General features: G+C 73.1%; 99 protein-coding genes, 1 pseudogene and 1 riboswitch (2 of these 101 cut by a window edge). Of the genes and pseudogenes, 56 read left to right on the top strand and 44 right to left on the bottom strand.

Translation table 11 applies throughout. From position 1 onward, the window contains the following. The 3 genes in view from ACZ4MU_RS17165 to ACZ4MU_RS17155 are tightly spaced (at most 1 nt apart) and all read left to right on the top strand, a layout consistent with a single transcriptional unit that may run on beyond the window. Positions 1-668, top strand: partial view of a hypothetical protein gene (locus ACZ4MU_RS17165; RefSeq protein ID WP_467876764.1) — the 3' portion only. Its footprint begins 139 nt before the window's first position; 668 of the gene's 807 nt are visible here — the last part of the coding sequence; its start codon lies beyond the left edge, outside the window; its stop codon occupies positions 666-668. Continuing rightward, a complete protein-coding gene (locus ACZ4MU_RS17160; RefSeq protein ID WP_467876762.1) occupies positions 665-2,938 on the top strand; it encodes an NHLP family bacteriocin export ABC transporter peptidase/permease/ATPase subunit in 2,274 nt (757 codons plus the stop codon). Before ACZ4MU_RS17165 ends, ACZ4MU_RS17160 begins: the two co-directional genes overlap by 4 nt. Before the next feature lies 1 nt (position 2,939). Beyond that, positions 2,940-5,807: an NHLP bacteriocin export ABC transporter permease/ATPase subunit gene (locus ACZ4MU_RS17155; RefSeq protein ID WP_467876761.1), complete on the top strand. Its 2,868-nt coding sequence runs from the start codon at positions 2,940-2,942 to the stop codon at positions 5,805-5,807. Between the two features lie 18 nt (positions 5,808-5,825). On the opposite strand, the gene ACZ4MU_RS17150 is transcribed toward ACZ4MU_RS17155, so the two are convergent. The 7 genes from ACZ4MU_RS17150 to ACZ4MU_RS17120 all read right to left on the bottom strand — a co-directional run bounded on the left by ACZ4MU_RS17150 (position 5,826) and on the right by ACZ4MU_RS17120 (position 13,169). Continuing rightward, positions 5,826-6,302: a DUF3574 domain-containing protein gene (locus ACZ4MU_RS17150; RefSeq protein WP_467876758.1), complete on the bottom strand. Its 477-nt coding sequence runs from the start codon at positions 6,300-6,302 to the stop codon at positions 5,826-5,828. 97 nt (positions 6,303-6,399) lie between these two features. Next, positions 6,400-7,422: a DNA-binding protein gene (locus ACZ4MU_RS17145; RefSeq protein ID WP_467876755.1), complete on the bottom strand. Its 1,023-nt coding sequence runs from the start codon at positions 7,420-7,422 to the stop codon at positions 6,400-6,402. Then, on the bottom strand, positions 7,419-8,633 hold the full coding sequence (locus ACZ4MU_RS17140) for an MAB_1171c family putative transporter (RefSeq protein WP_467876753.1): 1,215 nt from the start codon (positions 8,631-8,633) through the stop codon (positions 7,419-7,421). The genes ACZ4MU_RS17145 and ACZ4MU_RS17140 overlap by 4 nt, the downstream gene beginning before the upstream one ends. A gap of 24 nt (positions 8,634-8,657) precedes the next feature. Next, positions 8,658-9,128, bottom strand: a complete 471-nt coding sequence (locus ACZ4MU_RS17135; protein ID WP_467876750.1) for a toxin — start codon at positions 9,126-9,128, stop codon at positions 8,658-8,660. Between the two features lie 350 nt (positions 9,129-9,478). Further along, positions 9,479-11,620, bottom strand: a complete 2,142-nt coding sequence (locus ACZ4MU_RS17130) for a xanthine dehydrogenase family protein molybdopterin-binding subunit (protein ID WP_467876747.1) — start codon at positions 11,618-11,620, stop codon at positions 9,479-9,481. Continuing rightward, complete coding sequence (locus tag ACZ4MU_RS17125; protein ID WP_467876744.1) at positions 11,617-12,609, bottom strand: FAD binding domain-containing protein; 993 nt, start codon at positions 12,607-12,609, stop codon at positions 11,617-11,619. Before ACZ4MU_RS17125 ends, ACZ4MU_RS17130 begins: the two co-directional genes overlap by 4 nt. Beyond that, on the bottom strand, positions 12,606-13,169 hold the full coding sequence (locus tag ACZ4MU_RS17120) for a (2Fe-2S)-binding protein (RefSeq protein WP_467876741.1): 564 nt from the start codon (positions 13,167-13,169) through the stop codon (positions 12,606-12,608). The genes ACZ4MU_RS17125 and ACZ4MU_RS17120 overlap by 4 nt, the downstream gene beginning before the upstream one ends. Before the next feature lie 277 nt (positions 13,170-13,446). Here ACZ4MU_RS17120 and ACZ4MU_RS17115 point away from each other — a divergent pair, with 277 nt between their 5' ends. Then, the gene (locus tag ACZ4MU_RS17115) at positions 13,447-14,037 is read left to right on the top strand and encodes a TetR/AcrR family transcriptional regulator (protein ID WP_467876739.1); all 591 of its coding nucleotides are present in this window, start codon (positions 13,447-13,449) and stop codon (positions 14,035-14,037) included. Here the strand turns inward: ACZ4MU_RS17115 and ACZ4MU_RS17110 are convergent. Beyond that, positions 14,034-14,453, bottom strand: a complete 420-nt coding sequence (locus tag ACZ4MU_RS17110) for a YjbQ family protein (RefSeq protein ID WP_467876737.1) — start codon at positions 14,451-14,453, stop codon at positions 14,034-14,036. The two genes, ACZ4MU_RS17115 and ACZ4MU_RS17110, sit on opposite strands and share 4 nt — an antisense overlap. Positions 14,454-14,551: 98 nt before the next feature. Between ACZ4MU_RS17110 and ACZ4MU_RS17105 the strand changes: the two genes are divergently transcribed. Continuing rightward, positions 14,552-15,634, top strand: a complete 1,083-nt coding sequence (locus ACZ4MU_RS17105) for an NAD(P)-binding domain-containing protein (RefSeq protein WP_467876734.1) — start codon at positions 14,552-14,554, stop codon at positions 15,632-15,634. A gap of 69 nt (positions 15,635-15,703) precedes the next feature. On the opposite strand, the gene mltG is transcribed toward ACZ4MU_RS17105, so the two are convergent. Together mltG and ACZ4MU_RS17095 are read right to left on the bottom strand one after the other, a co-directional pair. Further along, positions 15,704-16,534: an endolytic transglycosylase MltG gene (gene mltG / locus ACZ4MU_RS17100; protein ID WP_467876731.1), complete on the bottom strand. Its 831-nt coding sequence runs from the start codon at positions 16,532-16,534 to the stop codon at positions 15,704-15,706. A gap of 27 nt (positions 16,535-16,561) precedes the next feature. Next, positions 16,562-18,367 carry an ABC transporter ATP-binding protein gene (locus ACZ4MU_RS17095; protein WP_467876728.1) on the bottom strand — a complete coding sequence of 602 codons (1,806 nt, stop codon included), beginning with the start codon at positions 18,365-18,367 and terminating at the stop codon, positions 16,562-16,564. Between the two features lie 145 nt (positions 18,368-18,512). On the opposite strand from ACZ4MU_RS17095, the gene ACZ4MU_RS17090 reads away from it, so the two are divergent. After that, positions 18,513-18,956: a MarR family winged helix-turn-helix transcriptional regulator gene (locus ACZ4MU_RS17090; protein WP_467876725.1), complete on the top strand. Its 444-nt coding sequence runs from the start codon at positions 18,513-18,515 to the stop codon at positions 18,954-18,956. A gap of 202 nt (positions 18,957-19,158) precedes the next feature. Then, on the top strand, positions 19,159-20,592 hold the full coding sequence (locus ACZ4MU_RS17085) for a Gfo/Idh/MocA family protein (protein WP_467876724.1): 1,434 nt from the start codon (positions 19,159-19,161) through the stop codon (positions 20,590-20,592). 51 nt (positions 20,593-20,643) lie between these two features. Here ACZ4MU_RS17085 and ACZ4MU_RS17080 read toward each other — a convergent pair whose 3' ends face one another. Further along, complete coding sequence (locus tag ACZ4MU_RS17080; RefSeq protein WP_467876722.1) at positions 20,644-22,257, bottom strand: peptide-N4-asparagine amidase; 1,614 nt, start codon at positions 22,255-22,257, stop codon at positions 20,644-20,646. 158 nt (positions 22,258-22,415) lie between these two features. On the opposite strand from ACZ4MU_RS17080, the gene ACZ4MU_RS17075 reads away from it, so the two are divergent. Together ACZ4MU_RS17075 and ACZ4MU_RS17070 are read left to right on the top strand one after the other, a co-directional pair. Then, a complete protein-coding gene (locus ACZ4MU_RS17075) occupies positions 22,416-24,230 on the top strand; it encodes an ABC transporter transmembrane domain-containing protein (protein ID WP_467876719.1) in 1,815 nt (604 codons plus the stop codon). After that, positions 24,227-26,008, top strand: a complete 1,782-nt coding sequence (locus tag ACZ4MU_RS17070; protein WP_467876716.1) for an ABC transporter ATP-binding protein — start codon at positions 24,227-24,229, stop codon at positions 26,006-26,008. The genes ACZ4MU_RS17075 and ACZ4MU_RS17070 overlap by 4 nt, the downstream gene beginning before the upstream one ends. Before the next feature lie 100 nt (positions 26,009-26,108). On the opposite strand, the gene ACZ4MU_RS17065 is transcribed toward ACZ4MU_RS17070, so the two are convergent. Beyond that, the gene (locus tag ACZ4MU_RS17065; protein ID WP_467876713.1) at positions 26,109-26,900 is read right to left on the bottom strand and encodes a metal-dependent hydrolase; all 792 of its coding nucleotides are present in this window, start codon (positions 26,898-26,900) and stop codon (positions 26,109-26,111) included. Positions 26,901-27,023: 123 nt separating this feature from the next. Between ACZ4MU_RS17065 and ACZ4MU_RS17060 the strand changes: the two genes are divergently transcribed. The 3 genes from ACZ4MU_RS17060 to ACZ4MU_RS17050 are packed head-to-tail and all read left to right on the top strand — an operon-like array spanning position 27,024 to position 30,965. Next, complete coding sequence (locus tag ACZ4MU_RS17060) at positions 27,024-29,537, top strand: DEAD/DEAH box helicase (protein ID WP_467876711.1); 2,514 nt, start codon at positions 27,024-27,026, stop codon at positions 29,535-29,537. Between the two features lie 31 nt (positions 29,538-29,568). After that, positions 29,569-30,447 (top strand): acyl-CoA thioesterase, encoded by an 879-nt coding sequence (locus ACZ4MU_RS17055; RefSeq protein ID WP_467876709.1) that lies wholly within the window; start codon positions 29,569-29,571, stop codon positions 30,445-30,447. 29 nt (positions 30,448-30,476) lie between these two features. Beyond that, entirely contained in the window at positions 30,477-30,965 is a 489-nt protein-coding gene (locus tag ACZ4MU_RS17050; protein ID WP_467876706.1) for a glutathione peroxidase, read from the top strand. A gap of 94 nt (positions 30,966-31,059) precedes the next feature. On the opposite strand, the gene ACZ4MU_RS17045 is transcribed toward ACZ4MU_RS17050, so the two are convergent. Further along, the gene (locus tag ACZ4MU_RS17045) at positions 31,060-32,289 is read right to left on the bottom strand and encodes an acyl-CoA dehydrogenase family protein (RefSeq protein WP_467876703.1); all 1,230 of its coding nucleotides are present in this window, start codon (positions 32,287-32,289) and stop codon (positions 31,060-31,062) included. A gap of 207 nt (positions 32,290-32,496) precedes the next feature. Between ACZ4MU_RS17045 and ACZ4MU_RS17040 the strand changes: the two genes are divergently transcribed. Further along, positions 32,497-33,147, top strand: coding sequence for a TetR/AcrR family transcriptional regulator (locus tag ACZ4MU_RS17040; RefSeq protein ID WP_467876700.1), 651 nt, complete (start codon positions 32,497-32,499; stop codon positions 33,145-33,147). 278 nt (positions 33,148-33,425) lie between these two features. Here the strand turns inward: ACZ4MU_RS17040 and def are convergent, their stop codons facing one another. Next, positions 33,426-33,980, bottom strand: coding sequence for a peptide deformylase (gene def / locus ACZ4MU_RS17035; RefSeq protein ID WP_467876699.1), 555 nt, complete (start codon positions 33,978-33,980; stop codon positions 33,426-33,428). Between the two features lie 117 nt (positions 33,981-34,097). Between def and ACZ4MU_RS17030 the strand changes: the two genes are divergently transcribed. The 6 genes from ACZ4MU_RS17030 (at position 34,098) to ACZ4MU_RS17005 (ending at position 39,314) form a co-directional block, all read left to right on the top strand. Beyond that, positions 34,098-35,336 (top strand): DUF1727 domain-containing protein, encoded by a 1,239-nt coding sequence (locus tag ACZ4MU_RS17030; protein ID WP_467876696.1) that lies wholly within the window; start codon positions 34,098-34,100, stop codon positions 35,334-35,336. Between the two features lie 23 nt (positions 35,337-35,359). Continuing rightward, positions 35,360-36,088, top strand: coding sequence for a type 1 glutamine amidotransferase (locus tag ACZ4MU_RS17025; protein ID WP_467876693.1), 729 nt, complete (start codon positions 35,360-35,362; stop codon positions 36,086-36,088). Between the two features lie 160 nt (positions 36,089-36,248). Continuing rightward, positions 36,249-37,274: a 6-phosphofructokinase gene (locus tag ACZ4MU_RS17020; RefSeq protein ID WP_467876690.1), complete on the top strand. Its 1,026-nt coding sequence runs from the start codon at positions 36,249-36,251 to the stop codon at positions 37,272-37,274. Positions 37,275-37,379: 105 nt separating this feature from the next. Further along, the gene (locus ACZ4MU_RS17015; protein WP_467876687.1) at positions 37,380-38,330 is read left to right on the top strand and encodes a cytochrome c oxidase assembly protein; all 951 of its coding nucleotides are present in this window, start codon (positions 37,380-37,382) and stop codon (positions 38,328-38,330) included. Between the two features lie 83 nt (positions 38,331-38,413). Continuing rightward, complete coding sequence (locus ACZ4MU_RS17010; RefSeq protein WP_180357116.1) at positions 38,414-38,572, top strand: hypothetical protein; 159 nt, start codon at positions 38,414-38,416, stop codon at positions 38,570-38,572. Positions 38,573-38,612: 40 nt separating this feature from the next. Further along, positions 38,613-39,314: a lysophospholipid acyltransferase family protein gene (locus ACZ4MU_RS17005; protein WP_467876684.1), complete on the top strand. Its 702-nt coding sequence runs from the start codon at positions 38,613-38,615 to the stop codon at positions 39,312-39,314. A 261-nt stretch (positions 39,315-39,575) separates the two neighbouring features. Here ACZ4MU_RS17005 and ACZ4MU_RS17000 read toward each other — a convergent pair whose 3' ends face one another. The 8 genes from ACZ4MU_RS17000 to ACZ4MU_RS16965 all read right to left on the bottom strand — a co-directional run bounded on the left by ACZ4MU_RS17000 (position 39,576) and on the right by ACZ4MU_RS16965 (position 46,410). Further along, on the bottom strand, positions 39,576-41,153 hold the full coding sequence (locus ACZ4MU_RS17000; protein ID WP_467876682.1) for an alpha/beta hydrolase: 1,578 nt from the start codon (positions 41,151-41,153) through the stop codon (positions 39,576-39,578). A gap of 109 nt (positions 41,154-41,262) precedes the next feature. Beyond that, complete coding sequence (locus tag ACZ4MU_RS16995) at positions 41,263-42,045, bottom strand: urease accessory protein UreD (protein WP_467876679.1); 783 nt, start codon at positions 42,043-42,045, stop codon at positions 41,263-41,265. Next, a complete protein-coding gene (gene ureG / locus ACZ4MU_RS16990) occupies positions 42,033-42,710 on the bottom strand; it encodes an urease accessory protein UreG (protein ID WP_467876676.1) in 678 nt (225 codons plus the stop codon). Before ureG ends, ACZ4MU_RS16995 begins: the two co-directional genes overlap by 13 nt. A gap of 144 nt (positions 42,711-42,854) precedes the next feature. Beyond that, on the bottom strand, positions 42,855-43,529 hold the full coding sequence (locus tag ACZ4MU_RS16985; RefSeq protein WP_467876673.1) for an urease accessory protein UreF: 675 nt from the start codon (positions 43,527-43,529) through the stop codon (positions 42,855-42,857). Positions 43,530-43,566: 37 nt separating this feature from the next. Further along, positions 43,567-45,288, bottom strand: a complete 1,722-nt coding sequence (locus ACZ4MU_RS16980) for an urease subunit alpha (protein WP_467876670.1) — start codon at positions 45,286-45,288, stop codon at positions 43,567-43,569. Then, positions 45,281-45,592 carry an urease subunit beta gene (locus ACZ4MU_RS16975; RefSeq protein ID WP_467876667.1) on the bottom strand — a complete coding sequence of 104 codons (312 nt, stop codon included), beginning with the start codon at positions 45,590-45,592 and terminating at the stop codon, positions 45,281-45,283. The genes ACZ4MU_RS16980 and ACZ4MU_RS16975 overlap by 8 nt, the downstream gene beginning before the upstream one ends. 14 nt (positions 45,593-45,606) lie before the next feature. Then, a complete protein-coding gene (locus ACZ4MU_RS16970; RefSeq protein WP_358833497.1) occupies positions 45,607-45,909 on the bottom strand; it encodes an urease subunit gamma in 303 nt (100 codons plus the stop codon). A 219-nt stretch (positions 45,910-46,128) separates the two neighbouring features. Then, complete coding sequence (locus ACZ4MU_RS16965; protein WP_467876664.1) at positions 46,129-46,410, bottom strand: type II toxin-antitoxin system Phd/YefM family antitoxin; 282 nt, start codon at positions 46,408-46,410, stop codon at positions 46,129-46,131. Between the two features lie 104 nt (positions 46,411-46,514). Between ACZ4MU_RS16965 and ACZ4MU_RS16960 the strand changes: the two genes are divergently transcribed. The 3 genes from ACZ4MU_RS16960 to ACZ4MU_RS16950 all read left to right on the top strand — a co-directional run bounded on the left by ACZ4MU_RS16960 (position 46,515) and on the right by ACZ4MU_RS16950 (position 48,437). Further along, positions 46,515-47,147, top strand: coding sequence for an ATP-dependent Clp protease proteolytic subunit (locus ACZ4MU_RS16960; protein WP_467876661.1), 633 nt, complete (start codon positions 46,515-46,517; stop codon positions 47,145-47,147). Between the two features lie 4 nt (positions 47,148-47,151). Further along, positions 47,152-47,460, top strand: a complete 309-nt coding sequence (locus ACZ4MU_RS16955; RefSeq protein ID WP_467876658.1) for a hypothetical protein — start codon at positions 47,152-47,154, stop codon at positions 47,458-47,460. 340 nt (positions 47,461-47,800) lie between these two features. Beyond that, positions 47,801-47,959: riboswitch (cyclic di-AMP (ydaO/yuaA leader) on the top strand. A 4-nt stretch (positions 47,960-47,963) separates the two neighbouring features. Next, on the top strand, positions 47,964-48,437 hold the full coding sequence (locus ACZ4MU_RS16950) for a C40 family peptidase (protein WP_467876656.1): 474 nt from the start codon (positions 47,964-47,966) through the stop codon (positions 48,435-48,437). A gap of 99 nt (positions 48,438-48,536) precedes the next feature. On the opposite strand, the gene ACZ4MU_RS16945 is transcribed toward ACZ4MU_RS16950, so the two are convergent. Beyond that, the gene (locus ACZ4MU_RS16945) at positions 48,537-48,968 is read right to left on the bottom strand and encodes an ATP-binding protein (protein WP_467876654.1); all 432 of its coding nucleotides are present in this window, start codon (positions 48,966-48,968) and stop codon (positions 48,537-48,539) included. Positions 48,969-49,210: 242 nt separating this feature from the next. On the opposite strand from ACZ4MU_RS16945, the gene ACZ4MU_RS16940 reads away from it, so the two are divergent. After that, complete coding sequence (locus tag ACZ4MU_RS16940; protein WP_467876651.1) at positions 49,211-50,068, top strand: helix-turn-helix domain-containing protein; 858 nt, start codon at positions 49,211-49,213, stop codon at positions 50,066-50,068. Positions 50,069-50,078: 10 nt separating this feature from the next. Then, positions 50,079-50,324, top strand: a complete 246-nt coding sequence (locus ACZ4MU_RS16935) for a DUF397 domain-containing protein (protein WP_467877208.1) — start codon at positions 50,079-50,081, stop codon at positions 50,322-50,324. Positions 50,325-50,340: 16 nt separating this feature from the next. On the opposite strand, the gene ACZ4MU_RS16930 is transcribed toward ACZ4MU_RS16935, so the two are convergent. After that, positions 50,341-51,483 carry an 8-amino-7-oxononanoate synthase gene (locus ACZ4MU_RS16930; RefSeq protein ID WP_467876648.1) on the bottom strand — a complete coding sequence of 381 codons (1,143 nt, stop codon included), beginning with the start codon at positions 51,481-51,483 and terminating at the stop codon, positions 50,341-50,343. 144 nt (positions 51,484-51,627) lie between these two features. On the opposite strand from ACZ4MU_RS16930, the gene bioB reads away from it, so the two are divergent. The 8 genes from bioB to ACZ4MU_RS16890 all read left to right on the top strand — a co-directional run bounded on the left by bioB (position 51,628) and on the right by ACZ4MU_RS16890 (position 62,362). Then, the gene (gene bioB, locus ACZ4MU_RS16925) at positions 51,628-52,815 is read left to right on the top strand and encodes a biotin synthase BioB (RefSeq protein WP_467876646.1); all 1,188 of its coding nucleotides are present in this window, start codon (positions 51,628-51,630) and stop codon (positions 52,813-52,815) included. After that, on the top strand, positions 52,808-54,115 hold the full coding sequence (locus tag ACZ4MU_RS16920) for an adenosylmethionine--8-amino-7-oxononanoate transaminase (protein ID WP_467876643.1): 1,308 nt from the start codon (positions 52,808-52,810) through the stop codon (positions 54,113-54,115). The genes bioB and ACZ4MU_RS16920 overlap by 8 nt, the downstream gene beginning before the upstream one ends. Position 54,116: 1 nt before the next feature. Then, a complete protein-coding gene (gene bioD, locus ACZ4MU_RS16915) occupies positions 54,117-54,809 on the top strand; it encodes a dethiobiotin synthase (protein ID WP_467876641.1) in 693 nt (230 codons plus the stop codon). Between the two features lie 264 nt (positions 54,810-55,073). Beyond that, a complete protein-coding gene (locus ACZ4MU_RS16910) occupies positions 55,074-55,745 on the top strand; it encodes a class I SAM-dependent methyltransferase (protein ID WP_467876639.1) in 672 nt (223 codons plus the stop codon). Positions 55,746-55,822: 77 nt separating this feature from the next. After that, positions 55,823-56,845 (top strand): ABC transporter ATP-binding protein, encoded by a 1,023-nt coding sequence (locus ACZ4MU_RS16905; protein ID WP_467876638.1) that lies wholly within the window; start codon positions 55,823-55,825, stop codon positions 56,843-56,845. A gap of 6 nt (positions 56,846-56,851) precedes the next feature. After that, on the top strand, positions 56,852-59,416 hold the full coding sequence (locus ACZ4MU_RS16900; RefSeq protein WP_467876636.1) for an ABC transporter permease: 2,565 nt from the start codon (positions 56,852-56,854) through the stop codon (positions 59,414-59,416). A gap of 325 nt (positions 59,417-59,741) precedes the next feature. Continuing rightward, entirely contained in the window at positions 59,742-61,346 is a 1,605-nt protein-coding gene (locus tag ACZ4MU_RS16895) for a hemolysin family protein (RefSeq protein WP_467876632.1), read from the top strand. Beyond that, entirely contained in the window at positions 61,343-62,362 is a 1,020-nt protein-coding gene (locus tag ACZ4MU_RS16890; protein WP_467876630.1) for a hemolysin family protein, read from the top strand. The genes ACZ4MU_RS16895 and ACZ4MU_RS16890 overlap by 4 nt, the downstream gene beginning before the upstream one ends. Positions 62,363-62,546: 184 nt before the next feature. Here ACZ4MU_RS16890 and ACZ4MU_RS16885 read toward each other — a convergent pair whose 3' ends face one another. Then, complete coding sequence (locus ACZ4MU_RS16885; protein WP_467876627.1) at positions 62,547-62,837, bottom strand: holin; 291 nt, start codon at positions 62,835-62,837, stop codon at positions 62,547-62,549. A 361-nt stretch (positions 62,838-63,198) separates the two neighbouring features. Further along, positions 63,199-63,321 (bottom strand): hypothetical protein, encoded by a 123-nt coding sequence (locus ACZ4MU_RS16880; RefSeq protein ID WP_467876626.1) that lies wholly within the window; start codon positions 63,319-63,321, stop codon positions 63,199-63,201. Between the two features lie 65 nt (positions 63,322-63,386). Between ACZ4MU_RS16880 and ACZ4MU_RS16875 the strand changes: the two genes are divergently transcribed. Genes ACZ4MU_RS16875 through mug form a run of 3 tightly spaced genes read left to right on the top strand, consistent with a single transcriptional unit; the run spans position 63,387 to position 66,314 of the window. Next, positions 63,387-64,214: an SGNH/GDSL hydrolase family protein gene (locus ACZ4MU_RS16875; RefSeq protein WP_467876623.1), complete on the top strand. Its 828-nt coding sequence runs from the start codon at positions 63,387-63,389 to the stop codon at positions 64,212-64,214. A gap of 59 nt (positions 64,215-64,273) precedes the next feature. Further along, entirely contained in the window at positions 64,274-65,716 is a 1,443-nt protein-coding gene (gene purB, locus ACZ4MU_RS16870; RefSeq protein ID WP_467876621.1) for an adenylosuccinate lyase, read from the top strand. A gap of 40 nt (positions 65,717-65,756) precedes the next feature. Continuing rightward, entirely contained in the window at positions 65,757-66,314 is a 558-nt protein-coding gene (mug, locus tag ACZ4MU_RS16865) for a G/U mismatch-specific DNA glycosylase (RefSeq protein WP_467876618.1), read from the top strand. 117 nt (positions 66,315-66,431) lie between these two features. Here mug and ACZ4MU_RS16860 read toward each other — a convergent pair whose 3' ends face one another. From ACZ4MU_RS16860 to ACZ4MU_RS16845, 4 genes are all read right to left on the bottom strand, one after another. Further along, positions 66,432-66,833 carry a hypothetical protein gene (locus tag ACZ4MU_RS16860; RefSeq protein ID WP_467876615.1) on the bottom strand — a complete coding sequence of 134 codons (402 nt, stop codon included), beginning with the start codon at positions 66,831-66,833 and terminating at the stop codon, positions 66,432-66,434. 139 nt (positions 66,834-66,972) lie between these two features. Next, positions 66,973-67,410 carry a hypothetical protein gene (locus ACZ4MU_RS16855; RefSeq protein WP_467876612.1) on the bottom strand — a complete coding sequence of 146 codons (438 nt, stop codon included), beginning with the start codon at positions 67,408-67,410 and terminating at the stop codon, positions 66,973-66,975. 37 nt (positions 67,411-67,447) lie between these two features. Further along, a complete protein-coding gene (locus tag ACZ4MU_RS16850; RefSeq protein WP_467876610.1) occupies positions 67,448-68,194 on the bottom strand; it encodes an ABC transporter permease in 747 nt (248 codons plus the stop codon). A gap of 3 nt (positions 68,195-68,197) precedes the next feature. Next, complete coding sequence (locus ACZ4MU_RS16845; RefSeq protein WP_467876607.1) at positions 68,198-69,139, bottom strand: ABC transporter ATP-binding protein; 942 nt, start codon at positions 69,137-69,139, stop codon at positions 68,198-68,200. A 107-nt stretch (positions 69,140-69,246) separates the two neighbouring features. On the opposite strand from ACZ4MU_RS16845, the gene ACZ4MU_RS16840 reads away from it, so the two are divergent. The 3 genes from ACZ4MU_RS16840 (at position 69,247) to ACZ4MU_RS16830 (ending at position 72,518) form a co-directional block, all read left to right on the top strand. After that, a complete protein-coding gene (locus tag ACZ4MU_RS16840) occupies positions 69,247-70,419 on the top strand; it encodes a sensor histidine kinase (protein ID WP_467876606.1) in 1,173 nt (390 codons plus the stop codon). A 202-nt stretch (positions 70,420-70,621) separates the two neighbouring features. Next, complete coding sequence (locus tag ACZ4MU_RS16835) at positions 70,622-71,272, top strand: response regulator transcription factor (RefSeq protein ID WP_467876603.1); 651 nt, start codon at positions 70,622-70,624, stop codon at positions 71,270-71,272. A gap of 88 nt (positions 71,273-71,360) precedes the next feature. Then, complete coding sequence (locus ACZ4MU_RS16830) at positions 71,361-72,518, top strand: ROK family transcriptional regulator (RefSeq protein WP_467876600.1); 1,158 nt, start codon at positions 71,361-71,363, stop codon at positions 72,516-72,518. A gap of 255 nt (positions 72,519-72,773) precedes the next feature. Here ACZ4MU_RS16830 and ACZ4MU_RS16825 read toward each other — a convergent pair whose 3' ends face one another. Both ACZ4MU_RS16825 and ACZ4MU_RS16820 read right to left on the bottom strand, forming a co-directional pair. Beyond that, on the bottom strand, positions 72,774-73,535 hold the full coding sequence (locus ACZ4MU_RS16825; protein ID WP_467876597.1) for a GntR family transcriptional regulator: 762 nt from the start codon (positions 73,533-73,535) through the stop codon (positions 72,774-72,776). A gap of 255 nt (positions 73,536-73,790) precedes the next feature. Continuing rightward, positions 73,791-74,765 (bottom strand): RNA polymerase sigma-70 factor, encoded by a 975-nt coding sequence (locus ACZ4MU_RS16820; protein WP_467876595.1) that lies wholly within the window; start codon positions 74,763-74,765, stop codon positions 73,791-73,793. Positions 74,766-75,002: 237 nt separating this feature from the next. On the opposite strand from ACZ4MU_RS16820, the gene ACZ4MU_RS16815 reads away from it, so the two are divergent. Next, a complete protein-coding gene (locus ACZ4MU_RS16815) occupies positions 75,003-75,833 on the top strand; it encodes an alpha/beta fold hydrolase (protein ID WP_467876592.1) in 831 nt (276 codons plus the stop codon). Between the two features lie 483 nt (positions 75,834-76,316). Here the strand turns inward: ACZ4MU_RS16815 and ACZ4MU_RS16810 are convergent. Then, positions 76,317-76,721: pseudogene (locus tag ACZ4MU_RS16810) on the bottom strand (EamA family transporter); the annotation flags it as partial. Between the two features lie 47 nt (positions 76,722-76,768). Between ACZ4MU_RS16810 and pdxR the strand changes: the two are divergent. After that, positions 76,769-78,247, top strand: a complete 1,479-nt coding sequence (gene pdxR / locus ACZ4MU_RS16805) for a MocR-like pyridoxine biosynthesis transcription factor PdxR (protein ID WP_467876589.1) — start codon at positions 76,769-76,771, stop codon at positions 78,245-78,247. Between the two features lie 108 nt (positions 78,248-78,355). Here the strand turns inward: pdxR and ACZ4MU_RS16800 are convergent, their stop codons facing one another. Then, on the bottom strand, positions 78,356-78,769 hold the full coding sequence (locus ACZ4MU_RS16800; RefSeq protein ID WP_467876586.1) for a VOC family protein: 414 nt from the start codon (positions 78,767-78,769) through the stop codon (positions 78,356-78,358). Positions 78,770-79,084: 315 nt separating this feature from the next. Here ACZ4MU_RS16800 and ACZ4MU_RS16795 point away from each other — a divergent pair, with 315 nt between their 5' ends. Beyond that, positions 79,085-80,668 (top strand): alkaline phosphatase D family protein, encoded by a 1,584-nt coding sequence (locus ACZ4MU_RS16795; protein WP_467877205.1) that lies wholly within the window; start codon positions 79,085-79,087, stop codon positions 80,666-80,668. Positions 80,669-80,839: 171 nt separating this feature from the next. Further along, positions 80,840-82,288, top strand: a complete 1,449-nt coding sequence (locus ACZ4MU_RS16790; protein WP_467877203.1) for a GNAT family N-acetyltransferase — start codon at positions 80,840-80,842, stop codon at positions 82,286-82,288. Here the strand turns inward: ACZ4MU_RS16790 and ACZ4MU_RS16785 are convergent. Continuing rightward, complete coding sequence (locus ACZ4MU_RS16785) at positions 82,179-83,429, bottom strand: trans-sulfuration enzyme family protein (RefSeq protein WP_467876583.1); 1,251 nt, start codon at positions 83,427-83,429, stop codon at positions 82,179-82,181. The two genes, ACZ4MU_RS16790 and ACZ4MU_RS16785, sit on opposite strands and share 110 nt — an antisense overlap. 59 nt (positions 83,430-83,488) lie before the next feature. Between ACZ4MU_RS16785 and ACZ4MU_RS16780 the strand changes: the two genes are divergently transcribed. Together ACZ4MU_RS16780 and ACZ4MU_RS16775 are read left to right on the top strand one after the other, a co-directional pair. After that, positions 83,489-84,019, top strand: coding sequence for an Lrp/AsnC family transcriptional regulator (locus ACZ4MU_RS16780; protein ID WP_467876580.1), 531 nt, complete (start codon positions 83,489-83,491; stop codon positions 84,017-84,019). Positions 84,020-84,069: 50 nt separating this feature from the next. After that, positions 84,070-85,752 (top strand): DUF885 domain-containing protein, encoded by a 1,683-nt coding sequence (locus tag ACZ4MU_RS16775; RefSeq protein WP_467876578.1) that lies wholly within the window; start codon positions 84,070-84,072, stop codon positions 85,750-85,752. Positions 85,753-85,836: 84 nt separating this feature from the next. Here the strand turns inward: ACZ4MU_RS16775 and ACZ4MU_RS16770 are convergent, their stop codons facing one another. Then, a complete protein-coding gene (locus ACZ4MU_RS16770) occupies positions 85,837-86,325 on the bottom strand; it encodes a rhodanese-like domain-containing protein (protein ID WP_467876575.1) in 489 nt (162 codons plus the stop codon). A gap of 94 nt (positions 86,326-86,419) precedes the next feature. Between ACZ4MU_RS16770 and ACZ4MU_RS16765 the strand changes: the two genes are divergently transcribed. Beyond that, the gene (locus ACZ4MU_RS16765; protein WP_467876572.1) at positions 86,420-86,866 is read left to right on the top strand and encodes an Lrp/AsnC family transcriptional regulator; all 447 of its coding nucleotides are present in this window, start codon (positions 86,420-86,422) and stop codon (positions 86,864-86,866) included. Positions 86,867-86,891: 25 nt separating this feature from the next. Here the strand turns inward: ACZ4MU_RS16765 and ACZ4MU_RS16760 are convergent, their stop codons facing one another. The 3 genes from ACZ4MU_RS16760 to ACZ4MU_RS16750 all read right to left on the bottom strand — a co-directional run bounded on the left by ACZ4MU_RS16760 (position 86,892) and on the right by ACZ4MU_RS16750 (position 91,781). Continuing rightward, positions 86,892-89,906 carry an AAA family ATPase gene (locus tag ACZ4MU_RS16760; RefSeq protein WP_467876569.1) on the bottom strand — a complete coding sequence of 1,005 codons (3,015 nt, stop codon included), beginning with the start codon at positions 89,904-89,906 and terminating at the stop codon, positions 86,892-86,894. Then, on the bottom strand, positions 89,903-91,084 hold the full coding sequence (locus ACZ4MU_RS16755; protein WP_467876567.1) for an exonuclease SbcCD subunit D: 1,182 nt from the start codon (positions 91,082-91,084) through the stop codon (positions 89,903-89,905). The genes ACZ4MU_RS16760 and ACZ4MU_RS16755 overlap by 4 nt, the downstream gene beginning before the upstream one ends. Before the next feature lie 70 nt (positions 91,085-91,154). Beyond that, on the bottom strand, positions 91,155-91,781 hold the full coding sequence (locus tag ACZ4MU_RS16750) for a YigZ family protein (RefSeq protein ID WP_467876565.1): 627 nt from the start codon (positions 91,779-91,781) through the stop codon (positions 91,155-91,157). A 583-nt stretch (positions 91,782-92,364) separates the two neighbouring features. Between ACZ4MU_RS16750 and ACZ4MU_RS16745 the strand changes: the two genes are divergently transcribed. The 11 genes from ACZ4MU_RS16745 to ACZ4MU_RS16695 all read left to right on the top strand — a co-directional run bounded on the left by ACZ4MU_RS16745 (position 92,365) and on the right by ACZ4MU_RS16695 (position 102,976). Then, positions 92,365-93,015, top strand: a complete 651-nt coding sequence (locus ACZ4MU_RS16745; protein WP_467876563.1) for a hypothetical protein — start codon at positions 92,365-92,367, stop codon at positions 93,013-93,015. After that, positions 93,008-94,720, top strand: a complete 1,713-nt coding sequence (locus ACZ4MU_RS16740; RefSeq protein WP_467877200.1) for a GH3 family acyl-acid amido synthetase — start codon at positions 93,008-93,010, stop codon at positions 94,718-94,720. Before ACZ4MU_RS16745 ends, ACZ4MU_RS16740 begins: the two co-directional genes overlap by 8 nt. A 73-nt stretch (positions 94,721-94,793) precedes the next feature. Beyond that, a complete protein-coding gene (locus tag ACZ4MU_RS16735) occupies positions 94,794-95,651 on the top strand; it encodes a class I SAM-dependent methyltransferase (RefSeq protein ID WP_467876561.1) in 858 nt (285 codons plus the stop codon). Next, a complete protein-coding gene (locus ACZ4MU_RS16730; protein ID WP_467876559.1) occupies positions 95,651-97,075 on the top strand; it encodes an NAD(P)/FAD-dependent oxidoreductase in 1,425 nt (474 codons plus the stop codon). Before ACZ4MU_RS16735 ends, ACZ4MU_RS16730 begins: the two co-directional genes overlap by 1 nt. Positions 97,076-97,121: 46 nt before the next feature. Continuing rightward, on the top strand, positions 97,122-98,288 hold the full coding sequence (locus ACZ4MU_RS16725) for a hypothetical protein (protein WP_467876556.1): 1,167 nt from the start codon (positions 97,122-97,124) through the stop codon (positions 98,286-98,288). Further along, a complete protein-coding gene (locus tag ACZ4MU_RS16720) occupies positions 98,279-99,157 on the top strand; it encodes a DUF6182 family protein (protein ID WP_467876553.1) in 879 nt (292 codons plus the stop codon). The genes ACZ4MU_RS16725 and ACZ4MU_RS16720 overlap by 10 nt, the downstream gene beginning before the upstream one ends. Beyond that, positions 99,150-99,815 carry a LysR substrate-binding domain-containing protein gene (locus ACZ4MU_RS16715; protein WP_467876550.1) on the top strand — a complete coding sequence of 222 codons (666 nt, stop codon included), beginning with the start codon at positions 99,150-99,152 and terminating at the stop codon, positions 99,813-99,815. Before ACZ4MU_RS16720 ends, ACZ4MU_RS16715 begins: the two co-directional genes overlap by 8 nt. After that, positions 99,812-100,627, top strand: coding sequence for an alpha/beta fold hydrolase (locus tag ACZ4MU_RS16710; protein ID WP_467876547.1), 816 nt, complete (start codon positions 99,812-99,814; stop codon positions 100,625-100,627). The genes ACZ4MU_RS16715 and ACZ4MU_RS16710 overlap by 4 nt, the downstream gene beginning before the upstream one ends. Next, positions 100,627-101,523, top strand: a complete 897-nt coding sequence (locus ACZ4MU_RS16705) for a class I SAM-dependent methyltransferase (protein ID WP_467876545.1) — start codon at positions 100,627-100,629, stop codon at positions 101,521-101,523. Before ACZ4MU_RS16710 ends, ACZ4MU_RS16705 begins: the two co-directional genes overlap by 1 nt. Beyond that, complete coding sequence (locus ACZ4MU_RS16700) at positions 101,501-101,959, top strand: CoA-binding protein (protein WP_467877197.1); 459 nt, start codon at positions 101,501-101,503, stop codon at positions 101,957-101,959. The genes ACZ4MU_RS16705 and ACZ4MU_RS16700 overlap by 23 nt, the downstream gene beginning before the upstream one ends. Before the next feature lie 153 nt (positions 101,960-102,112). Beyond that, positions 102,113-102,976 (top strand): alpha/beta fold hydrolase, encoded by an 864-nt coding sequence (locus ACZ4MU_RS16695; protein WP_467876543.1) that lies wholly within the window; start codon positions 102,113-102,115, stop codon positions 102,974-102,976. 111 nt (positions 102,977-103,087) lie between these two features. Here the strand turns inward: ACZ4MU_RS16695 and fxsT are convergent, their stop codons facing one another. The 5 genes from fxsT to ACZ4MU_RS16670 all read right to left on the bottom strand — a co-directional run. Continuing rightward, the gene (gene fxsT / locus ACZ4MU_RS16690; RefSeq protein ID WP_467876540.1) at positions 103,088-107,050 is read right to left on the bottom strand and encodes an FxSxx-COOH system tetratricopeptide repeat protein; all 3,963 of its coding nucleotides are present in this window, start codon (positions 107,048-107,050) and stop codon (positions 103,088-103,090) included. Then, positions 107,034-108,398: a TIR-like protein FxsC gene (locus ACZ4MU_RS16685; protein WP_467876537.1), complete on the bottom strand. Its 1,365-nt coding sequence runs from the start codon at positions 108,396-108,398 to the stop codon at positions 107,034-107,036. Before ACZ4MU_RS16685 ends, fxsT begins: the two co-directional genes overlap by 17 nt. A gap of 94 nt (positions 108,399-108,492) precedes the next feature. Then, a complete protein-coding gene (locus ACZ4MU_RS16680; protein WP_467876534.1) occupies positions 108,493-110,958 on the bottom strand; it encodes an FxsB family cyclophane-forming radical SAM/SPASM peptide maturase in 2,466 nt (821 codons plus the stop codon). 15 nt (positions 110,959-110,973) lie between these two features. Further along, positions 110,974-111,162: a hypothetical protein gene (locus tag ACZ4MU_RS16675; RefSeq protein WP_467876531.1), complete on the bottom strand. Its 189-nt coding sequence runs from the start codon at positions 111,160-111,162 to the stop codon at positions 110,974-110,976. A 196-nt stretch (positions 111,163-111,358) separates the two neighbouring features. Beyond that, positions 111,359-111,668: the 3' portion of a helix-turn-helix domain-containing protein gene (locus ACZ4MU_RS16670; protein WP_467876529.1), read on the bottom strand. It continues 263 nt past the right edge of the window; the window shows 310 of its 573 coding nt (coding positions 264-573); its start codon lies beyond the right edge, outside the window; it ends in the stop codon at positions 111,359-111,361.

Here is a 111,668-nt window from a genome sequence, read left to right as displayed (position 1 = left end):
TGACCGGATCCCTCTCCTCCACCGTGAGCGCGCCCGGCATCCTCACCCACGCCCGGGGCAGCTACGTCCTGCAGAGCCCGGTGGCCGGACAGGTCACCGGTGTGCTCGCCGAGGAGGGCCAAGACCTCGCCGCCGGCGCGCCGCTGCTCAAGGTCCGCACCGAGCGCGGCGACCGGACCGTCCGCGCCGTCGAGGCGGGCCGGCTCACCACGCTCAGGACCGCCGTCGGCGCGGTCGTCACCACCGGAACGGACGTGGCGAGCGTCGAGCGGACCGGCGGCGCCGGTGATCCGCTGATGGCGATGCTCTACGTGCCGGGCGGCCAGGGCGCCTCGGTCCGGGTCGGCGCGACGGTGGACCTCACCGTCGAGTCCGTGCCCAGCCGCCGCTTCGGCGTGCTGCGGGGCAGGGTGGCGGCCGTCGGCCGCGGCGCCCAGACCCGTGAGCGGATCGCGGCCTTCCTCGGCGACGCCCAGCTCGGCGAGGAGTTCTCACGGCAGGGCAGACCGGTCGCCGTCCTCGTCGCGCTCGACCGCTCGGCCGCCACGAAATCCGGCTACCGCTGGTCCTCGGCCCAGGGCCCGCCGTACCCGGTCGGCTCCATGACCCTGGCCACCGGCTCCGTCCACCTGGCCGACCGGCGTCCCCTCGATTGGCTCCTTCCGTGACCGCACCACCCGCCTCCCCCGCACCCCCGCAGCTCCCGCCCCCCGGCCGTGGCCGCCACCGCCCCGAGAGTGCCCCGGCGGGCAGGCGCCGGGGCCGCCCGGCGTCTGGGGCGAGGCGGGTGAGGGCCGTGCGCACCCCCACCGTCCTGCAGATGGAGGCCCTGGAATGCGGCGCCGCCTCGCTGGCGATGGTGCTCGCCCACCACGGCCGCCATGTGCCGCTGGAGGAGCTGCGCATCGCCTGCGGCGTCTCGCGCGACGGCTCGCGGGCCAGCAACGTCCTCAAGGCCGCCCGCGGTTACGGGCTCACGGCCAAGGGCATGCAGATGGAGCCCGCCGCCCTGGCAGAGGTGCCGGCGCCGGCCATCCTGTTCTGGGAGTTCAACCACTACGTCGTCTACGACGGCATGGGCCGCCGCTTCGGCCGGCGCGGGGTGTACATCAACGACCCCGACAAGGGCCGCCGGTTCGTCCCCGCCGAGGACTTCGACACCAGCTTCACCGGCGTGGTCCTCGTCCTCGAACCCGGTGACGGCTTCCGGCGCGGCGGCCGCAGGCCCGGGGTGCTGGGCGCGCTGCCGGCGCGGCTGCGCGGGACCACCGGCACGATGCTGGTCGCCCTGCTCGCCAGTCTGCTGCTGGTGGCGGTCGGCGCGACGCTGCCCGCGCTGAGCCGTACGTACATCGACACCTTCCTGATCGGTGAGCAGACCTCGCTGCTCGGCACGCTGTTCGCCGCGATGGGCGCGGCGGTGGCGCTCACCGCCGCGCTGACCTGGCTCCAGCAGGCCAACCTGCTGCGCGGACGGATGATTTCCTCCACGCTCGGCGGCGCCCGCTTCTTCCGGCATCTGCTGCGGCTGCCGGTCACCTTCTTCGCCCAGCGCAGCCCCGCCGATCTCGTCCAGCGGCTCCAGTCCAACGACGCGGTCGCCGAGACCCTGGCCCGCGACCTCACCGCCGCGGCCGTCGACGGCGTCGTGGTGCTGCTCTACGCCTTCCTGCTGTGGACCTACGACCCGCAGCTCACCGTCATCGGTGTGGGCATCGCCCTGCTCAACGTGGTCGCGATGCGCGTGGTGGTCCGTCTGCGGGCCACCCGTACGCAGAAGCTGCGGGCCGACAGCGCCCGGCTGACCAACACCTCGTACACCGGACTGCAGTTGATCGAGACGATGAAGGCGACCGGCGGCGAGGACGGCTACTTCCGCCGCTGGGCGGGCCAGCACGCCACCACCCTGGAGGAGCAGCAGCGCCTCGGGGTGCCCAGCGCCTGGCTGGGGATCGTCGCCCCTCTGCTCGCCACGCTCAACAGCGCGCTCATCCTGTGGATCGGCGGGCTGCGGGCGGTCGAGGGGCAGCTGTCGGTCGGGCTGCTGGTGGCGTTCCAGGCGCTGGTGACGCGCTTCACCGCGCCCGTCACCCGGCTGAACTCGGTCGCCGGCCGCGTCCAGGACTTCGCGGCGGACGTCGCCCGGCTCAAGGACGTGGAGAACTTCCCGGTGGACGCGGTGTACACGCGCGTGGAGCGGCCGGACCGCATCCGCAGGCTCCGGGGCCATGTGACGCTCGACGACATCACCTTCGGCTACAGCCCGCTGGACACGCCCCTGCTCTCCGGCTTCTCGCTGTCGGTGGGGCCGGGGCAGCAGGTCGCGCTCGTCGGCGGCTCCGGCAGCGGCAAGTCCACGGTGTCCAGGCTCGTGTCGGGGCTCTACACCCCCTGGGAGGGCGCCATCCGCATCGACGGGCAGCGCCTGGAGGACATCCCCCGCAGCACGCTCGCCGCCTCGGTGTCCTTCGTCGACCAGGACGTCTTCCTCTTCGAGGGCACCGTGCGGGACAACGTGGCGCTGTGGGACCCCTCCATCCCGGACGAGGAGGTCGTCGCCGCCCTGCGGGACGCGGCCCTCCACGAGGTCGTCGCCCGCCGGCCCGGCGGCATCCACGGCCGCGTCGAGCAGGACGGCCGCAACTTCTCCGGCGGGCAGCGCCAGCGTCTGGAGATCGCCCGCGCCCTGGTGCGCCGCCCCAGCGTCCTGGTGCTCGACGAGGTCACCAGCGCCCTGGACGCCGAGACCGAGCAGGTCGTCATGGACAACCTGCGCCGCCGTGGCTGCGCCTGCGTGGTGATCGCCCACCGGCTGAGCACGGTCCGCGACAGCGACGAGATCGTGGTCCTGGACCACGGGGCGGTCGTGGAGCGCGGACGCCACGAGGAGCTGCTCGCGGCGGGCGGCCCGTACGCCGAACTGGTCAAGGAGCACTGAGGTGACCTCCCCCCACGCAAGCACCGGCCCCGCGCACCACCCCGGCCCCGCGCCCGACCCCGTCCTCGCGGCGCTCGGCGGTCTCGGCCAGGAGATCGACTGCGCCGGGCTGCGCGGCTTCTCCCTGGAGGGCCCGCAGGTGCTGTGGCTGGTCGTGGACGGCGCCCTCGACCTGTTCGCGGTGGACGCGGCGGCCCGGGGCCACTGGCACTTCCTCGGCCGCCTGGAACCCGGCACCCTGCTGCTGGGCCCGGTCGAGGGCCCCCAGCACACCCTCGTGGGCAGACCGCTGCGCGCGTGCGTGCTGCGCCGGATCCCGCTGCGGGAGCTGTACCGGACCGCCTACACCGGCGCGATGGCGTACGAGGGCGGGTACGGCAGCAGCTACGACACCGGGGACACCGCCCTCAGCCTCCTGGAGCACGCCTTCTCGCTCGGCGTCGGGCGCGGCCAGCGCGTGTTGTCCGAGGCCCCGCTGGACGGCCGGAGCACGCCGGAGGAGCCGGTGGCCGACGACGACGTGCTGTGGCTGCCGGTCTCCCCCGGCAGCGTCCAGTACGGAGCCGCCTTCAGCGCCGAGGCGGCCGGGGACCTGCTGGTCGACGGGGCGCTGTGGCAGGGCATGGTCAACCGGCAGCACCGGCTCCTGTCCGCCCTCGACCGTTGGATCGAGCGCGTGGAACGCGCGCACGAGGACCGCACCGCGGCCGGCGTCAAGGCGGGCGAGGCCGTCCGCGAGGAGGCCGACCGGGCCCTGCTCACCTCCATCGGCCGCCCCGGCAGGACGCCGTCGCGCACGGCCGGGGCGGGGGACGACGCCACGTACGCGGTGTGCGCCCTCGTCGCCCGCGCGGCCGGGATCACCCTCACCGAGCCGTCCCTCACCGGCGCGGTGAGCGAGCGGATCGACCCCGTCGAGCAGGTGGCGGTCGCCTCCCGGGTCCGCAGCAGGCCGGTCCGGCTCGACGGGAGCTGGTGGCGGGAGAACACGGGGCCCCTGGTGGGCCGCCGGGCGGCGAGCGGAGCGCCGGTCGCCCTGCTGTGGCGGCGCGGCGGGTACGAGGCGGTGAACCCGGCGACGGGCCGGCGCACCCGGGTCGGCGCCGCCAACGCCGGGGAGTTCGAGGGGCGGGCCGTCATGTTCTACCGGCCGCTGCCCGAGACACCGCTGGGCAAGTGGGGGCTGCTGCGGTTCGGGCTCCGCGGCACCCGCGCGGACCTGCGCAACCTGGTCCTCGCCGGGCTGGTCACGGTGGGCCTGGGCGCCCTGGTGCCGCTGGCCACCGGCCGGGTCCTCGGGGTGTACGTGCCGGGGGCCCAGACCTCCCTGATCGCCCAGGTCTCGGTGGCGGTCATCGTCAGCGGGGTGGTCGCGGCGGCCTTCTCCCTGATGCAGAACCTGACCCTGCTGCGGATGGAGGGGCGAATCGAGAGCACCCTCCAGCCGGCCGTGTGGGACCGGCTGCTGAGGCTGCCGACGCGCTTCTTCACCGAGCGCTCCACCGGTGAGCTGGCGAGCGCGGCGATGGGGGTGAGCGCCATCCGCCGGGTGCTGTCGGGGCTGACCCCGGTGGTGGTCCAGGCGGGCACGGTCGCGGTGGTGAACCTGGCGCTGCTGCTCTGCTTCAGCGTTCCGCTCGCCCTCACCGCGCTCGGCATGCTCGCCGTCATCGCGGCGGTCTTCCTCGCCCTCGGCGTCTGGGAGCTGCGCTGGCAGCGCCGGCTGGTCGCGCTGGGCAACAAGCTCAACAACCAGGCGTTCCAGACGCTGCGCGGACTGCCCAAGCTGCGGGTCGCGGCGGCGGAGAGCTTCGCGTACGGGGCGTGGGCGCGGGAGTTCGCCCGTGGCCGGGAGCTCCAGCAGCGCGCGGACCGGGTCAAGAACCTGACGACGGTCCTCAACGCCGTCTATCTGCCGCTGTGTTCGCTGGTGATGTTCGTCCTGCTGGCGGGCCCGGCGCGGGGGTCGTTGTCCGCGGGTGCCTTCCTGACGTTCAACACGGCCGTGACCATGGTGCTGACCTCGGTCACCCAGCTCACCGGGGCGTTCCTGTCGGCCGCCGCCGTACTGCCGATGTTCGAGCAGATCAAGCCGGTGCTCGACGAGGCACCCGAGGCCGGTGGCCGCGGCACCCGGCCCGGCGCGCTGTCCGGGGAGATCGAGGCCCGGGGCCTGTCCTTCCGCTACACCGACGACGGCCCGCTGGTCCTGGACGACGTGTCCCTGAAGGTGCGCCCCGGCGAGTTCGTGGCGATCGTCGGTCCCAGCGGCTGCGGCAAGTCGACCCTGCTGCGGCTGCTGATCGGCTTCGACCGGCCGGTGGCGGGCAGCGTCCTGTACGACGGGCAGGACCTCGCCGCGCTCGACCGGGCGGCCGTGCGCCGGCAGTGCGGTGTGGTGCTCCAGCACGCCCAGCCGCTCAGCGGGTCGATCCTGGAGTGCGTCTGCGGTGCGGAGGCTTTCACCCTGGAGGAGGTGTGGGAGGCCGTCGCCATGGCGGGGCTCGCCGAGGACATCAAGCGGATGCCGATGGGGCTGCACACGATGATCGCCCACGGCGGCGCGGTCTCCGGCGGACAGCGCCAGCGGCTGATGATCGCCCAGGCGCTGGTGCGGCGCCCCCGCGTCCTCTTCTTCGACGAGGCGACCAGCGCGCTCGACAACGAGACCCAGCGGGTGGTCATCGAGAGCACCCGCGCCCTGGACGCCACCCGTGTGGTGATCGCCCACCGGCTCTCCACGGTCCTGGACGCGGACCGCGTGATCGTGATGTCCGAGGGGCGCGTCGTCCAGGAGGGGCCGCCCGCCGAGCTCCTGGCGGACACGGGCGGACGGCTCCACGAGCTGGTGCGACGGCAACTGCGGTAGCACGGGGCCGAGGGCTCGTCAGAAGCTGACCTGTGCCCGGACGTCGGCGCGGCCGACGGACTCCAGCTCGTATGTCGCGCAGTACAGCCGGCGGATGTACTCGATGTCGCGGTCGTGGGAGCGGGCCTGGGCGACGGGATACAGCACCGTCAGCTCGTAGGACCGCTCGCGGTTGATGTCGCCGTCCTTGTCGCGCCACTGGCCGCGGCCCTCCTGGAGGGTGAGGCCGGAGGGGAAGCGGGGGGTGACCACGTCCGCGACGAACTTCATGAACTCCGCTTCGGTGATGGGCGGTTTGCCCTGGTGGCGGCCCGTGCCGAAGTAGAGGTGCGTGGCGATGTGGGGGCTGCCCCGGCCTTCGGTGCCCTGTGCGGTCGCGGTGGGGGACGGGGCCGTCCCGTAGGCGACCTCGGACACCGGTCCCCCGGTGGCGAAGAGGAGCGCGATCGCCACCAGGGCGGCGGCCGCGGGCGTGGAGATCCGAAGGTGCAGCATGCGGGTCCTGTCTGTCGACTGAAGGGTGGGGCCGTTCTCGGAACTGGGTGTTTCGCGGAGGGCGGTGCACGGGGCGGTGCTCGGAGCAGGGCCGTGCTCACACGGGGTGGTTCCGGGGGATCACCACGTCCGGGCCGCAGGGCCGGCCGGGCAGCGACTCCCGCAGGAAGGCCGCCGCGTCCCGCAGGTTCGGCGGGGCGTCCGGGCTCGCCAGCAGCCGGCCGGCCGTGGCCCCGAGCGTCTCGGTGGTGCGTACGGAGCCGATCCCGGCGGCCCGGGGCGCGAGCTCGGCGATCAGCGCCTCCGCCTCGCCCCAGGCCCCCGCCCCTACCAGCGCCGACAGGAGCTCCGCGGTGAACAGATGGCGGTAGGAGGGGCCGGGCGCGGTGACCGCCTCGTACAGCAGGGGGACGGCCCGGTCCCAGGCGCCCAGGCGGGCGAGCACCCAGCCCTCGTGGCCGAGGAGTTCGGGCCGGTCGATCCACCAGGCCCAGGGCGGATCGTTCGGGGAGGCGCCGTCGAGGAACCGGTCGCGGGCGCGGGAGACGAGGGCCACGGCCTCCCGGCCGCCGCCCAGCACGGCGGTCGCGTGCGCCCGGCGGACCAGGACGAGGCTCTCCACCAGGGCGGGCAGCGGCCGGGGCCCGGCGACCCGGGAGACCGTCTCCAGCGCGGCCCCGGGACGCCCGGTGTGGGTCTCCAGCATGCTGTGGTTGAGGAGCGTCAGCCGGGCCGTGCCCCGGTCGCCGCAGCGCTCGGCGAGGGCGAGGGCGCGCGCGTTCATCCGGCGGGCCCGGCGGTAGTGGCCCGCGTCGAAGAGGATCCAGCCGATCACCTCGCTCAACTCGGCGAGCGCGGCGAGCAGATCCCGGTCGCGGACGGCGGTCGCGGCGGGGTCGGCCGACAGGTGCGGGATGCGGCGCAGCAGCGCCCGCGCGGCGGGCACGGCGGCCGTGGCGCCGTGTGAGGCGTCGAGGGCGACCAGGTCCCCGATCGCGGCGAGGGCCACGGGAACCAGGGCGGCCGGGTCCTCGTGGATCTCTTCGGGGCGGGGATCTTCCGGCTCCCCCGCGCACACCCGCGCGCGGGCCGAGGAGGCCCGGGCCGTCGTCACGCTCATGAGGTGACCCGGGTCTCGGAGCGGCGGGGGCGGCCCTGGGCGAGGGCGGTGAAGGAGGACGCGACCTCGGTCAGCCATTCCACCTCGTCGCGAAAGTCCTCGTAGGGCGGCCGGGCGGGGATGTCGGAGGCGTCGGCCCGCTCGGCCCGCTCCTCGGGCGGACGGCTCAGCACGGCCCGCACCTGGAGCGCCTCGCCCAGCGGGGAGGTGGGGTCCTCCGGCAGGTCGAGCGAGCGCGCCTCGCGGGCGAACTCGGCCAGCGAGAGCGAGGTGCGCAGGGTCAGCTGGCCGTCGCGGATCTCGATGACGCGCCGGTAGAGGCCGTAGTGGAGGTCGCGGGGCGGGATGAGGTCGCGAGGCCAGCAGCGCGGCGGGGCGAGCGCGATGTCCGGGGATGCCTGGTACAGCGCCCACCACAGCGGCCGCAGCCGCAGATACGAGCGGTAGCTGCGCAGCCAGCCGCGCGCACGGGTGAGGTGGATGCCCCAGGACGGGATGGTCCAGCCGGTGATCTGGAGCAGGGCGCCGACGCTGCCGCACGACCACTGCACGGGGTCGAGGGCGGAGCCGTCGAAGTGCAGCCGGGTGCCGGCGATCTGGATGCCGCGGGTGACGCAGTAGACCAGGATGAGGCTCGCGCCGAGCGTCACCGTCCGCATGCCGACCTTCAGCCACTGCCGGTTGGCCATCGTGGTGAACCGCAGCGAGAGCCGGACGGTCTCGAACTGGCCGATGGCGCACAGCACCAGATAGAACGACATGTACAGCGCGTATTCGCCGTGCTGGATGCTGAGCAGGATCGTCGAGGTGGCCGTCGTGGACTTCGTCACGGGGCCGACGGCGATGGACGCGGCGACCAGCACACCGAGCGCGACGCCGAAGAAGAGCACCCGGCGCCGGGCCCTGAGCCGGGCCTCCTCGGGCGGACACGACCAGTGGACGAGGACGACCTGCTGCGCCGCGGTGAGCACGACGACCGCCACCTGCACGATGAGCGAGGTGACGTTGGGGCGTCCGAAGAGGGCCGAGATGTGCACCCGCAGGGCGTCCAGATCGACCAGGAAGCTGATCCCGGAACAGAGGAAGTAGGTGCACAGCGCCCACAGGGCCGTGTCGTGCCTTCTGCGCAGCAGATCCGGCAGCCGGTAGGCGAACGCCGCGAGGCCGCCGATGGCGCAGGTCCACGCCAGCAATCCGTAGACAGTGTTCATCCGTTGTCGGTCATCCGTTGTCAGTCATCCGTTGTCCGGCTTCCCCACACCGCTCTCGATCCGGGCGACGACCTCGGCGGCCTCGTCCGGGACGCCCCAGGCGGGTTCGAGCCATCGCTTGGTGGCCCGGGCCAGGATCAGCGAGGCCATCGTCTCGGCCTCCTGCTCCTCGTCGTCGCTGTAGCGCGAGCGCATCAGCATGCTCCGCACCACGCCCGGTTCCACGTCCGCGAACAGCGCTCCCGCGTCGGTCCGGTCGAAATTCACCGAACCCCGGTGCTGGAAGGCGATATGCGCCAGCTCATGGGCGATGATGTGTTCTTTGTGTGACTGCGATGCGGCCTTCTCGTAAGCGATGACATCGAAGTCGTCCATTTTCAGCCAAAGACCGAAGAGATGGCGCTCGGGGAACGGCATCGGAATGAGATGGATCGGCCGCCGGTTCTGCGCACTGAGATAGCGGTGCAGTTCCTCGATGCCGCAGCCGTGCTCCATGCCCCACTGTGCGAGCAGCGCCTCACAGGTGTGCCGGACCTCTTTGAGACGGCGCCTGCGCCGACGGCCCTCCGCTGACGGTAACGCTGAGTCAGGAAGCACGGAATTGACCCTCACTGATTCCATGAGCCCGTGATTCAGGGCCCCTGATCCCCGCGGACAATGCGGCCATGATGCCATACGCGCAACACGCATAAGATTTCGCTGAGTTCACTTCACACGGGTGGGGCGGAAATGTGTCGGTGCCCCTTTCGTCCGGGTCATGGTGAATGGGTGCGGGCGGTCCCGGAAGACGGAACCGCCCGCGCACGGCCTCGCCGTCCCGGGGCGCGACGCCCCGGGGCGCGACGTCAAGCGCCCCGGCTCCCGCCCGGCCCGGTGCCCGCCGCGAGGATCCGGTCCGGGCGGATGGGCAGATGGCGGTGGCGGACGCCCGTCGCGTGCCAGACGGCGTTGGCGACCGCCGCCGCGGCCCCCACGATCCCGATCTCCCCGATGCCCTTGATCCCCACCGGGTCGTCCGCGTCCGGGTCGTCCACCCAGTCCGCCTCGATCCGGGGGACGTCGGCGTGCGCCGCGAAGTGGTAGCCCGCGAGGTCGGGCCCGACCGGGGCGCCCGAGGCCCGGTCGCGGACCGCCTCCTCGTGCAGCGCCATGGAGACGCCCCAGATCATCCCGCCGGTCAGCTGTCCGCGTGCGGTGAGCGGGTTGACGATCCGGCCCGCCGCGAAGATCCCGAGCATCCGCCGCACCCGGACCTCGCCGGTGGCGGGGTCCACGGCGACCTCGGCGAACTGGGCCCCGTAGGAGTGCCGTTCCCGCTCGGGCAGCGCGGCGATCGCGGCGGAGGTGTCCGAGCGGACTGTGATGCCCTCGGGCGGGATGTCGGCGCCGGGCGCCAGCCGTTCGCGCAGCTCCGCCGCGGCGGCCATGATCGCCCAGGCCCAGGAGCGGGTGCCCGCCGAGCCGCCGGCCACCATCGCGGGCCCGAAGTCGCTGTCCCCGATCCGGACCCGGACACGGCCGGGCCCGGCCTCCAGCGCGTCCGCCGCGATCAGCGCCAGCGCGGTGCGGGCGCCCGTGCCGATGTCGGCCGCGCTGATCCGTACGGTGAAGGTGCCGTCCGCCTCCGCCGTCACGGCCGCGGTGGAGGGGCGGGCGCCCGCCGGGAAGGTGGCCGCCGCCGTGCCGGTGCCGAGGAGCCAGCGCCCTTCGCGGCGCACCCCCGGGCGCGGGTCGCGCCCCGCCCAGCCGAACCGGCGGGCGCCCTCCTCGAAGCAGGCGAGCAGAGCCCGGCCCGCGAACGGCAGACCGGAGACGGGCCCGGTGGCGGGTTCGTTGCGGGCCCGCAGTGCGACGGGGTCGATGCCGCACCGCTCGGCGAGCTCGTCGAGCGCGGACTCCACCGCGAAGGAGCCGGGAGCCTCGCCGGGCGCGCGCATCCAGGTCGGGGTGGGCACGTCGAGCCGGACGAGCCGGTTGGCGGTGCGGTGCGCGTCGGCGTCGTACATCACCCGGCCGAACGAGGCGCTCGCCTCGACGAACTCATGGACGGTCGAGGTCGCGTTCCGCGCCTCGTGCCCGAAGGCGCGCAACCGCCCGTCGGCGTCGGCACCGAGCCTGACGCGCTGGGCGGTCGGGCTGCGGTAGCCGATCAGCGAGAACATCTGACGGCGGGTCAGGACGACGCGGACCGGGCGCCGCAGCACGGTCGCCGCCATCGCGGCGGCCACCTGGTGGGGGCGCACGCCCTTGGATCCGAAGCCGCCGCCGATGTGCTCGGACAGCACCCGTACGGAGGCGGGGTCGAGCGAGAACAGCCTGGCGAGCTCGTCGGCCACCCACGTACTGCCCTGGTTGGAGTCGTACACCTCCAGCCGGCCGCCGTCCCAGCGGGCGGTGGCCGCGTGCGGCTCCATCGGGTGGTGGTGCTCCTCCGGTGTGGTGTAGCGCTCGTCCACGACGACCGCGGACGCGGCGAGTTCACGCTCCAGGTCGCCCTTGTCCGTCTCCATGGTCTCGCGCGGCTCGGGGGTGTACGCGCCGGGCCCGTCCGGGACGAAGTCGACGTCGTGCGGCTCCGTCTCGTACCGGACGACCAGTGCCTCGGCGGCCTCCCGGGCCTGCTCGGAGGTCTCGGCGACGACCAGCGCCACCGGCCACCCGGCACAGGGCACCCGGTCGCTCTGGAAGAGCCCGACGACCGGGTCGGGCCGTCCCAGCAGGCCCACGTAGTCGGCGTCGACGCGCGGCGCGTTGCCGTGGTGCAGCACGGTCAGGACGCCCGGCATGGCCAGGACCGGGCCGCTCTCCACACAGCGGACGCTGCCGCGGGCGACGGTGGACACCACCAGCCAGCCGTGGGCGAGGCCCGCGAAGGGGATCTCGCCCGCGTAGCGGGCCGCGCCGGTGACCTTGGCGCGTCCCTCCAGCCGGGTGTGCGGGGTGCCCACCGCGCCGGTGGCCCGGGCGGTCGTGGTGGTCGTGGTCATCGGGCGGCCTCCTCGGCGAGTTCGGTGAGCACGGCCACGGCGAGATCGCGCGTCAGCGTCACCTTGTATCCGTTGCGGGGCAGCGCCCGCGCCGCCGCGAGCTCCGCGTCGGCCGCCGAGGCGAAGGCGTCGGCGGCCGCCGGTCCGCCGGTCAGCAGCCGCTCGGCGGTACGGGCCCGCCACGGCCGGGACGCCACGGCCCCGAAGGCGAGGCGGACGTCCTGGACCGTGCCGTCGCGGACGTCGAGGGCGGCGGCGACCGAGCCGATCGCGAAGGCGTACGAGGCACGTTCGCGCACCTTGCGGTAGCGCGAGAGGGCCGCGAGGGGCGCCGGCGGCAGCGTCACCGCCGTGATCAGCGCACCCGGCGGCAGCGCGGTCTCACGGTGCGGGGTGTCACCGACCGGCAGGTGGAACGCCTCCAGCGGCAACACGCCCGGCCCGTCCGCCGTTTCGTAGGAGACGACCGCGTCGAAGGCGGCGAGCGCCACCGCCATGTCCGAGGGGTGGACGGCCACGCAGTGCGCGGAGGCTCCGAGGATCGCGTGGTTGCGGTGCTCGCCCTGGAGGGCGGAGCAGCCGCTGCCGGGGGCGCGCTTGTTGCAGGGGGCGGCGAGCTCGGTGAAGTAGGGGCAGCGGGTGCGCTGGAGGAGGTTGCCGCCGACGGTGGCCATGTTGCGCAACTGGCCCGAGGCGCCCGCGAGGACCGCCTGCGCCAGCGCCGGGTAGCGGCGGCGTACGTCGGGGTGGGCTGCGAGGTCGCTGTTGGTGACGGTCGCGCCGATGCGCAGCCCGCCGTCCCCGGTCGTCTCGATCCGGTCGAGGGGCAGTCCGGTCACGTCGACGAGGAGCGCGGGCCGCTCCACACCGGACTTCATCAGATCGACGAGGTTGGTGCCGCCGCCGAGGAAACGCGCCTCGGGATCGGCGCCGAGCAGCGCCACCGCGCCGGGAACGTCGGCCGCGCGCCGGTAGGCGAACTCCCTCATGCCACCGCCTCCTTCCCGGCCGTGCCGCCCCGCGCGGACCCGGCGGCCCGCGCCACCGCTTCGACGATCGGGACGTAGGCGCCGCAGCGGCACAGGTTGCCGCTCATGCGCTCGCGGATCTCCTCTGCGGTCAGCTCGGGGGCCCCGGCCCCGGGCCGCACGTCGGCGGTCACCGCGCTCGGCCAGCCCGCCGCGTGCTCCTCGATCACGGCGAGGGCCGAACAGATCTGCCCGGGCGTGCAGTAGCCGCACTGGTAGCCGTCGAGGTCGAGGAACGCCTGCTGGACGGGGTGGAGCCGGTCGCCGTCCGCCACGCCCTCGATGGTGGTGATCTCGCGCCCCTCGGCGGCCACCGCGAGCTGGAGGCAGGACAGGACGCGGCGTCCGTCGGCCAAAACAGTGCACGCCCCGCACTGCCCCTGGTCGCACCCCTTCTTGGTGCCGGTCAGATCGAGGCGCTCGCGCAGGGCGTCGAGCAGCGTGGTGCGGTGGTCGACGGTCAGCGGGTACTTCTCGCCGTTGATGGTCAAGGTGATGGCGCTGGACGTCGATGGGTTCATGAGCAGCCTTCTCTCGCGTGGGTGATTGCGAAGCGCCGTCCATCGGGAACCTGCGGGGCGCGGCGGCGAGAGGGCCGGTCGGGGCGTGCGCCGGCCGTCCACCCCCCGGCCGTGACTGCCGCTAAGGTGGCTTAAACGGACAAGTGTCCGTTGGCCTCCGAACCTAACGGACACTTGTCCGTTTAACAAGACCCGATTCCGCTGAGATCGTCCCCGGCGCACGCGGAAGGAGGGCGGGCGCGCGACAAGGGGGCGGCAACAGGAGAAGGAGACCCCGGTGGGCCGAGAGACGCCGTTGCGCTCGGACGCGCAGCGCAACCGCGAGCGCATCCTGGAGGTGGCGCTCGCCGAGCTGACCCGCTCGGCCGACGTCCCGCTGAGCGCGATCGCCAAGAAGGCGGGGGTCGGGCAGGGGACGTTCTACCGCCACTTCCCCCACCGCGAGGCCCTGGTCCTCGAGGTCTACCGGTACGAGGTCCAGCAGGTCGCCGACACCGCCGCCCAGCTGCTGGCGACCCGCGCGCCGGACCGGGCCCTGCGCGAGTGGATGGACCGTCTCGCCCAGTACGCGATGGCCAAGGCGGGCCTGGCCGACGCGATGCGCAAGGCCACGGCGCGCGGCACCCTGGCAGGGCTCGGCCACGGGCCGATGACGGCGGCCGTCACCCTGCTCCTCGGCGCGAACGAGGAGGCGGGCACCATCCGCCCCGGGGTGACCCCCGACGACTTCATGCTCGCCATCGCCGGCCTCTGGCAGATCGACCCGCACGGCGACTGGCAGGCGCGCTCCCGCCGCCTCCTCGACCTGGTGATGGACGGGCTGCGGGCGGGGGCGCCGGGGGCGCGCGCCCGGCCACCGCGCGTCTAGCCGAGGAAGCTGAGCCGCACCTTCCGCTCCGGGTTGTCCTTGTTCGTGTCGACCAGGCACACCGACTGCCAGGTCCCCAGCTCCAGCCGCCCGGCGACGACCGGCAGCGTGGCGTGCGGCGGCACGAGCGCGGGCAGCACATGGTCGCGGCCGTGGCCGGGGCTGCCGTGGCGGTGCTGCCAGCGGTCGTCCGCCGGAAGCAGGGTGTGCAGGGCGGCCAGCAGATCGTCGTCGCTGCCCGCGCCGGTCTCCAGGACGGCGATCCCGGCCGTGGCGTGCGGCACGAAGACGTTCAGGAGGCCGTCGCCGCCGCCGGCGGCCTCGCGGAGGAAGTGCTCGCACTCCCGGGTCAGATCGGTGACGGTCTCTGCCGTGCCGGTGGTGAGGCGCAGAACGCGCGTGGTGAAGACGGACATGGCCCCATCCTCGCGCCCCCGCGGCGAGAACGCCCCATCCGGCAGGACCCGGCGTGGCCCCCGGGAAGATCCACGCGCCCCCCTTGGTTGGTAGAGCCGTGAACGACTTCGAGGCACAGGACGTGGACGTGGTGGTCATCGGCGCCGGGCAGGCGGGCCTGTCCGGCGCCTACCATCTGCGCCGGGCCGGTCTCGAGCCCGGCCGCGACTTCGTGGTCCTCGACCACGCCCCGCGCCCCGGCGGCGCCTGGCAGTTCCGCTGGCCCTCGCTGACGTACGGCAAGGTGCACGGGATGCACGCGCTGCCCGGGATGGAGCTGACCGGGGCGGATCCGGAGCGGCCCTCCTCGGAGGTGATCGCGCGGTACTTCGCCGACTACGAGGCCGCCTTCGGGCTGCGGGTGCACCGGCCGGTGGACGTGAGCGCCGTACGGGAGGGCGAGAGCGGGCGGCTGCGCGTCGAGACGTCCGAGGGTGTGTACGCCACCCGCGCCCTGCTCAACGCCACCGGCACCTGGGACCGGCCGTTCTGGCCCCGCTACCCGGGCCAGGAGACGTTCCGGGGACGCCAGCTGCACACCGCGAACTATCCGGGACCGCGGGAGTTCGCCGACCAGCGGGTCGTCGTGGTGGGCGGCGGCGCCTCGGGCACCCAGCATCTGATGGAGATCGCGGACCACGCGGCCGCCACGACCTGGGTGACCCGGCGCCCGCCCGTCTTCCGGGAGGGCCCGTTCACCGAGGAGTGGGGGCGGGCCGCGGTCGCGATGGTCGAGGAGCGCGTACGGCAGGGGCTGGCGCCCAGGAGCGTGGTGTCGGTGACGGGGCTGCCTCTCAACGACGCGATCCGCGCGGCACGCGAGAGCGGGGTGCTGGAGCGGCTGCCGATGTTCGACCGGATCACCCCGGGCGGGGTGGCGTGGGACGACGGGCGCGTCGTGGACGCGGACGTCATCCTCTGGGCCACCGGGTTCCGGCCCGTGATCGACCATTTGGCGCCGCTGAAGCTGCGTACGCCCGGGGGCGGCATACAGATCGAGGGCACGCGTGCCGTCAAGGACGCGCGGGTGCATCTGGTGGGGTACGGGCCGTCCGCCTCGACGATCGGGGCGAACCGCGCCGGGCGCGCGGCCGTTCGGGAGATCAGGCGACTGCTGGACGCCCCGGTGGAAGTGGCGTGACGCGTCCGGGGGCGCCGCGGGGCCGTGGGCGCGCGTCCTCGCGCCGGGAAGAGCCCGGCCGGGTCCGGGCTAACCGGGCGTCCTGGCCCGCGCCTTGTTGAACTCCTCTACGTTCCGCCGCTGTTCCGCGTAGTCCGCCGTGAAGCGGGTGTCCCCCGGGGCCACCGTGACGAAGTAGAGCCAGTCCCCCGGCGGCGGCGCGATCGCCGCCCTGAGGGCCTGTTGGCCGGGGTTGCCGATCGGGGTCGGCGGCAGGCCCCCGCGCGCGTAGGTGTTGTACGGGCTGTCGGTGCGGGTGTCGGCGTGGGTCGTGGTCAGCGTCGAGCGGTCGAGCGCGTAGTTGAGTGTCGAGTCCATCTGGAGCGGCATCCCCTTGGCCAGCCGGTTGTGGACGACCCGGGAGACCTTTCCCATGTCGGCCACACTGTCGGCCTCGGCCTGCACGATGCTGGCGACGATCACCGTCTGATAGGCCGTCATCCCCTGGCGCCGGGCGCCCGCCGCGAGCCGGTCCGCGGCGAACCGCTGGTTGGCGGTGTCGACCATATAGGTGAGCAGCCCGCCCGGGGTCGTCTCACCGGTCACCGGATAGGTGGCCGGGAAGAGGTAGCCCTCGGGGTTGCCCCGGGCCTCGGCCGGGAGGGCGAGCCGTGTCCGGGACGCCGCCCGGCGGGTGGTGCCCGGCGCGACTCCGAGGCGCTTGTCAACCGCCGCGTACACCTGTCCCGCCCGCCGGCCCTCCGGGACGACCAGGGGCTGCATCTTTCCGCCGCCCTCCCGCAGCACCAGGACGAGCACCGCCGCCCCTGCCAGGAGCAGCAGCGCGAGGGCGCCGAGGAGGATCCAGCCGCGCCGGGTCAGCCCGGTCCGGCGTCCGGACCCGCGTGAGGAATCCGTCATACCGGCACGTTATCCCCGCGGGCCCCGTCAGGAGGCGACCGGCGCCAGACGTGCGTCGCGGCGCACCAGTGCGGCGTACTTGCCGCCCTGGTCGAGCAGTTGCTCATGGGTCCCGCGCTCCGCGATCCGCCCGCCGTCCAGTACGACGATCTGGTCGGCGTCCCGGACGGTGGAGAGGCGGTGGGCGATGGTGAGCGTGGTGCGGCCCGCCGAGAGTGCGTCGACGGCCTGCTGCACGGCGTGTTCGGTGCGGGTGTCCAGCGCGCTGGTGGCCTCGTCGAGGATGAGGACGGGCGGGTCGCGCAGGATCGTCCGGGCGATGGCGAGGCGCTGCTTCTCGCCGCCGGAGAAGCGGTAGCCGCGCTCGCCGACCACCGTGTCGTACCCGTCGGGCAGGGAGGCGATGTGGTCGTGGATCTGGGCGGTGCGGGCGGCGGCCTCCAGCTCCTCGTCGGTGGCGTCGGGCTTGGCGAAGCGGAGGTTGTCGGCGACGGAGGCGTGGAAGAGGTAGGTCTCCTGGGAGACCACGCCGACCGCGCGCGCGAGGGTGTCGAAGTCCAGGTCGCGCACGTCGACGCCGTCGAGCGTGACCCGGCCGCCCGTCACGTCGTACAGCCGCGGCACCAGATAGCTGAGTGTGGACTTCCCCGCGCCGGTGGGACCGACGACGGCGAGGCTGGTGCCGGCCGGGACGTCCACGTCGACCCCGCTGAGCGTCGGGCCGCTCTTCTCGTCGTAGGCGAAGTCGACCGACTCGAAGCGGATCTCGCCGCGGACCTTCTCCAGGCGGACCGGGTTCTCGGACTCGGTGATGTCGACCGGGAGGTCGAGGTATTCGAAGATGCGCTGGAAGAGGGCGAGCGAGGTCTGCATCTGCACTCCGGTGGAGAGCAGGCTCACGGCGGGCCGGAACAGGCCCTGCTGGAGCGAGACGAAGGCGACGAGGGTGCCGATGGAGATCGAGGGCCCGCCCGCCTGGAGGGCGAGGCCCGCGGCCCAGTAGATGACGGCCGGCATCGCGGCCATGACGATCCCGATGGTCGACATCCGCCACCGCCCGGCCATGCTGGAGCGCACTTCGAGGTCGACCAGGCGCTCGGACTCGGCCGCGAAGGACCGGGTGAGCGAGTCGGCGCGGCCCATGGTGCGGCCGAGCAGGATGCCGCTGACCGACAGCGACTCGGTGACCTCGGCGGCCATCGCGGCCATCTGCTTCTGGCGCTGGGTGGTGATCTTCTTGCGCTCGCGGCCGACCTTGCGGCTGATCCAGACGAAGACCGGCAGCAGGAGCAGGGAGACGACCGTCAGCCGCCAGTCGAGGGCCAGCATGGCGGCCACGGTGGCGATCACGGCCGTGAGGTTGGAGACGAGCGAGGTGGCGGTGGAGGTGACGGTCGCCTGCATCCCGCCGATGTCGTTGGCGATGCGGGACTGCACCTCGCCGGTCCGGGTGCGGGTGAAGAAGGCGAGCGGCATCCGCTGGAGCTGGGCGTAGACCCCGGTGCGCAGGTCGTGCATGACGCGCTGGCCGACGGTGGTGGAGATCAGCGTCTGCAGGACGCCGAAGACGCCGGTGACGACGGCGGTCGCGAGCATGCCGAGGGCGAGCAGGCTGAGCAGCCCGGTGCGGCCCTGCGGGATGGCGACGTCCAGGATCTCGCGCAGCAGGAACGGCGAGGCGACCGAGACGAGGGACGACGCGGCGACCAGCAGACCGACGATCGCCAGTCGGCCGCGGTAGGGGCGGAAGAGCCGCAGGATGCGCCGCGTCTGCGCGGGCGGCTCCTCGCGGCCGCGGGGCGGGAGCGTCCAGGACGTTTCCTCGGGGTGCATGGGCTCCTTCGCAGGGTGAGGCGGCAGGGCGGCGCCGTTCGCGGGCCGGTTGGGGCCCTCGGGGCGACACCACTGACAGGACTTGTGGAGCATAGCTCACTGTTACCTATACTCACAATGAACATGGTCCTGATATTGTTCCCGCATGAGCACCACCGACGCCGACGGCGTGCTGGCCGAGCAGTTGCTCCGGCTCACCCGCAGACTCCACCGCATCCACAAGCAGCACCTGGAGCCGGTCGGCATCACTCCCGCCCAGTCCCGGCTGCTGCGGACGGTCGCGCACTACGACAGCCCGCCCCGGATGGCCGATCTCGCCGCCCGTCTCGAAGTGGTCCCGCGCGCCGTGACCACCCTGGTCGACGCCCTGGAGGAGAGCGGGAACGTGCGCCGGGTCCCCGACCCCACCAACCGCCGCGTGGTGCGCATCGAGCTCACTGGCACGGGCCGGGCGACGCTGCGTTCGCTGCGCGGGGCCCGCCGGGGCGCGGCCGAGGAGATCCTGGCTCCCCTGACGGCCGACCAGCGCGAGGTGCTCGGCGGTCTGCTGTCCGCTCTGGTGGACGGAGCGCCCGAGCACCGCTGCTGAGGGCTGGGCCGCCGCCTACCGCGCCTCCCACGAACCGGGTGTTTCCGGACGTACCGTGACGTCGTGCACCGGCACCCCTCCCCGGGGCGGCCCCGGGCGTCGGCAGGCCCCCTTGCGCGGCAGCAGCCCAACAACCATGTTCCTTAACGAGGTTCGTGTAACGCCGCGCAGAAATCAGCTCCCTCTCTTCCCAGGAGACTCGATGAACGACGCAGCTCCGCAGAACCACGACATCAGCAGACGCTCCGTCCTGTGGACGGCCGGGGCCGCGGGCGCGGGGGTCGGCATGGGCGCCCTGGGCACGGGCAGCGCCGCCGCCGAGGAGGCCACGCGCACCGGACAGCCCGTGGAGGCCGCCGCCCCGGAGGCACCCGCGCCCAGGCGTCAGGGCCAGAGCATGATCGGGGTGCCCTTCCAGCGGCGCTCCACGGTCCGGGTGGGGCTGATCGGCCTCGGCAACCGCGGCGGCAGCATGATCGACCTCTATCTCGCCGTCCCCGGGGTGCGGGTGGTGGCACTCTGCGACCCGGTGAAGGCCAAGGCGCGCAGCGCCGCCGCCAAGGTGACCAGGGCCGGGCAGCCCGCGCCGGCGGTCTACGTCAACGGTGACCACGACTACGAAGAGCTCCTGCGGCGGGGCGACATCGACTTCGTGCACATCGCCACGCCCTGGGACTCCCACTTCGAGATCGCCAAGGCGGCCCTGCTGAACGGTGTGCACGCGGGCGTGGAGTGCCCGGCCGCGATGCGCCTGGACGAGCTGTGGGAGCTGGTCGACCTCTCCGAGCGCACCCGGCGCCACTGCATGCAGCTGGAGAACTGCTGCTACGGCAGGAACGAGATGCGGGTGCTGCGGATGGCGCACGCGGGCAGATTCGGCGAACTGCTGCACGGCGCGGGCGCCTACATCCACGATCTGCGCGGCCTGATGTTCGACCCCAAGTACTACGAGGGCCCCTGGCGGCGGCTGTGGCACACCCGGCTGCGCGGCGACCTCTACCCCACCCACGGCTTCGGCCCCGTGGCCAACTACATGGACGTCAACCGCGGGGACCGCGTGGTGTCCATCGTCAGCATGGGGACCCCCGCGCTGGGCCTGGCGGAGTACCGCGAGGCCCATATGCCCCCGGGCGACCCGAGCTTCAAGGAGTCGTACATCGAGAGCGACCGGACGATCAGTCTGGTGCAGACGGCGAGGGGCCGGGTGATCCGGCTGGAGCACGACGTGTCGACACCGCATCCCTACAGCCGGATCAACAGTCTCGGCGGCACCAAGGGCCTCTTCGAGGACTACCCGGAGCGGATCTATCTGGAGCCGGACCAGCACGACGACAACTGGGGCGACTTCTCCAAGTACGCGGACTGGGACCACTGGCTCTGGAAGGAGCACGCCAACCCGCCCGGCGGACACGGCGGCATGGACTACATGCTGGTGTTCCGGCTGACGCAGTGCATGCGCCTGGGCCTCGTACCGGACTTCGACGTGTATGACGCGGCCACCTGGTCGGCGCCGGTGCCGCTGAGCCACTTCTCGGTCAAGGCGGGCGGCGCGCCCCAGCGGATCCCCGACTTCACCCGGGGCGCGTGGCACCGGTCCCGCCCCGGTGTGGACTCCGAGAAGCCCGCGGAGGCCTGAGCGGGCCGCGGGGCCCGTGCCCGGCGGCGGACACGGGCCCCGCTCCCCTCGTCAGCAGCGCCGCAGATCCTCGGTGAGGGCGCCCTGGGCGGTCTTGAGGCTGCGGTCGTAGCAGCCGTCGGAGCCGGACAGGCGGTAGCGCTCGGCCGAGGTGCCCGTCGCGTGCCGCCGCTCGCGCGGGACGTTCAGGGTCCAGGAGGCGTCGCCCCGGTAGGTGTCGTCCAGGCGCGACCACGAGACGGTCCGCCCGGCGCGCGAGGTGGCGGTGTCCGCGAGGTCCCCGAGGGTGATCACGGTCCGCAGCCGGTCGTCCGCGCCGATCGTGGTGGTGCCGTCCATCGTGTACGTACGGTGCACGCGCGCGGTGACGGCCGGACCGCGTCCGTCCGTGGTGACCGCGCTGTCGTCGGTCCACTTCCCCTTCAGGGCGTCGGTGTTCTCGCCCTCGGTCCAGCGGTGGACGCTCTCGGCGGCGACGCCGCGGACGACCGTGGTGGTGACCCGGCCGTGCGAGGTGTCGAGGTAGCCCGCCGTGGTCAGCCGGTGGCCCGCCCGGGCGTCGAGGCGCGCCTCGGTGCCGGGTGTGTAGGTGGCGGAGGCGGTGGGGGCGCCCTCCTCGTGGCGGGTGAGGGCGCCGGTGACGACCTGGCTGCCGCGGTCCTGCCACACCAGTACGTTGACCGGCGTCGACCAGCCGGACTGCCCCTCGGGGACCCCGGCGACGGACACCTCCACCCGGTGCGCGCGGCCGTCGTTGAGCAGGGCCGCGTACGGCGTCAGGTCGTACTCCAGCGGCCGGACGTCGAAGGCGTGGGGCGCCGGGACGACGTACCAGAGGAAGGGGTTGGACCAGCCGCCGGTCCATACGTTCGGGAACGGCGAGGCGATTCCGGCGAGTTGGCCGTCGACCGTGATCCGCACCTCGCGGTTGGGTCCGGCTGCCGCCTTGCAGGAGTAGGGCGCGGGATCCGGCACCGCCAGGTACCAGAACTCCTCGCAGCCGCCGCCCGAGCCGGTCGCGTACACCTCGGCGACGATCCGCTCGGAGTTGCGCGGGGTGGTCAGCGCGGTGCCGTCCAGGGCCAGTACCCGGTCCGGAACGGCGGCGGGCCGCACCCTGCCCTCGGCGGCGTAGAACGTCAGCGTGACGTCGACGTCGATGACGCCGGTGTAGGTCTCGTCGACAACGTTGCCGATGAGCATCTCGACGGCCTGCGCGGAGCGGAAGGTGTCGCTGTACCGGGTGACGTCCTTCTCCACGTGCCAGGCGATGCCCTCCGGCGAGGGCTCGGGCGTGGACGTCCGCAGCACCTCGACGCCGCCGACGTGGAGGTAGCCGAGGCGGTCGTACTGCCTGCCCTTGACCTTGCCGTCGAGCCGCAGCACCACCTTGCTCCACTTCTCTCCGCATCCTTCGGGGGGCGCGTAACTCCCCTTGTAGGGCGTGAAGTCGCGGAACCGCGCCTGCGCCAGGGTGACACGGCAGCTGCGGGTGTGCGGGACGGCGACCGGCGGTGCGGCGGTGACCGGGTCGTGCCAGTCGGTGCCGAACTCGGCCGGGGGCTCGGGCGAGGAAGCCGCCGCGGCGGCCGGGCCCGCGCCGAGCAGCGCGCCCGCCGCGAGCACCATGCCGCCGATCATGGACATGATCCTGAGTCGTCTCATGCGTCAGGAGTGAAGCGCGAGCGGGCCCGCGGCGCCAGGGGCGGGCCGCCGTTCTTGGCGCGTTCCGGCCGCCCGGGCACGAAAACCGATTGCCCCGGGGCCCCGAAGAAGGCGAACCTTGCACGGTTTGAACCACTCTTTCCGATCCTTGGGACGTCATGCAGATTCGCGATCTTCCGTATACGGATCCAGGCGAACCTGACGTCCGCTCGGGTCCCCGCTTCCTGCTGTGGCTGGGCCTCGGCCAGCTCTCCGGGCAGCTCAAGTCGATGGCCTGGGGGCTGCTGCACCAGTGCGGCATCGCCGGGCTGCCGCTCGGCGTCGGCGTCGCCGTCCAGGCCGTGATCGACCGCTCGGGGGCGCGGCTCGCGCTCGCGGGCGGCATCATCGCCCTGCTCGGCGTGGCCATCGCGGTGGGCGACACCATGCTGCACCGCACCGCGGTGACCAACTGGATCACGGCCGCCGCGCGCGTGCAGCAACTGCTCGCGCGCAAGACCGCGGAGCTGGGCTCACTGCTCACCCGCAGGGTCGCGGCGGGCGAGGTCGTCGCGGTCTCCACCGCCGACGTGGAGAAGATCGGCTGGTTCGTGGAGGCCCTGTCGCGGTTCGCCGCGGCGGCCGCCGCCCTGGTGATCATCTGCGTCGGTCTGGTGCTGTACCAGCCGGCGCTCGGCGTGGTGGTCGCCGTCGGCGTTCCCGTACTGGCCCTGGCCGTCCTGCCGCTGCTGCCGGCCGCCACCCGGCGGGCCGACCTCCAGCGCGAGAAGGCCGGCCGGGCGACCGAACTGGCCTCGGACACCGTCGCCGGGCTGCGGGTGCTGCGCGGCATCGGCGGCGAGGAGCTCTTCCTCGCCCGCTACCGCGAGGCCTCGCAGGAGGTGCGCGGGGCCGCCGTGCGCAGCGCGCGGATGTGGTCGCTGATCTCGGCGGTCCAGGTGCTGCTGCCGGGCCTGCTGCTGATCGCGGTGGTCTGGTACGGGGCGGCGCTGGCCCGCGACGGCCGGATCGAGGTCGGTGAACTGGTCACCGTCTACAGCGCGGTGACGCTGATGCTGTACCCGCTGCGCCACTTCGAGGAGATCGCCATGGCGTACTCCTTCTCCCGGCCCTCGGCCAGGCGCGCGGCCCGCGTGCTCGCCCTGGGCCGGGCCACCGACCCGTCCGGGACGGACACGGGGGTGCCGTCCCGGACGGACGGGCCGCCGCGGAGGGCCGAGGCCCCCTCCGGCGACCTGTACGACCCGGTGAGCGGACTGCTCGCGCCCGAGGGCCGGTTCACGGCCGTGGTGTGCGGCGACCCGGACGCGGCCGGACGGCTGGCCGAGCGCCTGGGCGGGCACGCCGCCGAGGCGGACGGCCGGCCGTCCGCCCTGCTCGGTGGGGTCGCGCTCGACGGGTTCCCGCTGGACACGGCACGGGCCGCCGTCCTCGTCCAGGACAAGGACCCCGTGCTGCTCTCCGGCACGCTCCACGAGCTCCTGGACGTGCCCGCGTCCGGCAAGGTCGCGGCGGACGAGGCGCTGGCCGCCGCCCAGTGCGACGACGTCCTGGACGCGCTGGCGCAGGCGTCGGTGGACAGCGACGGCGACCCGATGCGCACCCGGATCACCGAGCGCGGCCGGTCGCTCTCCGGCGGCCAGCGCCAACGCCTGGCGCTGGCACGGTCGTTGGTGACCGACCCGGAGGTGCTCGTCCTGGACGAGCCGACCTCGGCGGTCGACTCGCACACCGAGTCACGGGTCGCGAGCGGCGTCAAACGGCTGCGCGCGGGCCGTACGACGGTCGTGTTCTCGTCCTCACCGCTGCTGCTCGACCTCGCGGACCGGGTGGTGCTCGTGCACGACGGCGAGGTCGCCTCGGTGGGCCTGCACCGCGAGCTGCTGCGCACCGACGCCCGCTACCGCGCGGTGGTCACCCGGGAGACCGACGAGGAGACGGACGCACAGGACACCTGGGAGGAGACGGCATGATCGGCGTGAGGCCACCCGAGTACGACCCGGCGGCCCCGGAGTCGGCCACCACCCTGCCGGTCGGCACCCCGGCGACCGTCCGGGCGTACGTACGCCATCTGCTGCGGCGCCATCGCGGGGCGTTCGCGCTCCTGGTGGGCGTCAACGCGGTGGCGGTGATCGCCTCGATGGTCGGCCCGTACCTGCTCGGCGGGGTCGTCGAGGACCTGTCCCACGACGTCCGCGACCTGCATCCGGGCCGCACGGCGGCGCTCTTCGCCGTCGCCCTCGTCGTGCAGACCGTCTTCGTCCACCTGGTGCGGCTGCGCGGCGGGATGCTCGGCGAGGAGATGCTGGCCGATCTGCGCGAGGACTTCCTGGTGCGGTCGGTGGGGCTGCCGCCGGGCGTCCTGGAGCGCGCGGGCACCGGCGACCTGCTCTCGCGGATCACCACGGACATCGACCGGCTGGCCAACGCGATGCGCGAGGCCGTGCCGCAGCTGGCCATCGGCGTGGTGTGGGCGCTGCTGCTCATCGGCGCGCTCGGCGTCACCGCGCCGCCACTGGCGCTCGCGGTGCTGATCGCGGTGCCGCTGCTGGTGGCGGGGTGCCGCTGGTACTTCAAGCGGGCGCCCTCGGCGTACCGCTCGGAGGCGGCCGGGTACGCGGCGGTCGCCGCCGTGCTCGCCGAGACCGTGGACGCGGGCCGGACCGTCGAGGCGCACCGCCTGGGCGAGCGCCGGATCGCGCTGTCCGAGCAGCGGATCAAGGAGTGGACGGCCTGGGAGCGGTACACCCTGTGGCTGCGGTCGGTGCTCTTCCCGGTCGTCAGCATCACCCACATGACGATCATGCTCGCGGTGCTGATGATCGGCGGCTCGTTCGTCCTCCACGACTGGCTCACGGTGGGCGAGCTGACCACGGGCGCGCTCCTCGCCCAGATGCTGGTCGAGCCGGTCGGCCTCATCCTGCGCTGGTACGACGAGCTCCAGGTGGCCCAGGTCTCCCTGGCCCGGCTCGTCGGTGTCCGGGACATCGAGCCGGACGCGGGCGACACCGCGCTGCGCCCCCGGGGCCGCGACGTCGAGGCGGAGGAGGTGCGCTTCGGCTACCGCGAGGGCGTGGACGTCCTGCACCGGGTGTCGCTGTCGGTGGCGCCGGGCACCCGGCTGGCGCTGGTGGGCCCGTCCGGCGCGGGCAAGTCCACCCTCGGACGCCTGCTCGCGGGCATCTACGCGCCGCGCGAGGGACGGATCACGCTCGGCGAGGCCGAGCTGTCGCGGATGCCGGCCGAGCGGGTGCGCGAGCACGTGGCGCTGGTCAACCAGGAGCACCACGTGTTCGTGGGCTCGCTGCGGGACAACCTGCGGCTGGCCAGGACCGGCGCCGGGGACGCCGAGCTGTGGGCGGCCCTGGGCGCGGTCGACGCGGACGGCTGGGCACGGGCGCTGGAGGACGGCCTGGCGACGGAGGTCGGCTCGGGCGGGCACGCCCTCACCCCCGCCCAGGCTCAGCAGATCGCGCTGGCCCGGCTCGTCCTGGCCGATCCGCACACCCTGGTCCTGGACGAGGCGACCTCGCTCCTCGACCCGCGCGCGGCACGCCATCTTGAGCGGTCGCTGGCCCGGGTGCTCGACGGCCGTACGGTCGTCGCGATCGCCCACCGGCTGCACACCGCGCACGACGCGGACGTGATCGCCGTGGTCGAGAACGGCCGCATCACCGAGCTGGGCAGCCATGACGCCCTGGTCGAGGCGGACGGGGCGTACGCGGCGCTGTGGCGCTCCTGGCACGGGTGAGGCCACGGCCGGGGCAGGCGGGCCGGGGCGCCGGGGGGCCTACAGGGCGGTGGTGGCGTACAGGGCGGTGACGGCGTACGGGGCGGTGGTGGCGGCGGGCTCAGATGACGTTGAGCGCTCCCGCCGCCCCTATCCCGCCCAGCACCATGAACGCGGGCATCAGCACCTTCAGCTCCACCCAGCTCCCGGCCCGGAACCGCAGCATCTTCGGCGGGCCGACGGGGTACCAGCGCTTGCGGCCCACCGGGATCGGCCACAGGATCGGGCAGCCGGAGACGGTCAGCGCGTCCCCGATGTCGTGGACCAGCGCGCCGAGCACGATCGGCAGACCCAGCCAGAGGTACTCCTCGCCGGGGCCGGTGAAGAGCCAGTCCGAGCCGTTGCCCGGCTTGTCCAGGACCCCGGCCATGATCCAGGCGCCGGCCGCGCCCAGCAGCCACACCAGGACGTCGCTGGACATCCGGGCGGCCCGCCACAGCAGGCCCTCCACCGCGAGCACCACATGGACGAAGAGGATGCCGAGCACCGCCCAGCGCCCGCCGAAGACGGCCGCGGCCGACGCGCCCGCCCCGATCAGGACGGCCCACAGCCAGGTGTGGGTGAGCGTGCGGTGGCCGCCGCCCCGGCGCGGGTCTCCGGGGCCCCTGGTCGCCTGGTAGACGGCGTGCGAGAGGTCGTCGACGATGCCGCACAGGGCTTTGGAGACCGGTCCGAAGGCGCGCGAGATGGTCGCGGACTTGTGGTCCAGGTCGGGCGCGAGCGCCGCCCCGGCGCTGATCAGCGCGCCGACGACGAGGACCGGCCAGGGCATGGCGTGTCCCGCGGCCGCGGCGGCGGCCCCCACCCCCAGCCAGGCTGCCGCTCCTGACAGTGAGTGCGCAGGTCCCATCATGACCGTGCCCCGCCCCATTTCCTGTTGTCCCGTGGCCCAGTTGACCCGTCAGCCTATCGTTCATGATCTTCTCGCCCCGCCTCCGGTTCCCTCTCACGGGCGGAAGCCAGGCAAGATGGGGGCGTGACCCTTATCGATCAGCTGCCGCCGAGTGCCGACCCCGACGCCCTCTTCGAGGCCTTCTCCACCTGGGCCGAGGAGCGGGGCATCTCCCTGTACCCGGCCCAGGAGGAGGCGCTGATCGAGGTGGTCTCGGGCGCGAACGTGATCCTTTCCACCCCGACCGGCTCCGGAAAGAGCCTGGTGGCGGCGGGTGCGCACTTCGCGGCGCTGGCCCGGGACGAGGTCACCTTCTACACCGCGCCGATCAAGGCTCTGGTCTCGGAGAAGTTCTTCGACCTGTGCAAGCTCTTCGGCACCGAGAACGTCGGCATGCTGACCGGCGACGCCTCGGTGAACGCCGACGCCCCGGTGATCTGCTGCACCGCCGAGGTCCTCGCCTCCATCGCCCTGCGCGACGGCAAGCACGCCGACATCGGCCAGGTCGTGATGGACGAGTTCCACTTCTACGCCGAGGCGGACCGCGGCTGGGCCTGGCAGATCCCGATCCTGGAACTGCCCCAGGCCCAGTTCGTCCTGATGTCGGCGACGCTCGGCGACGTCTCGATGTTCGAGAAGGACCTGACCCGGCGCACCGGCCGCCCGACCGCGGTGGTCCGCTCGGCGACCCGCCCGGTGCCGCTCAGTTACGAGTACGTCACCACGCCGATCACCGAGACGCTGACCGAGCTCCTGGAGACGAAGCAGTCGCCGGTCTACATCGTGCACTTCACCCAGGCCCAGGCGGTCGAGCGGGCGCAGTCGCTGATGAGCATCAACATGTGCTCGCGCGAGGAGAAGGACGCGATCGCGGAGCTGATCGGCAACTTCCGCTTCACCACCAAGTTCGGCCAGAACCTCTCCCGCTATGTGCGCCACGGCATCGGGGTGCACCACGCGGGCATGCTGCCCAAGTACCGCCGGCTGGTCGAGAAGCTGGCGCAGGCGGGCCTGCTGAAGGTGATCTGCGGAACGGACACCCTGGGCGTCGGCGTCAACGTGCCCATCCGCACGGTGCTGTTCACCGCGCTCACCAAGTACGACGGCAACCGCGTGCGCACCCTGCGCGCCCGGGAGTTCCACCAGATCGCGGGCCGGGCCGGGCGCGCCGGGTTCGACACCGCCGGGTTCGTGGTCGCTCAGGCGCCCGAGCACGTCATCGAGAACGAGAAGGCCCTCGCCAAGGCGGGCGACGACCCGAAGAAACGCCGCAAGGTGGTCCGCAAGAAGGCTCCCGAGGGCTTCGTCGCCTGGTCGGACGCCACCTTCGAGAAGCTGATCGCCGCCGAGCCCGAGCCGCTGACCTCGCGCTTCCGGGTCACCAACATCATGCTGCTGTCGGTGATCGCCCGGCCGGGCAACGCCTTCGAGGCGATGCGCCACCTGCTGGAGGACAACCACGAGCCGCGCAAGGCCCAGCTGCGGCACATCCGCCGCGCCATCGCGATCTACCGCTCGCTGCTCGACGGCGGTGTGGTGGAGCAGCTGGACACCCCGGACGCCGAGGGCCGCACCATCCGGCTCACCGTCGACCTCCAGCAGGACTTCGCGCTCAACCAGCCGCTGTCCACGTTCGCCCTCGCGGCCTTCGACCTGCTGGACCCGGAGTCGCCCTCGTACGCGCTGGACATGGTCTCGGTCGTCGAGTCGACGCTGGACGACCCGCGCCAGATCCTCGCCGCCATGCAGAACAAGGCGCGCGGCGAGGCCGTCGGGCAGATGAAGGCGGACGGGATCGAGTACGAGGAGCGCATGGAGCGGCTCCAGGACGTCTCGTACCCCAAGCCGCTGGAAGAGCTGCTGTGGCACGCGTACAACGTCTACAAGAAGTCGCACCCGTGGGTCGGCGACCACCCCGTCTCGCCCAAGTCCGTCGTCCGTGACATGTACGAACGGGCGCTGACCTTCACCGAGTTCACCTCCTGGTACGAGCTGGCGCGCACCGAGGGCATCGTCCTGCGCTATCTGGCGAGCGCGTACAAGGCGCTCGACCACACCATCCCCGACGACCTGAAGACCGAGGACCTGGAAGACCTGATCGCCTGGCTCGGCGAGATGGTGCGCCAGGTCGACTCCAGCCTGCTCGACGAGTGGGAGCAGCTGGCCAACCCGGAGATCGAGACGGCCGAGCAGGCGCAGGAGAAGGCCGACGAGGTCAAGCCGGTCACCGCCAACGCCCGCGCCTTCCGCGTCCTGGTGCGCAACGCCATGTTCCGCCGGGTGGAGCTGGCGGCGCTCGACAACGTGGACGCGCTCGGCGAGCTGGACGCCGAGTCCGGCTGGGACGCGGACGCCTGGGGCGAGGCGATGGACAAGTACTGGGACGAGTACGAGGACCTGGGCACCGGACCCGACGCGCGCGGCCCCAAGCTGCTGCTCATCGAGGAGGACCCGGCGCACGGCCTGTGGCGCGTCCGGCAGACCTTCGCCGACCCGAACGGCGACCATGGCTGGGGCATCAGCGCGGAGGTCGATCTGGCGGCCTCCGACGAAGAGGGCCGCGCGGTGGTGCGCGTCACCGACGTCGGCGAGCTCTGACCTGACCCGCTCCGGAAAGGACCGCGACGCCATGACCAACCCCGCCGACAGACTCGTCGATCTGCTCGACCTGGAGCAGATCGAGGTCGACATCTTCCGCGGCCGCAGCCCCGACGAGTCCCTGCAACGGGTCTTCGGCGGACAGGTGGCCGGGCAGGCACTGGTGGCGGCCGGGCGCACCACGGACGGCGAGCGCCCGGTGCACTCGCTGCACGCCTACTTCCTGCGCCCGGGCCGCCCCGGGGTGCCGATCGTCTACCAGGTCGAGCGGGTCCGGGACGGCCGCTCCTTCACCACCCGCCGGGTCACCGCCGTCCAGCAGGGCCGCACGATCTTCAATCTGACGGCCTCCTTCCACCAGCCGGAGCAGGGCAGCATCGAGCACCAGCTGCCGCCGCGCCTGGACTTCCCCGAGCCGGAGTCGCTGCCCACCGTCGCCGACGAGATCCGCGAGCACCTCGGCGCGCTGCCGGAGGCCCTGGAGCGCATGGCGCGCCGCCAGCCCTTCGACATCCGGTACGTGGACCGGCTGCGCTGGACGGCCCAGGAGATCAAGGACGCGGATCCGCGCAGCGCGGTGTGGATGCGCGCGGTCGGCCCGCTGGGCGACGACCCGCTGGTGCACACCTGCGCGCTCACCTACGCGTCCGACATGACGCTGCTCGACGCGGTCCGCATCCCGGTGGAGCCGCTGTGGGGCCCGCGGGGCTTCGACATGGCCTCGCTGGACCACGCCATGTGGTTCCACCGGCCGTTCCGGACCGACGAGTGGTTCCTGTACGACCAGGAGTCCCCCATCGCGACCGGCGGCCGGGGCCTGGCCCGTGGCCGCATCTACGACCGCGAGGGCCGGCTGCTGGTGTCCGTGGTCCAGGAGGGCCTGTTCCGCCCGCTGCCGGCCCGCGACTGACCTGTCCCCCTGTTACGAGGAGTTGGCTGATGAGCCTGTACGACATCCCGCTGCGCACGCTGTCCGGCGAGCCCACTTCGCTGGCCGACCACAAGGGCAGGGCGGTGCTGGTCGTGAACGTGGCGTCCAGGTGCGGTCTCACCCCGCAGTACGCCGGTCTGGAGCGCCTCCAGGCCCGGTACGGCGAGCGCGGCTTCACGGTCCTCGGTGTGCCGTGCAACCAGTTCGGCGCCCAGGAGCCCGGCAGCGCGGAGGAGATCCGGACGTTCTGCTCGGCGACGTACGGGGTGACCTTCCCGATGCTGGAGAAGACCGACGTCAACGGCGACGGCCGCCACCCGCTGTACGCCCGCCTCACCGAGGTCGCGGACGCGCAGGGCGAGGCCGGTGACGTGCAGTGGAACTTCGAGAAGTTCCTGATCTCCCCGGCGGGCGAGGTGGTCTCGCGGATCCGTCCGGCCATCGAGCCGGAGGCGCCGGAGGTCGTGGCGGCGATCGAGGCGCAGCTGCCGGTCTGAGAGCCTGCCCGGCAGCCGCGGGGCTGTCCGGAGAAACGATACGGCTCCGTTCCCGCCACACGGGAACGGAGCCGGCCGGTGTAGCGGCAGCAAGCTAGCGGATCGGCATGCCCGACAGGGTGCGGGCGATGACCAGGCGCTGGATCTCGCTGGTGCCTTCGAAGATCGTGTAGATGGCGGCGTCCCGGTGCATGCGCTCCACCGGGTACTCCCGGGTGTAGCCGTTGCCGCCGAGGATCTGGATCGCCTGCGCGGTTACCTTCTTGGCGGTCTCGCTGGCGAACAGCTTGGACATCGAGCCCTCGGCGGAGGTGAAGGGCCGGCCCGCCGTGGCCATCCAGGAGGCGCGCCACACCAGCAGGCGGGCCGCGTCGATCTGCGTCCGCATGTCGGCGAGCTGGAACGCGACGCCCTGGTTGTCGATGATCGGGCGGCCGAACTGCTCGCGGTCCTTGGCGTATTCCAGCGCGTAGTCGTACGCCGCGCGGGCGGTGCCGACCGCCATGGCGCCGACGGCCGGGCGGGAGGCCTCGAAGGTGGCCATGGCGGCGTTCTTCACGCGCTCGCCCCCGCCCGCCTTCGCCTTCTCGCGGGCCCGGGCCAGGCGCTCGTCCAGCTTCTCCTTGCCGCCGAGCAGGCAGTGGCCGGGGACGCGCACGTTCTCCAGGACGACCTCGGCGGTGTGCGAGGCGCGGATGCCGTGCTTCTTGAACTTCTGGCCCTGGGACAGCCCCGGGGTGCTGGGCGGCACGATGAACGAGGCGTGCCCCTTGGAGCCGAGCTCGGGGTCGACGACGGCCACGACCACGTGCACGTTGGCGATGCCGCCGTTGGTGGCCCAGGTCTTGGTGCCGTTGAGGACCCACTCGTCCTTGGCCTCGTCGTAGACGGCCTTCGTCCGCATCGAGGCGACGTCGGAGCCCGCGTCCGGCTCGGAGGAGCAGAAGGCGGCGACCTTCACGTCGTCCACGTCGCCGTACATCTGCGGGATCCAGGTACCGATCTGCTCCTCGGTGCCGTTGGCGAGGACGCCGACGGCGGCCAGACCCGTCCCGACGATCGACAGGGCGATGCCCGCGTCGCCCCAGAACAGCTCCTCCATGGCGACCGGGATGCCGAGACCGGTCGGGTCGAAGAACTGTTGGGCGTAGAAGTCCAGGGAGTAGATTCCGACCTTGGCGGCTTCCTGGATCACCGGCCAGGGGGTCTCCTCGCGCTCGTCCCACTCCGCGGCGGCGGGGCGGACGACGTCCTTCGCGAACCCGTGCAGCCAGTCCCTGACCTGCTTCTGGTCGTCGTTGAGCTCCATAGTGAACTCAGCCATGTCCCCTCCACCACTTCCCGTGCCACAGACAAGCGTTACTTGCGGTAACGGCAGTATGTTACTCGTCGGTAGCACATGTCAACCGGCGGACGGCCGCTCAGCGCGCGACCTGGCCGGGGTGTTACGTTGCGCAGACATTCCGGATGGCGGAACACGCCGGCGGAACCAGGAAAGACGCAGGACGAGTACGGGCGGGGAGACGAAGCCATGGAGAGCACACACCAGGCCGAGCAGCAGCGGACGTCGGCCGAGAGCCGCCGGCGGGAACTGCTGGAGGCGGCGGACCGGGTGGTGCTCCGGGACGGCCCCAAGGCGTCGATGAACGCGATCGCCGCGGAGGCGGGGATCACCAAGCCGATCCTCTACCGGCACTTCGGGGACAAGGGCGGGCTCTACCGGGCGCTCGCCCAGCGCCACACGGACGCGCTGCTCGCGGCGCTGCGGGCGGCGCTGGACGCGCCCGCGGGGCGCCGTGAGCGGGTCGAGGCGACGCTGGAGACGTATCTGGTGGCGATCGAGGCACGGCCGCAGGTGTACCGCTTCCTGATGCACCCCGCGGAGGACAGCGGCGGCGGTGAGCACGCCGGGTTCGACGTGGGCCGCCACTCCGCGCCGCTGCTGCGGCGGATGGGCGAGGAGCTGGGCGTGGTGATAGCCGAGCGGATCGACGTCGGGCCGGGGAGTGAGGCGCTGGCGCGGGTGTGGGGGCACGGGATCGTCGGGATGATGCACGCGGCGGGGGACTGGTGGCTGGGGGAACGGCCCTGTTCGCGGGCGGAGTTGGTGCGGGGGCTGGCGGATCTGCTGTGGGGCCGCCTGGCCGCGGCAGCGGACCGGGCCGGGGGCCCGGGTTTCTAGCCCCTCCCCGGCGGGGACCCCGCACCCCGCTCGGCGCTCCTTTGCGGGCCGGTGGGGGCTGGTCGCGCGGTTCCCCGCGCCCCTGAAGGCCCGGGGCTGCGCCCCGGATCCTCTCCTCGAACGCCGGAGGGGCTGGAGGTGCGATGGCCGCAGGCGCCAGGGGCCGCGGGGAACGGCGCGAGCAAACACCGGGCCCTGAAGGGACGCGGGGAACTGCGCGAGCAACCCACCACCCACCCGCAGACAACCCCCGGCCCAACAGGCGCCCGCCGGAGGGGTCAAGGGAACGGGTGGGGTGGGGGGAAACCGGCGCGGCGGGCGGCGCGCAGCAGCCGGCCCCTTCTCCACCCCGTCAAGCGATCCGCGTACACCAACCCCTCCAGGTGGTCCATCTCGTGCTGGAGGCACCGCGCGAAGAACCCCGTACCGGACACCCGCACCGGCTCCCCCGCCACCGTCCACCCCTCCACCACCGCCTCGTCGTACCGCTCCGTACCGGCCTCCAGGCCCGGCAGGGACAGACAGCCCTCGGGGCCGCGGACCACGACGCCGTCCACCGACACCAGCCGGGGGTTGACGAGGTGTCCGAGGTGGCGGACGTCCTCGTCGTCGGGGCAGTCGTGCACGAACACCCGCAGGCCCACCCCGATCTGATTGGCCGCGAGGCCGACCCCCCGCGCCGCGTACATCGTCGCGAAGAGGTCCTCGACCAGCCGGGCGAGGGAAGGCCCGAAGTCGGTGACGGGCTCGCAGGGGGCGTGCAGCAACGGGTCGCCGAGGAGAGACATCTCTCGTACGGTGCCGGAACTGCCGGGAATCGGACGGTGGCGCATGGCCGCAAGCGTACGTTCCAGGTGACGCGGAGCCGCGCTGGTGGTGGCGCGGTTCGGGCCGCTGTCCGGATCTCGATAGGCTGAGGTCCGACCCAGGCGCAAGGAGGATCAAGGACGATGGCAGGCAACGCGGAGCCGCTGTCACCGCGGGCCAAGCTCGCCGTGACGGCGGGCAAGGCCGCTGCGGCGGTGTCGCGCGCGGCGGGGCGGGGCAGTGGATCGGTGATCGGCGGCCGGGTGGCGCTCAAGCTGGACCCCGATCTGCTGGGGCGGCTGGCGAACCACCTGGACGTGGTCCTGGTCTCGGCGACGAACGGCAAGACGACGACGACCCGGCTCATCGCCGAGGCGCTGCGGGCCAGCGGCCCGGTGGTGTCCAACGCGCTGGGCGCCAACATGCCCGCGGGCATCACCTCGGCGCTGGCGGGCGGCTCGGACGCCCGCTTCGGTGTCATCGAGGTGGACGAGAAGTACCTCTCGGGAGTCGCTCGCGATGTGACGCCCAAGGCGATCGCACTGCTCAACCTGAGCCGCGACCAGCTCGACCGGGCCGCCGAGACCCGGATGCTGGCGGAGAAGTGGCGCGAGGGACTCCAGGGCACCAAGGCCGTGGTGATCGCCAACGCCGACGACCCGCTGGTGGTCTGGGCGGCCTCCTCCTCCCCCAACGTGGTGTGGGTGGCGGCCGGTCAGGAGTGGAAGGACGACGCCTGGTCGTGCCCGGCCTGCGGCGGTGTGATGCAGCGCCCCGGCGACGACTGGTTCTGCGGTGAGTGCGGCTTCCGCCGCCCCGCCCCGAGCTGGGTGCTCAGCGGCGACTACGTCCTGGACCCGCACGGCTCGGCCTGGCCGATCCACCTCCAGCTGCCCGGCCGCGCCAACAAGGCCAACGCCGCCACCTCCGCCGCGGTCGCCGCGGTCTTCGGGGTACCGCCGCAGGTCGCCCTGGAGCGGATGTACCAGGTGCAGGCGGTCGCCGGCCGCTATGACGTCGTCTCGTTCCAGGGCCGTGAGCTGCGGCTGCTGCTGGCGAAGAACCCGGCGGGCTGGCTCGAAACGTTTTCCCTGATCGACCCGCCGCCCACACCGGTGATCCTCTCCGTCAACGCCCGCGGCGCCGACGGCACGGACACCTCGTGGCTGTGGGACGTCGACTACACCCGACTGGCCGGTCACCCGATCTTCGTGATCGGCGACCGCAGGCTGGACCTGGCGGTCCGCCTGGAGGTCGCGAACCTGGACTTCCGGGTCTGCGAGAGCCTCGCGGAGTGCGTCCAGCTCGCGCCCCCCGGCCAGATCGAGCTGATCGCCAACTACACCGCCTTCCAGGACGTGCGCCGCACGGTCGGCAACTGAGACCCCCTAAGGAGCAAGCGAGCATGAGCGACAACAGCCTGCGCCTCGTGTGGGTCTACCCCGACCTGCTGAGCACCTATGGCGACCAGGGCAACGCCCTGGTCGTGGAGCGCCGGGCCCGTCAGCGCGGCCTCGACGTGGCCCGTCTGGACGTCCGCAGCGACCAGCCGGTGCCGTCGTCCGGCGACATCTACCTGATCGGCGGCGGCGAGGACCGGCCGCAGCGGCTCGCGTGCGAGCGGCTGCGACGCGACGGCGGCCTCCAGCGGGCCGCCGCCAACGGCGCGATCATCTTCTCGGTCTGTGCCGGGTACCAGATCCTGGGCCACGAGTTCATCAACGACCTCGGCGAGCGCGAGCCGGGCCTCGGCCTGCTCGACGTCGTCTCCACCCGGGGCGAGGGCGAGCGGTGCGTCGGCGACGTGCTCGGCGACATCGACGAGCGCCTGGGCCTTCCGCAGTTGACCGGTTTCGAGAACCACCAGGGCATCACGCACCTGGGCCCCACGGCCCGCCCGTTCGCCCGGGTCCGCCTCGGCAAGGGCAACGGCACCGGCGACGGAACCGAGGGCGCGTACAACGAGACGGTGTTCGGCACGTACATGCACGGTCCCGTGCTCGCGCGGAACCCGCAGATCGCGGACCTGCTCCTGAAGCTGGCCCTCGACGTGAACGCGCTGCCGCCGACCGACGACCGGTGGTACGAGGCGCTGCGCGCCGAGCGCATCGCCTCGGCGACCGCGCCCGCCTGACCCAGCCGCGCCTTCCGAGGGACGCCGTTCGTACGTTCCTCCGACGTCCATCAGTCGGACGTCTGATTCGGCCCCGCCACCTTGCGCCGGTAGGGTGGCGGGGATCCAACCGGACGACGTGGTCCGGTCGTCGGCCCACGTTGCAAAGGTTTTCCGGGCAATGCGAATTGGTGTGCTCACCTCCGGCGGCGACTGCCCCGGCCTGAACGCCGTCATCCGTTCCGTCGTGCACCGCGCGGTGGTGGACCACGGCGACGAGGTCATCGGTTTCCACGACGGCTGGAAGGGTCTCCTGGAGGCCGACTACCGCAAGCTCGACCTCGACGCGGTCGGCGGCATCCTCGCCCTCGGCGGCACGATCCTCGGTTCCTCCCGCGTCCAGCCCGCGCATCTGCGCGACGGTGTGGAGCGCGCCAGGGGCCACGTCGCCGAGCTCGGCCTCGACGCGATCATCCCGATCGGCGGCGAGGGCACGCTCAAGGCCGCCCATCTGCTGTCCGAGGCCGGTCTGCCCATCGTCGGCGTGCCGAAGACCATCGACAACGACATCGCCTCCACCGACGTCACCTTCGGCTTCGACACCGCCGTCGGCGTGGCCACCGAGGCCCTGGACCGGCTGAAGACGACCGCCGAGTCGCACCAGCGCGTGCTGATCGTCGAGGTCATGGGCCGCCACACCGGCTGGATCGCCCTGCACTCCGGCATGGCCGCCGGCGCCCACGCGATCGTGGTGCCCGAGCGCCCCTTCGACATCGACGAGCTGACCGAGCTGGTCGGCCGCCGCTTCTCGGCGGGCAAGAAGTTCGCGATCGTGGTGGTCGCCGAGGGCGCCAAGCCGCGCGAGGGCTCGATGCGCTTCGACGAGGGCGGCACCGACATCTACGGCCACGAGCGCTTCGCCGGGGTCGCCAGCCAGCTCTCCGTCGAGCTGGAGCGGCGCCTGGGGAAGGAGGCCCGCGCGGTGATCCTCGGCCACGTCCAGCGCGGCGGCACCCCGACCGCGTACGACCGCGTCCTGGCCACCCGGTTCGGCTGGCACGCGGTGGAGGCCGTGCACCGCGGCGAGTTCGGGATGCTCACCGCGCTGCACGGCACCGACATCACCATGGTCCCGCTCGCCGAGGCGACGGCGACGCTCAAGACCGTCCCCGCCGAGCGCTACGCCGAGGCGGAGTGCGTGCTCTGAGGCACCAGTGGTTCCCCGCTCCACGGGCCGCCCCCGGTCGCGATCGCGACCGGGGGCGGCTCTACTCTGGGTGCGGACAACCGGTACGAAATCAGGAGTCAGCGGATGGATCACAGCGGGCACGGCATGACGATGGATCTGCCGCCGTTCACGCTGGGGCGCGGCCTGGAGTGGTCCCTGGACCCGTTCTTCCTGATCGGCTGTGTCGCGGGGCTCGGCCTGTACGGCTACGGCGTGCTGCGGCTGCGCAGGCGCGGCGACAGCTGGCCGGTGAGCCGGCTGGTCTTCTGGACCCTCGGTGTGCTGAGCATCGCGCTGGTGATGTGCACCCGGCTCAACGACTACGGCATGGTCATGTTTAGCGTGCACATGGTCCAGCACATGGTCATCAGCATGCTCTCGCCGATCCTGCTGCTGCTGGGCGCGCCCGTGACGCTGACCCTGCGGGCGCTGCCGGTGGCCGGGCGCGGCCGCAAGGGCCCGCGCGAGCTGCTGCTGGCGCTGCTCCACAGCCGCTATCTGAAGGTGATCACGCATCCCGCGTTCACCATCCCGATGTTCATCGCGAGCCTGTACGCGCTCTACTTCACCCCGCTCTTCGACTTCCTGATGGGCTCGAAGACCGGCCACATCGCGATGATGGTCCACTTCCTCGCGGTCGGCCTGATCTTCTTCTGGCCGATCATGGGCGTGGACCCGGGCCCGCACCGCCCCGGCTACATCATGCGGATGCTGGAGCTCTTCGCGGGCATGCCCTTCCACGCCTTCTTCGGCATCGCCCTGATGATGGCGACCGAGCCGATGGTCGGCACGTACGAGAACCCGCCCTCCTCGCTCGGCATCGACGCGCTCGCCGACCAGGAGGCGGCCGGCGGCATCGCCTGGGCGTTCAGCGAGATCCCGTCGGTGGTCGTCCTGATCGCGCTCGTCTTCCAGTGGTACGCCACGGAGAAGCGCGAGGCGAAGCGGCAGGACCGGGCCGCCGACCGGGACGGCGACAAGGAGCTCGCCGCCTACAACGCCTATCTGGCGTCGCTGAACGCACGCGGTCGGTAACGGCCGGTGCGTCCCTCTGGCGCGGCGGGGTCCCTGGGGGCGACCATGGACTCCACGGCAGCGGCCGGGAGGAAGGGGACCCCATGCCCGGTACGACGAAGGCGATGGTGGTGCTCACCGTCGTGGCGCTGGTGATGATCACTGCGTACACGGTGGCGCTCGGCAGCAGTGGCTGGCTCTGGTTCGGCTGGGTGGTCCTGGGCCTGGCGACGGTGGGCATGGCGGCTTCGCGCAGCGCCTGAGCGACGGCCCGGCGGGCGGGCCGAGTGAGGAGCTGGTGCGTTGCTGTACTACGTGCTCAAGTACGCGGTTCTGGGGCCGCTGCTCAAGCTGCTGTTCCGGCCGAGGATCGAGGGGCTCGAGCACGTCCCGGACGAGGGCCCGGCGATCGTCGCGGGCAACCATCTGTCCTTCTCCGACCACTTCCTGATGCCGGTGATGCTCAAACGGCGCATCACCTTCCTCGCCAAGCAGGAGTACTTCACCGGGCCCGGCGTCAAGGGCCGGCTCACGGCCGCCTTCTTCCGCGCCGTCGGGCAGATCCCGGTGGACCGCTCCGGCAAGGAGGCCGGACGGGCGGCGATCCGCGAGGGCCTCGGGGTGCTGAGCCGGGACGAGCTGCTGGGCATCTACCCGGAGGGCACCCGCTCGCACGACGGACGCCTGTACAAGGGGAAGGTCGGGGTCGCGGTGATGGCCATCAGGGCGGGCGTGCCGGTGATCCCCTGCGCGATGGTCGGCACCTTCGAGATCCAGCCGCCCGGCCAGGTGATGCCCAGGATCCGCCGGGTCACCATCCGGTTCGGCGAGCCGCTGGACTTCTCCCGCTACGCCGGGATGGAGAACGAGAAGGCGGTGCTGCGGGCCGCCACCGACGAGCTGATGTACAAGATCCTTGAGCTGTCCGGCCAGGAGTACGTGGACCGGTACGCGGCCGAGGTGAAGGCCGAGGCGGCCGGAAAGTTCCCGAGAATCCTCGGCTGACGGCGGATTCGCGAAGGGCGCATCCCCCCGCCCCCGGTGCTCACCGGGCCGTGGCGTCGGGCGCACGGGCCAGGGAACAGCGTTCGTCATAGGGCCACGGGACAGATCGGACGGGAGGCGTTGCCCGGCGTGGCCGCGTACCCGGACCTCTTCGACTACATGGCCGAGGACGCCTGGTCGGCCGCGCGGGGCTGAGGAACAGCGGGAGGGGGCGGCCGGATTCCCGGCCGCCCCCTCCCCTGCCTCAACCGGCCTGTGCGGTTACGGCTTCGGCGTGGCGTGCGGGGCGCACGTCACATCGGCGCTGTCGACCTTGCCGGTCAGGAAGTAGGCCTCGACCCGCGTGTTGACGCACGGGTTGACCAGACCGGTCACGCCGTGCGAACCCGCGTCCTTCTCGGTGATCAGGCGCGAGCCCTTGAAGCGCTGGTGGAGCGAGACGGCGCCCTGGTACGGCGTGGCCGCGTCCCGGGTGCTCTGGACGATCAGGACCGGGGGCAGGCCCTTGCCGGTCTTCACCTCGACCGGGGTCTGCTGCTTGGTCCGCCAAGTGGCGCACGGCAGGTTCATCCAGGCGTTCGCCCACGTCATGAAGGGGTTGTCCCGGTGGAGCCGGGTGTTGTCCCGGTCCCACTTCTTCCAGCTGGTGGGCCACTTGGCGTCGGCGCACTCGACGGCGGTGTAGACCGCGTTGCCGTTCTCGGCGCTGATGTTGCCCTTAGTGTCCGACATGTCGGGCGCGGCGGCGTCGACCAGCGCCTGGGTGTCGCCCGCCACGTACTTGCTCCACGTCGTGGCGGTGGGCACCCAGGCGGAGTCGTAGTACGGGGCGTTCTGGAAGTACGCGATGAGCTCGGCCGGGCCGACCACGCCGCCGAGGGGGCTCTTCTTGGCCGCGGCGCGCAGCTTCAGCCACTGCTGCTCGACCTTGGCCGCCGTGTCACCGAGGTGGAAGGTGGCGTCGTTCTTGGCGACCCACTTCTCCCAGTCGCTCCAGCGGCCCTGGAAGGCGACGTCCTGGTTGAGGTTGGCCTGGTACCAGATGTTGTCGCGGGCCGGGTCGACGACGCTGTCGACCAGCATGCGGCGCACATGCGAGGGGAAGAGCGTGCCGTAGACGGCGCCCAGGTACGTGCCGTAGGAGACGCCCAGGTAGTTGAGCTTCTTCTCTCCGAGCGCGGCGCGGATCACGTCCAGGTCGCGGGCGGTGTTCGGGGTGGTCATGTACGGCAGCATCCAGCCGCTGCGCTCGGCGCAGCCGTCCGCGTACTCGGCGGCGAGCTTGCGCTGGGCGCGCTTGTCGGCCTCGCTGGAGGGCACCGGGTCGGCCTTGGGTGCCTTGACGAATTCCTGCGGGTCCACACAGGAGATCGGCGTGGAGTGGCCCACGCCGCGCGGGTCGAAGCCCACGAAGTCGTACGCCTTGGCGGTGTTGACCCACAGGGGGTTCTTGCCCGTCACCCGGGTCGGGAAGCGCATGCCGGAGGCACCGGGTCCGCCGGGGTTGTAGATGAGGGCGCCCTGGCGCTCGGCCGGGGTACCGGTGGAGGAGATGCGGTCCACGGCGAGCTTGATCTGCTGGCCGTAGGGGTGGGCGTAGTCGAGCGGAACGCTGACGTAACCGCACTGGATCGGCTTGGTGAAGCCCCAGTCGGCCGGGCAGTCGGTCCAGTCGATGCCCTTCTTGGCGGCCCGCTCGGCGGCGAGCTGTACGCCGCGCGCCTCGGACGTGCCGTGGTGACGGCTTTCGGCGGTGGCCGCCGGTGCCGCTATCGCGCCGGCTATGAGCGTGCCCGCTATCAGAGTGCCGGCCGAACCGAGCACTGCGGTGCGTCTCAAGTCGTTCCTCCCCCAGATGAGGTGCGCCGCATCGGAGCGACGCGTTCCATGGTCTCGGGGGATCCTCGCTCCTCGGTGCCTGTCGAGAACAGGTCGTACTGGTGTTTCTTTACCGAACCGATAGGCGGGGAGCCGAGTCCCGCTGAGCGGTGCGGACTTCGTCGAGTACGCGCCGCAGCAGCCGGGCGTCCGGCGCCAGGGCCGTCACCAGAAAGGCGGGCCCGGCCAGCGGCGTCAGCACCGCGCTCGTCCCGAGCACCCGCGCGGGGGCAGGGTTTTCGGCCAGCTCCGGGTCGACGACGAGGAGCTGGCCCACCGCCCGGTGCCCGCCCAGGACCGCCGATCCGTTCCAGCCACCGGGCGCGCCCGGCCCGTACCCCAGCTCCTGGTCCAGAAGCGGGCGGCCGGCGCGGTGCACGGTGAGCCGGGTGGCCAGTGTTCCGGGGTCCTCGCCGTGGCGCCCGAGGATCTGCTCCTCGCGCAGCACGAGCCGCGCGTCGGACGCGAGTTCGACCCGGGTGCGCATCCGCAGATCGCTGCCGCGCGCCGAGATCAGCTGCTCGGGCAGCCAGTGCAGTTCGCCGCCGGGGCCCACGGTCAGCCGCACGTCGTAGTGGGCGGGCTCGCCGGTGCGGCCGGGCAGGGCGATGGTGGCGGCGGCCGAGTCCACGGTGAGCCGGGCCCCGCCCCGCACCTCGGCCTCCACGGCGAGGCGGTCGCCGCCGAGGGGGGCGCTCATCGCCCCGACGACGGTCACCCGGTGGCGGCCGCCGGTGGCCCGGGTGCGGCGCAGCGCCAGCGGCCCCTCCCCCGCGAGCACGGGCAGGCCCTCGGGGGTGGCGACGATCCGGGCGGTGGCGCGCACCCCGGTGCCGGTGGTCACCGCTGCCATGCCGCGAGCCGCTCCCGTACCCACGCGGCGACCGCGTCCACGCCGTCCTCGGAGCGCAACGACTGGAAGACGACGGGCAGTTCGGCCCGCTGCCGCTCGGCGTCGCGGGCCATCCGCTCCAGGTCGGAGCCGACGTAAGGGGCGAGGTCGGTCTTGTTGACGACGAGCAGATCGGCCGTGGTGACCCCGGGGCCGCCCTTGCGGGGGATGTCGTCGCCGCCCGCCACATCGATGACGAAGATCTGGGCGTCCACCAGGCCCCTGGAGAAGGTGGCGGTGAGGTTGTCGCCGCCGGACTCGACCAGGATCAGGTCGAGCGGCCCCACCGCCTCCTCCAGGTCCTCGACCGCTTCGAGGTTGGCGGAGATGTCGTCCCGGATGGCGGTGTGCGGGCAGGCGCCGGTCTCCACCGCTTGAATCCGCTCGGGCGGCAGCACGGCGTTGCGCAGCAGGAACTCGGCGTCCTCGCGGGTGTAGATGTCGTTGGTGACGACGGCCAGCGAGTACCGGTCCCGCAGGGCCCGGCAGAGCGCGGCGACGGTCGCGGTCTTCCCGGATCCGACGGGCCCGCCGAGCCCGACGCGCAGCGCCCGGCGCGTCCCGTCGGGCCGGTGGGCGTCGGCGCTCAGGGCGGCGGGGCCGCCGTGGGAGTGGTCGAGGTGCATGGGTGACTCCGCTTTCGGTCGGGGCATGTCGGCCCGTCCGGTGTTCGAGGACGGACCCGTTCGGGGTGACGGGGGCCGGGGCGAGGGCTTGCCGCAGCGGCGTCCCCCGCCCCAGCAGGATTTCGGGAAGAAGAGGTTGGATGACTAGGACGCGAACAGCCGCACGGGCCACGCGGCATGTGCCTCCGCCATGACGTCGAGCAGCGGCGCCGAGGCCGCGGGCAGCACGTCCAGCCCCTCCACGGCTGCCGAGGCGGCCCATCGCGCGGCCTGCGCGGCCACGGCGTCCAGCTCGGGCGCCAACCGCGCGAGCACCCCGGTGGCGTCGAACGGGTCGAGGCTCAGCAGCCGCACCACCGCGGTCGCCGGGCCGCTCACGCACTCGTACGCCACGCAGTGCGCCGCGTCCTCGGGCCCCAGCCCCGCCGACCGCGCGGCGAGCCCGAGCACCACCGGCTGGTGGGCGCCGCGCGGCCGGGCCGCGGCGAGCGCGGCCAGCTCCGCGCCGGGCCAGGTGGCCCGGGCCGCCCGCATCATCTGCCGGCCGAGTCTGCGCGCGGTGGCCCGGAGCGCGGGAGAGGGGGTGCGGGCGTCGGCGGCCTCGTCGAGGGCGAACGGGTCGAGGCCGAGGGCGGCCGCAGCGGCGAGCGAGGCGGAGACGAGTCCGGCCGTGTGCAGCCGCCCCCGGCAGAACTCCGCCAGATCCTCCGCGTCCCGGACGCGCCCGGCCCGCACGGCGGGTTCGGCGCCCCCCGAGTGGGCGTGGCCGCCGGCCGGGAAGCGGCCGTCGGCCAGGACGAGCAGAGCTGCGCGAGACATCGGACGGCCCCTTCCCCTACAAGTGTCAAAACAGGCATCAGAAAAGGAAGTACCGCTGGGCCATGGGCAGTTCGGCGGCGGGCGCGGGCTCGACCGGCTCGCCGTCGATGGTCACCGTGAAGGTGTCCGGGTCCACCCGGACGTCCGGCAGCGCGTCGTTCTCGCGCATGTCCGCCTTGCCCACCCGGCGGGTGCTCTTGATGGCGGTGAACCGCTTGTCCAGGCCGAGCCGTTCGGGCAGTCCGTCGTCGAGGGCCGCCTGCGCCACGAAGGTGAGCGAGTTGGCCGCGGGAGCCTTCCCGTACGCGCCGAACATCGGCCGGGGCAGGACCGGCTGGGGGGTGGGGATGGACGCGTTGGCGTCGCCCATCTGCGCGTACGCGATCTGGCCGCCCTTGATGACCAGCTGCGGTTTGACCCCGAAGAACGCCGGGTCCCACAGCACCAGGTCGGCGAGCTTGCCCGCCTCGACCGAGCCGATCTCGTCGTCCAGGCCCTGCGCGACCGCCGGGTTGATCGTGTACTTGGCGACATAGCGGCGCGCCCGGTGGTTGTCGGCGCGGCCGTCGCCCGGGAGCGCTCCCCGGCGCACCTTCATGACGTGCGCGGTCTGCCAGGTGCGCAGGACGACCTCGCCGATCCGGCCCATCGCCTGGGAGTCGGAGGAGAGGATGGAGATGGCGCCCAGGTCGTGCAGAATGTCCTCGGCCGCGATGGTCGAGGGCCGGATGCGCGACTCCGCGAACGCCAGGTCCTCCGGCACCGCCGGGTTGAGGTGGTGGCAGACCATCAGCATGTCGAGGTGTTCCTCGATGGTGTTGACGGTGTGCGGCCGGGTCGGATTGGTGGAGCTGGGCAGGACATACGGCTCGGAGACCACGGTGATGATGTCGGGCGCGTGCCCGCCGCCCGCGCCCTCGGTGTGGTAGGCGTGGATGGAGCGGCCCGCGATGGCGGCGAGGGTGTCGCCGACGAAGCCCGCCTCGTTCAACGTGTCGGTGTGGATGGCGAGTTGGGCGCCGGTCTCGTCGCAGACGGACAGACAGGCGTCGATGACGGCCGGGGTCGCGCCCCAGTCCTCGTGGATCTTGAACCCTAGGGCGCCGCCACGCAGCTGGGAGTGCAGGGCCTCGCGCGACATGGTGTTGCCCTTGCCGAGCAGGCCGATGTTGACGGGCGCGCCGTCCAGCGCCGCGAACATCCGGGCCAGATGCCAGGGGCCGGGGGTGACGGTGGTGGCCTTGGTGCCCTCGGCGGGGCCGGTGCCACCGCCGACGAGGGTGGTGATGCCCGAGGAGAGCGCCTGGTCGATCAGGGTGGGCGAGATGAAGTGGACGTGGGTGTCCACCGCGCCCGCGGTGAGGATCTTGCCGTTGCCCGCGATGATCTCGGTCTCGGGGCCGATGACCAGGTCCGGGTGGACGCCGTCCATGGTGTCGGGGTTGCCCGCCTTGCCCAGGGCGGTGATCCGGCCGTCCCTGATGCCGAGGTCGCCCTTGACGATCCCCCAGTGGTCGAGGACGACGACGCCCGTGATCACGGTGTCGGGCGCGCCCTCGGCACGGGTGGTGCGGGCCTGGCCCATGGACTCGCGGATCACCTTGCCGCCGCCGAACACGGCCTCGTCGCCCGCGCGTCCGGGTCCTCCTGCGCGGTCCTCCTCGATCTCGATCAGCAGATCGGTGTCGGCCAGCCGGATGCGGTCGCCGGTGGTGGGGCCGAACAGGTCGGCGTAGACGGCACGGTGGAGCTCAGTCATCGAGGGAGCCTCCGATCGCGCCGCGCAGCCCGGGGACGGTCCGGCGTCCGGCGAGGGGGACGAGCTCGACATCGACGGGAATGCCGGGTTCGAAGCGCACGGCGGTGCCCGCGGCGATGTTCAGCCGCAGCCCGCGGGCGGCGGCGCGGTCGAAGTCCAGACCGGGGTTGGCCTCGGCGAAGTGGTAGTGCGAGCCGACCTGGACGGGCCGGTCGGCGACGTTGATGACGGTCATGGCGGTGACTTCGCGGCCCTCGTTGAGGGCGACGGGACCGTCCGCGAACAGGATCTCTCCGGGGATCACGCGGCGCTCCCCCGTCACACGATCGGTTCGTGGACGGTGACGAGCTTGGTTCCGTCGGGGAAGGTCGCCTCGACCTGTACGTCGTGGATCATCTCGGGAATGCCCGGCATGACCTCGTCGCGGGAGAGCACCTCGCGCCCGGACACCATGAGTTCGGCCACCGTCCGGCCGTCGCGGGCGCCTTCGAGGATGTGCGAGGTGATGAGGGCGACGGCCTCCGGGTGGTTGAGCCGCACCCCCCGGGCGCGGCGCTTGTCCGCGACGTCCGCGGCCACATGGATGAGCAGTCTCTCCTGCTCGTGCGGCGTCAGTTGCACGCTTCCCACCTCACAGTCGTGCCCGGAACGGGGGAATCCCGTCCTCGGCGCTGCGGGACCCCGTCCAAGTTCAACACTCTGTTGACCTGGGGTTCCCTGCTCCACAGCGAGGCATTGCACGTTACGGCGGAAGTTTTTCCGGCTCGTTAACTGACGCTTTGCATATCCATGGCCAATGCATCCATCGCGGACCCGTCACTCCGGCCGGCCCCGGTCCCCTCAGTCCCCCGCCGGCGGCTGCCGGTGCTCGGCCGCGATGCCGAACCGGCGCCGTTCGCCGGGAGCGGAAGAGACCTGGCGCACCGAGGACACCGAACGGATCACCTGCTCCTCGGCCGGCTCCGCCGCGCCCTCCAGTCGTTCCAGGTCGGCGGCGGACACCAGGGCGACCAGGGGCTTGCCGTGCCGGGTCACGACGACGCGCTCCCCGCCGTACACCACGCGGTTGATCAGCTCGGCGAGCTCAGCACGGGCTTGCGTCACCGGAATCTCATAGGCCATGCTCCCCATCATAACGGCCTGTACGTCCTGTACATTTTTTACAGATGCCGGTACGAGAGCCACGCCCGCGCCACGCCAGAGCCACGCCAGAGAAGAGGTACGTCATGCACGGCCCCTCCGCCCGCTACGTCCTGCCCGAGTTCTCCGAGCGCACGTCGACCGGGATCCGCACCCTCGACCCGTACTCCAAGCTGCTGGAGGAGCGGATCGTCTTCCTCGGCACGCCCGTCGACGACACCGCCGCCAACGACGTGATGGCCCAGCTCATGCAGCTGGAGTACGCCGACCCGGACCGCGACATCTCGCTGTACATCAACTCCCCCGGCGGCTCGCTCACCGCGATGACGGCGATCTACGACACGATGCGGTTCGTCACCTGCGACGTGGAGACGGTGTGCATGGGCCAGGCCGCCTCCGCCGCGGCCGTGCTGCTCGCCGCGGGCACCCCCGGCAAGCGGCTCGCGCTGCCCGGCGCGCGGGTCCTGATCCACCAGCCCTCGGCCGCCGAACCGATCCAGGGCCAGCCGTCCGACCTGGTGATCCACGCCGCCGAACTCCAGCGCGGCCGGGAGCTGTTGACCGATCTGCTGGCCCTGCACACCGGCAACTCCGTCGAGCGGGTCGGCGCGGACCTCGAACGGGACACCATCCTGGACGCCGCGGCGGCGGCCGCGTACGGACTGGTCGACCATGTCGTCACCGGTCGCAAGAACTCGGCCGCGGCGCAAGGGAGGTAGGGACGTGCTGCCAGAACTGCCGCCGCTGCCCGCCCTGACCCGCGCCGAGGGCGAGTTCATCGACGCCTATCTCGACGCCCTCGACAAGCTGGGCCGGATCAACCCCGCCCGGCACCGGGACACCTACGGTGCGCTGCGCTCGGCGCAGGCCCTGGTCGGGCGGGCGGTGGCGCTGCGCGACGCGCTGGCGACCATGCACCGGCGCGGGGAGAGCGAGCTGCACTCCGAGACGCTCGCGCGGGCGCTGCGGGTGCTCGACGGTGAGCGCCGCGCGGAGCGGGTCACCGTGCCGCCTCCGTCACCCGCCGGTTGACGCCACGGTGTCCGTTCACCCCCGCGCCGGTACGACTCGGCGTCCCCCGTTCGCACCATCCGATGGTCCGAACGACGTACCGGCGATATTGCTCCGTCTGCGCAGACACGGGACGGAATGAATCGTTCCGCCACCGATACGACGCAGGTCGGACACCCCGTCAGGGAGCTTGAAACATCGATGTCCACCCGAACGGGTCAGTCGTGAGGAGCCTCACAAAACGCCGTTTCGGCTCGGAAATCCGACACTTGGTGGGTCAAGATCCCTACCGACGACAAGCCCCCGCCGCCGCGGCGGGGCGGTCCGGGCGGACGCCGAGTCCTGCCGCCGTACCCGGATGACTGGTCGAACGCACGGATCGGCAGGAGTGGAGGACCCAAGCAGTGCGGGGCCGCCGGGCAACCGGAAGGCCCCTGGGGTGAAGCCGTGTGAGCGGCCGGGCATCTTCGCCAGTCCGAACCCGACAGGTCATCCTTCGCAGGCGGTTTGACGAAGGGTCGCGCATGTCTGCGCTCAATCACGTTCCGTCCCTGCTCACCCGAGTCGGGGCGGTCTCCGCCCTCACTCTCGCCGCCGTCGGCGGCACGATGCTGGCGCCGGGCGCCGGCAGTGAGGCGAGTGCCGCGACATCGGGCACGAAGGCGCTCAACGTCGCCGCCTCGAAGAAGGGCGCCCCGTACAAGTACGGCGCCAGCGGTCCGCACCGCTTCGACTGCTCCGGGCTCACGCTCTACTCGTTCAAGCAGGCCGGCAAGAAGCTGCCGCGCACCACCCAGCAGCAGTACAACAGCACCAGGCACATCTCCTCGTCCGCCCGCCAACGCGGCGACCTGGTGTTCTTCCACTCCGGCTCGAACGTCTACCACGTGGGGATCTACGCGGGGGACGGAAAGATATGGCACTCCCCCAAGACGGGTTCCGTGGTCCGGCTGGAGAAGATCTGGTCGAAGAGCGTCTGGTACGGGCGCGTGCGCTGACGCACGCCGTACAGGGGGCCGGTCGGTGCGGCGGGGTGGAACACGCCCGCGCTCACCGGCCCCTGGCCCGTACAGGGCGCCTGAGGGGCCCTGAGGGGCTCAGCTCTGGACCGGGACCGTCCACGGCAGCGCGATCCAGACGGTCTTGCCGCCCTCCGGCGTCGGGGTGACCGACAGACGCCCCCCGCACTCGGCGGCGAGCCAGCGGATGATCACCATGCCCCGCCCGTTGTCCTGCTGGACGGCCGCGGGAAGCCGTTTGGGCCAGCGGGGATGGCTGTCCGTCACCCCGATGTGGAGCTGCTCGTCGCGCTCCAGGCGCAGGTCCACGGTGAAGGTGGGCGACTGGCCCAAGGTGTGCTGCACGGCGTTGGTCGCCAGCTCCGAGACGATCAGACGGATCGTGTCGGCGGTGTCGGCGTCCGACGGAAGACCCCACTCGGTGAGTACGCCGGCGACGTGTCTGCGGGCGGCGGAGACCGAGGCGGGATCGCTCGGCAGAGTGAGGGTCGATTCTTGGTGGTCTGCCATGGCGACGCTGTCCCTTTCCCACCCGGACCGGCCTGCTGGACTCGCGGCGAGCGGACAAACACGAGGGCGGCCCGGACTTGTGCTTCGCGCCAGAGTGCCACTCATCGTGCCGCCGGATGCGCCGATCCACCAACATGTGCATATATCTGTCGCTCAAAGCGGTGAACTCTGCGACGAAGGACCGTATTTGGGCGCCACACTTGCCGCTCACCCGAATCCCGGCCGGGTGCGAGGAGGCCGACATGTGGCACGGGCCCGCGGTACGCCGTCGCCAACTGGGCGAGGAACTGCGCCGGCTGCGCTGCGCGGCCGGGCTCACGAGCGGCCAGGTGGCCGGGCGGCTGGGCTGGCACCAGTCGAAGGTGAGCCGGATCGAGACCGGCCGCAGCGGGGTGAAGACCGCCGACGTGGCCGGTCTGCTGGAGGTGTACGGGGTGGCGGACCCCGGACTGCGGGCGCTGCTGGAGGCGCTGGCGGGCGCGGCGGACGGGGGCGGCGGCCAGTGGTGGCAGGCCTACCGGGGGCTGCTGCCGCCGCAGTACCGGGACTTCATCAGCCTGGAGTCGCAGGCGTCGGCCGCGCGCACCCTGGAGACGTCGGTGGTGCCGGGGCTGCTCCAGACGCCCGAGTACGCGCGCGCGGTGACCCGGGCGGCCCTCGGCGGCCTCGACGCGGCGCGGGTGGACTCCCTGGTGGACGTACGCCTGGCGCGCCAGGAGGTTCTGCGGGCCGATCCGCCGCTGGAGCTGAGCGCGGTGGTCGACGAGGCGGCGCTGCACCGGGCGGTCGGCGGCGCGGCCTCGATGCGGCGGCAGCTGCGCCATCTCCTGGAGGCGGCTCAACTGCCCCAGGTGCGGCTGCGGGTGCTGCCTTTCAGCAGAGGTGGCCATATCGGTCTCACCGGCCCTTTCATTATCTTCTCCTTTCCGCACATTTCCGATCTGGACGTTGTAGTTATCGACCACTTGACGAGTAGCCTCTATCTCGAACGGAGAGAAGACCTTGAGGCGTACAGCGCCGCGTTCCATATGGTCGAGGCGCAGGCCCTCTCGCTCGAGGAATCATTGAATCTGATCGCCGTGATGGCTGACGGCGCGTAAGGGAGGCATGATGCCCGTACCCCCCGCGCATGTACCTTCCAGCACTTCTCTGAACGGTGCGAAATGGCGGCGCAGCAGCCGTAGTACAGGAATGAACAATTGTGTCGAGACCGCGTTCCTCGACGTCGGAGTGCTCGCCGTCCGCGACTCCAAGCGGACCGCCGGGCCCGCTCTGCTCTTCGGAGCGCGGGCCTGGCACGGCTTCCTCACCGGTCTGCCCGTCGACCCCGACGAGGCGTCCGACTGCGGGAGTTGAGCGTGCGAACGGGGGACTAGGCGGTGGGCGCGGTCCGCAGGATCGTGTCCACCGCCCACTGGATCTGCTGATCCGTCAGGTCGGCCCGGGCGGTCAGCCGCAGCCGGGAGATGCCGTCCGGCACCGAAGGCGGCCGGAAGCACCCCACCGCAAGACCCGCGCCCCGGCAGTCGGCCGCCCAGGCCACCGCCCGCTCCGGGGACGGCGCCCGCACCGAGACCACCGCCGCGTCCGGGCGCGCCGCCCGCAGACCCGCCGCCGTCAGCCGTTCGTACAGCTCGGCCGCCACCGCCCGGGCCCGCCCGGCCCGCTCCGGCTCCGCCTCCAGCAGCCGCAGCGCCGCCAGCGCGCCCCCCACGGCCGCGGGCGCGAGCCCGGTGTCGAAGATGAACGTACGGGCGGCGTTGACCAGGTGCCGGATGACCCGGGCCGGGCCCAGGACCGCCCCGCCCTGGCTGCCGAGCGACTTCGACAGGGTGACGGTCGCCACCACGTCCCCAGCACCCGCGAGCCCGGCGGCGCGCGGCCCGCCCCGCCCGCCCTCGCCGAGCACCCCGAGGCCGTGGGCGTCGTCCACCACCAGCGCCGCCCCGTACTCCCGGCAGGCGGCGGCGAGCCCCGCCAGTGGGGCGGCGTCGCCGTCGACCGAGAAGACCGAGTCGCTCACCACGAGCGCGGGCCCGCCGTGGGCGTCCAGGGCCTTGCGCACGGCCTCGGGGTCGGCGTGCGGGACCACCTCGGTGGCGGCGCGCGCCAGCCGGCAGCCGTCGACGATCGAGGCGTGGTTGCCCGCGTCGGAGACGATCAACGTGTCCCGCTCGCCGAGCGCGGTCAGCGCGGCGAGGTTGGCCGCGTACCCGGAGGAGAGGACGAGCGCCGCCTCGAAGCCGCAGAACCGGGCGAGCGCCTCCTCCAGCTCGGTGTGGAGCGCGGTGGTGCCGGTGACCAGGCGCGAGCCGGTGGCACCGGCGCCCCAGCGCAGCGCGGCGTCGGCGGCGCCCCGGGTGACCGCCGGGTGCCGGGTGAGCCCCAGGTAGTCGTTGCTCGCCAGGTCCAGGAGGTCCTGGTCGGCGGCGCGCGGCCGCAGCACTCGTACGAGACCGGCACGCTCGCGCCGCTCGGTCGCTCCGTCGATCCAGTCGAATGGCGCTCGGGGCATGGTGGAGATCCCTTTTGTAGGCAGCGCACAGACCCTATTCCGGCGGGGACGAGGACAGGGTGTGGCGATACACACACCTTCCGGGAGCGCAGTTGTACGATCCCTCCTTGGCTGGAAGCGGGGTCTTGGGCAAGGATCGGCGCCATGGACCTGCTGAACACGCTGGTGGACAAGGGGCTGCGGCGCGAGCTGCCGAGCCGTGAAGAGGCGCTCGCCGTACTGGCGACCTCCGACGAGGAACTGCTCGACGTGGTGGCCGCCGCCGGAAAGGTGCGCCGTCAGTGGTTCGGGCGCCGGGTGAAGCTGAACTACCTGGTGAACCTGAAGTCCGGGCTGTGCCCGGAGGACTGCTCGTACTGCTCGCAGCGGCTGGGCTCGAAGGCCGAGATCCTCAAGTACACCTGGCTGAAGCCGGACGAGGCGTCCAGGGCCGCCGCCGCCGGTGTCGCGGGCGGCGCCAAGCGCGTCTGCCTGGTGGCCAGCGGGCGCGGCCCGACCGACCGCGACGTGGACCGCGTCTCGCAGACCATCGAGGCGATCAAGGAGCAGAACGAGGGCGTCGAGGTGTGCGCCTGCCTCGGTCTGCTCTCCGACGGCCAGGCCGAGCGGCTGCGCGCGGCGGGCGCCGACGCGTACAACCACAACCTCAACACGTCCGAGGGGACGTACGGGGACATCACGACCACCCACACCTACGCCGACCGCGTCGACACCGTGCAGAAGGCGCACGGGGCCGGACTCTCCGCCTGCTCCGGTCTGATCGCGGGCATGGGCGAGAGCGACGAGGACCTGGTCGACGTGGTCTTCGCGCTGCGCGAGCTCGACCCGGACTCGGTGCCGGTCAACTTCCTCATCCCGTTCGAGGGCACCCCGCTCGCCAAGGAGTGGAACCTCACCCCGCAGCGCTGTCTGCGGATCCTCGCGATGGTCCGGTTCGTCTGCCCGGACGTCGAGGTCCGGCTCGCGGGCGGCCGCGAGGTGCATCTGCGCTCGATGCAGCCCCTCGCCCTGCACCTGGTCAACTCCATCTTCCTCGGCGACTACCTCACCAGTGAGGGCCAGGAGGGCAAGGCCGACCTGGAGATGATCGCGGACGCCGGTTTCGAGGTGGAGGGCGCGGGCACCACCACGCTGCCCGAGCACCGCGCCGACGCGGTCGCCGCCGCGGGCTGCGGCTCGCACGCGGCGAGCGGCTGCGGCTCGCACGAGGGCGGCGGCTGCGGCCCGTGCGGCGAGAGCGCTCCGGTGGCCGCCGAGGTCCCCGAGGCGCGTACGGACCTGGTGGCGGTGCGCCGCCGGGGCGCCGGAACGGACCTCGCCCCCAATGCCTGATGCCCTCTACGACGTCGCCCAGCTGCGGGCGCTGGACCGCCGGCACGTCTGGCATCCCTACGGCCCCATGCCGGGCCGCCAGGAGCCGCTGGTCGTGGAGTCCGCGGCCGGGGTCCGACTGCGCCTGGCCGAGGAGACCGAGGGGCGGCGCGAGCTCGTCGACGGCATGGCCTCCTGGTGGTCGGCGCTGCACGGCTACAACCACCCGGCCCTGAACACCGCCGCCCACAACCAGCTGGACCGGATGAGCCATGTGATGTTCGGCGGGCTCACCCACGAGCCCGCCGTGCGCCTCAGCGTCAAGCTCGTGGAGATCACCCCCGAGCCGCTCCAGCACGTCTTCCTCAGCGACTCCGGCTCGGTGTCGGTCGAGGTCGCCATCAAGATGTGCCTGCAGTACTGGAAGTCGGCCGGGCGCCCGCGCAAGCAGCGCCTGCTCACCTGGCGCGGCGGCTACCACGGCGACACCTGGCAGCCGATGTCGGTGTGCGACCCGGACGGCGGGATGCACTCCCTGTGGTCCGGGCGCCTGCCGGAGCAGGTCTTCGCGGACGCGCCGCCCACCGGGTACGACGCGGAGCCGGACGAGGCCTACGTACGCCATCTGCGCGAGACGGTCGCCGCCCACGCCGACGAGGTGGCGGCGGTGATCGTCGAGCCGGTGGTGCAGAACGCGGGCGGGATGCGGTTCCACTCCCCCGGCTATCTGCGGGTGCTGCGCGAGCTGTGCGACGAGTACGACGTGCTGCTGGTGTTCGACGAGATCGCCACCGGCTTCGGCCGGACCGGCACGCTCTTCGCCTCCGAGCACGCCGCCGTCTCCCCCGACGTGCTGTGCGTGGGCAAGGCGATGACCGGCGGCTATCTGTCGATGGCCGCGACGCTCTGCACCACCCGCGTCGCCGAGGGCATCTCCTCGGGCGACGTCCCGGTCCTGGCGCACGGCCCCACCTACATGGGCAACCCGCTGGCCGCGTCCATCGCCTGCGCCTCGATCGACCTGCTGCTCGCCCAGGACTGGCAGGCGGAGATCAAGCGCCTGGAGACGGGGTTGCGGGACGGCCTGGGCGCGTTCGCCGACGCGCCCGGGGTCAAGGACGTCCGCGTCCTCGGCGCCATCGGCGTCGTCCAGCTCGACCACGAGGTGGACATGGCGGCGGCGACCCGGGCGGCGGTCCGCGAGGGCGTATGGCTGCGCCCCTTCCGCGACCTCGTCTACACGATGCCGCCCTATGTGACCAACGACGAGGACCTGGCGCGCATCTGCCGTGCCGTGGGCGCCGCGGCTCGGGAGGGCTGAGATGACGGTACTGGTAGTGAGCGGTACGGGCACGGAGATCGGCAAGACGGTCGTCACCGCCGCCGTCGCCGCGCTGGCACGCGCCGCCGGGCGCACGGTCGCCGTCCTGAAGCCGGCCCAGACCGGGGTCGCGCCCGGCGAGCCCGGCGACGTGGCGGAGGTGCTGCGCCTCGCGGGCGAGGACATCACCGGCGCCGAACTCGCCCGCTTCCCCGAGCCGCTGGCCCCCAACACGGCGGCCCGGCGGGCCGGGATGCGTGCCGTGCGGCCCGAGGAGGTCGCCGAGGCGGCTCAGAAGCTGGCCACGGAGCACGATCTGGTGCTGGTGGAGGGCGCGGGCGGGCTCCTGGTCCGCCTCGACGACGAGGGCGGCACCCTGGCGGACGCGGCCCGGCTGCTCGGCGCGCCCGTCCTGGTCGTCACCCCCGCCGGCCTCGGCACGCTGAACATGGCGGCGCTGACCGGAGAGGCGCTGCGGGCCCGGGGCCTTCGGTGCGCGGGCGTGGTCGTGGGCAGCTGGCCCGCCGAGCCGGACCTGGCGTCCCGCTGCAACCTGGCGGACCTGCCGGAGTCCTCGGGCTCGCCCCTGGTGGGACTGGTGCCGGAGGGGGCGGGACGGCTCCCGGCCGCCGACTTCCGTGCCGCGGCGGCGAGTTGGCTCGGTCCGGAGCTGGGCGGCGACTGGAGTCTGTGATGGCGGCCCTGCGGCCACGGCTGCAGGGGGCGGGTGATTTCGGGGGCGGGGGCTCGGGTCCGGGGTTCGGGGCGGGGACCTGGGGGACGGGGTCTGGGGCCGGAGGTTCGGGGCGGTGGCTTGGGGCCGGGGGCTCGGAGCGGGTGCCTCGGTTCGGGGGCCCGGATCGGGTGCCTCGGGGCCGGGGAAGGGTGACGTGGGGCCCGGGCGGGGACAATCCCGGTGTCCGCCCCGCCGTTCTCCACCCGTGGTTGGAGGGTCCCCATGGAGCAGCGCGCCAAGATCGCTCCGGACGCCGTGCACCATCCCCTGTTCGCCCGCTTCTACGGCCGGTTCAGCGAGGGCGCCGACCGCAAGGCCGGCCTGGCCGCCCACCGCCGTGAGCTGCTGGCCGGCCTCTGCGGCCGGGTGATCGAGATCGGCGCGGGCAACGGCCTCAACTTCCCGCACTATCCGGGGACCGTCTCCGAGGTGGTCGCCATCGAACCCGAACGCGGGCTGCGCGCCCTGGCCGTCCGGGCGGCGCTGCGCGCGGACGTGCCGGTCGACGTGGTGCCGGGTGCGGCCGAGGCGCTACCGGTGAAGAGCGAGGCGTTCGACGCGGCTGTGGTCTCGCTCGTCCTGTGTTCCGTACGGGACGTGCCGCGCTCGCTCGCCGAGATCCGCCGGGTCCTGCGCCCGGGCGGCGAACTGCGCTTCTTCGAACACGGCAGGGCCGAGGGCCGCGTTCTCTCAGCCGTCCAGCGGGCGGCGGACCGGACGCTGTGGCCGCTTCTGTTCGGCGGGTGCCACACCTCGCGGGACGCGGTCGCGGCGATCGAGGCGGCCGGTTTCCAGGTGACGGCCGTCCGTCGGCTGCGGCTGCCCGAGAACGGGCCGCGCCACCCGGCCTCGCCGTGTGTCCTCGGCTCGGCACGGCGTCCGGATCTCGCCTGACGCGACCGCCGCCGGGACGGGCCGGATCTCCTGCTTCCATCGGATGGCCGGGGGCCGGTCCGCGCCTCTACTCTTCTATGCCGTACGGGAGTCGGCCCAGCCACGACGCAACGACCCGGGAGGCGGCCTTGTCCACAGCTGCAGCGGCAACGGAAGGGGCCGCCGCCGCGCGGGCCCGGGCGCTGACCAAGGCGTACGGCACGGGCGAGACGGCCGTCCTGGCGCTGGACTCGGTCGACGTGGACATCGCGCGTGGCCGGTTCACCGCGGTCATGGGCCCCTCGGGCTCGGGCAAGTCCACCCTGATGCACTGCCTGGCCGGGCTCGACTCCGTCTCGGCGGGGCAGGTGTGGCTCGGCGACACCGAGATCACCGGACTCAAGGAGCGGGAGCTGACGCGGCTGCGCCGGGACCGTGTCGGCTTCATGTTCCAGTCCTTCAACCTGCTGCCGACGCTCACCGCCGCCGAGAACATCACGCTGCCCATGGACATCGCCGGGCGCAAGCCCGACCAGGAGTGGCTGGACCGGGTCATCGACACGCTCGGCCTGCGCGACCGGCTGCGGCACCGGCCCGCCCAGCTCTCCGGCGGCCAGCAGCAGCGGGTGGCGTGCGCGCGGGCGCTGGCCTCCCGCCCGGAGCTGATCTTCGCGGACGAGCCCACCGGCAACCTCGACTCACGGGCCGGGGCCGAGGTGCTCACCTTCCTGCGGGAGGCGGTGGACGGGTTGGGGCAGACGGTCGTCATGGTCACCCACGACCCGGTCGCGGCGAGCCGCGCCGACCTCGTGCTGTTCCTGGCCGACGGACGCATCGTCGACGAGATGCCGAGTCCGACGGCCGAGGCGGTGCTGGACCGGCTGCGGCTGTTCTCGGGAGGGGCCGGGGCCGAGGAGGGGCCGACGACGGAGGGCGGCGCATCGGCGGGCGGCCGGGGGGCGGTGGGCGGCCGGGTTATGGGCGGCGAATCGGTGGACGGGCGGGCGGCGGACGGCCGTTCGCCGGACCGCCCGCCGCCCGGCGGCTCCTCGCCGGGAGGCGCCTCACCAGGCGGCGCCCAGGAGGGCAGCCCCGGCTTCGACCCCCTACGCAAGGGCTGAACGGCCGTGCTGAGGGCGACCCTGCGCGGCTTCCTCGCCCACAAGGGACGGCTGCTGCTGTCCGCGCTGGCGGTGATCCTCTCGGTGGCCTTCGTCGCGGGTTCGCTGGTCTTCTCGGACACCGTGGCCCGTACCTTCGACCGTCTCTTCGCCTCGACCGCCGCCGATGTGACGGTCGGGCCGCCCAAGGGGTTCGACGAACGGGTGTCCTCCGGGGTGATCCGCACGGTCCCGGCCTCGCTGGCGGCGCGGATCGCGCGCGTCGACGGGGTGGCCGCCACACGCGTGGACGCGGCCGTGGAGAACATCACCGTCGTCGACCGCGCCCACCACTCGGTCGGCCCGGCCGGCGGCGCCCCGACCATCGCCACCACCTGGTCGCCCACCAGGCGCAGCCCAGTGAAGCTGACCAGCGGGCACGCCCCCCACGGCCCCGGCGAGGCGCTGCTCGACAAGGACACCGCAGACAGGAAGCACGTCCGCGTCGGGGACCCGCTCACCGTCCTCGCCCAGCCCGGCTCCTTCCGGGTGGAGGTGGTCGGCATCGCCACGTTCACCACCACCAATCCCGGTGCGGCGCTGGTGTTCCTGGACCCCCCGACCGCGCGGCTGCGCCTCCTGGGCACCTCGGAGTCCGCCACCTCCATCTCGGTGGACGCGGCCCCCGGGGTGTCGGACGAGGAGCTCAAACAGCGGATCGCGGCGGCCGTCGGCGGCTCGTACGAGATCAGGACGGCAGCCCAGCGGGCCAAATCGGCCGCCGACGAGCTGGGCGGATTCCTCGACGTGGTGAAGTACGTGATGCTGGGGTTCGCCGGGGTCGCCACGCTGGTGGGCGTCTTCCTCATCGTCAACACCTTCTCGATGCTGATCGCCCAGCGCACCCGCGAGCTGGGCCTGTTGCGGGCGCTCGGCGCGGACCGGCGGCAGGTGCGCCGGTCGGTGCTGCTCGAAGCGCTGCTGCTCGGCCTGGTCGGCTCCACCCTGGGGTTCGGTGCGGGGATCGGCCTGGCGGCCGGGCTGATGGCGCTGATGGGCACGTTCGGGATGAGGCTCAGCACCGCCGAGATGGTGATCGGCTGGGGGACACCGGTCGCGGCGTACACCGTCGGCGTCGGGGTGACGTTCGTGGCCGCGTACCTGCCCGCGCGCCGGGCCGCCAGGGTCTCCCCGATGGCGGCGCTCGCGGACGCCGAAGTCTCCGGCGCGGGGCGGCCGTTGCGGGTACGGGCCGTGGTGGGCGCGGTGCTCGCCGCGGCGGGGGCGGCGGCGATCACGGGGTGCGCGACCTCGACGGAGACCGCGGCCTCCTCCTCACTGCTGGGGCTGGGCGTGGTGCTCACGCTGATCGCGACCGTGGTGGCGGGGCCGCTCCTGGTCCGGCCGGTGATCCGGGTGCTGGGCGCGGCCTTCCCCCGGCTGTACGGTCCGGTGGGCCGGATGAGCCAGCGCAACGCCCTGCGCAACCCGCGCCGCACCGGCGCCACGGCGTCCGCCCTGATGGTGGGGATCGCACTGGTGACCGGGCTGTCGGTGGCCAGTGCCTCCATGACCGACTCGTTCGACCAACAGATCGACCAGACGCTGGGAGCCGACTTCGTCGTCCAGAACGGCGCCTTCCAGCCGTTCCCCCGGGAGATCACCGACAAGGTGCGCGCGGTGAAGGGCACCGAGACCGTCGTCCGCCAGCGCTTCGCCCCCCTGCGGCTGACGCTCCCCGACGGAAGGACTCCCCGGACGACCGCCTCCGGCTACGACCCCCAGCTCGACGACGTCGCCCACCTCACCTACGCGGCGGGCGGTTCGTCCCAGGCCCTCGCCCCCGGCAATCTGGCGATGGACCGCGACTACGCGCGCGACCACCGCGTACGCCTCGGTGACACCCTCCCCGTCACCTTCGCCACCGGCGCGCGGGCGCGGCTGCGAGTGGCGGCCCTGACCGACATGGACACCTCGGGCGGCTTCGGTGTCGAGGGCGGGGTCTTCATGGGCCTGGCCACCGTGGAGCGCTACCTTCCGGGCGGTCAGGACGCGGCGCTGTACGTCAACGCGAACGGCGCCACCGGCGCGGAGGAGCTGCGCACCACGCTGGACAAGGCGCTGGACCCGTATCCGCAGGTGCAGGTGAGGGACCGGGCGGACTACAAGGAGCTGGTCCGTGACCAGATCGCGGTGATGCTCTATCTGGTCTACGCGCTGCTGGGTCTCGCGATCGTCATCGCGGTGCTCGGCGTGGTCAACACCCTGGCCCTGTCGGTGGTGGAACGCACCCGCGAGATCGGGCTGCTCCGCGCCATCGGGCTCTCCCGGGTCCAGCTGCGGCGGATGATCCGGCTGGAGTCGGTGGTGATCGCGGTCTTCGGGGCGCTTCTCGGGCTCGTCCTCGGGATGGTGTGGGGCGTGGGCATCCAGCAGGTACTGGCGCTCCAGGGCCTCAAGGCGTTCGCCGTCCCCTGGTCCACGGTGATCGCGGTCGCTGTGGGCGCGGCGGCCGTGGGCCTCCTGGCGGCACTGCTCCCGGCCCTGCGGGCGTCGCGGATGAACGTGCTGGCCGCGATCGCGCACGAGTAGGCGTCGTCGGCTGGTTGCGTAGAGGGGGGGTGCCGGCGCGGCCCCGGCCGGAAGCTCGCGCGGGCCGGATCGCGGGCCGGATCGCGGCGCGGCTGGCGGGTGTGGGTCCGGGCGGTGCGGGCACTCTTGTGGCCTCGGGCTCTCGGGCCCCCGAAGCCGCCCCGTACCGTCACTTTGCCACTGCTTTACCATGGGTGCACCTACCCACGACTGAAAGGTGTGAGCGTCCGCCCATGGGCGAGCCTCCCAGTACCCGTCCCCGCACCGGTACACGACATCGCGCGATCCTCCCGCCCCTGCCCGATCATGGGACGGAGGTGAACCGATGACCGAAGTGCTTCTGCTCGTGGTGGCCGTGCTGCTGTCGCTGGCCTGCGGGGCCTTCGTGGCGGCCGAATTCTCCCTCACCACCGTGGAGCGTGGCGAGCTGGAGCGGGCCGTCGAGGACGGCGAGCGCGGCGCGAGCGGCGCCCTCAAGGCCGTCCGCAGCCTCACCTTCCAGCTCTCCGGCGCCCAGCTCGGCATCACCGTCACCAATCTGGTGATCGGCATGCTCGCCGAGCCCTCGATCGCCAAGCTGATCAGCGGCCCCCTCGGCTCGCTCGGCCTGTCGGGCTCCACGGCCCGCTCGGTCGCGCTGGTCATCGGCACCGCCCTGTCGACGGTCTTCCTGATGGTCGTCGGCGAACTCGTCCCCAAGAACTGGGCGATCTCCTCGCCGCTGGCGGTGGCCAAGGTCGTGGCCACCCCGCAGCGCGTCTTCAGCTCCGCCTTCCGCCCCTTCATCAGCCACCTCAACAACACCGCCAACCGCATGGTGCGCCGCCTGGGCCTGGAGCCCGCCGAGGAGCTCGCCTCCGCCCGCACCCCGCAGGAGCTGGTCGCGCTGGCCCGCCACTCCGCCAAGCAGGGCGCCCTCGAAGCGGACACCGCCGAGCTCTTCGTCCGTACGCTCAGCCTGGCCGAGCTCGACGCGGAGAACGTGATGACGCCCCGCGTACAGGTCACCGCGCTGGAGGTGCACGCCACCGCCGAGGACGTCGCCAACGCCACGCGTGCCACCGGCCTGTCCCGCTTCCCCGTCTACCGGGGCAGCCTCGACACCGTCGTCGGCATCGCCCACATCAAGGACGTCCTCGCCATCCCCACCGAGCAGCGGCTGCGCCATCCCGTCACCGAGCTGCTGCGCGAGCCGCTGCTCGTACCGGCCACCCTGACCGTGGACCGGCTCCTCGACCAGCTGTACGGACGGCGGACCATGGCCGTCGTCATCGACGAGTACGGCGGTACGGCCGGCGTCGTCACCATGGAGGACATCATCGAGGAGGTCGTCGGCGAGGTACGCGACGAGCACGACCCGCACGAGACGTCCGACCTGGCCCGCGCAGGCGAGGACGCCGACGGACGGATCCTCTACTCGGCCGACGGCGCCGCCCGCACCGACCAGCTGGAGGCCATCGGCCTGCGCGTGCCGGAGGGTCCGTACGAGACGCTGGCCGGCCTGATCGCCACCGGGCTCGGCCGCATTCCCGCCCTGGGCGACAGCCTGGAGCTGGGCGGCTGGCGGCTCGACGTCGTCGACGCGTCCGGCCGCCGCGCCGCCCGCGCCCTGCTGCACGCGCCGCTGCCCGGCGACGGGGACACGGACACGGAGGGCGAGGGGTCCGGGCATCGCCGTCGGCGGGAGCACCGAGGCGCCGGGCACCGTGAAGACGGGGGTACGACACGCCGGAGCCGGGGCCGGGGCGACCGGCGCGAGGCCCGAGAGGCTCAAGAGGCCCGTGAGGCCCGGGAGGCCCAGGAGGCCCAGGAGGCCCGGGAGGCTTCCCTCGGCGGCGAAGGCGCCGCCGTTCGTGAGGACACCGTTCGTGAGGACACCGCCGTCCGCGACGGCCTGCGGGATTCCGACGACGAAGGGCCCGGCCGATGACCGTCGTCCAGTTGCTGATCGGTCTGGCGACGCTGGTCGTCAACGCTTTCTTCGTCGGCGCCGAGTTCGCGCTGATCTCGGTGCGCCGCAGCCAGATCGAACCGTTCGCCGAGCAGGGCAACCGCCGTGCCCGCAGCGTGATCTGGGGGCTGGAGCATGTCTCGGCCCTGATGGCGGCGGCGCAGTTGGGCATCACCCTGTGCACCCTGGTGCTCGGTGTGGTCGCCGAGCCCGCCATCGAGCATCTGCTGGAGCCGGCGTTCCACCTGGTCGGGGTGGGCGAGGCCGCGGCGCGTCCGGTCTCCTTCCTCATCGCGCTGGCTCTGGCCACCTATCTCCACATGCTGCTCGGTGAGATGGTGCCCAAGAACATCGCGCTGGCCGAGCCTGTCAGGACCGCGCTGCTGCTCGGCCCTCCGCTGGTGACGCTCGCCCGCGCGCTGCGGCCGGTGATCTTCGCCATCAACGCCTTCGCCAACACGCTCCTGAAGCTGCTGCGGGTGGAGACCAAGGACGAGGTCGCGGCGACCTTCTCCGACGACGAGCTGGCCCGGATGGTCCGGGACGCGGGCGACGCCGGACTGCTCGACGACCGGGCCGCCGAGCGGCTGCACGACGCCCTTGAGCTGGGCCGGCGCCCGGTCCAGGACGTGGTGGTGCCCCTGGAGAAGGTGGTGCACACCCCGGTCGGCACGACTCCGGAAGAGCTGGAGCGGCTCGCCGCGCTGTCGGGCTTCTCCCGCTTCCCCGTCGTGGACACGGACGACCGCATCCTGGGCTACCTTCACGTCAAGGACGCGCTCGACGCCATGCCGCGCGACGTACCGTTCCCGGTGACGGCGCTGTGGCCGATCGCCCGGGTCCGGACCTCGACACCGCTCGACGACGCACTGACCGCCATGCGCCGCAGCCGCACCCACCTCGCGGCAGTGCTCGACGAGGACGGACGGCTTGCGGGCCTGGTAGCGATGGAGGACGTCCTGCGCGAGCTGGTCGGCAGGCCGGGCACGGCGTAGGCGGCGGATTCCCTACACCGCGGGCTTGGGGGCGGCTTCGGTGCCCGGCGCGGTGGCCACCGGCTTGGCGGGGGCGTCCGGTTCCGTGGTCTCGGTGAGGCCCGGGCCCGGCCGCCCGCTTCCGTCCCTCCGTCCCTCCGTCCCTCCATGCCTCCGGAAGCCGGTCACCGACCGGGCTGGGGCACTACACCGCGGGCTTGGGGGCGGCTTCGGTGCCCGGCGCGGTGGCCACCGACTTGGCGGGGGCGTCCGGTTCCGTGGTCTCGGTGAGGCCCGGGCCCGGCCGCCCGAGGCCCGACGAGCCGATGGCCATCAGCACGGCGGCGAGCGTGGCGAGGCCCGCGGTGGCGAGCGCCGCCTTCCAGTCCACGTCGAAGAGGTTGGTCGCCCCGGCCGTCAGGACCGCCGCGAGCGACTGCGCGAACGTACGGATGGCCCGCTCGGCAGTCGCCTTCCAGAAGGCTTTGGTGAACATGGAACGCTCGCTCTCTCGTGCGTGGTGATGTGGACTGCGTGCTGATCTACTACTTAGTCTGCGTGGTCAAGTGGCCCGAACAGAAGCCGAATTGGGGGGGCCGGCCCGAGGGCCGGGGCGTCCGGGGCAGGTGGTGTTCCCGGCATACCGCGGAACGCCCGGCACCGACAGGGCCCACGCGATCCGGACCGGCCGAGTTCGCGCCCAGGAGCGGGAAGGCGGCATCACTCCACCCCGGGAAGCGCCATCCGGCCGACGCGCACCGACAAGGAGCCGCCCGGCTCGACGGGCGACGGCGACGGTTACCGCCCGCGATCAGCAACGGACCCTGGTGAAGGCCGCCGGGCCCTAACGGCGACGGTCAGAACGCTGCCAGGGCCGACAAGGTGTCGGTCACACCTGCGTCGCAGGTACCCACCGCGACGACCCCCGCCAGTGCCTCGGCCAATGCCCCCGCCCGCGCCTGTTCCAGCACCTCACTCATCCGCTTCCCCCTCGTCCTCTCCACCCGGACCGCGCGACACTACCGCGCGGTACGATCGCTCCGCCATGGAGATGAATGCCAGCTACACCAGCTTTGTCGCGCTCGGTGACTCGTTCACCGAGGGCATGTCCGACCTCCTCCCCGACGGCTCCTACCGCGGCTGGGCGGACCTGCTCGCGGCCCGGCTCGCCGCCCGTACGCCCGGCTTCCGCTACGCCAACCTCGCCGTACGCGGAAAGCTCATCGGCCAGATCGTCGACGAGCAGGTCGCGCCCGCCGCCGCGATGCGGGCGGACGTGGTGACCCTGGTGGGCGGTCTCAACGACACGCTGCGCCCCAAGTGCGACATGGGCCGGGTGCGCGGGCTGCTCACCGAGGCCGTCGAGACGCTGGCGCCGTCCTGCGGCCAACTCGTCCTCATGCGCAGCCCCGGCCGCAACGGCCCGGTCATGGAACGCTTCCGCCCCCGTATGGAAGAGCTCTTCTCGCACATCGAGGACCTCGCCGCCAAGCACGACGCCCTCGTCGTCGACCTGTACGGCGCGGCCGTGCTCGGCGATCCGCGCCTGTGGGACGTCGACCGTCTCCATCTCACCGCCGAGGGCCATCGCCGGGTGGCCGAGGCGGTCTGGCAGAAGCTCGGGCTTCCCGCCGAGGAGGACTGGCTCGCCCCGCTGCCGAACGAGCCGCGTCCCCGCTGGGCGACGCGCCGCGTGGCCGACGCGCGGTTCGCCCGCCAGCACCTCGCCCCGTGGATAGGCCGCCGTCTCACCGGCAGGTCCTCGGGCGACGGCCGCCTGGCGAAGCGCCCGGAGCTCCTTCCGTACGACCTCACCGAGCCCGTGGTGGACGGACCGGGCACGGCGTCCGGCGACGTGACCGCGCTCTCGTAGCAAGCCACAAACCTGACCGGGGCGCTGGCCTGCAGAAATCGCCAGTAGACTCTGGACACGTGACTGCTGTGTCTGCGAAGCCTCGCATCCCCAATGTCCTGGCCGGCCGCTACGCCTCCACGGAGCTGGCCGTCCTCTGGTCCCCCGAGCAGAAGGTGAAGCTGGAGCGTCAGCTCTGGCTCGCCGTGCTGCGCGCGCAGAAGGACCTCGGGATCGAGGTGCCGGACGCCGCCCTCGCCGACTACGAGCGCGTACTCGACCAGGTCGATCTCGCCTCGATCGCCGAGCGCGAGAAGGTCACCCGCCACGATGTGAAGGCGCGGATCGAGGAGTTCAACGCCCTCGCCGGGCACGAGCAGGTCCACAAGGGCATGACCTCCCGCGACCTGACCGAGAACGTCGAGCAGCTCCAGATCCGGCTCTCTCTGGAACTGATGCGCGACCGGACCGTGGCCGTCCTCGCCCGGCTCGGCAAGCTCTCCGGCGAGTACGCGGAGCTCGTCATGGCGGGCCGCTCGCACAACGTCGCCGCGCAGGCCACCACCCTGGGCAAGCGCTTCGCCACCGCCGCCGACGAGCTCCTCGTCGCCTACGGCCGCCTGGAGGAGCTGCTGGCCCGCTATCCGCTGCGCGGCATCAAGGGCCCCGTCGGCACCGCCCAGGACATGCTTGACCTGCTCGGCGGTGACGCATCCAAGCTCGCCGAGCTCGAACAGCGCATCGCCGGTCACCTCGGCTTCGCCCACGCCTTCACCTCCGTCGGCCAGGTCTACCCCCGCTCCCTCGACTACGACGTCGTCACCGCCCTGGTGCAGCTCGCCGCCGCGCCCTCCTCGGTCGCCAAGACGATCCGTCTGATGGCCGGACACGAGCTGGTCACCGAGGGCTTCAAGCCGGGCCAGGTCGGCTCGTCCGCGATGCCGCACAAGATGAACACCCGCTCCTGCGAGCGCGTCAACGGCCTGATGGTCATCCTGCGCGGCTACGCCTCGATGACCGGCGAACTCGCGGGCGACCAGTGGAACGAGGGCGACGTCTCCTGTTCGGTCGTCCGCCGTGTCGCGCTGCCCGACGCGTTCTTCGCCTTCGACGGTCTGCTGGAGACCTTCCTCACCGTGCTCGACGAGTTCGGCGCCTTCCCCGCCGTCGTGGCCCGCGAGCTGGACCGCTACCTTCCCTTCCTCGCCACCACCAAGGTGCTGATGGCGGCGGTACGCGCCGGGGTCGGCCGCGAGGCCGCGCACGAGGTCATCAAGGAGCACGCCGTCGCCTCCGCGCTCGCCATGCGCGAGCAGGGTGCCGAGCGCAACGAACTCCTCGACAAGCTGGCCGCCGACGACCGGATGCCGCTCGACCGCGCCCAGCTCGACGCCCTGATGGCCGACAAGCTGTCCTTCACCGGCGCCGCCGGTGACCAGGTCGCCGCTCTGGTCTCCCGTATCGAGGAGATCATCAAGCAGCACCCGGCCGCCGCCGCGTACACCCCCGGGTCGATCCTCTGACCCGGGCCCGGGCCACTGACGTCACCGACGGGACCACCCGATGACTCCCGAGGAACTCCAGGCCGCTCGCGACAACGTCATCCCCGACGTGGTCGCGAGCGGGCTGTCCGTGCTCTTCTGCGGCATCAACCCCGGTCTGATGTCCGCCGCCACCGGCCACCACTTCGCCCGCCCGGGCAACCGCTTCTGGCCGGTCCTGCATCTCTCGGGCTTCACCCCGCGCCGGCTGAAGCCCTCCGAGCAGAACGAGCTGCTCACCTACGGCCTCGGCATCACCAACGTCGTCGCCCGGGCCAGCGCCCGAGCCGACGAGCTGAGCGCCGAGGAGTACCGCGAGGGCGGCCGCCTCCTGACCGCCAAGGTCGAACGGCTCCGCCCGCGCTACCTCGCCGTGGTAGGCGTCACCGCCTACCGCACCGCCTTCGACGACCGCAAGGCCCGCATAGGCCCCCAGACCCGCACCATCGGCGAGACCCGTGTCTGGGTCCTCCCCAACCCCAGCGGCCTGAACGCCCATTGGACGGCCGAGACGATGGCCGAGGAGTTCGCCCGCCTGCGCATGGCGGCGCAAGCGGAGCCGGACCCGGCGGACGGATAACCAAGGGGTCAGCAGGGGCCCCTTGCCCGGGCTCAGGGCGTGCGCCCCCAAACCCCGGCCCCACCCTTGCTCAGCTACTCAGCCCGCCCAGACCCCTGCCCAGCGGGGCCCCTCTCCTCATCCCGCCGCACCCGGGCCCCGCCTCCGCAGACGGATGTCCGTGTCCATCGCATAGCTCTGCGTCCAGGTGCGGCCCGCGTCCGACTTCCAGGTCACGTGCGCCGTCGAGGTCGCCCCGTCCACCTTGACCCGGTCGACGGTCATCGACCGGTCGCCGTCCCGTACGTCACCGCGCCGCAGGTCCTGCGCCTTGACCGAAACGGGCTCGCTGGGCGCCAGGTTCTCCGCCTCGTCCGCCGCCCGCACCAGCGCCGCCGCCAGCTCCCGGGCCTGCGCGGGGGTGAACTCGGCGACCGACGCCTCACCGCCTCCCGCGAAGCCGGTCATCTGCACCACGCCGTCCGCCACAACGGACACTTCCGTCGTACCGCCGCCCAGGTCCGCCACTGCGTACGCCATCACCATCTCCTCACCCGCCGACAGGAGACGGCGACGTATCAGGACGTTACGCCACGCCGGACCGCCGCTCCCTCACCCGGTCGCCGGTCCCTCACCCGGTCGCCAGCCCCTCCCCGTACGACAGGGCGCGCCTCGTCCCCTACGGAGGATCGACCTCCGTCACGACCGCCATCAACTGGAACTCCAGTTCCGCGTCCCACTGCGCGACTCCGACGGCGATCCAACGGCCGTCCGTCTGCCAGATATGGAGATACGGGACGCTGTTGCTCAACTCACCCCACGGCGCGGCCATCTCCTCTCCTTCCATGCTCCGTGTCAGCACGGTCCAGAGGCTGAACATCTGCGCCGCACCCCACCGTCGGCTCAGCAGCCCGGCCAGTGCCTCGCACTCCGCCTCGTACTGCTCCTGCACTTCGACGCGTCTGCTGCCGTCGTCGTCCCAGAAGTCCTCGCTGGTACTGAGCTCCACCAAGTGGTAGCCGGGACCGCTGGTGATCGCTCCCGACCTGCCGCGCTCCGCGGGGAAGTCGCGGACGCGCAGCAGGTCGATGACTTCGAGATGCCCTGCGGTGGTCATGCAGTCAGTAAACCCGCCGCCACTGACAATTGGCCCGTCAAGCGTCCCGCCTCCGCAGCGCCCACCAGCCCGCCGCCACGGTCAGAGCGCTCCACGCGATCAGGACCGCCATACCGCTCCAGGCTCCCAACGGCCCTTCGGGGTGGAGCAGCAGGATCTGCCGACCCGCCCGGTCCGGCAGGAAGTCCTGGGCGCCTGCGCCCTGCGACACGTCCCCGACTACGAAGGGCACGATCAGGAACAGCGGCACGAGCACACTCATGGCCCCGGTGACACTGCGCAGCAGGGCCGCGAGCCCGGCGGCCAGCAGACTGAGCAGGGCCAAATACAGAGCGCAGCCGATCACCGCGCGCAGCGCCCCGGGATCACCGATGCCTATACCGAACCCCTTGTCCATGAGCGCCTGGCCGGACAGGAACGACGTAAGGCTGGTGACGAGGCCCACGACGAAGACCAGACCACCGATCACGGCCAGCTTCGCCCTGTAGAACAGCCCTCGGTCGGGCACGGAGCCGAGCGAGATCCGTATTCCTCCGTTCTTGTACTCCGCGGCCGTCGCTGTCGCCCCGAAGGTGAGCGCCGCCATCTGCCCGAAGTTCAGGCCGTAGTACGAGAACAGGACGGGATCGAAGTCGGTGCTGTCAGGCTCAGGGCGCCCCAGCGTGGCGCAGACCAGGACGGTCAGTCCGGCTGTGGCCAGGAGCACGGATATCAACGACCCGACGAGGGAGCGCAGCGAGCGGACCTTGATCCACTCGGCGTGGAGAACTGCGGGGAACGACACGGCTCATACCTCCTGGTCGCGATGGGGGTTTCCGGACATGGCGGACGCGAACTCCGCCTCTCCGGCTGTCAGGTCGAGGTAGGCCTGCTCCAGTGTGGCCTCCTCCGTGGCCAGTTCGAGGATCGCGATACCCTCCGCCGCGGCGATCGGGCCCACGTCCTCGACGCGTGCGCCCTCGACGATCCAGCGGCCGTCCTCGCCTTGGACGGGTGCGAAGCCCCGGGAGGTGAGGACGGTGCGCAGGCGGCCGCCTTCGGTGGTCCGCAGACGCACCCGTGGCTGGATACGGGAGTCGATGAAATCCTGCATGGGGGTGTCGACCAGCAGCCGCCCCCGGCCCAGGACGACGAGATGGTCGGCGAACGAGGCGGTCTCGTTCATCAGATGACTGGAGACCAGGACGGCCCGGCCCTGCCGGGCGAGCCCGCGCATCAGCTCCCGTATCCAGATGATTCCTTCCGGGTCGAGGCCGTTGGACGGTTCGTCGAGGATCAGCACCGAGGGGTCGCCGAGCAGAGCCGCGGCGATTCCGAGTCGCTGGCGCATACCGAGGGAGAAGGTCTTGACGCGCCGGTCCGCGACACTGGCTATTCCCGCCTCTTCCAGCACCTCCTCGACGCGGCGGCGCGGTATGCGGTTGGTGGCGGCGAGGGCACGCAGATGGTTCCGCGCGGTGCGCGAGCCGTGTGCGGCCTGGGCGTCGAGGAGCGCGCCGACACGGCGCAGCGGCTCGTCGTACTCCGCGTATATACGGCCGCCGACCGTGGCGGTGCCCGAGGTCGGCCGGTCCAGGCCGAGCACGAGGCGCATGGTCGTGGACTTGCCGGCGCCATTGGGGCCGAGGAAGCCGGTGACCCTGCCGGGCCGCACGCTGAAGGTCAGGCGGTCCACGGCGCGGGTGGTTCCGTACTCCTTGGTGAGCTCTTGGACGTCGATGCTGGTCATGTCTCAACGTTCGCCGCCGGGCCGGGCTCCGGGCCTCCCCCGTGCGTGGGGATCATCTCCCCCGTGCGGGGGAGCCGCGGCGATCGGGGCGCTGGCACGATGGCGACATGTTCCGTTTCCTCCGCCCGCTGGGCCGCTCCGTGACGTACACGCGATGGCTGCATCTGTCGATGCCCGTCGCCGTGTACGGCATTTGGCTGTTCATCGACATGGAAAAGCCCTACGTGCCGTTTCTGGCCCTGCTGTTGATAGGGCTGATACCGGCCGTGCGCCTGGCCGAGGGGATACAGGTCCAGCTGCTCGTCGTGCCGGCGGAGCGGGGTCGGCACGACGCGAGCGTCTCCGCGGTGTCGTCGGCCAGTTGGGCGGAGCGCTGGCGGACCGTCGTGTGGCTGGAGATCCGTCTGGCGCTCGCGCTCGTGACCATGGTCGTCTCGGTGTGGCTCCCCATCATCACGTACGAGTTGGTGACCGCACCCGCGGGCGGCGGAACAAGCGATGCCCCCTTCCTGCACGAGATGGCCCCGCACTGGTGGTGGTGGCTGCTCGCTCCGCTGCCCCTCTTCCTCATGCTCGGTTGTGTCGCCGCCCTCGGAGAGCTGAACGCCATCATCGCCCGGCAACTGCTCGGTCCGTCGAAGGAGGAGCGGCTGACCGCGCTGGAGGCGAGGACCGAGCAGTTGCTCGAACGGAACCGGATCGCGCGCGAGATCCATGACTCGATCGGGCACGCCCTGACCGTCGCCGTGGTGCAGGCCGGTGCTGCCCGGACGGCGGGAGACCCGGCGTTCACGGCCAGGGCGCTGGCGGCGATCGAGGAGACGGGCCGGGCCGCGTTGGACGATCTGGAGCGCGTCCTGCTGGTCCTGCGGGACAGCGGGGGTTCGGTGGGGCAGCGGCCGACGCTCGACGAGGCCGACCGGCTGCTCGAATCGGCGCGGGCGTCGGGGGCGAAGGTGGAATCCGAGCTGAGCGGCCCGCTGAGCTCGGTGCCGGGCCCTGTCTCCCGGGAGGGGTACCGGATCCTTCAGGAGGCGCTGACCAATGTGCTGCGCCACTCCGGGCCGGTGCCGGTGCGGGTGCGAATGGCGGTGTCGGGTGAACGATTGGAGCTCGATGTGACGAATCCACTGCCGGGTTCGGTGCCCAGAGGGCAGGGCGGGAGCGGGCTGCGCGGCATACGGGAAAGGGCGGCGCTGCTGGGTGGCGAAGCCCATTCGGGTCCGCAGGAGGGAGAGTGGAGGGTGCGCGTGCGTTTGCCGCTGGACGGTCTGCGCTGATGGGACGCCCATGCCTTTCGGAGCTTGCCGGTTTCGGTCCTGCCCCGCACAGGCGTGGAGCCCGGGTGGCGGCCGGTGCGTGCGGTTGCAAGGTGAAGGAGGACAACGACCCGGAGCGTCATCAACCGACGTCAACACCGCTGGCATGAGTCGGCCCCCGCCACCCGGGCGCGAGTCGAAGGACACGCCTTAGGCTGGCCGGATGCCGGTTACCGTTCTTCTCGTCGACGACGAACCCCTGGTCCGAGCGGGTCTGCGGGCCGTTCTCGAGGCTCAGCCCGACATCGAGGTGGTGGGCGAGGCCGCTGATGGCGCCGCCGTCATCCCGATGGTGCGCCGCCTGCGCCCCGATGTGGTGGCCATGGATGTGCGGATGCCGTTGCTCGACGGCATAGAGGCCACCAGGGCGGTGCTGCGTACCGTGCAGGACCCGCCGAAGATCCTGGTGGTCACGACGTTCGAGAACGACGAGTACGTGTACGAGGCGCTGCGGGCGGGCGCCGACGGGTTCCTGCTGAAGCGGGCGCGGCCCGCTGAGATCGTGCACGCGGTGCGGCTCGTCGCGGAGGGCGAATCGCTGTTGTTCCCCGCCGCGGTCCGTGCGCTCGCGGCCGAATACGGCAACAAAAAGGCGAAGAAGGCGCTGGACAAGGCGGCGCTCACCGAGCGTGAGGCGGCTGTTCTGCGGCTGATGGCGCGCGGGCTCAACAACGCGGAGATCGCCGCCCGGCTCATCGTCGGTACCGAGACGGTGAAGACACATGTCAGCGCCGTCCTGGCCAAGTTGGGCGCCCGGGACCGGACCCAGGCGGTCATCGCGGCGTACGAGTCGGGTTTCGTGGCTCCGAGCTGATGCGCCTCCGTGACCATCCGCCACTCGCCGGATACCTGACCAGCGAGTACGATCCGGCAGACACGCGTACGAGCTGGGAGGACACACGTTGGGGCGGCTGACCGGCGGGGATCCCTCTCTGCTGCGGCGGATCAATTCCGCGGTGGTTCTCCATGCACTGCGTGGGGCGGAATCCCCCACTCTGACCGATCTGACCCGGATCACCGGCCTTTCGAGGCCGACGGTCGAGGGCGTGGTCGAGGGGCTCATGGAGGGCGGGCTCGTCGTCGAGTCGGCTCCCGAGGAGGGCGAGGCGCGCCGTCAGGGGCGTCCCGCGCGCCGGTTCCGGTTCCGGGCCGAGGCGGGCCATCTGCTGGGCATCGAGATCGGCCCGCACCGGGTGGCGGCGCTGCTGTCCGGGCTCGACGGGCGGATCGTGGGCGCCGGTTCCCGCGAGGTGTCCGAGACGGCCTCCGCCGATGAACGGCTGGAGCGGGTCAGGGCGACGGTCGCCGATCTGCTGCGGCGGGCCGGAGTGGCGCGCAGCTCGCTCCGCGCGGTCGGTGTCGGCAGCCCCGGCATAGTGGAGGCCGACGGCACCGTGCGGCTCGGGACGGCGCTCCCCGAATGGACCGGCCTGGCTCTGGGCGAGCGGCTGCGGCGGTCGTTCCGCTGCCCGGTGCTGGTCGAGAACGACGCCAACGCGGCGGCCGTGGCCGAGCACTGGAAGGGTGCGGCGACCGACTCCGACGACATCGTCTTCGTCCTGGCGGGGCTGAGCCCCGGGGCCGGATCGCTGATAGGCGGGCGGCTGCACCGGGGGTTCGGCGGCGCGGCCGGCGAGATCGGCGCGCTGCATCTGCTGGGCCGCGACGTGACGCCGGAGAGGCTGCTGTCGACGACCGAGGAACCGTTGCACCCGCTGGACGAGCAGGCGGTCGCCGATGTGTTCGCGCTGGCCAAGCGGGGGGACAGCGGTGCGCAGGAGGCGGTGGAGCGGTTCATCCAGCGGCTGGTGCACGACGTGGCGGCCCTGGTGCTCGCCCTCGACCCGGAGCTGGTGGTCGTGGGCGGCTGGGCCGCCGGAATCGACGGGGTGCTCGATCCCCTGCGTCAGGAGCTGGCGCGGTACTGCCTGCGGCCGCCGCGCGTGGCCCTCTCCCTCCTTGGGGAGGCGGCGGTCGCCACCGGTGCGCTGCGGCTGGCGCTGGACCACGTCGAGGAGCAGCTGTTCGCGGTCGAGGGCACGGTGACCGCTCGCCGCTGAGGGGGCGTGTGGGTGGGCCGGGTGGGTTGGAGGGCGTCCTCCTGCCCTGCCGGGAGCATCCGGAGCGTCTGGAGCCTCCGAAGCGTCCGGAGCAAAATCAATGAGGTCCGGGCCTTCCCTCCCCCGGACCGCCGCCGCTCTCCTTCCCCCCCGGCCGCGCGCCCCCGGCCGCGCACCCCCGGCCGCAGCCGCAACGCGGACGGCCCGCCGCTTTTCCCAGCGACGGGCCGTAGCGGAGAGACAGTGAGCCGGGTGTCAGGAGGCCTGGCGGTGGCCGTCGTGGCTGATCTGCACGTCACCCGCGTCACCGAAGGTGAGGCGGCAGGTGTCGGCGCGATAGGTCGCCACCGATACGGCGACGGTCCGGCCGAGGGAGAAGTAGCGCGTGGTCACGACGAGGACGGGTGCGCCCGGCAGCCGGTCGAGTTCCTTGGCGTCGTCCGCGCGGGCCGAGCCGAGCTCGACCGCGCGGTCCTGGCCTTCCAGGTCGAGGCGCTGGAGCTCCCGCAGCACGCTGCGCGCGCGGGCCGGTCCGGAGGGCGCGTCTATCGAGGTGAGGTCCGGCACGGAGGACGCCGGTACGTAGAGGAGCTCGGCGGCGACGGGCTGGCCGTGCGTGGTGCGGGTGCGGCGGACGGTGTGCACCTCGTCGAGCGCGTCGGCGTCGAAGAGCCGGGCCACCGAAAGCGGCGGGGCGCCCACGGCGCAGTCGACGGCCTGCCAGGCGTCACCGGCCGCGCCGGGCCAGTCGTGCTGTTCGGCCCCTACGGAGACGCCGACGCGCGGCGGGGCGACGGTGGTGCCGACGCCCCGGCGGCGCTGCAGCCTGCCTTCGAGTTCGAGCTGCTCCAGAGCCTGGCGGAGCGTGGCACGCGCGACGCCGAAGCGGGCGGCCAGTTCACGCTCGTTGGGCAGGATCTCTCCCACCGCGAAGTCCGAGTCGAGCGCCTCGCTCAGCACGGTCTTGAGGTGCCAGTACTTCGGCTCCGGCACCGTTTCCAGCTGCGTGGTCCCCACCCTGTCCTCCGCAATCGCCGTGCCCCGGCGGCTTTTCTGCGCCCTTGTTTATTAAAGGTTCCTGCACTAACTCTGCGACCATAGGACGGCCCACCCCCTTGGTCAAGACCAATCCTCGTTCCGTTACGGAACGAATCCGAGTCCTGGCGCAGAGCGTTCACATGACGTTCGCGGTCCCGTGTGCGGGGCGCGACAAAGACCCCCTGCCCGGATCCGGGCAGGGGGCGGTGCGTGTGGGGCGGGCGGGACGGACGGCTAGCGGGGCGACTGGTCCACGTACTGTTCGCGCCCCTCGCACCTCTCGCATCCTTCGCACCCCTCGCGCCGCGCGGGCCCCTCGCACCCCTTCTCATGGATGAGCGCGGCCAGTTTGTCCGGGTTGCGTACGACATAGATGCAGTGGATGCGGCCGTCGAGGACGTCGAGCTGGAGCACGCTGTCCGGCCTTCCGTCATAGAGGACCAGTACCGCCGGACCGCCGTTGATCTCCGTGATACGGAATTCGCCGTTCGGTCCGCCTTCGCGCGACACCGCGTAGAGGAAGCGCCCCACCTTGTCGGCAGACTCGATGATCCTGGTCGGGGCCTTGGACTTGCCGCCGCTGTCGCCGACGAAACGGACGTCGGGGGCGAGCAGGGCGAGCATGGAGTCCAGGTCGCCGCCGCCCGCCGCGGCCATGAACCGCTCGGTGAGATCGCGGCGGTGGGCGGGGTCGACGTCGTAGCGCGGCTTGCGCTCGTCGACATGGCGCCGGGCGCGCCCCGCGAGCTGGCGCACCGCGGGCTCGGAGCGGTCCAGGGTGGCCGCGATCTCCGCGAAGGGGAAACCGAACGCCTCGCGGAGGACGAAGACCGCCCGCTCCAGCGGCGAGAGTGATTCGAGGACCACCAGTACGGCGAGCGAGACGGAGTCGGCCAGCATGGCCTGTTCGACGGTGTCGGGGACTGCGGGCCCGAAATCGGTCACGATCAGCTCCGGCAGCCAGGGTCCCACGTACGCCTCGCGCCGCGCCTGGATCTGTCTGAGCCGGTCGAGGGAGAGCCGGGTGGTGATCCGTACGAGGAACGCGCGCGGGTCGCGCACGCTTTCCCTGTCCCGCGCCGACCAGCGCAGCCACGCCTCCTGCACCACGTCCTCGGCATCGGTGACACGGCCCAGCATGCGGTAGGCCACGCCCGTCAGGACGGACCTGTGGCCTTCGAAGAGATCGGCGGCGGTGGGGGCAGTCACCGCTCCATCCCAGCCGACCGGCAACCGGCTGTCCAGAAGGAGAACCCGCGCTGTTCGATTCTTGGGCCCGCGCGCGCTGTGCTGGACCGGCCTCTTGAACTCCAACCTACCGAGGGGTAATTGTTGCTGACACGGTGTCTACCGCCGTTCGCGTCCACCATCCTCCGCGCGGGACCGCCCGCCCGCGCGAGGCCGCCCGCCCACGACCGGGAGCAGCAGATGACAGGGAGCAGCACCATGTCCGAAGAGGTCTCGTTCACGACCGGCTCCCCCCGGGGCGGCCGCACCGTCACCGTCTCCTACCGGAGGGCCGGAACCGGCGACCCCCTGCTCCTGCTCCACGGCATCGGCCACCACCGCCAGGCCTGGGACCCGGTGTTCGACCTGCTGGCCGTCGAACGCGATGTCATAGCCGTGGACCTGCCGGGTTTCGGCCGGTCTCCGGCGCTGCCCGAGGGCCTGTCGTACGACCTGACGACGGTCGTGCCGGTCCTGGGCGCGTTCTGCGAGGCGCTCGGCATCGAGCGGCCGCATGTGGCGGGCAACTCCCTGGGCGGGCTGCTGGCCCTGGAGTTGGGGCGCGAGAAACGCGTACGGTCGGTGACGGCCCTCTCCCCCGCCGGGTTCTGGTCCCCGGCCGAGCGCCGGTACGCCTTCGTGACGCTGGGCGCGATGCGGCGCGGGGCGAAGATGCTGCCGCTGCCGGTCATCGAGCGGTTGTCCCGGAGCGCGCCCGGGCGCGCGGCGCTCACCAGCACCATCTACGCGCGCCCCGGGCGCCGTTCACCCGAGGCCGTCGTCGCCGAGACGCTCGCGCTGCGCGAAGCCGGTGGCTTCGACGAGACGCTGAGGGCCGGGATCGACGTACGGTTCACCGACGACGTGGCAGGAGTCCCGGTCACCGTCGCCTGGGGCACCAAGGACCGGCTGCTGCCGCGCCGGCAGGGCGTCCGCGCCAAGCGCACCCTTCCCGGCGCCCGGCTGGTGCGGCTGCCCGGCTGCGGCCACGTCCCGATGAACGACGACCCCGCCCTGGTCGCGCGCGTCATCCTGGACACCAGCCGCTGAGCCGCCGCGCCGGGGGCGCCTGCCCAGCACCCCGGCGCCCAGGGCGACCCCCGCGCCGACCAGCGCGCTTCCCAGCGCCTGCGCCGCGCCGTACGCTCCGGCGCCGACCAGCGGGGCGGTGAGCGCGGCCGACACCGGGATGAGGCCGGAGAAGAGCGTCGCGCGTTCGGCGCCGATCCGCTGCACCCCCATGTACCAGCAGACGAAGCCGATCACGGTGACCACGGCGGCCTGCCACACCAGGGCCGCCGTCTCGGTGGCGTCGGGCAGCCGCAGTGCCGCACGCCCGTCCAGTACGAGGGCGAGCGCGGCGGACTCGCCGGCCGCGATGCCGCAGACCGCCGCCGAGAGCAGCTTCGGTCCGAGCGGGCGCAGCACCGGCACCGCGAGCACCGCGAACCCCACCTCGCCCACCAGCGCGCCCGCCGACCAGGCGATGCCCACCGCGTCCGTCCGGCCCCAGCCCTGCACCGTGAACGCCCCGGCGGCCACCAGGAGCGCTCCGTAGAGCACGGGCCGGGTGGGGCGGCGTCCGTCGAGCAGCGGCACGAGCACCGCCACCACGACCGGCGCGCATCCGACGAACACTCCGGGGACGGCGGGCTCGGCCGTGCGCTCGGCGGCCAGCACCGCCATGTTGAAGCCCACCATGCCGACGGCGGAGAGCAGCGCGAGCCGGCCCCACTGTGCCGCGCCGAGGCCGCGCAGCGGTGCGGTGCCGCCCCGGCCGAGCAACGGGAGCAGGAGCAGACAGGCCAGGGTGTACCGCAGGGCCTGGCCGGCCGCGTGGGGATAGTCGCCGAGGACGCTGTTGGCGGTGAAGGATCCGCCGACCAGGACGCAGGCGACGGCGGCGAGCGCCGCGCCCCGTAGCTGTGAGACGTTCATGGGCCCGACGCTAGGCAGCGCGGTGGTCTTGTTTAAGGTCCACTTCCATGACGTCATCGGGGACCACTTCGCCCCCCTCGCCGCAGGGCGGTGAGGCGCGGCCGTCGTGGAACGCGGCCTGGGAACTGCTGCTTCCGGCCGCCGCCGCACCGGCCCGCCAGCGCGGCAGGCTGCTCCAGTCGGCGTTCCGGGAGGCCGTCCGGTCGGGCCGGCTCACCGCCGGGACACGGCTGCCGTCGAGCCGTGAGCTCGCCGCCGACCTCGGGGTCTCGCGCGGCCTCGTCACCGAGGCGTACGAACAGCTCACCGCCGAGGGCTATCTGCGCAGCGACCGGGGCTCGGGCACCTGGGTGGGCGCCGCGGCGCGCGCCGCCGACGCGCCACGCGCGCGTGATCGGGCTCCGCGCGACCAGGGCGCCCGCGTCGACTTCCTGCCCGGCACCCCGGATCTGTCACTGTTCCCGCGCGCCGCCTGGGCCGCCGCGCACAAGGGCGTCCTGGAGCGGCTGCCGCACCGCTCGCTCGGCTACCCCGATCCGCGCGGGCTGCCGGAGCTGCGCACGGCGCTCGCCGCGCTGCTGGCCCGGCGGCGCGGAGTGGTCGCCGACCCGGAGCGGATCGTGGTGTGCTCGGGGGTCGCCCAGGCGATGACGCTCCTCGGCTTCGCCCTCGGAGAGCGCTCCACCCCCGGCGAGCGGACCGTGGGCGTCGAGGACCCGGGCAGTCCCGAGCACACCGCGCTGTTCGCGGCCACGGGCGTACGGACCCGGCGGCTGGCGCTGGACGCGGAGGGCCTGGCACTGGGTCCGCTGTACGCGAGCGGGCTGCGGGTCGCGGTGACGACCCCGGCCCACCAGTTCCCGTCCGGAATCGCCTACTCCGCGCGCCGGAGAGCCGAACTCCTGGACTGGGCGCGGACGGTGGACGGGCTCGTCGTCGAGGACGACTACGACGGTGACTTCCGCTACGACCGTGCGCCGGTCGGAGCCCTCCAGGGGCTCGACCCCGAACATGTGGCGTACACCGGGTCGGTGAGCAAGTCACTCGCCCCCGGTCTGCGGCTCGGCTGGCTGCTGGCGCCGGAGCGGCTGACCGGCACGGCCGTCGCCCTCAAACGCACCATGGACCTCGGCAATCCGGCGCTGGACCAGGCGCTGCTCGCGGACTTCGTCACCAGCGGCGCGTACGACCGTCAGCTGCGCCGGTGCCAACGCGCCTACCGCGAGCGCCGGGACGCTCTGGTCGGGGCGCTGAGCGAGCACGTTCCGGGCACGGAGGTGAGCGGCATCGCGGCCGGGCTGCACATCATCGCCCGACTGCCCGCCCGGTACGGGCCGGAGCCCCGCCTGCTCGAACGTGCCGCCCACGCGCGCGTGGCCGTGCGCCCGCTCTCGTACTACCGCTCGCCCGGGGCCGGGACGGGCGACGGCGTCTCCCTGGTGCTCGGGTACGCCCATCTGACGCCGTCCGACATCGCGCGCGGGGTGCGGCTCCTGGCCGGGGCGCTGGAGACCGGCAGGGCGTGAGGCGCGCCAGCGGGTCCCGTCGGCTCCGGTCCCGCCGCACGAGGGGGCGTGGTGTCCGTCCCCGGGGCCCCGGGCACGGTCCGGAAGACCCGCCCGGGAAGGGGCCCCCTAGGAGTTGGACCAGCCCCGTGTGCACAGCACCAGGCGGTATCCGTCCGGGTCCTCGATGGTCACGCCCCAGTCGTTCCAGTACGGGTTGGGCGAGCTCGCCCGCCTGCCGCCGTGGGCCTCCAGGCGGGCCACCAGCTCCTGCGGGACCTCCCCGTCCACGTAGACGACCAGCAGGTCCTCCTCGGTCGGCCGGGGCTCTGCGGTTCCGGGCGACGTCTGGACGAGTTCCAGATGCCAGTCGGCGTCGGGCCAGCCGACCATCAGCAGCGCGTGCTCGCCGGGGCCCGCGCCCTCCGCGTCGTGCCGCCAGACGACGTCCAGTCCCAAGCCCCCGACCCAGAAGCGCTCCGCCGCCGCGAGGTCGCGTGAGGGACGGGCGATACGGATGTGTGAACGGCCTCCGACGGGCATGGGAGCCTCCTGGGCTTTGCTGGTGCTGGTGACGCGGCCGTGACGGCGGCTCGTACCGACCGTACGCCTCGAAGATCATCGGCGCGATCGTCCCTTGGTCCCCGGCCGCTCGCCCTAGGGCGAGCGTCTTCGGCCGCGTGACGCCACGTAGGACTCCGAGGGAGCGAGTACTCGTGCCGCGAAGGTGGAAGCCCGCTGTTCACCCGGGGTTCGCGCGCGCGCCGCAGCCGGGCAGTAGGCATGGCACGGATCCGCACGCACCGGACCACCGCCCTGATCCACCTGACCGACCACCCCGTCCCAGGAGGCGCCTCGATGCCGTACCGCCCTCGGATCCCCTCGCCCGACCGCCGTACCCTGCTGAAGGGTTCGCTCGCCGCCTCGGCGGGGCTCGCCCTGCCCGCCGGGCTCGCCACGGCCGCGCCCGCGCTGGCCCTCTCCGGGCGGCCGAGCGCCGACTGGGGCGTGCAGGCCGGTGACATCACCGCGTCGTCGGGGCTCGTGTGGGTCCGGTCCGACCGGCCCGCCCGGATGGTCGTGGAGACCTCCGCCACCGCGTCGTTCCGCCGCGCGCGCACCTGGCCGGGCCCGCTGCTGGGACCGGGCACCGACTTCACCGGTACGACGCAGTTGCGCGGGCTGCCCGCCGGTGAGCAGATCCACTACCGCGTCACCCTCGCCGACCCCGACGACCCCCGCCGTACGGGCAGGCCGGTGTACGGCACGTTCCGCACCGCGCCCGCCTCGCGCCACCGGGACGTGCGCTTCCTGTGGTCCGGCGACATCGCGGGGCAGGGCTGGGGCATCAACCCGGACATCGGCGGTTTCCGCGTCTACGACGAGATGCTGCGGCTCGATCCGGACTTCTTCCTGTCCAGCGGCGACAACATCTACGCGGACGGGGTGATCCGGCCCAGCGTGACGCTGCCCGACGGCCGCGTCTGGCGGAACATCACCACGGAGGAGAAGTCCAAGGTCGCCGAGACGCTGGCCGAGTACCGGGGCAACTTCCGCTACAACCTGCTCGACGAGAACGTACGGCGGTTCAACGCGCGGGTGCCCTCGCTCGTCCAGTGGGACGATCACGAGGTCCGGAACAACTGGTTCCCCGGGCAGATCCTCGACGACGCCCGCTACACCGAGAAGAACGTCGACGTGCTGGCGGCCCGCTCGCGGCGGGCCTTCGGCGAGTACTTCCCCCTCTCGACGCTGCGGCCGGGCAGCCGGGAGGGGCGCGTGTACCGGGTCGTGCGCCATGGACCGCTGCTGGACGTGTTCGTGCTCGACATGCGCACCTACCGCGACGCCAACTCCCCCGGCCGCCGGGCCGACGACACCGTGGGCATCCTCGGCGCGGAGCAGCTGGAGTGGCTGAAGCGGGAGCTCGCCCGCTCCCGGGCGGTGTGGAAGGTCATCGCCGCCGACATGCCGCTCGGCCTGGTCGTCCCCGACGGCTCCGTGAACTTCGAGGCCGTGGCGCAGGGCGACCCGGGCGCACCACTCGGGCGCGAGCTCCAGATCGCGGAGCTGTTGCGGTTCGTCAAGCACCGCCGGATCACCGGCACGCTGTGGCTCACTGCCGATGTCCACTACACGGCGGCCCAGCACTACGATCCGTCGCGGGCCGCGTTCAAGGACTTCGCCCCGTTCTGGGAGTTCGTCTCGGGGCCGCTCGCGGCGGGCGGGTTCCCGGCGAACGCGCTCGACGCGAGCTTCGGCCCCGAGCAGGTCTTCGTCCACGCCCCCGCCAGGGCCAACGCCTCGCCCATGGAGCTGCCGCCGAACTTCGGTGAGATCGAGATCGACGGAGGCAGCGGCGAACTGACGGTGCGTCTGCGCGCCCAGGGCGGTTCGGTACTCTTCACGAAGGTGCTGAAGCCCGGGCTGGTCGGCCAGTAGCCGCGTACGGCCCCCCAACGGCGGCGTACGGAGTGTGGCAGCGAGACGGTCAATCCGCGCCACAAGTCGTAAGAAACGGCCAGAAAGGCACCAGAACCACACTTAACCCATCAGTCACAAAGCGTTCGCGATCACGCAACACCGCTCGGTCACAGTGAAAGCATGACTGAGATGCCCGAGTTGACTGCCCGCAGGAACACCCGCCGCCACCACTGGCGCCGGGACCTGATCGAGCTGGCCGCGCTGTTCACGGCCGTGGCGGTGGCCGACGCCGTGGCCAACACGGTCGCCCACGGGCCGGACGGACCGTTCCTGCTGATCGCCTCGGCGGTCGCGCTGGTCGCCACGGCGGCGTTCCACACCTGGTGGGCCCGGCGCCACAGCCACGCGCCCCCGGCGGCCGCGCCCGTCGATACGGGCGCGGCGCCCGGTTCCTCCGACGCCGCGCCCTCCGACGGTCCCGCCGGGAACGGCGCCGCGCGGGAGACCTCGTTGTGGCGGGTGCGGGCCACCGTGCGCGACGAGCCGGGGAGCCTGGCGGCGCTGTGCACCGCGCTCGCCCGCAGCGGCGTCGACATCCTCACCCTCCAGACGCATCCACTGGCCGAGGGCACGGTCGACGAACTCCTGCTGCGCGCCCCTGCCGACCTCTCGGCCGCCCGCCTCACCCGGGAGATCGCCGGGGCGGGCGGTGGTGACATCTGGCTGGAGCGCGCGGACGCGCACGACCTGGTGGACGCGCCCACCCGGGTGCTCGGCCTGGCCACCCGCACCGCGCTCGACGCGGCCGAACTGCCGCTCGCGCTGCGCCAGCTGCTGGGCCGGTGCACCATCCACTCCCTGCCCGCCGTGTCCCTGTCCGGCCGCCCGACCGGGGAGACGGCGCCCGTCGAGGGGGTCCTCGAATCGACCACCATGCGGCTGCGCGACCCGAACGGCGGGGTCATCACCGTCGAGCGGCCCTACCTCCCCTTCACCCCGACCGAGTTCGCGCGGGCGCGCGCCCTGGTGGAGCTGGACGCGCGGCTCGGCCCGCGCATCCCCCGCAGCCAGGACGTCCTCACCCTGCCCGAGGGCAACGAGATCACCGTCCGCCGGGCCGGCCAGGACGATGTCGCGGCCGCCAGGGCCATGCACGAACGCTGCTCCGCCCGCACGCTCGGCCTGCGCTACCACGGCCCCGTCGGAGACGCCGACCGCTATCTGAACCACCTGCTCAGCCCCCGTTACGGGCGCACCCTCGCCGCCGAGTCGGCCTCCGGGCGGCTCGTCGCCCTCGGCCATCTGCTGTGGGACGGCGACGAGACCGAGGTGGCGCTGCTCGTCGAGGACGACTGGCAGCGCCGTGGCATCGGCTCCGAGCTCCTGGAGCGCCTGGTGGCCCTGGCGGCCGAGGCGGGCTGCGAGAGCGTGTACGCGGTGACGCAGTCCTCCAACACCGGGATGGTGGCGGCGATGCGCGGGCTCGGTCTGCCGCTCGACTACCAGATCGAGGAGGGCACCCTGGTGGTCACCGCACGGCTGCCGAAGGCTCGCACGACGGGGCGTGAGCCGGCCGCTCCGCCGGCGTCGGGACGTCCGCTGTTCGAGCGGCCGTCGTTCGAGCAGGCGGAGCGCTGAGCGCGCGGTTCAGATCGCTCCACAGGTCCTCCACGTCCTCCAGCCCGACCGACAGCCGCAGCAGCCGGTCGCTCACCCCGGCGGACCGCCGGTCTCCCTCGGCCACGATCCGGTGGCTGATGGAGGCCGGGTGCTGGATGAGGGTGTCGACACTGCCGAGGCTCACGGCCGGAGTGATGAGCCGGACGCCCGCGATCACGGCGTGCGGATCGCCGTGCACCTCGAAGGAGACCATCGCCCCGCCCACCGCCGGATAGTGGACCCGGGCCACCCGGGGGTCCTCGGCCAGTCTGCGCACGAGCTCCGCGGCGCTCCCCGCGGCGGCCCGCATCCGTACCGGAAGCGTCGCGAGGCCCCGCAGCAGCAGATAGCCCGCGAGCGGGTGCAGGACGCCGCCGGTGGCGAACCGCACCTGGCGCAGCTGCCGCGCGAAGGCGTCGTCGCACGCGACCACGCCGCCCATGACGTCACCGTGCCCGCCCAGGTACTTGGTGGCGCTGTGCAGCACGATCCGCGCGCCCTGCTCCAGGGGGCGCTGGAGCACGGGGGTGGCGAAGGTGTTGTCGACGAGCAGCGGCACCGAGCCGCAGGCATGGGCGACGGCCCGGATGTCGACCTCGGCGAGCGTCGGGTTGGCCGGGGTCTCCACGATCACCAGACCGGTGTCGGGCCGCAGGGCGTCGGCGATGCCCGCCGGGTCCACCCAGGTCACCTCCGTACCGAGCAGCCCGGCGTCCAGCAGATGGTCGCTGCATCCGTACAGCGGCCGGACGGCGACCACGTGCCGCAGGCCCGCCGAGGCCCGGGCGAGCAGCACCGCGGAGAGGGCGGCCATGCCGCTGGCGAAGGCCACGGCGCCCTCGGCGCCTTCCAGCCGGGCGAGGGCTGTCTCGAAACGGCCTACGGTGGGGTTGTCCAGACGGGCGTACACCGGCGGTCCCTCGGGCAGCAGCCCGGTGGCGGCGAAGGCGTCGATCCGGGCGGCCTCTGCCGCGCTGTCGTACGAGGGGTAGGTCGTCGACAGATCGATCGGCGGGGCGTGCAGTCCGAGTCCCGCGAGGTCGTCGCGGCCGGCGTGGACGGCTTCGGTGGCCAGGGCACGGGGTGCGGCCTGGGCGCGGTCCTGCGTGTCGGTGTCCATGGCGGCACTGTGGAGCCATGACCGGAAGAGAGCGCCCAGGTCCGTGCTACGTTCGGCCAATGGCCGATTCTGTCGTACTGGACCCGGTGGATCTGGACATTCTGCGCCTTCTGCAGCACGACGCCCGGACCACCTACCGCGATCTCGCGGCGCAGGTGGGCGTCGCGCCCTCCACCTGCCTGGACCGGGTCACCAGACTGCGCCGCTCCGGAGTCATCCTCGGACACCAGCTCCGGCTCGACCCGGCGAGAATGGGCCGGAGCCTGGAGGCTCTCCTCTCCGTGCAGGTGCGACCACATCGGCGCGAACTGATCGGTCCGTTCGTCGAACGCATCCGGGCGCTGCCGGAGTCCCGCGCGCTGTTCCACCTCACCGGCCCGGACGACTACCTGGTCCACGTGGCCGTGACCGGCACGGCCGACCTCCAGCGGCTGGTCATCGACGAGTTCACCTCGCGGCGCGAAGTCGCCCGGGTGGAGACGCGGTTGATCTTCCAGCAGTGGGAGTGCGGACCTCTGCTGCCTCCCTCGCCGACACCGGTGCCGCCTTCCGCTCCGTCCCCGCTCTCCTCTTCCGTCCCGGGTGGCTGAAGGTCGCCTGTGGGTGACGCGGGGCCCGTGCTCGTACGAGTATGTGGACCATGCCAGACACTTCCAGCAGCGTGCTGCCCCGCCAGGTCGCCGACGCCCATGTCGACGCACTCATCGAACTCGACCCCATCACCGGTACCTACCTGGGCGTGCGTGAAAGCGCCCGGCTGCTTCCGGACTTCACGCCCGCCGGGCAGGAGGCCGTGGCCGCTCTCGGCCGCGCGACGCTGGCGCGGCTCGACGAAGCGGAGCGGACACCGGGCGCGGACAGCGACTCGGAGCGGCGCTGTGCCAGACTGCTGCGGGAGCGTCTGTCGTCCGAACTCGCGGTCCACGAGGCCGAGGAGGGGCTGCGCTGCGTCAGCAACCTGCGCTCGCCCGTCCACTCCGTGCGCCAGGTGTTCACCATGATGCCGGTCGCCGACGAGGCGGACTGGGCGGACGTGGCGGCGCGGCTCACGGCCGTTCCCGCCGCCCTCGAGGGCTACCGCGCGTCCCTGCAACTGGGCCTCGAACGGGGCCTGTTCGCCGGGCCGCGCGCCACGGACACCTTCGTCGGCCAGCTCACCGAGTGGATCGGCACGGACCGCAACTGGTTCGAGGAGTTCGCGGCGCCGGGCCCGAGGTCCCTGCGCGCCGAACTCGACGCGGGCGCGCGCGTGGCGGGCGAGGCGCTCGTCGCCCTGCGCGACTGGCTGCGCGAGGTGTACGCGCCCGCGATCGCCGGGGCGCCGGACACCGTGGGCCGTGAGCGGTACGCCCGCTGGGTGCGCTACTTCAACGGCACGACCCTCGACCTGGACGAGGCGTACGCGTACGGCTGGTCCGAGTACCACCGCATCCTCGGGGAGATGAAGGCCGAGGCCGACAAGATCCTGCCGGGAGCCGGTCCCTGGGAGGCGCTGGCCCACCTCGACGAGCACGGCACCCACATCGAGGGGGTGGACGAGGTCCGCGCGTGGCTCCAGGCGCTGATGGACGAGGCGATCGAGGCCCTGGACGGCACCCACTTCGAACTCGCCGAGCGGGTACGGAAGGTGGAGTCGCACATCGCGCCGCCCGGCAGCGCCGCCGCGCCCTACTACACCGGCCCCTCGGAGGACTTCTCGCGCCCCGGCCGCACCTGGCTGCCCACCATGGGCGAGACCCGCTTCCCCGTGTACGACCTGGTCTCCACCTGGTACCACGAGGGGGTTCCCGGCCACCATCTGCAGATCGCGCAGTGGCGGCACGTCGCGGACCGGCTCTCGCGCTACCAGGCCACCATCGGCACGGTGAGCGCCAACGCCGAGGGCTGGGCGCTCTACGCCGAGCGTCTCATGGACGAGCTGGGCTTCCTGCCCGACCCGGAGCGGCGCCTGGGGTATCTGGACGCGCAGATGATGCGGGCCTGCCGGGTCATCGTCGACATCGGGATGCACCTGGAGCTGGAGATCCCCGGACACTCGCCGTTCCGTCCCGGCGAGCGGTGGACACCGGAGCTGGCGCAGGAGTTCTTCGGCCGCCACAGCGGGCGTCCGGCGGACTTCGTGGAGAGCGAGCTCACCCGGTATCTGTCGGTGCCCGCGCAGGCGATCGGCTACAAGCTGGGCGAGCGGGCCTGGCTGATGGGCCGCGAGAACGCCAAGAAGCACCACGGTGACGCGTTCGACGCCCGCGCCTGGCACATGGCGGCGCTGTCGCAGGGGCCGCTGGGGCTCGACGACCTGGTGGACGAGCTGTCCAAGCTCTGAGCGTAAGCTGTCCAAGCTCTGAGCGCTCGCGGTGGCGGGCGCCCCGGCCCGCCACCGCGGGGCACCGCCGCCCCAACCACGGCTTCAGCAGCCGCAGTTCTCGGCGCCGACCGGCGCGGTCAGCGCGTCGGCCTCGCGCTTGTCGGGGCCCTCCCAGGTCTCGAACGCGAACCCCTCGCGCACCCAGTACTCGAAGCCCCCGAGCATCTCCTTGACCTGGTAGCCGAGTTCGGCCAGGGCGAGGGCGGCGCGGGTGGCGCCGTTGCAGCCGGGGCCCCAGCAGTAGGTGACGACCGGGACGGACTTGTCGAGCAACCGCTCCGCCTGCTCGGCGATCAGCGCGGTCGGCAGGTGCACGGCGCCCGGCACATGGCCCTGGTCCCAGGCCTGCGTGGAGCGCGAGTCCAGCACGACGAAGCCCGGCTCGCCGCCCTGGGCCAGCACGGACGCCACGTCGGAGACGTCGGCGTGGAAGACCAGGCCGGCGCGGAAGTACGCGGCGGCGTCGGCGGGCGCGGCCGGGGCGACGCGCAGGACGGGGTTGGCGGCGGTGGCGAGCTGCGTCGTTGTCATGGCCAGAAATCTACGGCCGCCGATCACCGCCCGGAAGACGCGATCCCCGGAACATCTCTTGATTCGCCGGGGATTTCACTGTTGTGTGGCAGCCATGACCGAGTATTCCCCGGACGCCACCGACTGGCGCATCCTGGACGCCCTCCAGCAGGACGGCCGGGCCACCTTCGCGGAGCTGGCCCGTGCCGTCGCCATGTCCCCGAGCGCCGTGACGGAACGGGTGCGGCGCCTGGAGGAGGCGGGGGTGATCTCGGGCTACACGGCGGTCGTCGATCAGGAGCGGCTCGGCCGGGGCATTCTCGCCTTCGTGCGGCTGCGGTACCCGAACGGCAACTACAAACCCTTCCACGATCTGCTGGAGGCGACCTCGGAGATCATGGAGGCGCACCACGTCACGGGCGACGACTGCTTCGTGATCAAGGTGGCCGCGCGGTCGATGAGCCACCTGGAGGAGATCTCCGGGAAGATCGGAGCCCTGGGGTCGGTGACGACCAGCGTCGTCTACTCCTCGCCCTTGCCCCGCCGCGCGACAGGCCGCTGACGACCCCGCGCGCGCCGGGGCCCCCTCAGTCCACGGGCCCGGCCGTCCGGTGGCGCACCCGCGACCCGGCGCGCTCCTTGACGATCTCCAGCTGGGTGGGGATGCGGCGGCGCAGATCACCGACGTGGCTGACGATGCCGACACTGCGGTCCCGCTCGCGCAGGGAGTCCAGCACGTCCAGGACCTCGTCCAGGGCCTGGTCGTCGAGGCTGCCGAAGCCCTCGTCGATGAAGAGCGTGTCCAGCCGTACGCCCCCGGCCTCGTCGGTGACCACGTCGGCCAGGCCAAGGGCCAGCGCGAGCGACGCGAAGAACGTCTCGCCGCCCGAGAGCGTGGCGGTGTCCCGCTCCCGGCCGGTCCAGGCGTCGACCACGTGCAGCCCCAGCCCGGAGCGGCCGCGGCCGCCCCGCGCGTCGGAGTGCACCAGCGTGTAGCGGCCGCCGGACATACGGCTCAGTCGGGCGGTGGCGGCGGCCGCGACCTGCTCCAGGCGTGCGGCCAGTACGTACGACTCCAGCCGCATCTTGCGTTCGTTGTCGGCGGAGGTTCCCGCGGTGAGCCCGGCGAGGCGGGCCACCCGGTCGTACTCCTCGCGCAGGGGGCCGATCCGGCGCGTCTCCGCCGCGGCCTCGCGTCCCAGCCGGCCGAGCTCGGCGCAGCGCGCGCGGGCGGCGGCGAGCGCCGAGGCGGCCTCCCGCAGCGCGCGCTCCACGCGCGCGTGGGCGGCCTCGGCCTCCTCGGTCCGCGCGGCCGGACGGGCGCCGGCCGCGACCGTGCCGGGGTCGGCGAGCCGGTCCGCGACGGCCGCCTCCTCGCGCTGCCAGTCGTCGAGCCGGTGCTGGAGCTCACTCTGCGCGCGGTCGTCGAGGAGGGCCTCCGCCGCCGCCCCCGGGGTGTCGAACCCGGCCCGGAAGGCCGCCTCGGAGAGCCTCCCGTCGGCGTCCTTGAGCCGCTGGGCGCTCACCTCGACCTCGCGGACGGCCTCGGCCGCCAGCGCGAGCAGCCCGGCCCGGTGGTCCAGGAGCGCCGCCTGCTCGCCGACGCTGCGGGCCTCGCCCCTGGCCGTCGCCAGCTCCCTTTCCAGGGCGGCCTGTTCCCGCTCGATCTCCTCGCGCCGCGCGGTACGGGCCGACACGCGCCGGTCGGCCTCGCGCTGCTGCTCCAGGCGCCGCACGTGCTCGCGCTCGGCGCTCTCGAAGGCCTCGCGGGCCGCGTGCAGCCCGGCGGCGAGCGCACGGCTCCCGCCGTACTCGGCCTCCCACTCGCGTACCTGGCCGTCGAGCACCGCGAGGGGTTCCGTGCCCGCCTCCGCGCTCGCCGCCGCGAACCGCTCGCGTACGGAGGCGAGGGCGCGCTCGGCCTCGGCGCGGGTAGCTTCGGCCCGCCGGTAGGCATCGTGGGCGGCCTCTTCCGTCGTACGGTCCACCTGGCCGGTGGTGGCGCGCGCGGGCTCGGGGTGCTCGGGCGAGCCGCAGACGGCGCACGCCTCCCCGTCGCGCAGCTCCGCCGCGAGCTCGGCGGCGATGCCGCGCAGCCGCTCCTCGCGCAGGGCCAGCCAGTGCTCATGGGCGGTGTTGGCCCGCTCCCGGGCGGTGCCCTGCCGCTCCTCGGCCGCTGCCACGCGCACCTGGAGCGAGTCGCGCTCGCGGGCCGCCGCCAGCCTGCGCCGGGCCGGCTCCAGCCGTCCCGCCAGCTGCTCGGTGCGGGTGGCGGCCTGGTGGGCGGCGTCGATGCGCTCCTGGTGGCGCCGGCGCTCGCCCTCCCAGGCGGCGAGCCAGCCGGCCGCGTCGAGGAGCAGTTGCTCGTCGGCCCTGGCCTGGCGGTCGAGCTCGGCGCGCTCGGCGGTGATCTCGGCGCTGCGGGCCTCGGCGCGGCGGGCGGCGTCGAGCGCGCCCAGCTCCTGGCGCATCTGCCGTTCCAGCGCGCCCAGTTGCTCCGCCCCGGCCTCGGCCAGGTCGGCGGGGAGCGACGCGCGGGAACGCTCACGGGCCGCGTCGGCCGCCCGGTGTTCGCGCTCGGCCTCCGCGCGCAGCGCGAGGGCGGGGGCGACCAGGTCGGCCTTGCGGGCCCGCCGCAGCCGCTCCCGTACGGCCGCGCGGCGGGGCTCGGCGGCGGCCAGCTCGTCGGCGCGGCGGCGGGCGTCGGCGTACCGGCGCTGGAGCTCGGCGAGGCGGCGCTCGTCGTCGAGCGCGGTCCGGGCGGCGGCCTGGCGGCTCTCGGCGGCACTGAGGGCGCACTCCGCGACGGCGAGGCGCTCGCGGGCCCCGGCGCGCGCGACGGCGGCCCACTCCAGGACGCCCTCGGCGAGCCCGGGCTCGCCGGGGCGGTGGCCGGGCAGCGGCCAGTCCCGTGTGTCCGGGCCGTCCCCGGCGGCCTGGGCCATTCGCTGGGCCAGGTTGAGCAGCCGCTCGTCACCGGCCTTGACCTGCTGTTCGGCGGCGCGGCGCAGCTCGGCCAGCCGCCCCTCGACGGCGGCGAAGCGGCCGGTGTCGAAGAGCCGGCCGAGCAGCTTGCCGCGTGCCTCGGCGTCGGAGCGGAGGAACTTGGCGAAGTCCCCCTGCGGCAACAGGACGACCTGGCAGAACTGCTCGCGGCTCATACCGACGAGCTGCCCGATCTCCTCCCCCACCTCCTGGTGGGAGCGGCTGAGCGCCTGCCACTCCCCCGCGCCCGTGTCGTACTCACGCAGCCAGGTCTGCGCCTTCTCCGTGGTGAAGCCGCTGCCGCGCTTCTTGGGCCGGTTCTGCTGGGGTCTGCGGGTGATCTCCAACCGCCGTCCGCCGACGGTCAGATCGAGCAGGACCTCGGTGACGGTGTCGGGCGCCGCGTGGTCGCTGCGCAGCACCGCGCCCGGGCTCTGGCGGGCGCCGGGCACCGCTCCGTAGAGGGCATAGCAGACGGCGTCCAGGACGGAGGTCTTGCCCGCCCCGGTCACCCCGTGCAGCAGGAAGAGTCCTCCGGCCGAGAGCGCGTCGAAGTCGACTTCCTGGGTGTCGCCGAAGGGACCGAACGCGGTGACGCGCAGCCGGTGCAGCCTCATCGGCCCCCCTCGCGCGCGAGGTCCCGGACGAGCTCGGACTCCACCCGTACGTCGTCGAAGGCCGCGCGCAGCACGGTGCGCTCCCGCTCGTCGGGGCCGCTGCCGCCGCGCACATGGGCCACGAAGTCCTCCGCGATCTCCTGGTCGCTGCGGCCCTGGAGGCGGCGCGCGTACGAGGCGAGCGGGTCCTCCGGGGCGTGGTCGGGGTCGAAGACCAGGCTCAGGGTGTGCGGGAAGCGGGTGGTGACGCGGGCCATCGCGTCGTCGGGGCGGACCGGGTCGGTGAGCGTCGCCTCTACCCACGCGTCCTCGTGGGCCTCCAGGGCGGGATCGTCCAGCAGGTCGTCGAGCCGGCCCCGGACACGGGCGAGCGGACGCGGGACCGGGCAGTCGACGCGCTCGGCGCCGACGGATCCGTCGGCGCCGAGGTCGACGAGCCACATGGTCTTGCGGTGGGTGGTCTCGGAGAACGAGTACGCCAGCGGGGAGCCCGAGTAGCGCACGCGGTCGGAGAGGGTCTGGCAGCCGTGCAGATGGCCGAGCGCCACATAGTCGACGCCGTCGAAGACTCCCGCGGGGACGGCGGCGACCCCGCCGACCGTGATGTCGCGCTCGCTCTCGCTGGGCTCGCCCCCGGCGACGAACGCGTGGGCGAGCACGACGGAGCGGGTGCCGCGCGGGCGTGCCGCGAGATCCGCCCGGACGCGCTCCATGGCCGCGCCCAGCACCTGCTCGTGCCCGGCCTTGGTGGTCTTGAACTCCTCACGGACCAGGGCCGGTTCGAGGTAGGGAAGTCCGTAGAAGGCCACCTCGCCGTGGGCGTCGGACAGCAGCACCGGGCTGTCGCATCCCGCCGGGTCGGTGCGCAGATGGATGCCCGCGCGCTCGATGAGGCCCGCGCCGACCCCGAGCCGCCGGGCCGAGTCGTGGTTCCCGGAGATCATCACCGTCGGCACACCCTCGTCGGCGAGCCGGTGGATGGCGCGGTCGAAGAGCTCCACGGCCGCCAGCGGCGGCACCGCCCGGTCGTAGACGTCGCCCGCCACCAGGACCGCGTCCACGTCGCGCTCGCGCACCGTCGCCACCAGGTGGTCGAGGAACGCGGCCTGGGCGTCGAGCAGGGCGACCCGGTGGAACGACCGTCCCAGGTGCCAGTCCGACGTATGCAGGAGTCTCATGATTCCCGAGGGTAACGGTGGGGTCGGACATCCCGGGCGGCAACTGCCTTACCGGTACGGCTCACAGCTGTCACGCGTCCCCGTACGCCTCGCCGCCGAGCTCCAGCGTCGCGGTGCCCGCGGTGACGTCCGCGAGCCAGCGGCGCAGGGACTCCACGTCCGCCTCCGGGATGCCGATCCCGATGGTGACGGCCTCGGCGTAGCGCACCTCGCGCACCGCGCGCCCGGTGGCCCGCAGGTCGTTCTCCAGCTTGCCCGCGCGCTGGTGGTCGACGGTGACGGTGGCGAGGCGGTACCGCCTGCGCACCACGGTGCCGAGCGCGTCCAGGGCCTCGCCGACCGCTCCCCCGTACGCGCGGATGAGGCCGCCCGCGCCGAGCTTCACGCCGCCGTAGTAGCGGGTGACGACGGCGACGGCGTACCGCACCTCGCGGCGGGTCAGCATCTGGAGCATCGGGAGCCCGGCGGTGCCGCCCGGCTCGCCGTCGTCGCTCGCCTTCTGCACCGACGCGTCCGCCCCGATGACGTACGCGAAGCAGTTGTGGGTCGCCGTCGGGTGCTCCGCGCGGACGCGCGCGAGGAAGTCCTGCGCCTCCTGCTCGGTCGCGGCGGGCGCGAGCGCGCAGAGGAACCGCGATCGGTTGACCTCGGTCTCGTGCACACCCTCACGGGCGATCGTCCGGTACTGCTCCTGCATACGGCCACCCTATGCGGTGCCACGCCCGTGACCCGCGGGCCGCCGCGGGGCCCCGGCGGAGGGGGCGGGGATCGCCGGGGGCGGCGGGGCGCAGGGTGACCGATGTCACCGGGCCCGGCACCGCATGGCATGGCACGGCGGCGCGAGGCCGTGGGGCCGGGGCGGTGGAGGCCGGGGCGGTGGGTCGGCGGGGGCGCCCCGGACGCGGGGCGGGCTGACGGGCACACCAGGGTCGAGGGCGGGCACGCGCGCGGTCCGGCACGCCCGGGCAGCCGGACACAGTGACGCGCAACCCGGGCGACGCCCCGGACGCACACCCCCCGGACGACGTCCTGGACAACGCGCTGGACTACGCCCGGGACGCGCATCCCCCAACAACGCCCTGGACGCACACGCCCGGACCCGCACCCCGGGACGACGCCCTGGACGTACACCCCCGGACGACGCCCCGGTGGATACCGGGTGAACCCTCACCCACCCCTCCCCCTTGATCCTCAACTCTCCCTATAGGCCGCTCGCGCAGGCTGCGCGGAGGAGTCGTGCCACGGCAGAGAGTGCGCCGGTCCGTAAGGAGCTACCCGATATGTCAGTGAACCTCCCGTTGTTCTCCGTCCTTCTGGGAGGCGATTACGCGGGCAAGTCCTCAGCGATCTCCCGGCTCGCGGAAGGCCCCGAGCCCGTCCGGGTCGTCTCGGTCGACGACCGCTTCCTCGCCGAGCGGCACGCACTGATCGGGCGGCTCCGACGCGAGGTGGTGAAGGACGTGGCCGCCCCGGACGGGGCCTACTCGCCGGACTTCATGGCCAGCATGCTCCAGACCGCCGTGGTGCACCTGCGCGACCAGCTCCTCACCGCGGCCCAGGCCGCCGACGGACGGCCGCTCCTCGTCGACTCGTACTACTACAAGATCCTCGCGAAGTGCCGTCTGGCGGGCGTGCGCGAGAACCCCATGTACGACTGGTGGCGCTCGTTCCCCCAGCCGCGCCACGTGGTGTACCTCAGGGTCGCGCCCCAGGAGGCCTGGCGCCGCAGTCGGCGCGGTGGTCGGCTCAACTCCCTCGAACACTACGGCGAACGGCCGGACCGGACGTCCTTCGAGCGGTACCAGACGGACCTGGAAAAGCTGATGTGGGACGAGATCCGCGGCCTTCCGGTGACGGTCGTGGAGCAGCAGGGCTCTCCCGGGCGGACCGCCGAGGCCGTACGGGAGGTGGTCTGCCATGACTATGTCTGAGGCTCGCCGGGCCGGTCGATCCCCGGGGGACCGCTCGTCCGGGACGGATGAGGAGCGGGTGGAGCGGTACCGGTCGCGCGTGTTCGCCGAACGCGCCCGGCTGCGCGCGGCCTTCGCGGACCCGGCCGGACACCAGCGGCGGGTCCTGGAGGACCTGCTCGCCTTCAACGCCGACACCGCCTACGGGCGAGCCCACGGCTTCGCGCGCGTGCGCACCCTGGAGGACTGGCGCCGGGCCGTGCCGGTCCAGGACTACAGCGGCCTCGCCCCCTGGATCGAGCGGGCCGCCGCGGGCGAGGAGAACGTCCTCACGGCCGACCGCCCGGCCGTGTTCTTCACCAGCAGCGGCAGCACCGGTGCCCACAAGAAGATCCCGGTCACCCCCCGGTTCATGCGCACCACCTTCTTCCCGTTCTACTACGCCGCCTGGGCGCCGCTCGCCGAGCACTTCCCCGATGTCCTGGCCCGCCCGGACGCCGTCCTCAACCTCAAGCACGACCCCGTCGCCGCACCCCCGACCACCGCCTCCGGACGTCCCCACGTCGGCGCCAGCCAGGTCGACTTCGGTACGCGGTTCGGCGAGCCGCTCTCCGCCGAGCCCGGTACGGCCGCCCCCTGGGCCACCCTGCCCGTCGAGGTGGACGCGGGCGCGCATCTGGAGAAGATGTACCTGCGGCTGCGCCTGGCCGTCGAGAGCGACGTCCGCTGTGTCATCGGGATCAACCCGGCGATGGTCGCGGCCCTGCCCCACCAGCTGAACCTGTGGTGGGAGCGCATCGTCCGGGAGGTGCGCGACGGCACCCTGGGCGGACGTCCCCATTGCCCGCCCAACCCCGCGCGCGCCCGCGCACTCGACCGTCTCGCCGCGCACTTCGGCCGGATCAGGCCCGCCCACGTCTGGCCGAACATGCGGGCCCTGTTCTGCTGGACCACCGGCGTCGCCTCGCTCTACCTCCCGCGTCTGCGCGAGGAGTTCGGGCCGGGCGTCACCGTTCTGCCCGCCCCGGTCGCCGCCTCCGAGGGGCCCACCGGAGTCGCCCTGGACCGCCACCCGACCGCCGGAAGCCTCGTCGTCACCGCCTCCGTGTACGAGTTCGCCGACGCCGACCGGGACCTCACTCCCGACGTCCCCACGCTCCGGCCCCATGAACTCGAGGTGGGCCGCGACTACCACACCGTCTTCAGCCACGTGGGCGGTCTCTACCGCTACGCGGTCGGTGACGTCGTACGGGTCGTGGACCGCGAGGGCGGTGTGCCGCGCCTCGCGTACACGGGCCGCAGCACCCTCTCCGACGCGGCCGGGGAGCGCCTGCGCGACGCCCATGTCCTGCGCGCCCTCACCACCGCGCTCGCCGCGGGCGGCCTGGAACTGCGCAACGCCGCCTGCCGTGTGACCCCCGGCCCCCATGGCACCCCCGCCTACCAGTTCGCCCTCGCCCCTGCCACGCCGTGGAGCGCGGCCGAGACCGACGCGTTCCTGACGGGCCTCGACCGCGCCCTCGCCCTGGAATCCCCCGGCTACCGCCACGCCCGCACCCACCGCCGTCTGGGCGCTCCCACCGCCCTGTCCCTGCACCCCGACGCCTTCCTCGACGACTGGCACGCCACCGTCGCCTCCGGCGTACGCCCCACCCAGGTCAAAGACCGGCTCTTCCGCCAGGACCCGGCGCAATGGCAACGACTCACCGACGGGAACGGTTCCTGACCCTCAAGTCGCGGCCCCCTCCCCCACCAGGGCCCCGCACCCGACCCCGTCCGACCGAAGGAGACGAGAACCCGTGACCGAGTTGCTCGACGCCGTCGAACGCACCGCCCTGCTCACCGCCGCCCTGCGCGCCGCGGAGACACGCCGGCCCGACCGCATCTACCAGGATCCGTACGCGGACACCCTGTGCGGTGAGATCGGCCCGGAGCTCCTCGCGGAGATCCGGAAGGCGACGTTCCCGGCGGATGCCTCGCGTACGCTCCCCAGCACCCCCGACTACAACGCCATCCGCACCCGGTTCTTCGACGACTACCTCCAGGAAGCAGCCCGGGAGCCGGGGATGCGGCAGATCGTGCTGGCCCCGGCCGGGATGGACTCGCGCGCGTACCGGCTGGACTGGCCCGAGGGGCTGCGCTACTACGAGGTCGACCGGCCCGCGGTGCTCGCGTACAAGCGGGACCGGCTGGAGGGCGTGCGGCCGCGCACCGACCACCGCACGGTCGCGGTGGACCTCACCTCGCCCGACTGGGAGGACGACCTGCTCCGGGCGGGCTACGACCCGGCCCGGCCGTCCACCTGGCTGCTGGAGGGGCTGCTGTACTACATCCCCGAGCAGGACACCCACCGCATCCTGCGCCGGGTGGCGGACTTCTCGGCGCCCGGCAGCCGGATCGCCGCCGACCTGGTCAACTCCGCCGCTCTGACGCTGCCTCATATGCGCGGACTGCTCGACATCTTCGCGGGCTGGGGCTGCCCCTGGCTGTTCGGGACCGACGAGCCCGAGGCGCTCTTCGACCGCTACGGGTTCTCCGTCGAGGCGGTGCAGCCGGGCGAATCGGGGGCGGATTTCGGCCGCTGGCCGGATCCGGTGCCGCCCCGGCACGAGACGGACGTGCGCCGGGTGTTCTTCGTCCACGGCCGGCGGCGCTGATGTCCAAGGCTCTGGTCGTAGGAGGCAGCGTCGCGGGGCTGGCCGCCGCCCTCGCGCTCGCCGGGTCCGGACGGCAGGTGACCGTCCTGGAGCGCTCCGCCCCGCCGCCCCGGGGCGCGATGGCCGATCTGCACGGCCGCTGGCAGCGCCCCACCGTGCCGCAGGCCCAGCACTCGCACACGCTCACCTCGCTCGGCGTGCGCACCCTGCGCACCCGCGCGCCCCAGGTGCTGGAGCGGCTGTTGGCCGCCGGCGCCCCGCTGTTCGACCTCACGCGCGCGATGCCGCCCGGTGCGACCGACCGCGCGCGCGAGGTGGGCGACGATCTGCTGGTCGCCCTGGGCTGCCGCCGCACCACGCTCGAACTCGTCCTGTACCGGACGGTCGAGGCCCTGCCGCAGGTGGAGATCCGGCACGGCTCGACCGTACGCGGGCTGCGGCTGAGCTCCGACCGGCAGTCGGTGCGCGGCGTGGTGACCACCGACGGCGCCCATTTGTCCGCCGATGTGGTCGTGGACGCCACCGGGCGCCGCGCGGCCGCCCGCGGCTGGCTCTGCGACGCCGGGGTTCCGGTCGCGGGGGACCTGACAAGCCCGGGCGGACTGCGCGGTTTCACGCGCTTCTACCGGCTCAGAAGCGGCTCCCTGCCCGGGCCGCTGAACCGCGGCCATGCCGCCGGTGACATCTGGGACCACTACGCGGGCGTGCTGCACCCCGGCGACGCGGGCACCTTCGCGATCGCCCTGGGCACGCTGCCCGGCGACACGGAGCTGGACCGCCTGCGGCACTCCGCCGCCTTCACCGCCGTCGCACACGCGACTCCCGGCCTCACCGCCTGGCTCGACGACAAGGTCAGCGCCCCCATCTCGGCGGTCCATGTGATCGGCGGCCCGGCCAACGCGCTGCGCGCCACCGCCGTGCGCCCACCCGTGGCGGGGCTGTTCCCGGTCGGCGACGCCGCCTGTGTCACGAACCCGCTCTACGGGCGCGGGATGTCGCTGGCGCTCGCGCAGGCCTTCGGCCTCGCCGACACCCTGGCGGCCCACCCCGCCCGGCAGCGCGGCGAGGCCGCCGCCGCCTTCGCCGACGTGCTGCTGCGCCCGTGGTACGAGCACGCGGCCAGCACCGACCGGGAGCGGATCGGGCGCTGGAGCGCCGTCGTGCACGGCCGCCCCCTGCCGCCCGCCTACGCGGGCTGCCCCGACACGTCCATACGGAAGGCCGCCGCGCAGGACGGGACGGTGTGGCGCGGTCTGATGCGGGTCCTGATGGGGCTGAGCACTCCGGACGAGGTGTTCGGGGACGAGAAGTTCCGGCACCGGGTCGCCCAGGCGCCGCGTGGCGCGCTACCGCCGAGCACCGGGCCCCTGCCCCGCCCGCAGCTCCTGAACGTCCTCACGGCGGCGGAAGGAGCCTCCTCGTGACGCCCCTGCGCCACCGTGCCGCCCCGGCACCGGAGGGAGGACGCCCGTGACCACCCCCACCGTCCTCGACTCGCCCGGCCCCCGCCCCGTGGCGGCGGCGCGCCGCCGGGTGCTGCTCGCCCCGGTCACGATCACCCCTTCCAAGCCGCTGATGCCGTCCCACCTCAAGGGGCTGTTCTGGACGGACGTGATGTACCGGGCGACCGCGTGCCTGGCGGAGGTCGACTACCGCTTCAGCCACTCCACGTACCACCTGACCGAACAGACGCTGGCCTTCTGGGAGTTCCTCGACCGGACGCAGGGGGACACCAGTTACGCGGAGCTGACCGAGGACGACATCGGCTCGCTGTACGTACGCCACCGGGCGGCGCAGGACCGGGTCCCGGCCGCGGCACTGCGCCCGTACGCCGACGCCGTCGAGCACCACGGCTGGGTGCACCCGGCCGCCACCCGCGTGCTGGAGCTGTGGCGGGGACACTACGCCCGGCTGGGCCTGTACGACCCCGGTCTCCTCGACCACCAGCCGCCGGGCCTCGGCCTGGAGGAGGCGCTGGACCACCTGCGCGCGCGTGGTCTGTGCCTGGACCACCGGGGGGTCGGCGGTCCGGTCTACCTCGATCTGACGCGGCACGGCCTGCCGCTGCGGCAGATCGTCACCGCCGACGGCCGGCCCAACTACCTCGCCTGCGCCCTGCGGGAGCTCCTGCCGCTCGCACCGCACTACGACGAGCTGGTGTTCCTCTACGACCGCGAGCTCGACCCGGACTACCAGCTCCTCGCACGCGTACTCGGACCGCTGGGTCCCGTTGTGCACCGGGTCCCCGTGGGGCGTGTGCCGGTCGACGGCCGCATCCGTTCGGCCCGGGCGGGCGGCTGGCAGGGGATGGACGCCGCCGCGCTGCTCGAAGCGGCCGGCGCCGACCACGACGAGCCGGCGATCCGGCTCGGTATGCGGCTCTACTTCATCGCCACGCTGGGGCCGGGCCAGGCCCAGTCGCACCGGCCCGATCTGCTGCGCCAGTGCCTGGGACGCGCCGAGCGGCTGCTGGCGGGCGCCCCCGCCACCGCCGAGCCGGCGCTGCCCGCACGGCTGGGCGCCCACCGCCGCGACCACACCTATGTGGATCCCTACCGGCTCACCACCAGTCTGCTGGGCCGACGCCGTGCCGCGCCCGCGCGCGATCTGCTGAGGGAGGTGTTCCTGTGCCCCTGACCGGACCACGGCTGTCCCCGCCCCGAACTCCCGTCCCGCTGACGCAGCGCAGCCTCCACGCCGAGGCGTTGCGGCGGCTGCGCGAGGCGCGGCCCGAACTGGTGCCCCTCGGGGACGAGTCGGATCCGGCCGCGCTGCTGGCGGTGCGCGCCCGGGTCGGCGAGCGGCCGGACGCCGACGCCGTCCAGGCGGTGGCGGTCGTGCGCCACTTCGATCCGGCGGCCTGGGTCCGTGAGGCGTCCGCCTTCGCACTCGGGCTCGCACCCGACGTGGCGGCGGCCTGGCGCAGATCATTCACCCGAACGGTCTACCTGGCCGGGAACCCCGCGAACCTGCTCGGCCGTTACTCCTTCGACCGCCTGGCCGAGGACGGATCGGTCGGCTGGTGCGGCCCGGCACCGGCCGCGAGCAGTGCGGAGCTGCGCCGCCTGCTCAAGCTGTTCCTGTCCACGGCCGAGTTCCCGGTGACCCCGCCGAGAACGGTCACGGTCCCGGCCCCGACCGCCAGTCGGGGCGACTGCGGGACGCGGCCGCAGCACCCGGCGCGATCGGCCGCGCCGGGTTCCGGTTCCGTGCCGCCCGGCCCCCCGCCTTCCGGTCCCCCGCCGAGAACCGGAGTCCACCGCGACCTCTGTCTGGCCGTCTCGGGCGTTCGGGTGCCCGAGGCGCTCGTCCACCTCAACCACCTGGTGGCCGAGGCGGCCCTGGACGGCCTGATCGTGCCGGGCGACCGGCTGACCCTGCGCTGCGTCCCGAGCCTGGCCGGCGCGAGCGCGCCCTTCGCCGCGCTCCGCGTCGATGCCGACCCCACCCACCCCGACCGGTTCCGCGCCTACGCGGCCCTCACCGAGGAGACCCCCGATGACTGACTCCACCCTTCTGCCCACCGACCGCCTCCCGGGCACGCTGCCGGACACCCCGCCGGTCCGCCTGGGCATCCACGGCTCGCCCGACCTCGCCGCCGCGATCATCCGCGCGGCGGGCCGCGATGCGAGCGAGGTGGAGCTGGTCGGGTACGACGTGGGCGACCCGTTCCGTGGACTGCGGGCCGGGGAGCTGGACGTCATGATCGTCAAGTACGGGCTGCGGGAACCCGATCTGGCGGTGAGCCGGCCGGTGGCCCTCGATCCGCGCGCCGTCATCGTCGGCGCCCACCACCCGCTCGCCACGCACGCGTCCGTGTCGGTGGAGGAGCTGGCCGCGTACGAGGGGTTCCGCTGCCCGGGCGCGTTCCCGGAGTACGTGTGGGACGAGGTGGTGCCGCCCCGCACCCCCAAAGGCCGCAGGATCCGGCGGGCGTACGAGATGGGCACGGTGAAGGGCCTGATGGGGACGCTCTCGGGGACGGACGCGGTGCATCTGACGTTCCAGTCCCTGGAGGCGATCGCGCCGCCCAGGATGAAGGTGATCCCGATCGTCGACCTGCCGCCCGCGCCGGTAGCCCTCGCCTGGCTGCGCGACCCCGAACCGGCCGCGCACACAGCGCGGTTCATCGCGGACGCGGAGAACGGGAGCACCGCGCGATGACGGCGGCGGACGACGGCCGGGCGCCGGTGGTGCTGCTGCACGCGCTCGCTCTCGACTCCTCCATGTGGGACGTCCAGCGGGAGGCCCTGGAGCGGCGCGGCCATCGCGTCGTCGCTCCCGACCAGCGCGGTTTCGGGGGCACTCCGCTCGGTGCCGGTCCGCCCTCGCTGGACGCGGTCGCCGACGACCTGGCCCGCGAGCTGGACCGGCGCGGGATCGGGCGCGCGGTGCTGGCCGGGGTGTCGATGGGCGGTTACGTGGCGATGGCGTTCCTGCGCCGGCATCCCGGGCGGGCGCTGGCGCTCGCGCTGATCTCCACCCGGGCGCAGGCGGACGACGAGGCCGCGCGTGCGGCCCGGGAAGGCTTCGCGGCCCTCATGGAGGACCCGGTGAGGGGCCCGGCGGCCGTCGGATCCACCGCGCCGCGACTGGTCGGCGCCACCACACGGGCCGAGCGCCCCAAGGTGCTGGCCCACGTCCGTGCGGCCGCGGCCGGGGCCGCCCCCGCGTCCCTGGCCTGGGCCCAGCGGGCGATCGCCGCGCGCGAGGACACCCTGGACGTCCTGCGGGACGCCGACATCCCGGCCGTGGTGATCCTCGGGGAGGAGGACGAGCTGGTGACGGAGGCGGACGCGCGCGCGATGGCGGACGCCCTGCCCCACGGGCGCCTCGCCGTCGTCCCGCGCGCGGGCCATCTGCCGCCGCTGGAGGCTCCGGAGGCGACTCGGGGCGAGCTGGACGCACTGCTCGACGAGCTGGAGGCGTTCACCGGGGAGCCGCGAGCGGCCACCGGGGAAGGGGGAGCGCGCTGATGCCGGGCGAAGACCACCGCGCCTGGGGGTTCACGACCTCCACCGGCCTGGGCTTCACCCATCACACCATCGTCGACGCCCACTTCGAGGCGTGCCGGGACGCCTACCTCGGCCTGCTGGGGCAGGCGGGCATCCAGCCCGGTGCGCAGGTGCTGGACGCGGGCTGCGGCGGCGGGGACTTCCTGCCGTGGCTGGCGGATCTGGTCGGGCCGCGCGGGCGGGTCTCGGCGGTGGACCTGGCCGAGGAGAACGCGGCGCTGGCCCGGGAACGGCTGGGGCGGTGGGCGCCCGTCTGCCCGGTGGAGGTGCGCCGCGCCGATCTGCTGGACCTGCCCTTCGCGGACGCCACCTTCGACGCCGTCTGGTGCGCCAACACCGTGCAGTATCTGACCGACACCGAACTGGCCCTCGCTCTGCGCGAGCTGCGCCGGGTGGTGCGGCCGGGCGGCACGATAGCGGTGAAGGACCTGGACGCCCATTTGATCACGGCCCGTCCGGCCGACCCGTATCTCTTCGCGGACTTCTTCCGCGCTGCCGGACGCACACCCGGATACGCGGCGCAGCTCCTGCGCACCCGGGACCTCTACCGCCATCTGAAGGCCGCGGGGCTGACCGATGTGCGGCAACAGACCGTTCTGATCGAGCACTTCGCCCCGCTCTCCCCGCAGGCCAGAGCGTTCTACGCGCCGACCTGCGCCCGGCTGGCCGAGCAGGCGGCGGCGCTAGGGCTGAGCGGGGAGTGGCGCCGGTTCGCGGACCCGGACGCGGCGGACCACCCACTGGACGCGCCCGACGGATACATCAGCGAGGGCAATGTGCTGGCCGTGGCCACCGTGCCCGGCGAGCGGGAATTCGGGGAGCCCGCCGCTCGTTCTGCGGGAGGAAGGCACAGCTGACGGGCCCCTGGCCCGCGGGAGGCAAGACGTGAGCAGCGAGCAGGAGACCATCCGCAGGATCCTGACCGGGACCGGGGACACCTGGGCGGTCGTGGGTCTGTCGTCCAACGAGAGCCGTGCGGCGTACGGAGTGGCTGCCGTGCTCCAGCGGTACGGGAAGCGGATCGTGCCCGTCCATCCGAAGGCCGAGACGGTCCACGGCGAGCAGGGGTATCCGTCGCTGGACGCGATCCCGTTCGACGTCGACGTCGTGGACGTGTTCGTCAACAGCGAGCAGGCCGGAGCGATAGCCGACCAGGCCGTGGCGGCGGGTGCCAAGGCGGTCTGGTTCCAGCTCGGGGTGATCGACGAGGCGGCGTACGAGCGGACGCGGGCCGCGGGGCTCGACATGGTCATGGACCGGTGCCCGGCGATCGAGCTGCCCCGGCTGGGCTGAGAGCCTGTCCTTGGACCCGCCCGGGGGCGCGACCCGCCTCCCACCGCACCCCCGGTCCTCCCGCCGTATCCCGCCGGCCGCTGTACCGGCCGTCCCGGCGCGCTCATACTGACGCCATTCCCAGCCCCCGAACGGACCCGCGGGAGGCGTGCCTTGCCGACGCTCATCAGCACCCCGGACGGCCGGAACCTCGCCGTGGAGAGCCGGGGCGACCCGCTGGGCAGGCCGGTGTTCCTGTTGCACGGCACCCCCGGCAGCCGACACGGTCCGGCTCCCCGCAGCACCGTGCTGTACCGGATGGGCGTCCGCCTCATCACCTTCGACCGGCCGGGGTACGGCGACTCGGACCGGCGGCCCGGCCGGCGGGTCGCGCACGCGGCGGACGACGTGGCGGCGATCGCCGACGCCCTGGGCCTCGGCGAGTTCGCCGTGGTGGGGCGCTCGGGTGGCGCGCCGCACGCGCTGTCGTGTGCCGCGCGCCTCGGGGAGCGTACGGCCAGGGTGGTGGCGCTCGTACCGCTCGCGCCGCGTGACGCGGACGGCCTCGACTGGTTCGAGGGGATGACGGAGGACAACGTCCGGGCGTACACGATCGCGGCGGGCGGCCCCGAAGCGGTGACCGCCGCCTTCGAGGGGCGGGCGGCGGCGATACGGGCGGATCCGAGGGCGACGGTCACCGCGATGCACGCGATGGTGCCGGGACCGGACCGGGAGGTGCTGGCCGACGCCGCGATCCGGGCGCTGCTGGTGCGCAACTTCGCGGAAGGGCTGCGCTGTTCGGCCGACGGGTGGATCGACGACATCCTGGCGCTGAGCTCGCCCTGGCAGTTCCGGCCGGAGGACATCCGTACGCCGGTGCTGCTGTGGCACGGCGCGCAGGACGTCTTCGCCCCGGCCCGGCACACCCGCTGGCTGGCCGAGCGCATCCCGGGCGCCCGCCTGGAAGTGCCGGCGGACGCGGCCCACTTCGGCGCGCTCGCGGTGTTCACCTGGGCCCTGCGGTGGGCGGTGGCGTGAACGTGCCTGGGGAGTAGGAGAGTTCGACGGTGCCGGGGGCGCCGCCACCCCCGTGCGGTGGCCGGGGCCGCCCCGCTCTCCCCGTACCCCGTCAGATCTCCCCGTACCCCGTCAGACCGGCTGGATCTCGATGTCCCGGTCCAGTCGTCGCCACGAGCGGGCCGCCTCCGCGATCGGGTGGTCCACGCCCAGGCGTTCCGCGGCAGGTTCGATCACGGCCGCGCGCATACCGGCCGCCTCCTCCCCACGGCCCGCCGCCCGCAGGGAGACCGCCAGGTTCGACCGGCAGACCAGGACGTCCGGATGCCAGGCGCCGAGCTTGTCGAGCAGTCCCTCCAGCGCGACGTACTCCCACCGCTCGGCGAGGTCGGCCCGGCCCAGGTCCCCGTACACGTTCGCCAGGTTGACGGCCGCGCAGAGGGTGAACGGGTGCTGGGGGCCGAGCGCCCGCTCCAGTCGGAGGCGGACCTCCTCGGCGTCCTCGACCGCCTCCTCGGCGCCTCCGGTCTCGCGTAGATGGACGACCACGTTCGCCCGGCACGCCAGGCTGTAGGGGTGGGACTCGCCCAGTGTCCCCCGGTACCCGCGCAGCATCCGCCGGGCCAGGTCGAGGGCGCGCCCCGGTTCGCCGGTGGCCGCGAGGTCGGCGGCGAGGCTGACCCCGCAGGCGAGGGTGTCGGGCGAGTCGGGTCCGTACCGGTCGCGGAAGCGCTCGTACGCCTCGCTGGTCAGCCGCATCGCCTCGTGCGGATGCCCGGCCCTGCGCAGGGAGACGGCCAGGCTCTTGGCGGCCCGCAGCACCTCGGGGGCGTGCGGGTCCAGGACCCGGCGCAACCCCTCGACGACCTCCCTGAGCACTTCGCCCGACACCGCGTACTCGCCGGTCTCGCGCAGGTCCCGGGCCAGGTTCGCCTTGGTGACCAGGGTGTAGGGGTGGTCGTCGCCGAGCAGCATCCCGCGGCGCTCCACGGTCCGCTCGTCCAGGCGCCGCGCGGCCTCGCTGTCCCCGGTGAGCCGGTAGTCGATGGCGAGATTGTGCGCGGCGGTCAGGGTACGCCGGTGGGTCTCTCCGAAGAGGCCCCGCATGCCCCGGTAGACCCACAGGTCGCGCTCCAGGGCCTCGGTGAACCTGCCGACCGCGCGCAGGTCGGCGGCGAGGCTGCCGGTGACGACCAGCACGCTGGGGTGGTCGTCGGCCGGGTGGAACAGGCGCTGCTGGCGCGCGAGGGTGTCCTCGTCCATGGCGAGTGCTTCCGCGTAGCGGCCCTGCGCCCGCAGCGCGTTGGCCAGCTCGAAGCGGATGTTGAGGGTCTGGAGCGCGTCCTCACCTAGCCGGCGGGTCCAGACGCGGTCCAGTTCGGCACCGAACGAGCGGGCGCTCTCCAGCTCGCCGCGGCGCAGCAGATAGCGGATCCGGTCGACCATCAGCTCACGGGCCCTGGGGTCGTCGCTCTCCGCGACCCCGGACGCGTTCAGATGAGGCCAGATCAGCTCGAAGGCGGGCCAGCTCTTGGGGTCGTTGACGGGGTCGTCCCGGTCGACGCCCTCGGTGGGCCGCGCCTGCGCCAGGATGCGGTGGACGACCCGCTCGGTCTCGGTCCGCTCCTCGGCGGTGAGTCCGTCGCGCACGGCCGCCTGGACGAGGCGGTGCACCTGGATGCTGCTGTCCGCCGGGTCCACCTTGGCCAGGGCGAACCGGTTCAGCGTCTGGATGACCCGGCCCAGCATGTACCGTTCGCGCAGATCGGCGTCGTACGGGAGCAGCGCGTCGAACATCGCGTCGCTGCCGATGAGCCGCATCGAGACGGGTTCGGCGGAGAAGAACGAGCAGATCTCCAGCAGGCGCACCGCCGCCCGGGACTCCTCGCGCAGCCTGCTGATGGAGATGGCCCAGGTCGCGCCGAACCGCAGCCCGTACCCGGGGGGCGTGCCGAGCGAGAGGACCGAGGTGCTCTGCTCCGCGAGCTGGCGCAGATAGTCGTCCACGGGCGTCGCCGTCTCGGCGAGCCAGGCCGCTGCCACCTCCACGGCCAGCGGCAGGTCGCCCACGGCGTCGGCGACCCGGTCGGCGTCCTCGGGCGGCAGGCCGGCCACCCGCCAGGTCAGGTGCTCCACGCTCTCGAACCGGTCGAAGACCTCGACCTGGGTGCTCTCCACCCGCGCGGTGGCCGGTTTGTTGCGGCAGGTGGCCAGGAGATGCCCGTAGACCGAGCCCGGGAGCGGTCCGATGGCGTCGGGCAGCCGGCGCAGCGCCTGGTCCGGGTCCTCCACGTTGTCGAAGATCAGCAGCCAGCGGGGCCAGCGCTCGCCGCGCCACAGCTCCTTCAGCGCCGCCATGGCCGCTTCGGCCACCACGTCCCCCGCCCGCAGGTCCATCTCGGCGGCGAGCTGCGCCAGCGAGGCCACCACCAGCTCGGGCCGCTCCGCCTCGATCCACCACACCAGGTCGTAGTCGGCGCGGAAGCGGTGTGCGTACTCCAGCGCCGCCTGCGTCTTGCCCACACCGCCGAGTCCGTACAGGACCTGGGGCAGGCGCTGGGCGGAGCGGCTGTCGCCGCGCAGCTGGTCGCGGACCCGGTCGAGCAGGTCGGTGCGGCCGGTGAACCAGGTGTTGCGCGGCCGTACGTTCCACACGCGGGGCGCGTTCCCGGGGAAGCGGGGACGGTCGGGGGCGCACGGGAGCGCCGCGGCGGCCTCCGCCCGGCCCAGCGCGCCGAGCAGCGCGGCCGCCGCCCCGGCCTCGTCGACCCGCACCAGGTCCACCGCGCGCAGACCGCCCGGCGGCGGCGTGAGCCGTACGTCGCCGACGCGCACGGGCAGCACCTGGCGGCGGCCGCCGGCCCGGTCGGGTGCGGGCCCGCTGTCCCACAGGCCGCGTCCCGCCCGGGACTTGAGGTAGGGCGGGGAGGCAATGTGGAGGACCCGGTGGGCCTCGTCTCCGGGTTCCTCCTGGGGGTGCCCGGAGCGGGGGGCACGCACATCGACGGGGAAGGTGCGGAAGCCGGCCGTGCCGAGGACGGCGGTCAGCCACTCCACCCACATCCGGTCCTCGGAGACGTGGTTGAGCACGATGTTGGCCGGTGAGACGGGCCGGCGCCGGGTGAAGGCGGCGACGTGGGCGTTGCGCAGGGCCTCGTCGATCGGCGGCAGTCCGCTGACCTGCCCGTCGGTGAGCACCGAGGTGAGCCGCTCGCAGGCGGCCAGCAGCGAACTGCCCAGGCCCGGCGGGTCGCCGAAGGTCGCCAGGACCTCCTCGTAGGCGTAGAAGGGCCGGTACGGGATCTCCACCGTGCCCCAGTAGGCGTCGGCGGCCTCGCCCCGCAGCCCGCTGGGGAAGCCTTCGAAGCACTCCCGGGCGAGCGCCCGCCCGGCGTCGGCCTTCTCCTTCTCGCCCTCGTCTATCCGGGTCGGCACGGGCAGGATGCGGATGCCCCGCTCGTGGTAGCGCTCCTCGATGTCGCGGGCGACGGCGGAGGCGCCGTCGATGCTCTGGTCGCTCAGGGTGAAGCAGACGACGAGCACCTGGGGCATCTGGACGGTGCAGATGTCGGCGATGTCGCTGAGTCCGGTGCGGCTGTCGATCAGGGTGAAGTCGTAGTGGCGGCGCATGTCGTCGCCCATGGCGTCGAAGAACTGGCCGCCGCCGGAGTGCTCGTAGAAGTGGTCCCAGTCCATCCGCCCCACGACGGAGGAGTAGTCGCGGTTGCGGCGGCCGGCCGAGAGGAAGTCCAGGCTGCCGCCGCTGGGGAAGGACCAGTCGAGGGTGACGGCGTGCGGACGCACGCGCGCGTAGGCGCGGTGCCAGTCCGGGGCGCGCTCGCCGGTGCGCCGGGCCTCCTCCTGGTACTCGGTGATCAGGTTGATCAGCCCCGGGGTGGCCTCCAGGTCGCGCAGGTTCAGGAAGGGGTGGAAGAACCGGTGCAGGCCCGGGGCCTCCAGGTCCCAGTCCACGGCGAGTACCCGGTGGCCGTTGGCCGCCAGGATCCAGGCGCAGTTGGCGAGCGCCATCGTGCGTCCGGTGCCGCCCTTGTACGAGTAGAACGTGATGACGGTCCCGTCACGGTTCTCGGCCATCTGGAGGGCCCTCCACCTGCTCGGCCTGGCTGTTCCCGGCGGCGCGCTGTTCCGGCTGGTCCCCGGTGCGGCCGCGGGCCGTCCGGCCGAGCCCGACCCCGCCCGGCAGGACGTGGGGCAGCGGGCTGCCGGGTTCGGCCGGCGGGCCCGTGCGGGCGGCGCTCTCGTAGTGCCTGACCGCCGATCGGACCGCCCTGGGGAGTTCCTGGCTGAAGGCTTCCAGAGTAGGCAGCCCGCCGCCCTGCGTCAGGTGGCCGGGGCTCTGCCGCAGCCGTGTGCCGAGCGCTTCGTCGCTCACCTGGCGCAACTCCGCCTCGTGCGGGGGCGATTCGGGGTCGGCGCGGTTCCACGGGACCATCACGCTGAGCCAGGGACGCGGCTCGGCGCAGAGCAGCCGCACCAGCTCCCGGTGGCGCGGGGACCGCAGCGCCCAGCGGTCGAGCAGCAGCAGTCCGGGGGCCTCGGGCGGGCCCGGGCGCAGCAGGCTGTCGGCGCGGTCCTCGAACTCGGCCAGGTGGACGGCGTAGTTGAGGTTGACCACAAGGTCGGCGGTGTGGCGGGCCAGCGGGCGGGCGGAGAGCGGGTGGTAGGGGTTCCAGTCGCTGGGCCGGGGGCCGTAGCAGTCGGGGCCGCGTCCGTGCGGCAGCCCGTCGCGGGAGCAGGCGAGGACGGTCACCTCCAGGTCGCGGCCGGGGCCGGGGGCGGGGCCGAAGGCGGAGGTGAGGGTCGCGTAGTCCTGGAACGGGTCGCCGTCGGCCACCAGGGTGCGTTCGGCGACGCTGACGATCCGCTTGGCGAGCCGGTAGACGGCGTGTTCGTAGTGGTCGCGCAGATAGCTGAGCTTGATCATCCCGTAGAAGCCCTCGTCGGCGTACTCCTCGCCGAAGTCGGCGTGGTCGAACCGCAATCTGCGGGCTGCCTGCGGGAGTTGGTGCGGCAGGACGGGCATCCAGAGCGCGGGGACGATGGCGGGCGGCGAGCGGTGCTGGTTGCGCGACTGGTGGAGGGTCTCGCGCCCGGCGAAGGCGAACCACTCCCGGCCGCACTGCTCGCTGAGGAAGTAGCGCGGCGAGTAGAGCGGGACGAAGACGCGGCAGTGTGCCAGCGCCTCGGTGATCTGCCCCTGCCAGTCCTCGCCGGGGCGCACGTGCTGGTCCATGAACCCGGCGGGCACCCCGGCCGGGAGCGCGGTCAGCTGCATCACGTGCGCGGACAGGTCGCGGAAGAAGCGCTGTACCCAGAGGTCGGGGTCCTTGTCCCGGGGATCGTTCTTGGGTGTGTGCGCGTAACTCAGGAAGAAGTACGGCCTCGGCTCGTGCCCCCCGCCCCGCGCGGCTTGGTGCGGCACCGCTCCCTCCCGGTCCGAGTGGGTGGGTCCTCAGTGTAGAAAGGGAGCGATCCGCGGCGGAACCGCCTGTACGCGCCGTTTCGGGGGCGGCCTGTCACCCGCGCGGCGCGTTGCGCGCCCGCCAGGCGTCCCGGTGGCGCCGGGCGGAGTCGGCGGCGGTCGCGAGCGCCTCGGGTGCCACCCGCTCCTTGCTCCAGGCCGCGGCCCGCTCCCCCATCCCGGCGACGAACCGCTTGCCCGCGCCGGTCAGCGCGCCGCAGCGGGCCAGCGTGTCGATGGCCTCGGTGGTCTGCCGGCGCAGGCGCGCGAACTCGCTCTCGGCCCGTCCGCGCTCCGCCGCGGTCTCGGCGGCCGTGCGCCGCACCCGCCAGAAGTCGGTGACCGCCAGATGTGCGTACGCCCCCTGCAGCAGGGCTCCGAGCGGCCGGGGGTCCTCGCGCCAGGGCGCGTAGTAGTGGTCGGTGTCATGAGGGTCGTACAGGTCGCAGCCGTCGAGCACCGCGCCCAGCTTCACGTGCTGGAACTCATGGACGATCAGCAGGGCGAGGAGGGCCGGGGCGGCGGGGCGGGCGGCGCCGACGGCCCCGAAGGCGTCCCGGCAGGTGGCACTGGTGTCGGCGCCCGCCCGGGGGCTCAGCGGCGTGATGGAGCGCAGCCCGGCGGCGATCCCCGGCGCGTACGCCGGCAGCCGGCGCTGGATGAGGGCCCAGGCGCCGGCGAGCGCGTCGGCCCAGGCGCGCGCCCCGGAGGCGGGCAGGCGCTCCTCGGGCGGCCAGGGGTAGCGGTCGCGCAGCGGGTCGGTGTCCTCCAGGGCGACGGTCCAGCCGCCGGCCTCGAAGAGCCGTACGGGCTGCCAGTGCGGGGTGCGGCCGTCCAGGCCCTCGCTCCAGCCCATCCGGATCCGCCGGCCCCCGGCCCGTACGGTGAACCCGTAGGCCTGAGCGGTCAGTTCGGCCTCTTCGGCGCCGCCCGGCAGCAGGGCCCTGCCGATGCCGGGCAGGCGCAGGGTGCCGTCGCGCAGCGGCACGACCACGGTGTCGGCGCGCCGGGCCCGCAGCGCCGCCGAGGCGGCCAGCTCCGCCAGACCGCCCGCGAGCGCGCCGGGCTCCCGGCCGCCCAGGACGCCGAGCGCCCACGGCCGGAAGTAGGGGTGGGCGAGGGCGGCCTCCAGGGCGTGCGGGGCCGCGGTGTCCAGATCGAGCAGCAGCTCCCAGGCGGCGCCCGCGCGGCGGTCCCGCGGATCGGCCCGGCCGCCGAGGGCCGCGAGCAGTCCGCGGTTGAGGTCGAGCTGGGCAACGGCGAGACGGGAGACGGCTCCGGCGCCGCCGAAGCCGGCGGCCAGCTCGTCGAAGTCGGCCGCCTCCAGCGTCTGTTCGGGCTCGGGCCGGATGGCTTCGCCGGTGGCGGCGGGCTCGTCGGCACGGGCGTGCGCCGGGGGCTCGGGGAGCGGTTCGTGCCTGCGGATGTTCATGATCAGCGCCATCAGGTCGGGGCAGAACACGGACGGGTTGTCGAAGCCGTTTCCGGTCCGGTAGCGGTGGGCGTAGAGGCCCCCGCCGCAGGACGTCACCACCGGACAGGCCGTGCACCGCGCGCACAGGGCCTCGATCCCCTTCTGGCGGGCCAGCATCCCGGGGTGGGTGAGCACGTCGTCGAGGCTGTGCTCGAAGACGTTCATCCCGGTGGCCGGGGCGCCGTCGTAGGAGGTCTTGAGGCTGTCGGCCTGCTCGAAGGTGCCGTCGGTCTCGACGACGACGAGGTCGGCCGGGGTCAGCCCGAGGGACTCGGTGAGGCTGTCGCCGCCGCGCAGGGTGCGCCGGACGGACTCGAAGAGGCGTACGGGGACCGGGCGCCCCGCCGCGTCCCAGCGCCGGTAGACGGCGTCGAGCCAGTCCGCGTACGGGGTGGGCGTGTGCGCGGGGCGCGGCGGCGGGTGGTCCCAGGTGGCGTGCGGCAGCAGGAAGTCGACGCGGGGAGGACGCAGGGCCGCGAGCGCGTCGTACACCGCGACCGGGTCGTTCTCCAGGTCGATGGTGCACAGCAGTCCGGCGAACAGCTCACGGTAGCGGGGGCGGCTCAGGAGGGCGACCGCCTCGACGACGCGGGCGTGGCTGCTGCGCCCGTCGGCGTAGCGGCGGTGGCGGTCGTTGGCCGTGCGGTCGCCGTCGAGCGAGACGCCGACGTGGATGCCGAACTCCCGGAAGAGCTCGCAGAACTCCTCGTCGAGCAGCACCCCGTTGGTGTGGATGCGCAGGTCGAGGGCGCTGACACCGCGCAGGGCGCCCTTGAGCTCCTCGGCCGCGCGTCTGAGCAGAGCGGGCCCGGCCAGCAGCGGCTCGCCGCCGTGCAGGACGACGTGGACGGCGGGCAACCCGTGGGCCCTGGCGTGGGCGGCGATCCGGGCCGCCGTGGCGGCCAGGATCTCGTGCGAGACGGCCCTGGGCCGGCCGCGCCAGCTGGTGTCGGCGTGTTCGTACACATAGCAGTGGTCGCACGCCAGGTCGCACCGGCTGTGCATCTTCAGGACGACCTGCGACACCACCGGAGGTGACCGGTCCATGGCCGGGGCCTCCGGCTAGAGCGCCGACTGGAAGGCGGCTACCGGAACCGTCGAGGCGTTCTCGGCGGCGATCAGGCGCTGGATCGCCACGGGGAGGTCCCCGCCGCGTGCCTGGGCGGCCTGTGTGTGCAGTGATGGCCTTTCACGGCCCTGACGGTCGGGCGCCGGACAAGGTCGTTCGGCGGCCGTGACGAGATGTCCCATGAATCCCCCACCGGCGGGCGTGCCTGGATGCGGGAGGGTGCTCACCCTCTCCGCACTTGTCTTCCCCCGCATCGGCCACTCTCGCACAGGACCGCGCCGATCCGTCCGACTCCCGCGCAGGGATGGCCGGTTCGCGCCACCCGGCCGGACCCGGTGGTACGCCCCGGAGTGCCCTTGGGCACCAGGGGCACCGGGGTCAGCGCTCGAAGGGCACGGAGATCGCCATGGTCATCTCCACCGGCTCGGTGCCGTCGTTGCGGTAGGTGTGGCCGGTGGCGGCCTCGAAGGAGGCCGAGTGGCCCGCCGGGACGGGGTGTTCGACGCCGTCCACGACGAGGGTGAGGGTGCCCTCGCTGACATGGATGAGCTCGAAGGTGCCGGCCGGGTGCGGGTCGGAGGCGCTGCCCTCGCCGGGCATCAGGTGCCACCGCCACATCTCCAGCGGCCCGGGGGCCTCGGCGCCCGCGAGCAGGGTGCTGGAGCTTCCCCCCTCCGTGGACCAGAGG

This window comes from Streptomyces sp. NPDC026377 (assembly GCF_055567715.1).
Note: the sequence above shows the minus strand (reverse complement) of the source record. Positions and strands in the feature narration are given on the sequence as shown.

What these genes read in the sequence shown, in the direction of transcription:
- ACZ4MU_RS17150 (WP_467876758.1), bottom strand. Translation starts at nt 6,302, where the DNA reads ATGCTGCACCTTCGGATCTCCACGCCCGCGGCCGCCGCCCTGGTGGCG.
- ACZ4MU_RS17145 (WP_467876755.1), bottom strand. Translation starts at nt 7,422, where the DNA reads ATGAGCGTGACGACGGCCCGGGCCTCCTCGGCCCGCGCGCGGGTGTGC.
- ACZ4MU_RS17140 (WP_467876753.1), bottom strand. Translation starts at nt 8,633, where the DNA reads ATGAACACTGTCTACGGATTGCTGGCGTGGACCTGCGCCATCGGCGGC.
- ACZ4MU_RS17135 (WP_467876750.1), bottom strand. Translation starts at nt 9,128, where the DNA reads ATGGAGCACGGCTGCGGCATCGAGGAACTGCACCGCTATCTCAGTGCG.
- ACZ4MU_RS17130 (WP_467876747.1), bottom strand. Translation starts at nt 11,620, where the DNA reads ATGACCACGACCACCACGACCGCCCGGGCCACCGGCGCGGTGGGCACC.
- ACZ4MU_RS17125 (WP_467876744.1), bottom strand. Translation starts at nt 12,609, where the DNA reads ATGAGGGAGTTCGCCTACCGGCGCGCGGCCGACGTTCCCGGCGCGGTG.
- ACZ4MU_RS17120 (WP_467876741.1), bottom strand. Translation starts at nt 13,169, where the DNA reads ATGAACCCATCGACGTCCAGCGCCATCACCTTGACCATCAACGGCGAG.
- ACZ4MU_RS17110 (WP_467876737.1), bottom strand. Translation starts at nt 14,453, where the DNA reads ATGTCCGTCTTCACCACGCGCGTTCTGCGCCTCACCACCGGCACGGCA.
- mltG (WP_467876731.1), bottom strand. Translation starts at nt 16,534, where the DNA reads ATGACGGATTCCTCACGCGGGTCCGGACGCCGGACCGGGCTGACCCGG.
- ACZ4MU_RS17095 (WP_467876728.1), bottom strand. Translation starts at nt 18,367, where the DNA reads ATGCACCCCGAGGAAACGTCCTGGACGCTCCCGCCCCGCGGCCGCGAG.
- ACZ4MU_RS17090 (WP_467876725.1), top strand. Translation starts at nt 18,513, where the DNA reads ATGAGCACCACCGACGCCGACGGCGTGCTGGCCGAGCAGTTGCTCCGG.
- ACZ4MU_RS17085 (WP_467876724.1), top strand. Translation starts at nt 19,159, where the DNA reads ATGAACGACGCAGCTCCGCAGAACCACGACATCAGCAGACGCTCCGTC.
- ACZ4MU_RS17080 (WP_467876722.1), bottom strand. Translation starts at nt 22,257, where the DNA reads ATGAGACGACTCAGGATCATGTCCATGATCGGCGGCATGGTGCTCGCG.
- ACZ4MU_RS17075 (WP_467876719.1), top strand. Translation starts at nt 22,416, where the DNA reads ATGCAGATTCGCGATCTTCCGTATACGGATCCAGGCGAACCTGACGTC.
- ACZ4MU_RS17070 (WP_467876716.1), top strand. Translation starts at nt 24,227, where the DNA reads ATGATCGGCGTGAGGCCACCCGAGTACGACCCGGCGGCCCCGGAGTCG.
- ACZ4MU_RS17065 (WP_467876713.1), bottom strand. Translation starts at nt 26,900, where the DNA reads ATGATGGGACCTGCGCACTCACTGTCAGGAGCGGCAGCCTGGCTGGGG.
- ACZ4MU_RS17055 (WP_467876709.1), top strand. Translation starts at nt 29,569, where the DNA reads ATGACCAACCCCGCCGACAGACTCGTCGATCTGCTCGACCTGGAGCAG.
- ACZ4MU_RS17050 (WP_467876706.1), top strand. Translation starts at nt 30,477, where the DNA reads ATGAGCCTGTACGACATCCCGCTGCGCACGCTGTCCGGCGAGCCCACT.
- ACZ4MU_RS17045 (WP_467876703.1), bottom strand. Translation starts at nt 32,289, where the DNA reads ATGGCTGAGTTCACTATGGAGCTCAACGACGACCAGAAGCAGGTCAGG.
- ACZ4MU_RS17040 (WP_467876700.1), top strand. Translation starts at nt 32,497, where the DNA reads ATGGAGAGCACACACCAGGCCGAGCAGCAGCGGACGTCGGCCGAGAGC.
- def (WP_467876699.1), bottom strand. Translation starts at nt 33,980, where the DNA reads ATGCGCCACCGTCCGATTCCCGGCAGTTCCGGCACCGTACGAGAGATG.
- ACZ4MU_RS17030 (WP_467876696.1), top strand. Translation starts at nt 34,098, where the DNA reads ATGGCAGGCAACGCGGAGCCGCTGTCACCGCGGGCCAAGCTCGCCGTG.
- ACZ4MU_RS17025 (WP_467876693.1), top strand. Translation starts at nt 35,360, where the DNA reads ATGAGCGACAACAGCCTGCGCCTCGTGTGGGTCTACCCCGACCTGCTG.
- ACZ4MU_RS17020 (WP_467876690.1), top strand. Translation starts at nt 36,249, where the DNA reads ATGCGAATTGGTGTGCTCACCTCCGGCGGCGACTGCCCCGGCCTGAAC.
- ACZ4MU_RS17015 (WP_467876687.1), top strand. Translation starts at nt 37,380, where the DNA reads ATGGATCACAGCGGGCACGGCATGACGATGGATCTGCCGCCGTTCACG.
- ACZ4MU_RS17010 (WP_180357116.1), top strand. Translation starts at nt 38,414, where the DNA reads ATGCCCGGTACGACGAAGGCGATGGTGGTGCTCACCGTCGTGGCGCTG.
- ACZ4MU_RS16995 (WP_467876679.1), bottom strand. Translation starts at nt 42,045, where the DNA reads ATGGCAGCGGTGACCACCGGCACCGGGGTGCGCGCCACCGCCCGGATC.
- ureG (WP_467876676.1), bottom strand. Translation starts at nt 42,710, where the DNA reads ATGCACCTCGACCACTCCCACGGCGGCCCCGCCGCCCTGAGCGCCGAC.
- ACZ4MU_RS16985 (WP_467876673.1), bottom strand. Translation starts at nt 43,529, where the DNA reads ATGTCTCGCGCAGCTCTGCTCGTCCTGGCCGACGGCCGCTTCCCGGCC.
- ACZ4MU_RS16980 (WP_467876670.1), bottom strand. Translation starts at nt 45,288, where the DNA reads ATGACTGAGCTCCACCGTGCCGTCTACGCCGACCTGTTCGGCCCCACC.
- ACZ4MU_RS16965 (WP_467876664.1), bottom strand. Translation starts at nt 46,410, where the DNA reads ATGGCCTATGAGATTCCGGTGACGCAAGCCCGTGCTGAGCTCGCCGAG.
- ACZ4MU_RS16960 (WP_467876661.1), top strand. Translation starts at nt 46,515, where the DNA reads ATGCACGGCCCCTCCGCCCGCTACGTCCTGCCCGAGTTCTCCGAGCGC.
- ACZ4MU_RS16950 (WP_467876656.1), top strand. Translation starts at nt 47,964, where the DNA reads ATGTCTGCGCTCAATCACGTTCCGTCCCTGCTCACCCGAGTCGGGGCG.
- ACZ4MU_RS16945 (WP_467876654.1), bottom strand. Translation starts at nt 48,968, where the DNA reads ATGGCAGACCACCAAGAATCGACCCTCACTCTGCCGAGCGATCCCGCC.
- ACZ4MU_RS16940 (WP_467876651.1), top strand. Translation starts at nt 49,211, where the DNA reads ATGTGGCACGGGCCCGCGGTACGCCGTCGCCAACTGGGCGAGGAACTG.
- ACZ4MU_RS16935 (WP_467877208.1), top strand. Translation starts at nt 50,079, where the DNA reads ATGCCCGTACCCCCCGCGCATGTACCTTCCAGCACTTCTCTGAACGGT.
- ACZ4MU_RS16930 (WP_467876648.1), bottom strand. Translation starts at nt 51,483, where the DNA reads ATGCCCCGAGCGCCATTCGACTGGATCGACGGAGCGACCGAGCGGCGC.
- bioB (WP_467876646.1), top strand. Translation starts at nt 51,628, where the DNA reads ATGGACCTGCTGAACACGCTGGTGGACAAGGGGCTGCGGCGCGAGCTG.
- ACZ4MU_RS16920 (WP_467876643.1), top strand. Translation starts at nt 52,808, where the DNA reads ATGCCTGATGCCCTCTACGACGTCGCCCAGCTGCGGGCGCTGGACCGC.
- bioD (WP_467876641.1), top strand. Translation starts at nt 54,117, where the DNA reads ATGACGGTACTGGTAGTGAGCGGTACGGGCACGGAGATCGGCAAGACG.
- ACZ4MU_RS16910 (WP_467876639.1), top strand. Translation starts at nt 55,074, where the DNA reads ATGGAGCAGCGCGCCAAGATCGCTCCGGACGCCGTGCACCATCCCCTG.
- ACZ4MU_RS16905 (WP_467876638.1), top strand. Translation starts at nt 55,823, where the DNA reads ATGCCGTACGGGAGTCGGCCCAGCCACGACGCAACGACCCGGGAGGCG.
- ACZ4MU_RS16895 (WP_467876632.1), top strand. Translation starts at nt 59,742, where the DNA reads ATGACCGAAGTGCTTCTGCTCGTGGTGGCCGTGCTGCTGTCGCTGGCC.
- ACZ4MU_RS16890 (WP_467876630.1), top strand. Translation starts at nt 61,343, where the DNA reads ATGACCGTCGTCCAGTTGCTGATCGGTCTGGCGACGCTGGTCGTCAAC.
- ACZ4MU_RS16885 (WP_467876627.1), bottom strand. Translation starts at nt 62,837, where the DNA reads ATGTTCACCAAAGCCTTCTGGAAGGCGACTGCCGAGCGGGCCATCCGT.
- ACZ4MU_RS16880 (WP_467876626.1), bottom strand. Translation starts at nt 63,321, where the DNA reads ATGAGTGAGGTGCTGGAACAGGCGCGGGCGGGGGCATTGGCCGAGGCA.
- ACZ4MU_RS16875 (WP_467876623.1), top strand. Translation starts at nt 63,387, where the DNA reads ATGGAGATGAATGCCAGCTACACCAGCTTTGTCGCGCTCGGTGACTCG.
- mug (WP_467876618.1), top strand. Translation starts at nt 65,757, where the DNA reads ATGACTCCCGAGGAACTCCAGGCCGCTCGCGACAACGTCATCCCCGAC.
- ACZ4MU_RS16860 (WP_467876615.1), bottom strand. Translation starts at nt 66,833, where the DNA reads ATGGCGTACGCAGTGGCGGACCTGGGCGGCGGTACGACGGAAGTGTCC.
- ACZ4MU_RS16855 (WP_467876612.1), bottom strand. Translation starts at nt 67,410, where the DNA reads ATGACCACCGCAGGGCATCTCGAAGTCATCGACCTGCTGCGCGTCCGC.
- ACZ4MU_RS16845 (WP_467876607.1), bottom strand. Translation starts at nt 69,139, where the DNA reads ATGACCAGCATCGACGTCCAAGAGCTCACCAAGGAGTACGGAACCACC.
- ACZ4MU_RS16840 (WP_467876606.1), top strand. Translation starts at nt 69,247, where the DNA reads ATGTTCCGTTTCCTCCGCCCGCTGGGCCGCTCCGTGACGTACACGCGA.
- ACZ4MU_RS16835 (WP_467876603.1), top strand. Translation starts at nt 70,622, where the DNA reads ATGCCGGTTACCGTTCTTCTCGTCGACGACGAACCCCTGGTCCGAGCG.
- ACZ4MU_RS16815 (WP_467876592.1), top strand. Translation starts at nt 75,003, where the DNA reads ATGTCCGAAGAGGTCTCGTTCACGACCGGCTCCCCCCGGGGCGGCCGC.
- pdxR (WP_467876589.1), top strand. Translation starts at nt 76,769, where the DNA reads ATGACGTCATCGGGGACCACTTCGCCCCCCTCGCCGCAGGGCGGTGAG.
- ACZ4MU_RS16800 (WP_467876586.1), bottom strand. Translation starts at nt 78,769, where the DNA reads ATGCCCGTCGGAGGCCGTTCACACATCCGTATCGCCCGTCCCTCACGC.
- ACZ4MU_RS16795 (WP_467877205.1), top strand. Translation starts at nt 79,085, where the DNA reads ATGCCGTACCGCCCTCGGATCCCCTCGCCCGACCGCCGTACCCTGCTG.
- ACZ4MU_RS16790 (WP_467877203.1), top strand. Translation starts at nt 80,840, where the DNA reads ATGCCCGAGTTGACTGCCCGCAGGAACACCCGCCGCCACCACTGGCGC.
- ACZ4MU_RS16785 (WP_467876583.1), bottom strand. Translation starts at nt 83,429, where the DNA reads ATGGACACCGACACGCAGGACCGCGCCCAGGCCGCACCCCGTGCCCTG.
- ACZ4MU_RS16780 (WP_467876580.1), top strand. Translation starts at nt 83,489, where the DNA reads ATGGCCGATTCTGTCGTACTGGACCCGGTGGATCTGGACATTCTGCGC.
- ACZ4MU_RS16775 (WP_467876578.1), top strand. Translation starts at nt 84,070, where the DNA reads ATGCCAGACACTTCCAGCAGCGTGCTGCCCCGCCAGGTCGCCGACGCC.
- ACZ4MU_RS16770 (WP_467876575.1), bottom strand. Translation starts at nt 86,325, where the DNA reads ATGACAACGACGCAGCTCGCCACCGCCGCCAACCCCGTCCTGCGCGTC.
- ACZ4MU_RS16765 (WP_467876572.1), top strand. Translation starts at nt 86,420, where the DNA reads ATGACCGAGTATTCCCCGGACGCCACCGACTGGCGCATCCTGGACGCC.
- ACZ4MU_RS16760 (WP_467876569.1), bottom strand. Translation starts at nt 89,906, where the DNA reads ATGAGGCTGCACCGGCTGCGCGTCACCGCGTTCGGTCCCTTCGGCGAC.
- ACZ4MU_RS16755 (WP_467876567.1), bottom strand. Translation starts at nt 91,084, where the DNA reads ATGAGACTCCTGCATACGTCGGACTGGCACCTGGGACGGTCGTTCCAC.
- ACZ4MU_RS16750 (WP_467876565.1), bottom strand. Translation starts at nt 91,781, where the DNA reads ATGCAGGAGCAGTACCGGACGATCGCCCGTGAGGGTGTGCACGAGACC.
- ACZ4MU_RS16745 (WP_467876563.1), top strand. Translation starts at nt 92,365, where the DNA reads ATGTCAGTGAACCTCCCGTTGTTCTCCGTCCTTCTGGGAGGCGATTAC.
- ACZ4MU_RS16740 (WP_467877200.1), top strand. Translation starts at nt 93,008, where the DNA reads ATGTCTGAGGCTCGCCGGGCCGGTCGATCCCCGGGGGACCGCTCGTCC.
- ACZ4MU_RS16730 (WP_467876559.1), top strand. Translation starts at nt 95,651, where the DNA reads ATGTCCAAGGCTCTGGTCGTAGGAGGCAGCGTCGCGGGGCTGGCCGCC.
- ACZ4MU_RS16715 (WP_467876550.1), top strand. Translation starts at nt 99,150, where the DNA reads ATGACTGACTCCACCCTTCTGCCCACCGACCGCCTCCCGGGCACGCTG.
- ACZ4MU_RS16710 (WP_467876547.1), top strand. Translation starts at nt 99,812, where the DNA reads ATGACGGCGGCGGACGACGGCCGGGCGCCGGTGGTGCTGCTGCACGCG.
- ACZ4MU_RS16705 (WP_467876545.1), top strand. Translation starts at nt 100,627, where the DNA reads ATGCCGGGCGAAGACCACCGCGCCTGGGGGTTCACGACCTCCACCGGC.
- fxsT (WP_467876540.1), bottom strand. Translation starts at nt 107,050, where the DNA reads ATGGCCGAGAACCGTGACGGGACCGTCATCACGTTCTACTCGTACAAG.
- ACZ4MU_RS16680 (WP_467876534.1), bottom strand. Translation starts at nt 110,958, where the DNA reads ATGGACCGGTCACCTCCGGTGGTGTCGCAGGTCGTCCTGAAGATGCAC.
- ACZ4MU_RS16675 (WP_467876531.1), bottom strand. Translation starts at nt 111,162, where the DNA reads ATGGGACATCTCGTCACGGCCGCCGAACGACCTTGTCCGGCGCCCGAC.